The following is a 115,343-nucleotide window of genomic DNA, read 5'->3' as shown; positions in this document are numbered from 1 at the left end:
TCGTTACCGCGCAGAAGCGCGAGCAAAACTTGCAGAATACGCCGATTGCTATTTCCGCGTTTGATGCGGCCGCACTGGAACAACAGGGGATTTCTGATATTGAGGACGTCAGTCAATACGTTCCCAACGTGCAGATCGTGGAGTCCCCGGCCGGCAGCACCGGCGCCACCATTGCTATTCGTGGTTCGGTCACCATCAACCCCGCCGTTACCTGGGAACCCACCGTCGGAATCTATATGGACGGCGTCTTTATTGCCAAGAACGCCGGCGGTATTTTCGATGTGGCGGAGCTGGATAGGGTCGAAGTATTGCGCGGTCCACAGGGCTCGCTGTACGGTAAAAACACGGTCGGCGGTGCCATCAACCTCATTACGCGCAAGCCCAGTGGTGAGTTTGGAGGCCGTGTGCAAGCGGGATTTGGCAGCTACGGCGAGAGAAAAGCCGCGTTCAGTATCGATTCACCAGTGATCGCCGACATCGCCAGTTTCAATTTGGCGTTCAGCAAGAAAACCCGCGATGGCCTCGATGACAACACGGCCACCGGGGAAAAATTCAAAGAGCTCGATAATGAGGCCGGTCGCCTGTCAGCACTGGTCAAGCTCCGTGAAAATGTTGAATTACAGTACAGCTATGACTGGAGCGATGTGGATAATACGCCCTCAATGGGTGTGATGACAGCTGCGCCAGATTATCGTCGTCCCAAGTCGGCGCACATGGATGGTGCCATCTACGATCGTTCCAGTACCGATGGTCACAGCGTGCATTTGAACTGGGAACTGCCGGAGTTGACCATAAAGTCTATCACCGCCTATCGGGAAATGTCCTTTGATGACACCGTGGACCTGGACGGCGGCAGTCCGTTTTATCAATTTCATACCGAGCGACACATCGAACAGGATCAGCTCTCCCAGGAGTTCCAGTTTATTGGCTCGGCGGGCAAGCTGGATTACGTCGCCGGTATTTTCTACTTTGACGAGAGTGCCGCGGCCGTCAACCCCTATGATCTTGGGTTCGCGACGGTGCGCAATTTCTACTCGGTCGACGCTCGCTCCTACGCCTTGTATGGCCATCTCGACTGGCATGTCACCGAGCGGCTGACCCTGAGCGGCGGATTGCGCTGGACCGAGGAAGAGAAAGACTTCCAGATGAATCACCCGGACGATTTTGTGCAGCCATTCGCGGTTGAGTCCAGCGATAAATGGAGCAATTTCTCACCCTCGCTGGTCGCCAGCTACGCTTTCAGCGAACAGACCAGCGGCTATGCCAAGCTGGCACTTGGCTGGAAATCCGGCGGCTTTAATGGCGAGTCCGAAAACCTGGTGGTTGCACAAACTCCTTACGATGAGGAGGAGGTGACCTCGTTCGAATTGGGGGTGAAATCCCGCTTGCTGGATGAAAGGTTGCAGATTAATGCTGCGGTCTTCCAGAACGAAATCGAGGGTCTGCAATTGTCTGAGTTTCTTGGCGCCAGCGGCTACTCGCAGATCACCAACGCCGGTGAGGCTACGGTTACGGGCCTGGAGTTGGAAGTTCTGGCCGCCATCAGCGAGACTCTGCGGTTAAATATCAATTACGGTTACCTCGATCCGGAATACGACATGTTTGTCAGTTACGGTACTGATATCAAGGACGTGGCAAAATTCCCCTATGCCCCGGAAAACACTTATAGCATCGGCCTCGAGTACAACGGCGAGCGTGTTAGCGCACGGCTGGATTACAGCTACACTGACGACCATGATCTCTATCATGAGCCGGCCTCGGCGGCACTGACGGCTGTGGAGGGCTATGCACTGGTAAACGCCCGCGTCAGTTGGAACAATATCGACGTGTCGGAGCTGGGCCAGCTGAAGGTAGCTCTGTGGGCGAAGAACCTCACCGACGAGGAGTATTACATTAACGGTATTCCGTTTGGCACGGTGGGCTTTAATTACTTTGGCAACCCGCGCATGCTGGGGTTGGATGTGAGCCTGGAGTTTTAAAGACTTACGATTCTATCTGGAAAGCCGGGTGGTAAAATCCGGTGTCTTTAAATCCGGTCTGGCTGCGGGGGCTTGCTTTCAAGACTCGCCGTAGACCCGTCCATGGGGGCTCCACGACAGCATCCATGCTGTCGAGGGTCTTGAAAGCAAGCCCCCACAGCCAGACCTGCTTCATTGCCAGCTTCCAGTTTTGAGGGGCTTTTTTTAGCCCATGTATGCCTGGCCGCCGTCTACGGCGATGCTCTGGCCGCTGACGTAGGAGGATTCGGGCAAACACAGCAGGGCGACAAATTCACCGATATCGGCCTGGCAGTCGCCCACGCGCTTGAGCGGGATGCCCTTGACAAACGCGGCCGCTTCCTCGGGATTCTTGTTCATCCAGCCCTGCAGTGCCGGTGAACTGGCGTGGGGCAGGATGCAGTTGGCGCGGATGTTATCTGCTCCCCACTCGCTGGCGGCGGCCCGGGTCAAGGCGCGAATGGCTTCCTTCTCCGCGGCGTAGACACCGTAATTGCTCATGTCCCAGCGCTTGGCGGCGGTACTTGCCATGTTGATGATGGAGCCGCCGCCGGCCTTGACCAGGTGCGGATAGCAGAGCTGCATCAGCTTCAGGGTAGCGATGGGGCCGACTTTGAAGGCATGCAGTACCTTGTCGTCCTGTTGTGCCAGCAGCGGGCCGGGAGAGGTGCTGACGGCGTTATTTACCAGGATATCAATTCCCCCCAGCTGTTCAGCGGTGTTGGCGACCGCTCGCTCCAGGTCACTGGGGTTGGATACTTCACACTGCAAGGGTAGGGCTTTGACGCCGTATTCTTTCTCGATGAAGGCGCAGGTGGCTTCGCATTTTGCCAGGGTTCTGCCGGCGGCAGCGATACTGGCGCCGCGTTTGGCCAGGGCAAAGGCAATGCCCTGGCCGATGCCCTGGCCAGCGCCGGTGATCAGGGCGACTTTGTTCGACAATGTTTTATTCAATTTTTCTTCGCTCATTATAGGGTCTCTCTGGTATCAGGATTTGATAATGTATTCGCTCATGTGCACTACGTTGATGGAGTCCGGATCAATAAAGCGGCCGCAACTGACGCCCATCTGCTGGCGGTGGCGCTGCAGTTTTTCCGCATCGCCCTCGGCATTGAAAAATACCTCAATGGAATCCATGGCGGCCTGGGGGAAGTGTTCCTCGACGATGGCGGCGTGATTTTTAGCGGCGCCGGTCAAGGGTGCTACTATCAGGTTCTGGCGATAGCCAAAGGTGCTCTGGGTGCGCAGCGCAACTTCCGTATGCTGGTTGCGCCACAGCTCCAGAAATTGGGCCTGGCTCAACTGTGGCTGCGCGCCAAAGCTGCAGATCTGGGTCATGCCGTCGGTGCGGCGGGCGAGACCCGTCGGCGGGCGCAAAACCTCTGACTCACTCACCAGGTACCCCTCGATGGCGCTGAGCTGTTGCTGCAGAATCTGCACTAGTTCGGCCTGGTGGTTGGCGCTATCCACCCACACCGAGACCATGACCTGGGGCAGGGGGGCAACAGTCTCCCGTCGCCACCGGCTGGCCGGGGCCACGTCGCTGTCGTCAAAGTGCAGGGTCAGTCGCGCCACATGCTGGTTTTGCAGGAGTTGGTCGGCCATTTCACCGAGGGCGATCTGGCGGAAGCTGTCGCAGTGCACGCCCGCTGGCAATTGCGCCAGATACATGATTTTTTCCAAGGAGGATCTCCGCAAGCAGGTTGAAGGGCAGGCACTGCTACATGCACAGTTGATCAGTAGCCGAGCAGGCTGGCGTAACGATCGCGGTGGTACAAGCTATCTCCCATGATCTGTACGCTGACTCGCGCACGCTTGAGGTAGAGGCCAATATCCAGTTCATCGGTGATGCCCATGCCGCCGTGCATCTGCACCGCTTCATTGCTCACCAGGATGTAGCAATCGTTAACCAGGGCTTTAGCCTGGCTCGCCTTTAGTGATACGTCGGTACTGTGGTTGTCCAGCGCGGCGAGGGCGTCAAGCACCGCCGAGCGGCACTGCTCGATTTTGCAGTACATGATGGCAGCTCGGTGTTGCAAGGCCTGAAAGCTGCCGATCTTGACGTCGAACTGCTCCCGCTCCTTCAGGTACTCAATGGTACGATCAAATACTTCCTGAATACCGCCGAGCATTTCTGCAGCCATGCAAATAGCGCCGCGGTCGAGTACTGGCTGCAGGATATCCATGCCCTGGTTAATAGGGCCGACCAGTTGTTCCGGCGTGATCTCGACATCGTTAAAGGTGATTTTCGCGGCATTGCGACCGTCCATCATGTGGGTGCGGGTCACTTCAATACCGGCTGTTTCGCGATCCACCAATACCAGGCTGATGCCCTGGCGATCACCGGGTTTGCCACTGCTGCGAGTAACCACCAGTAGTTTGTCGGCGCTATGGCCGTCCTGGACAAACACCTTGCTGCCGGTGATGCGCAGCGCGTCGCCTTCGATTTGCAGCTTGACGGCGGTTGCCAGTGGCTGGTGATGCTGCTGTTCATCAATGGCCAGTGCCAGGCTCAATTTACCCTCGACAAGTTGTGGAAATATTTCTTGCCGCTGCTGCTCACTGCCGCCGAGTTCCAGTGCCGATGCACCCAGTACTACGCTGCTGAACAGGGGCGATGCCGTCAGGTTGCGACCCATCTCCTCCAGCACGGCGCCGAGACCAAGGAAACCAAAATCCAGGCCGCCGTATTCTTCCGGCAGTACTATGGACGCTATACCCAGTTCCACCAGTTGGCGCCACAGTTCGGCGGAGTAACCCAGAGTGTCCCTGTCGTCACGTAGCTTTCTCATCGCTGCGACCGGCGCATGACTCTGCAAAAAACCGTGGGCGGTCTCTTTAAGCAAGCGCTGTTCTTCGTTCAGTATCATATTCATAGTCTGTCTCTCTTCTCAAGCTCGTCACACAGGGCTGTGCTTCAACGCCAATTGGGGAAGCAATCTCAACCCGGGAGCTGAAGTACCCGTTTGGCAATAATGTTGAGCTGAATTTCCGACGTGCCGCCGGCGATGGTGTGGGCTTTGTTATAGGCCCAGTTCTGCACCGTGCGTTTTTCCCCATCGCTGAATTCATCGTCATGCCAGCTCAAGCCGCGGTTGCCGAGAATAGCCAGCAGCAATTCGTCTTTGCGCTGTACCTCGGTGGTACTGACGTATTTCATGATAAGCGGTAGATTGGGTTCCGCCTGGCCCTGCTCCAGAAGTTGATACAGGCGCTTGTTGGTGAGGGCGTCGGCGCCGGATTGCATTAAGTGCCGGGTGACGCGGTCGCGCAGTATGGGGTCGCGGATTTTGCCCTGCTCATCTACACCGATGTAGCGCTTGGCGAGGTGCCTCAGGTCTTCTTCCTCACGCTCGGCCATGGCACCCATGATGCTCATTAATTTGCGCTCGTGTTTCAACAGCTCCTTGGCGACAGTCCAACCCTGGTTGAATTCACCCACCAGGTTTTCTTTTGGAACCACCACATCGTCGAAGAATGTCTGGCAGAACTCCGACTCACCGCTGATCAATTGAATGGGCGATGTGGACACGCCCCTGGTTTCCATGTCGATCAGTAAAAAGCTGATGCCTTCCTGTTTGGGTGCATTCGGGTCCGTGCGCACCAGGCAGAATATCCAGTCGGCCTTGTCGGCCTGGGTAGTCCAGATCTTGGTACCATTTACCAGAAAATGATCCCCTTTGTCCTCGGCCCGGGTTTTCAAACCCGCCAAGTCGGATCCCGCGGCGGGCTCAGAGTATCCCTGCGACCAGCGAATTTCTCCGCGTACGATTTTGGGAATGTGTTCGGCTTTTTGTGCTTCAGTGCCGAACTTCAGCAGTGCCGGACCAAACATCCACAGGCCAATTTCGTAGAGGGGAGGGCGGCAGCCCAGCGCCTGCATCTCTTCCTGCAGTATCTGGGCCTGCTCCGGGTTGAGGCCGCCGCCGCCATATTCACTGGGCCATTCGGGCGCGGTCCAGCCGCGGTCGCGCATACGTTCAAACCATAATTTGGCATCTGCGCTGGGAAAAGTACGTCGGCGACCGCCCCAAATTTGTTCCTCCTTGACTATAGGCTGGCGCTGGGAGTCTGGGCAGTTGGCCTCGAGCCACGCGCGCGTTTGTTGCCGGAACTGTTCGAGTGTCGACATGGATATATCCTGCTTTTAAGGGTTAGCTGTTTTTTGGTACGGCAGTTTTCTGACAATTTCAACTGCCGGGGAAAAAGGCCTCCCGCACTTGCTTTTTCAATACTTTATTAGTGGCATTGACCGGAAATGGCTCGTTGGTGAATTTGACGAAGCTGGGTACCTTGAAACCCGCCAGGCGCGCCGCGCAAAAGTCTTTTACGGCCTGCGGGTTGCAATTGTCCAGATCGCTCGGGCCGTTGGGGCGCACCACCACCGCCAGTTCCTCGCCCATTGCTTCGCTGGGCACGGCAAAGGCGGTAACCGCCTGCACGCCGGGCATGGAGAGAATGCAGTTTTCAATCTCGATTGGGTAGATGTTTTCACCGCCGCGGATGACCATATCCTTGACCCGGTCACAAATGTGCAAGCAGTCGTCTTCATCGAGGTAGCCAATGTCACCGGTCTTGAACCAGCCGTTATTAAATTCTGTGCTGGTGGTTTCGGGAAGATTCCAGTAGCCCTGGGCGTTAGTGGGGCTTTTCAACCATATTTCCCCGCGGCTGCCAGCTGCGACGTCGACACCATCTTCATCGCAAAAGCGCAGTTCGGCAACCGGGTGGACAAAGCCACAGGCGGTGGGCTTGGCCCGCGCCACTGCGCCGGCGAAGGCGCAGCCGATACCCCCGGATTCGGTCATGCCATAGCCCGCACCGGCGATAGCATCGGGTAGCAGCTCGTTGCGCAACTCTGACAATCGCTCTGGTGAGGCGGCACCACCACCGGTGACATTGATGATGCTGGATTTATCGATGCGCTTGAATTCATCGCGCTGCATCATGTCCAGCAGCATCGTCGGAGCGGCCAGCACGTTGGTGATTCTTTCCTGTTCGATAAGCTTACAGGCTTGCTGCGGATCCCATTTGTACATCAACACCAGCCCGCGCCCGCCGCGCAGGTTGAATAGAAACTGGGAGTAGAGGCCGCTGATATGAAACAGGGGCACGGCGAGCAAGTTTTTGGCGCTCCAACCGCCCTGCATATGCTTGGTGATGGCTTCCTGGTTGGTCATGTAGGTAACCGCCCCGGTCAACTCCAGATTGACGATGGCCTGTGAACAAGCGCGGTGGGTAATTACTGCACCCTTGGGTTTGCCGGAGGTGCCAGACGTATACATAATTATGGCTGTGTCTTCAGGCGCGATGATGACTTCGGGTAGCGCCTGGCGCTGCTGCAAAGGTGGCACCTCGGCCAGCAGCTTTGTCAGGCTGATGCAGCCCTGTGCCAACGGCTTGTCCTCGCCTCGCACCACGATGGCCTTGACGGGGCTGACACTAAAGTCGATCAGTTCGTAGCGCTGCTGGTCGCAAATGACCAATTCCGTCTCGGTATCCTGCAAGCTGTATTGCAACTCCGCGGCTCGGCCCCAACTGTTGAATGGCACGACTATCGCGCCAACTGAAATAATGGCCACAAACGCCGTCATCCACTCGGGATAGTTGCGCATGGCGATGGCGACCCGCGCGCCTTTCTCAATCTTGTACTGGTGCACCAACTGGTAGGCCAGCTGGTCAGCCTGCTGAAAAAAATCATCGAACGTCCAGCGCTCGTCCTGATAAACCAGGAACTCCCGCTCGCCAAATTCTCGTGCCGGGGCAAACAGGTCAACTATATTCGCGGGTGCGTTAACCAGTGTTTTGTAGTCCACACCATCGATGGATTGGGTTGCAATTTCGAACGCTGAGCCAGGCTCGCTGGTAAGAGTGGAAACGGCTTTTTCGTACGCTGTTTTAAATGAGCTCATAAGCTGCCAATGTACCCTTTGCAATTATATTTAAGACGCGATTTCAGTCGCTGATGCTGCTACCAGTATCTTGGAAAAGAAAAATCAAGTAAATAAAGGGCGGGCGTGAATGGGGCTTGGGGCATAGGCCGAATGCATTATAGATGCGTACGGAGCCAGCCAGTTCGCGCAGTTTGAGTGGCTGCCAGTGCGGCGTTGCGGGCAGCGCTGTGCATAGTCCTGGCGGACGATGAGGGCCGCAAGGATAAGTGGCATATTAAGGCAATTAGCCGCTTGCGGGCTGAAACTTCGCGGTGCATGCAAGACATGCAGGCCGCAATACGGATATCGCGGGACAGATTCAGTGCCCGCAGCTGCCACAGGAGCAAAATATGCAAACTTCACTGACTGAGTTGCTTGGATGTCGCTACCCGATTATCCAGACTGCGATGGGCTGGGTGGCCGATCCGGCATTGGTCAGCGCTACCTGCGAGGCGGGTGGTTTTGGCTTTCTGGCGGGCGCAGTCATGACCCCGGCGGAAGTCGAGGCGGGAATAGAGCAGATCAAGGCCAAAACGGATCAACCTTTTGGTGTCAATTTTCATATGTATACCCCGGGCGCCAGCGAGATTGTCGATATTTGCATTCGCCACGGGGTCAGGGCCGTCAGCTACAGCCGCTCGCCAGCACCGGACATGATTGCGCGCCTGAAGGCGGCCGGAGTAGTGTGTATTCCCACCGTCGGTGCGTTGCAACACGCGGTCAAGGCGGTGGCTATGGGGGCGGACGCCGTAGTGGTACAGGGTTGTGAAGGGGGCGGACACACCGGCAAGGTGGCGAGCAGTATCTTGCTGCCACAAGTGATCAGTGCACTGGACGTGCCGGTGGTGGCAGCCGGTGGTTACAAGGATGGTCGCGGCCTGGTGGCTGCACTGGCCTGTGGCGCCGCTGGCATCGCCATGGGTACGCGCTTCCTGATGACGCGGGAATCGCCGGTACCGCAGCTCACCAAAGCCCGCTATGTGGGTGCCAGGGCGGAAGAGATCATTGTCAGCACCAAGCTGGATGGGCTGCCCCAGCGCATGATCAACAATGAATGCCTGCAAACGCTGGAGCACAAGTCCAAAGTGGGCATGTTGCTGCTGGCGATTCGCAACGGCTTGGCGTTCACCAAACTAACCGGCGCCTCGCTGTTTTCCATGTTGACCTCGGCCTGGCGCATGAAGCAAAGCAACCGGCTGGGCTTCGGCCAGACCCTGATGGCCGCCAATGCCCCGATGCTGATCCAGGAGGCGATGGTCAAGGGGCACCCGCAGAATGGCATCCTGCCCAGCGGCCAAGTGGCCGGGGTCATCGATGACCTGCCGGCGGTGGCCGATCTGATTAACGATATTATGTGCGAGGCCGAGGATACCATCGAGCGCCTGGCGGCACTGCAAAAAAACTAAAACTATCCGTTCTGAATATGAGCGCTAGAGAGGAGTAGATATTGTGGCTTTTGATTCAAGTATCGACCAGGGCATTGCGGAAGTCGTGTTCAACAAACCACCGGTGAATGCTTTCAGCAGCACTGAATGGGCGGCGATTGCCCAGCATCTCACCGACCTGGGGCGCAATGACAGTGTCCGGGTTATTGTTATTCGCGCTGAAGGCAAGGGTTTTTGCGCCGGTGTCGATATCAAGGAGCTGGCGGCGGACAGTGGCAAGATTGTGGCCGTCAACAAGGGGAATTACGATACCTTTGCCGCTATACACCGCAATCCCAAACCCGTAATCGTGGCCTTGCACGGTTTCGTACTCGGCGGCGGCATTGGTATTTCAGGGGCCGCCGATATTATTGTCGCCTCCCACTGTGCCCGTTTTGGGGTGCCGGAAGTTGACCGCGGTGCAATGGGCGGAGGTGCGCACTTGCAGCGTATGTTCCCGGTGCAGAAGGTGCGCTATATGTATTTTACCGGTGAGTTTATTGATGCCGCCGAAGCCTATCGGCTTGGCGCAGTAGAGCAGGTGGTAGAGCTGGACCAGTTGCGCGCTTGCGCCATGGACATTGCTGCTAAAATCGCTGCCAAGAGTTCACCGATGATTCAACTGGCAAAGGAAGCGCTCACCGGTATAGAAGATGGCAACCTGGAGGACAAGTACCGCTGGGAGCAGGGATTCACCCTGCAGGCTTATACTGAAGAAGATTCCCAGGAGGCGCGCAATGCCTTTGTGGAAAAGCGTGATTCCAGTTTTTCCGGTTCCTGATTCGGTGGCCGGTTAAACGGGCTGGTTCGCGCCCATAAGTTTACCCACCAGCGGCAGCGCCATCGACGGGTAATCGGTGATAATGCCGTCGACCTTGAGGCGGTACAAGGTGTTGATGGCCAGCGGGTCGTTGACCGTCCAGGCCACGACTTCAATGCCCTGTGCATGGGCATGGCGGACGGTCATTATATTCAGGGTGCGCCAAGTCGCGGAGAGTACACTGCACTCATGTTTGAGCAGCATTGGAAATGGATTGGGGCGAATGGAAATGTAGCCGCGGCGGATATGGGGCGCCTGCTGGCGCAGGGCTTGGTGCAATACCTCGCTGGAAGAGGTGACCACAATGGACTCGGCCAGTGCCGCAGTAGGGAAGCGGGTCGCCAGCAGTTCAGCGATGCGCAGCATGTGTTGCTTCTGGCCCGATTTCACGTCGAGATTGTATTGCATAATTTCGGGAGTGGCTTCGATAAGCAAATCCAGGCTGTGAATGACAGCCGTCGATGACGGCGGCCAGGGCGGGGCAGAGCGTCTCGCATCCATGTTCGCCAATTCCTCGACACTGAACTGGTGGACCTTGCCTTTGTTGAAGGTGGTGCGATTTACTTTGTCGTCGTGGATCACAACCAGTTGTTCATCCCGCGACAGCCGCAGGTCCAGTTCCACATGGCGCACTCCCCTGGCAATTGCCTGCTGACAGGCTGCGAGTGTGTTTTCGGGGGCTTCGCCAGCACCACCGCGATGCGCATATACCAACATAAATTTCTGTCTTGCAGCCGCTATGAGCCGTCAATGGTAGGCTTTACATTCACCGTTAGCATCCCTCAGATGCATTATTTTGGGAATCAATACCACGCTTATGGAATCGACATTCAGATCCGGTCTTGGCAATCATTACTGCGCGCTGCGCCATGGGCAGAGCGAGGCCAATACCGCCGGCGTTATCGTCAGCAAGCCCGCTCGTGGCGTTGCGGCCTTCGGTTTGAGCGAGGAGGGGCGCCGGCAGGTGCAAGCCAGTGCGGCAGCTGCGCGGCTGCCGCGACAGCAGGTGCAGGTCCACAGTTCCGATTTTCTGCGCGCCCGGCAGACCGCAGAATTACTGGCAGAATACTGGCAGCTGCAGCGACCGGTGCAGTATACGGAGTTGTTGCGCGAGCGTGATTTTGGCGAGCTGGACGGGGCTGCGGACAGCAACTATGCCCGGGTATGGGCACTGGATGCAGATAATGCTGACCACAAGACCTTTGGCGTGGAAAGTGTCAACCAGGTGCGTCAGCGGGCGTTGCAGTTGCTGGCGCAAATCGAACAGCAGTGCAGCGGCCAAACCATTATCCTGGTTGCCCATGGCGATCTGCTGCAGATCCTGCAGACCTGGTTTGCCGGCCAGCCGGCGGCGCGGCACCGCAGCTTGCCGCACCTCGGTACGGCGGAATTACGGCCTTTAAATCCCCGCTGATCAATCCAGCATTATCGGTTGCACCTGGGATGCCAGTGTCTCCCTGGCGGAAATGCAATCTCCCGTCAGGGCAAAGCCCAGCAGCTCACCCGCCGGGTTGCGGAACAGCGCCTTGACGCCACTGCTGCTGTTGGCTTCAATCTCCCAGTTGCCTGGTGCCTGTTTCGGCGGTGGCGACACGACCACTGGAAACAGCGTGGTTTTTACCGCCACCGGCATGACCTTGTAGTGTACCGCTGCCGGAGTCCCGCTCAAGGTGCGCGCCAATTTGCGTGCGCATTCCATTAACGGCGCTACGTACAGCAAGACATGGCCGTCCACCTCGGCGGCATCACCCAGGGCGAACACATTCTCAGCGCTGGTCTGCAGATAGCGGTCGGTGACAATGCCACGATTGGTGACCAGGCCGGCACTCTCTGCCAGCGCCAGGTTGGGCCGCACGCCAATGGCGGACAGGGCGATATCGGCATCGATGACCTCCCCATTGCCCAGTTGGGCCCGCAGGCCATTGCCGTGCCGATCGAGCCGTTTTACCACTGTGCCCATATGAAACCTGGCACCGCGAGCCTGGAGGGCATTTTTTACCGACTCCGAGGCGCTGGTGGGCAGCAGGGTGCCGAGCACGGAGTCCAGCGGGTCTACCGCATCCACCTCGAAGCCGGACTGGATCAGGTCGTTGGTGTACTCGGCGCCGATCAGGCCAGCACCGATAATCAGGACTTTTTTCTTGCCCACCATGGCAGTACGAAATTTGGCGTAATCGAGCAAATCGTTGATGGAGTGGACGCAATTGCGGGCGTTGCCCTCCAGCGGTGCTTCGATGCAGCGGCCGCCACTGGCCAGCACCAGTTTGCCGTATTCCAGGGTCTGGTCACCCAGCTGCAGGCGGCGCTGCTCGGTATCGATGGCGGTCACAGTGCTGAATATGCGGATCTCGGCCTGCAGTTGTGCCGCCATTTCTTCGGCACTGGCGTTGGCCAGTTGGTCAGCGCGTTTGGCCTTGTGATAACCGGTGGAGACCAGTGGTTTTGAATAGTAGCTGCCATCGTCACTGGTGATCAGCAGCAGTGGGGTGGTCTGGTCCAGGCGACGGAACTCCCGGGCCAGGTTGTAACCGGCCAGGCCGGTGCCGATAATGACCAGCGGCGGCTTGCTGTAATCCACAGCGGTGGCTGCGATAGTGGTGCTCGCTGCCGGGGTGACAGTTGCTTCCGGGGTAACAGCGGCTTCTGCGGCGCTTGCTGTTTGCGCGGTTGCGTCCGCCACAGAGCTGCGGCTGACGCTGACCATTTCAAAATCGCTTTTGCTGACACCGCACTCCGGGCACATCCAGTCGTCGGGAATATTCTCCCAGCGGGTACCGGGGGCGATACCGTCCTGCGGCCACCCCTTTGCCTCGTCGTAACTCCAGCCGCACACCAGGCACTCCCAGACCTGGTAATCCTGCTGCTGGCTGTCGCTGGCTATCGCTGGCTGCTCTTTGGGTACAGCCACTTCGATTTTTTCTGCGGCCACACCAACCTCGACCATCTCAAAGTCGGACTTGCTAACGCCGCACTCCGGGCACATCCAGTCCTCGGGAATATCCTCCCAGCGGGTGCCCGGCGCAATGTCGTCGTCGGGCCAGCCTTTGGACTCGTCGTAGGTCCAGCCACATACTGAACATTCCCAGATTCTGAAGGGTTGCATAACTATACCAGCCAATTTTTGATTAAAATTTAGTCCTGTCCTGATTCTAACCAGCTTCGCAGCCATTGGTAAACGGGCGATTTACGCTGAATAGGGGTTGACGCAGCAGGGTGAGCACATTACTAATCAGGGGTCGGAAACAGTCGCGACAGCGGCAACTGAGGAATGAGGCAGGCTATGGCCCAGGGTGATCACGTTTATGTAAATCGCTATGGCGGTATCTACAGCCACCACGGTATTGATTGTGGTGATGGACAGATAATTCACTTTGGTGCGCCAGACTGGCGTACGCGCCGCCATATCAGCCAGATCAGTCGTGACGAATTTGCCCGCGGCGATGAAATTATGGTGCGTGACTACAGTCGTTTCTTTGCAACCCTGGAAAGTGAGACCGGGCGCAAACGCGATCCGCTGCAGACGGCCAGCGTAGAACTGAATAAATTCTGGGATGGGGTTCGCGGTCTGGCGGTTGCGGATATTGATCACTCCAGTGCGGCGGTGATTACCAGGGCGAAAAGCCGTCTCGGCGAGAAAAATTTTAATTTGCTGTTCAACAATTGTGAGCATTTCGCCAGCTGGTGTGTCACCGGTATCAGCAACAGCGACCAGATCACCGGTATTTGGCGCGCGGCGCTGCCCGCCGCGCAATTTATGCAATTCAATGCGCGCAGCCGACTGACGGACTGGATGGACCACACGCCGTTTGGTCGTTAGTGCCTGAATATTGAGTCGAATTCAGTTCCTGGTTGCCGCAGCCGGTAGCTTGTTATTGCCCATAGCCGCGACGAGTGACGGTTTTTGCACATCAGGTTGGTCCGGTCCCGTCACATACGCAGCGAAAATGAATCCTTATACTGAAGGCCTAACTAGCAAACTCTAACTGCGAGGCTTCACTATGAGCTACTTTGTTACCGGCGCCACTGGATTTATCGGCGGTTTTTTCGTTGAGCAATTGGTGGCTCGTCCAGGCAAGATCCATCTGCTGGTACGCGAGGGCTCCGAGCACAAGCTGGAGGCCCTGAAGCAGCGTTTGCCCGCCTCAGCCTGGGAGAGAGTTGTTGCTGTCAAGGGCGACATTACCTTGCCAAACCTCGGTTTAAGTGCGGAGCAGTTGGAGCAGTTGAGCGCCCATGTCGAGCACTTTTATCACTTTGCCGCAGTCTACGATATGGCGGCCGATGAAGCCTCGCAAGTCATGGCGAACGTCAATGGTACCCTCAATGCCGTGCAGGCTGCCAAGGTACTTGATGTCAAATGTTTTCATCATATCAGTTCAGTGGCGGTCAGTGGTTTGTTCAAGGGCACCTTCCGCGAAGACATGTTTGAAGAAGCCGAAAATCTCTCGCACCCTTATTTCCGCACCAAGCACGACTCGGAAAAGATTGTCCGCGAGAAGTGCAGTGTTCCCTACCGCATATACCGCCCAGGGGCGGTAATTGGTCACTCCCGCACCGGTGAGATCGACAAGATCGATGGGCCCTACTACTCCTTCAAGGTCATTCAAAAGATTCGTGATGTGTTTCCCAAGTGGATACCCCTGGTGGGCATGGAAACTGGTCTCAACAACCTGGTGCCGGTGGATTTCGTGGTTAAGGCCATAGATCACCTCTCGCACCTGGACGGCCAGGACGGTGGTTGCTTCCATATCACCGACAACGACCATTATTCCGTCGGCCAAATGATGAATATCTTTGCCGAAGCCGCCCATGCGCCGAAGTTTACCCTGCGGTTCGACCCAAAAATCTTCAATTTCGTGCCGTCGATATTGAAAGACATACTGGCCAAGCTGCCGCCGGTGAAACGTTTGCGGGCGACACTGCTCGAGCGCTTCGGGATGCCGGAATCGGCCACCGTTTTCATGAAGTATGAAACCCGCTACGACAACAAGAAAACCCGTCAACTGCTGGAAGGCTCCGGCATCAGCGTACCCAAGCTGGCGAGCTACGCGCCCCAGGTGTGGGATTACTGGGAGCGCAACCTGGATCCGGACCTGTTTATTGACCGGACCCTGGAGGGCCAGGTGGCCGATCGATTGGTTCTGATTACCGGTGCTTCCGCAGGGATTGGCAAAGCGACGGCGATTCGCCTGGCCGCCGCGGGTGCCAGGGTGGTACTGACCGCACGCAGCGAGGACAAACTGCAAGTGGTGCGCGAGGAAATCGAGGCCGCTGGCGGTAAGGCTTACAGCTACTGTTGCGACGTGTCCGACCTGGAATCCTGTGATTCCCTGGTTGCGCAGGTGGAAAAAGACCTGGGCCACGTGGATATCCTGATCAATAATGCCGGTCGATCCATTCGCCGCTCGGTCGATCTTGCCTACGATCGTTTTCACGATTTCGAACGCACCATGCAATTGAATTATTTTGGTGCCCTGCGCCTTATACTGCGCGTCCTGCCCGGTATGACCGAGCAGCGCCGCGGCCATGTTATCAATATCTCCTCTCTGGGCGTGTTGTCTAACCCGCCTCGCTTTTCGGCCTACGTTGCCTCCAAGTCAGCGCTGGAGGGTTTCTCCCGCTGTGCGGCCTCGGAATTTTCCGATAAGAACATACATTTTACCAATATCAATATGCCGCTGGTGCGCACCGAGATGATCGCACCGACAAAAATTTACGAGTACGCTCCGGCATTGGAAGTGGATGAAGCTATTGACCTGGTGGTTGATGCCATCATCAATAAACGTCATCGGGTGGCGACCGGTATGGGTGTCTTTATGTCCTTTGCCGGCGCGGTATTCCCGAAATTTCTGGAAATCTTCAACAACGCCACTTATCGCATGTTCCCGGATTCAGTGCCCACTCAAGGCAAGCCTGGCGATACCAAGCCCGAGGCCCTGGAGACCACCAGTGAGCAGGTCGCTATGGCCACACTGATGAAAGGCATTCACTTCTAAATTGCCATGATCGATTCGCAATTGAGCCAGGAGCAGCGCCTGCAGCGCAATGTCGATGAATTGGCGGTGCGCAACCTGGTGGCGTTGTATGGCATGGCGGTGGACTGTGGTGATACCGCCGCCGCCGTTGCCCTGCATACGGCGGATGCGCGCTATATCGTCAGTTCGCCGCGCGCTGGCAGAGACGACACAGAGACGGCTCAAAGCGCAGTTGATGGCACTGACCTGGTGCTAAAGGGCAGGGATGCCATTGCCGCGATGCTGGATTCGGATCTGCACCAATCGTTACTTCCCAACTGTGCCCATACCGTCGGCCCGTTACACGTCGATATCAAGGGTGGTGACGCGGTGGTGACTGGTTATTCCCGGCTCTATCAACGCCAGGGCGATGATTTTAAATTGTTGCGAGTAGCCGTCAATCACTGGCAGCTGCATAAATTCGACAGCAACTGGCTGATAAGTTGTCGCGAGTCGCGACTGGTTGGCGAGGCAGCGGCGCAGCGGATTTTGCGAGCCGCTGTGAGCGGCATTATGCCTTAGGGAAGCTCTGGTTAATTCATTCCTGAATTAATCATCGTACGGAAACCAAAAATGTAATTTTCGATTCCCTCACATTTTCAACAACTTACAGTTGCCGAAAACGGCGGGATAGTCATGTAGCGCAAAAACTTCCGGATTAAGGGGAGGTTGCCTGGCATTAGCGCCGCCGTGGGGCTCCGTCCGGGGTCCAGGATGGCCAATATTTTTTTCAATCTCTGTTGATGGGAATTACCGAATGTCTAGCTTACAGAAAACCCTGGCCCTGTTGCTGATCTGTTGTCCTTGCTGGGGGCTGGCGGCCACGGACAGGCCCAACATTATCGTCATGGTCGCCGACGATCTGGGCTGGAATGATGTCGGCTTCCACGGTGGTGATATTGAGACCCCGTCGTTGGATCGGCTGGCAAGGGAAGGCATGCAGCTTAATCGCTTTTACACTACTCCTATCTGTTCGCCGACGCGGGCGGCACTGATGACCGGACGCGACCCCATGCGCCTGGGGGTCGCCTACGGCGTGATCCTGCCGTGGGACAACAACGGTGTGCACCCGGATGAGCATTTTATGCCGGAATCGTTTCGCGCTGCAGGTTACCAGACCGCCATGGTGGGCAAGTGGCACCTGGGACACGCGCAGATGACTTATCACCCCAATCAGCGTGGTTTCGAACATTTTTACGGTCACTTGCACACCGAGGTGGGGTTTTACCCACCTTTCTCTCTGGCCGGAGGCAAAGACTTTCAGCAGAACGGGGTTTCTATAGCGGCAACGGCCGAGGGCTACGAAACGTTTTTATTGGCCGATGAGGTGACGCGCTATATACGCCAGCGCGACAAGCAGAAACCGTTTTTTGTCTACCTGCCTTTTATCGCCCCGCACACCCCGCTGGATGCGCCGCAAGAATTGCAGGACAAGTACAAGGACATCAATACCGATTTGGCACCGGCCCGTTCACCACAGACGGACCGCAGTCGTCGCCTGGCCAAAGAGATGGGGCGGGGCAGCAGTCGGCCGATGTACGCCGCGGTGGTGGATGGTATGGACCAGGCCATTGGCCGGGTACTGGACACGCTGGACCGGGAAGGCATAGCGGACAATACCATAGTGCTCTTTTTCAGCGATAACGGCGGTGCGGCTTACGCCTACGGCGGCGCGGATAATGCGCCCCTCAGGGGCGGTAAAGGTGAAACGTTTGAGGGTGGTATCCGCGTGGTATCGCTGCTGCGTTGGCCGGCCAGGCTGGCCCCAGGCGGCAACTTGCAGCAGCTCATGACGGTAATGGATGTGTTTCCGACGCTGGCGCAAGCGGCGGGTATCGACACCGATAATCGCCGTCCGCTGGATGGCAGGAGTCTCTGGCCGGCCATTGCCGCCGGCCAAAAAATGCCGCGCACGGACTATGTGTTTTTTGCCTCCGAAATACCGATCTATGGGCATTTCAATCTGACAGCGTTTAACGACGAGTGGAAGCTGGTGCAGGAGGTCGAACAAAATCAATTGAGCACCAGGGTAACCAACCACCTGTTCCGCATCCAGGATGACCCCAACGAAGAACACAACCTCGCGGCAGAATACCCGCAGCTGGTAGCGCAATTGTCCGATCGCATTCAGCGCTGGCGAGCTCTGCACCCCATTAACGGTACTCGCGCCCGGCTCGCACCGCCGCCCGGCTGGCGGGCGCCCCTGGACTGGGCCGACTACCCCATGGCGCTGGAGAAACTGCAAGCACAACCCGCCCGAAGCATGGCCCCCTCGAATTCTATTGAGCGCATGGTTGATGCTCATCACGGTGAGCGCGGCCGCATTATTTACGATTGCCACCGCCAGTGGACAGCGGAAACTGTTTGTGCGGACAAGCGCAAAAATGAGGAGAGCCAACCGTGAGTCAAGCTGGAGCCGGTGTTACCCCGGAAATCGCCATTGTTACCGGCGCCAGTCGCGGCGCCGGAAGAGGTATTGCCCTGGGATTGGCCGCCAGGGGCATGACGGTGTATATCACCGGGCGCAGCACGCGCGAGGGTGAAGCCCGGGGCTGGGACGGGACACCATTGCCGGGTACAGTACATGGGGCTGCAGCCGAAATCGATTGCGCTGGCGGCAAGGGTATCGCGGTGGTGTGTGACCATAGCGACGACGCCCAGACCGCCGCGCTGTTTCAGCAGGTGCAAGAGGAGCAGGGCAGGCTGGGTATTCTGGTCAATAATGCCGCGTTTATTCACAGCCAGTTAATTGAGCAGAAACCCTTGGCCTGGTAGAGGGATTGCAGGGAAATGATTTCCAGCTCCGCCTGGTTGGACTTATTGTGATTGAAACCGATGTAAGGTATGTCCATGAGTACCTTATCTAACCCTGAGTCGATACGCCAGGCATCCAGCGATAAACAACGGCACCGCAAAAACCACGAAGTTTATTTCCATGGAGACATCGGAGGCAATCATGATGCCACCTATGTAAGGCCCTACGACGGCACCGAAACGACCCAGGCCGATGGCCCAGCCAACGCCGGTGCTGCGCAGTTCCGTGGGGTATATTTTCGCGGCCACCGCGTAGAGGCCAGTAAAACCGCCCTGGAGCAGGAAACCGATCACCAGCAGGTAGAGGATCAGGTTGTCAACGCCATCGGCAAAGGCGAAAATAATCATGCCCAGCGCAGAGGTTGAAAGAAAAGTACCGATCAGCGCAGACAGGCCGATGCGAGTTGCCATATAGCCAAGGCAGACAATACCAACCACGGCCCCCCCATTAAAGGCAACCGCAGCGTAGACGCCCTGGGTTTCGGATAGGCCCGCATTCACCACCAGCTTGGGAATCCAGCTCATCAGGAAGTAGAGGCAGATAAAACAAAAGAAAAAGGTCAGCCAGAGGTTAATGGTTTTCCCGCGCCGGGCTTCGGTTAGCAGGCTCAATACATTGGCTTTGTCCCCATGTTTGCGGGGATCAATAGCTGGCAGGGCTGCTATGGGTGTGCGGCCAAGCCGCTTTAATACCGCGTTGAAATTGTGCAGCGCATTGGCAGGCTGCTTGGTCGCTAAATACTGCAATGATTCCGGCATTAAAAAGTACACCGCAATCACCATGGCCAGCGTGGCTGCGCCACCGGCAAAAAAAACGCTTTCCCAGCCAAATGCAGGAATGAGTGGTGCGGCGATAAATCCACCCAGCATCGCGCCCAATGGATAGCCCGCGGTGACCGAGACCACGGCCAGGCTGCGATACTTTTCGGGTGTATACTCCGCGGTAATGGCGGCCAGGCTGGCCAGCATTCCCCCGACCCCGAGCCCGGTTATCAAGCGCAGGACCACCAGTTGCCAGAGGGATACCGCGTAGCCAGTGACATACATGCTGGTGCCGATCGCCGTGACACAGATCAGTATCATATTGCGGCGCCCAATGACGTCGGAGATGGGCGCGATAAACATAGCGCCGATCATCATACCCGCCAGCGCCACACTGAAGACGATACCCAACTGGTCAGGGCTGATACCAAGTTGCTCGCCGATACTGTGTGCCGTAAACGCCATAGCGGTCACGTCAAAGCCATCCAGCATATTCAGTAGCAGAGCGATAACGACAACCAGGATCTGCGTGGGAACTACCGGCCCGTGATCGATCACCTCGCGGATGATATTGATATCTTCTGTCTCTGTAGTCGCGCCTGCCATTTCTGATTCTCTTATTATAGTTGTTGTGATAACGACCCGACACAAGCGCAAGCAATTACTGGAATCGAAATCGGGCAGCAGTCCACGCTATTTGAATCGATGCAATGTCGGTACTTTTTTGAATGGTTATTTGAATTGTTGTTTGAATGATTGCTGAGCAATTTTGCGTGCTCGTAGCAAGGTAACCCAGTCTTTATATTTTTGTCAATTCAGAGGCAGGCGGCTAACCTATTTGTTGAAGAATCAAGTGAACTGCTGCTAAGGGCATCGCAAGGGAGCGAAGTGCATTAAGCTAAAGATTACAACGACAAGTAGTTAGGTATTCGAATAACCACCCTGAGCCACTGGCGTATCAAGTGCATTTATCTATCGAGGAAAAGCCCGTCCTGATCGGCTACCATCAGGACGAGCTTTTGACGTTCGATAAACTGATTGGTTAATTTGATTTTGCCAATTTAAATAATGCAATCGTTGCGACGGAAAGCGGTGCCGTGATGAAGCTCGTGTTACCACACCAGGAATCTGCCCGCTCCCGTCCCATTGATACCGGTTTTATTTGTATCTCCGATGTTATTTGCCACAGTGCCGAGTGCAGACTACGGTGGCACCGTGAACATCACTTCGCTCCGCACCGCTGTATGCATGGCCACCAGGCGCATTGACAGTGCTGGTATCGACGCTGTTGCTCGTGCGCAAAACGCCAACCAGGTGACCGGAGGCGCCGTCGCTGGTTAACTCAACAATCCCCACCCCTGGGCAGGACCCCTGCGCTGCGTGGGTGACCGACACCGGCGCCGGGCCGCGCAATGCGATCATCAGGTACTTGCCGTCCGGCGTTCTCTCCAGCAGGTCAGGCGCAGGATCGTTGCCCGGCAAACCGGCATCATCGGCAACTGATTTAGCGGCACAGCCGCCTACGCCGTTGCCCAGCCCGTCGGCGGACGTCAGGTCGTAACTGCTGCGGGCCAAATGGCCGCTGTGGAACACTTCCACCACATTCTGGATACGGTCGACTGTGTGGATATACTCGCCATCCAGGGTTGATGCCATCCCGTGGGCATCACGGCGCGTAGTAGTTCCAGGTAATTGACCGCTGTTATCGGCATCGATAATGCCCTCCACATTGCCGATGGTGGCGGTGTTGCCGGCGTCCTTGAAAATCAGTGTCGGCGCGGGTGTGTCGGGCAGGTTGGCGACTGTTGAAAACTCCATGTCATCCAGCCTGTACAGGGTAAAGGTGGATTGATTGGCACCCGCACCCGACGCCGAAACACCGGCATTGAGCCACATTTGACCGTCCACCTCGACACCACCGCAGCCGGCGCCATTGACTACCTGGTTGCCGTATTCACCGACAATGGTCATGGGTGTGGCTTGGGTATCAGCCACCAGCAGCCCGCCGCCGCCCATGGTGATGTAGGCCTTGTCGCTACTGGAGATAATGGGGCAAATAATCACATTGTTGGGCCTGCCCCCGAGATCCGCATTGGGGCCAGTCAGACAGCCGTTTTCCTTGCAGAGGCCGTTGGGGGTGAGGTCATCTAAGGCGGTGTCCTGGTAACTACCTACAACTTCACCGAGCATTTTGCGGCCGTGGGCATTTTTGCCGTGAAATACGGTGGCCGCAGCGGTAACCGCCATACCTTTGCCAACACCCAGTGATGCGCTCTGGTTGAAATACAGCTGCTTTATCTTGCCACTGCCATTGCGTTTGACATCTATACGTTCCAGCAGCTTGCCATTGAGGTTGGCGACCAGAATTGCCGAGCCATCGCTGTTCCAGAACGACATATGCACAGAGCGCACGTCACTGCCACCGCCGACATTGGTGCCGGTTACCCGAAACAAGGCGATGGCCTCTTTTTTGCGCGTGTCGATGACGCCGATATAGCCACCGCCCGGGGCAAAGATATTGACGTTGACGTAGCGATTTTGAGGGTCGGGTAACATACCGTGCAAGCGCCCAAAGCCGGGCAAATCGGCGAGCCGGTTGCCGGTAGGCTCTGCATCGGCGTCCACTTCATAGAGTGTTTGTGGAAACACATCCAGCAGGTCACAGGGGCCAGCGCTGGCCGCGCTTTTTTTGCCGCGGTTACGGTCGCAGCCGATAGGTCGGGCGTCATCGCCACCGGCCAACTGCCGCTCGATGTCCCCGGATCTCCAGATCCACAGATAGCTGCCTTTGGTACCAGCAGCAGCGATATCGCCAACGGAGTTGGATTGATCGGAGGCCCAGACCTCGTACTCAGGAAGAGGTTGCTGCCATGGGAAAGGCTTGTCGGCCATTGCTGCAATTGGCCACACCAGGGAGAGAGCGAGTAAGAATACGAATAGTGCAGGATTTCGGGCGTTGTCCATGGGAAACTCCTTGTCCGGTTTTTATGGGTGCAGGTTTTATTGTTCAGGGTTTTCTGCGCAAGTTATACGGTGCCAGCGAGCCCGATGCCGGGAAATACCGGCTGTTGCAGCCGTACCGGATCAGAAAAAACGTAAATAAAGCTTTAGCTGGATTACAAAAATGATTACGGCAGATATGAGTCCAGGCCTGATCCCTGGCAATTTTTATCGCGCTGACCGCATTCAATCTCAGAAACTACGTTGATTCGCGCAGCGAGTCCAATAAGTATTGGAAATCAGCCTGCAACCCCTGCTGCACCAATAGTTTTATCAAACCCCATCGGTGTTAGCCTGTTAGCGGTTGTTCGAAGGCAGGCGCGCGGCGAGCCACCAACCGGCGACCATGCTGGCGACCAGTACCAGCAGTGATGTGGCTCCGCCACTGAGTGACGCCAGCGCCGGGCCCGGACAATAACCGGCAATGCCCCAGCCGATACCGAACAGGGCGGCACCAGCGATCAGGCGAATATCAAAATGGCGAGCTTTAGGCAGCTGGAAGCTGTCCTCCAGCAGCGGCCGGGGGCGCCGCAGCACCAGCCGGTAACCGACGGCCGTGGTCAGCACGGCGCCGAGCATGACAAACGCCAGGCGCGGGTCCCATGCACCGAAGAGGTCGAGGAAGGCCAGTACCACCGCCGGGTCGGTCATGCCGCCGAGACTGAGCCCCAGGCCGAACAACAGGCCGGACAGTAACGCCACCAGAATTTTCATGCCAGGCCTCCGAGCAAATGACGTACCACGTAGACCGTGGCGATTCCGCTGGCCATAAATACCGCGGTGGCCAGCAGCGAACGCGGCGACAGCCGGGCGATACCGCAGACACCATGGCCGCTGGTGCAACCGCTGCCGACGCCAGTGCCGATACCGACCAGCAGGCCGGCCAGCGCCATCCACGGTAGCGCCACCTGCACCGCGCCGATGCCGGTGTCGCCGCGCAGCAGTCCGAGCAGTAGTGGCGCCAATACAAGGCCCAGTACAAAGGCCAGGCGCCAGATGCGATCGGTTACGCCGGGCCGGATCAGGCCACCGGCAATACCGCTGATGCCGGCGATGCGGCCCAAGCCCGCCATCAGCAGTACTGCCGCCGCGCCGATAAGAATTCCGCCGAACAGGCTACCGAGCCAGGGGTGCATGATGGTCTCCATTGTATATTCGAAAATACGAATATACGTGGCAATGAGGAGCTGTGCAAGTGGGATAAATGCACGGGTTTATACAGGTTTCCGGATTTTGGGGGGGTGATGGATAGTTGCAGGTGATTTGTAGTCAATGTAGGAGCGATTAGCCTTTTTACGGTAACTGGTGGTGTAACCTAACCGCGAGCAGTTATAGTCTGGGTCCGCTTGCCGATCATAGATTTTGCCAAGAAGGGGCGTTAATGCTGGCTGTACTCAATTATTGCAAAGTCGCGCTAGCCTCGACGCTAACAGTCCTTGTGGCCGCCTTGCCGGCCCAGTCCGCGCCTGTTGGTGAGAGTTTGGTTGGCTTTGAAACACAAGCCAATGCTGATTTCGATTACGCTAAGCCGACGTTTTCCGGCTCCTGGCAAAAAGACTTTCAGCGCAGCGATAACTGGGAGCAAAACCTGAACCTGCAGATATCCAAAATGCGCGCTGAGGCGGAGCGTCGCAGTCGTTCCAGTAGTGATCAACGGCTGGGACCGGGGGTGATTAGCCTCAACCAGGGCGGCAGCGGTACCAATATCATCGACCTGGCGCGATTTGCCGAGTCGATTAGTCGCAGCAGTGAGCTGGTCATTACCCAAAACGACAAGCAGGTTCGCATCAAACGTGAAGGCAAGCCCGACCTTGTTTGCGAAAGCGGCGATGCCCCCCATAGAACCTCCTATAACGAATTCGGCTCCGAGGTCTGCAGCTTGAATGAGCACCAGCTGCTGTTCATCATTAGCCTGCCGGGCCGGATAGATATCTATCACCGCTTTGAGATTTCACCGGATGGCCAGTCGATCCATCAGCTGACCAATGTGTCCTACAGCAAGAGCCTGTCGTTTGAGCTTGTGCAGTATTTTAATTATTTTGAAGCCCCCGACGATAGCCGCTTTAGCTGTACCCAGACCCTGAGTCGGGGCAAGGTCTGCAGGCAACGCCGACAGGCACCAGACAGTTGATGATCACTTTGAAAAGCAGCGCCCCTTGTAAATCTGTACGCCGCTGGACTGTTAATGCCGCAGTCGCGAGCGTGGTGTTGCTGCTGCTATCGTGCACCCAAACTCAGACTAAAAGTGCCGGGCCGTTGCTCGATCCGTTGGGGGTGGTCGAGCTTATAAAAGCAGAGCAGGCAGTCGACCCTGATTTGCTGCTGGACGTTGGCGTACAGGTCTTTACTGTCTCCGCCGATAAGACCAAAGCGACCGGTATCGGCGAATGGATCTTTGCTGAAATCCTGGAAATTGAAAGCCAGTATCTACCCACGGTATTGCGCAACAGCCTGGTGCAGTCGAATCAATGGGGTGCCGTCAGGGTATTGCCGCGGCAAGATCCATCCATAGACTTGCAAGTTACAGGCACCATTGTGCAATCCGATGGCCTTTCCTTGCAGCTCAATATCCGGGCCCACGACAGTACCGGCAAGGAGTGGCTGAATAAAGACTACACCGATGTCAATGCCGACGAGGCAGAGGCACCGACATCGCTGCAGTTGGACCATAACCCGGAGCAAGAGGATCCCTTTCAAAATCTGTACAACCAAATAGCCAACGACTTGCTGGCGGTCAAAAATGCAATGGCCGCTTCGCAGTTGCGCAATATCAAGCGTGTATCCGAACTTCTCTATGCGATTGATCTGTCACCGGAAACGTTTGCGCCGCTTGTCGCCAGTAATCCGGACGGTACCACCCGCGTCGTGCGGCTGTTGGCCGCGGACGATCCCATGCTCGATCGGGTTGCCCGCATGCGCCACCGGCATCATTTATTTATCGACACGGTAGACGAATACTACGCCGCCATGCACCTGGAAACACGGCCGGTCTACGATCTTTGGCGGTTATATTCACGGGAGCAAATGTTAGTGACTCTGGCCGAAGAGCGGCTCGGAAAAAGTGTGTCTAACAGGGCGGGAGGATTTGCCTTAATCAGCAACCGCTACGATCGCTATAACGCCAGCAAGATTTTCGAACAGGAGTGGACCGAGCTGGCATCCGGCTTTACCGGCGAGATCGCACCGGCAATCCTGGCGTTAAATAGCCGTGTCTACGGCCTGACCGGATCTGTTGAGCAACAGTACTTGCAGTGGCGCGACATCCTGCGACAGATTTACATCGAAGAGCGTGGTCCTTGAAACGTTGAGCCTTGCGCTCTAACCGTCGTCGAGCTCTGTGGCGGGCTATATCGGTCGGGTAAAGTGGGCAAGAACCACACAGTAAAATTACAGCTCCGGGTTTGACTGGGTGATGGGGCTTTAATACTCTGGACGGTACCGCAGCCGCAAATGTCCGGAGCGTAACCCGCGCAGCGACCGCCCCCGGGCATGCAGGAGAATTGACCGATGTCATTCGAGTTCAGGAGCAACCCTGCAGGAGCACTCGAGGACTTTCGCCGCGCCCGCCGGCGCGCGGCGCTGCAGGAAGTGGTTTCCCAGCTTAAAGGCGAGTCCGCCGACCTGTTGTCCTATGAGGACGTGCATCGCAAGCTCCGAGGGCAGGAAGACTCACTGCGGGAACTCAAGGATATCCCGATCAATTCCATTGTCGGCAGCGTCGGCCGCTATAAAGATTTTAACCGCAGTTTTCTGCCCCGCGGCGGTATCCGCTCGGAGCGCTGGGCGCGGGTGAAAATGGCGATGACCGGTCTCACGGGGGTGCCGCCCATCGAGGTCTATCAAATTGGCGAGGTCTATTTCGTCAAGGACGGTAATCACCGCGTGTCGGTAGCCCGGGAAATGAACTTCAGTTATATCCAGGCCTATGTCACCAGCGTGCGCACCAAGGTACCCCTGAGCCCGGATGTCTCCCTCGATCAGTTGATCCTCAAGGCTGAATACGTCGAATTCCTCGAGCAGACGCGAATCGACGAACTGCGTCCCGGCGCCGACCTGTCAGTGACCGCCCCGGGCGCCTGCCCGGTATTGCTCGAGCATATCGAGGTGCACCGCTACTTTATGGGCATTGATGAGAACCGGGAGATAGCCTATGAAGAGGCGGTGACGCACTGGTACGACTGCGTTTATTGGCCGGTGATCGATATCATCCGCAGGCGCGCGCTGCTGCAGGATTTTACCAAGCGTACGGAAACCGATCTCTATCTCTATATCTCCCAGCACCAGGCGGAACTCGAGCATACCCTCGGCTGGGAGATCAGTACCGACACCGCTGCCGGTGATATCCGGCCGCGCTCGGACAGCTATCGGCCGACCAGCGAACGGGCCCGAGCGCTCTTCGCGCCCCGTGCAACAAGTGAGCAGCAAGCGGTGGACACCCCGGACCGTCTGTTCGGCGATATCCTGGTGGCGATCAACGGTCGCGACAATGGCTGGAACAGTTTCGACCAGGCTTCGCTCATCGCCCGGCGGGAAGGCGGAGCCAGACTGCACGGTCTGCATGTGGTCAGCAAAGAGAGCGAACGGCGGGAGCCGCGGATTGCCGAGCTGCAAAGTGTATTCAGCGAGCGCTGTCGAGCGTTGGACTTGTCCGGCCGCCTGGCGATCGATTCCGGTGAGCGCATTAACCGGATTTGCCGGCGTGCCCGCTATACCGACCTGACCGTTGTCTGTCTCAAGTGTTCACTGGAGGAAAAGAAATTCGGCGAGGGCGTTCGCAACCTGTTGCGCAACTGCCCGCGACCTGTGCTGGTGGTGCCACCGGTTGGCTCACCTCTCGATCGGGTGCTGCTGGCATACGACGGTAGCGACTTGGCCAAGGAAGCGCTGTATATTGGCGCTTATATGGCCAATCGCTGGGGTGTCGAGCTGACGGTGTTGACGGTCAACGACGACCATGTGTCAGCTGCCAAAACCCAGCAACGGGCGCGAAATTATCTCGAGTCTCACCGCATCGAGGCCGACTATATCAAAAGCAAACGGAAACTTGTCAAAGCCATTCTCGGTACAGCCAAGGAGCGACGCAGCAACCTGATCCTGATGGGGGCTTATGGCCTCAATGCCCCCATTTATATCACCGTGGGCAGCGCAGTGGAGCCGATACTGCAAGCAAGCAATCAACCTGTGTTGATCTGCCGGTAGTCATCATGCTGCATATCGCCAGCGATACCCAACCCGGCTACGGTGAAAACCAGGACGCTATGGTGGTGCTGCGCCATCCCAGGGATCCGCGCCTGCTACTGGCGGCGGTGGCCGACGGGCAGGGGGGGCAACCCGGCGGTAAAGCCGCGGCCCACCAGGCTTGCCAGGCAATCGTGCAAGCGGCGAGTAAATGCTGGCCCGGGACCCTGTTGTGGGCCCGCAGCTGGAAACGTTTACTGGCGCAAACCGATCGGGCACTGCGCGCCGACGCCGATGCGGGATTTACCACCCTGGTGGCGTTTGCGATTATGCGGGGCCGGTTGTGCGGGGTAGCCTGCGGCGACAGCGCACTGCTGGCCGTCACCCGCCGCGATGTCCGCGTGTTGACCGAGGGGCAGATGAAAAACCCTCCGCTCGGCTCCGGCCAGGCCCAGGCTTTCACTTTCAAATTTGCCTTGCCGCCGCCCTGGACGATACTGACCATGACCGACGGAGCCTGGAAGTTCGCCGGCTGGAACCAGGTTTGGGAATACGCCCTCGAAACGAGCGATCCCGAGGCGATGATCGAGGGCATACGCTGCGCGGCGCTTCAACCTGGAGGAAGTCTGCAGGACGATTTCACCCTGCTGGTGGTGCAGGAAGACGGCAAGCCGCAACCCTGAACGCCGGCCTATCTATGATTCGCATCCAGTCAGTGTTTTGCCAACCGTGAGTAATTTGCATGCCGCCAGTCATGCGCGAACTGGCACCAATGACTAAACCGTCGTGATGGCCAGCGCGTAAAGCGTAGTGCGAGCGGTTGAAGTTCGTGAAAAAGGCTTCTATTCTGCGCTGCGGGATTGTTTGTACGGGTCCCCGGAATCGGTTAGAAAACCTTTACGCCAGCGCTTATCCGATCCTGCTGGCAACGACATGCAGAGACAACAATGCGAATTTCCCTGATTGTACTGGGTTTGCTGGCGGCGCTGGGCGCGGTCCAGGCCCTGGGCCAGACTTCGCCACGGGACAAGCTGGACAATCGGCCCCTGGACAATCCGCCCCTGGAAAAGGTCCGCTTCGGCACCAACTGGGTGGCGCAGGCTGAGCACGGCGGCTTCTACCAGGCCCTGGCCGATGGCACCTACCGCAAGTTCGGGCTCGATGTCACCATCGTCCCGGGCGGTCCGCTGGTCAACAATCGTATCCTGCTGCCGGTGGGCAAGCTCGACTTCTTTATGAGCGCCAATAGCCTGCAATCCTTCGATGCGGTGGCCCAGGGTATTCCCACTGTGGCGGTGGCGGCGAGCTTCCAGAAAGATCCGCAGGTGCTGATTGCCCACCCGGATGTGCACACCTTTGACCAGCTAAAGCGGCGCACCCTGTTTATCTCCAAGGAGGGCATGGCCAGTCATTTTCTGTGGCTGAAGGCCGAGTTCGGCTTTAACGAGTCCAGGGTGAAGCCCTACACCTTTAACCCGCAGCCGTTCCTGGCGGATAAGAATTCGGCGATGCAGGGTTACGCTACCTCCGAGCCCTTTGCCATCGAACAGTTCGCCGGCTTCAAACCCCGGGTGTTCCTGCTGGCAGACCACGGCTTCAACGCCTATTCCACCCTGATCGAAACCCGCCGTGAGCTGGTGGAGCGGCGACCGGACCTGGTGCAGCGGTTCGTCGATGCCTCGGCCATCGGCTGGTATCACTACCTGTACGGCGACAGCCGGCCGGGCAACGAGCTGATCAAACAGCAAAACCCGGAGATGACCGACCAGCTGCTCAACTATTCCATCGCCCGCATGAAACACTATGGCATTGTCGATTCCGGCGATGCGGTGACTCTCGGAATCGGTGCCATGACCGATGCCAATATGCAGAGCTTTTTTGACAAGATGGTGCGCGCGGGGGTGGTCAAGGCAGATCTCGATTACCGCCGCGCCTACACCCTGCAATTCGTGAACAAGGGTGTCGGCGTCGAATTGCGGCCGCAGCAGGAAATGCCGCCAACACTCGATGCGCCGTTAACACCCGTTGCGCCGTTAACAAAAGTTCCGTCGCTTACGTCAGAGATACCGCTAACCACAGACACGCCCGCAAAATGAGTGGGCAAGGCCAGGGCAGGGCAGTGGTATCCCTGCGCAGTGTTAACAAGACCTTCGACAGCGGCACGGTGGCACTGGACGGGTTTGACTTTGACGTTAACCCCGGTGAGTTTGTCTCCCTGCTGGGCCCGTCCGGCTGCGGCAAATCTACCGCGTTGCGCATTATCGCCGGCTTGAGCAGCGCTTCCAGTGGCACTGTCGAGTGGTGCGCCGATGCCGCGCCAGCAGGCGGCATCCACTCAATTGCAGACTCAAATTCAAGCTCAAACTCTAACCCGAGCCCAAACAAAATCAGCTTTGTCTTCCAGGAGCCTACCCTGATGCCCTGGGCCAATGTAGCGGCCAATGTACGGTTGCCGTTGAAGTTGGCCCATATTGACCAGGCCCACATAACTGGCGCTGTGAACCGGGCATTGGAGCGGGTAGGGTTGGCGGAATTTGCCGACAGCTACCCGCGGGAGTTGTCCGGGGGTATGCGCATGCGTGCCTCCATCGCCCGGGCGCTGGTGACCGAGCCGCAATTGTTACTGATGGATGAGCCGTTTGCGGCGCTGGACGAAATCACCCGGTTCAAGCTCAATAACGATATGTTGAGCCTCTGGCAGGAGCTGCGCCGCACGGTGATCTTTGTCACTCACTCCGTATTTGAATCGGTGTTTCTGTCCCAGCGTATCGTGGTCATGACACCGCGACCGGGGCGGGTATTTGCCGATATTGCCATTCCGGCACCCTATCCCCGCGACGAGCACTTTCGCACCTCGGCAGAATACGCCGGCTACTGTCGCACCGTCAGCGCGGCGCTTACCCAGGCGACGGCGGGGGGCGAATTGTGAAGGCTCGGGTTCTGCGCATCGGATTGCCGCTGCTGGTGCTGGCCCTGGTGCTGGTGGCCTGGGATTTGGCGGTGCGCGGCTTTGCGATTCCCGCGTATGTGTTGCCCGGACCGGGCCTGGTGCTGGCCACCCTGGTCGCCGACGCCGAGTTGCTGTGGCAGTCGCTGCTGGTGACCCTGGCCATCACGGTGCAGGGGTTCTTGCTGGCCGCTGTCGGCGGTATCGCGCTGGCCATTGCCTTTAATCAATGGCGTCTGATTGAATACTCCTTCTATCCCTACGCGGTTATCTTGCAGGTGACGCCGATCGTGGCGGTGGCGCCGCTGCTGTTGATCTATCTGCCGCAGCCCATGGCGGTATTGGCCTGCGCCTGGATCGTAGCGTTCTTCCCGGTGCTGGCCAATACCACCCTCGGTTTGAATTCAGTGGACCACAACCTTATCGCCCTGTTCGATCTCTACAAGGCCTCGCGCTGGCAGGTGCTGTGGAACCTGAAGCTGCCGGCGGCGCTGCCGCAGATACTGGCCGGCCTGCGCATCGCCGGCGGCCTGTCGCTGATCGGTGCGGTGGTGGCGGAGATCGCCGCCGGTTCCGCCGGGGCCGGTTCGGGGTTGGCCTATCGCATTGCTGAATCCGGCTACCGGCTTAATATACCGCGCATGTTTGCCGCGCTGCTGTTGTTATCCGCCGCCGGGGTGGTGATTTTCTTCCTGCTCTCGGGGCTGTCCCACCTGGCCTTGCGCCGCTGGCACGAAAGTGCCATCCGGCAGGAGCGTTAGCCGACCGGCGCTTGAGGTTTATCTGCCAGGCGCCAGCCAGCAATCGCTGGCGCGCCCCGTATATTCAAGCTAAACGCTGCTGCAACCAGGCTGAGATGTCGGCAATTTCCTGGGGGTGAACCTCATGGGCCATGGGGTAGGTTTTATACAGCGGCTCGTGTCCCAGTTTTTGCAGCGCTTGCAAGGCCTGCTGTGCCATGCTCTCCGGCACCATCGGGTCATAGCTGCCGTGAAAAATGTGGATGGGTATCTGTGCATTTGCGGTCGCCGGCACCAGGGTTTCATGGGTGGCGAAATAGCTGGACATGGCCATCAATCCTGCCAATGGTCGCGCATAGCTGAGAGCGGCCTGGTATACCACGGCGCCGCCCTGGGAGAACCCGGCCAGCAAGATGCGCTCGCTGGGGATACCCTTGGCGATCTCTCGCTCCACCAGGTCGATCACCGCTTGTGCTGACGCCATAATTTGTGCGGTGTCAATTTTACGGCCCATCTCCATCGACAGGATGTCGTACCAGGCCGGCATCACCATGCCGCCGTTGATGGTGACCGGTAGCGAAGGTGCGTGAGGAAATACAAAGCGGATTGCCATGTCGTCGGGCAGTTGCAGCTCGGGGACAATGGGCACGAAATCATGGCCGCTGGCGCCCAGGCCGTGCAGCCAAATGATCGCGGCATCGGGGTTGGGTTTGGTCTCAGTGATTTCACAGGGTAGGTAATTCATAGTAGCTCGCAGTAGGGTGCTTAATAAAAATAAAAGGCCGGCTGTCATGCCGGCGGGGGATGGGGTTAGTTACCCGATTGTTACTTGATGGCTCGCCTGCAATACTGGTGCGGTTAACACCAGCGCTGGCATCTCGATGGTATAGGGTGACCTGCAATGGTGTAGAGCCACCGGTCATTAGTGGCAGCATTCCGGGTGGTGATCGAGGGCGTTTTCGTCCTTCAGCAGAAAAACATCCCCGAATTCAGGGGGGCTTTTGGGCTGGATGCTTAGCAGCCGGGCAGAAACTCAGACGTTAAATTTCCTGACCGCGCTCAACAACTGCCGGCAGGTTATCTGGCCGATTAACTTGCCATTCTCAACTACCGGGCGGCGCCGATGGGCGGTGCGCAGCATATCCTGGGCAATATCCACGATATCTTCATCGGGGCGGGCGACGGCGATATTGTCACGGGTCATACAGTCCTTGACCTTGCCGATGCCGCTTTCATTGTAGGTGGCGCTCAACACGGCCCGAAGACAATCCATCTCGGATATGATGCCGACCAGTTTGTGGTCATCATCGACCACACAGACGCCGGACAGTTTGTTGTCAATAATCACAGCAATGGCGTCCAGCACGTTGTCATCTTCCTTCAAGGTGACGGCGTCGGCGAGCATGTAATCCCGTAAGTCGACAGATTTAAGCATAATATTCTCCTCTAAAAGCCAGCAAGCCTGACGCTATGGCAGGACTAGGTGATTAGTCGCAAGTACGCCATAAGTGGCTGTGGCACTGTTCCCAACAACACAATAATAGCAAGGAGAACACAGGCCAGTATATGCACCGGCCAGCCTCCAGCCGCCTTCATTTGGGTTTGGCTTATATCGTCTCGTCGACTCATATAGAAGACGACCCGCAGGTAATAGTAGATACCTATTCCGCTGCCAATTACCAGGGCTCCCAACAGGCCCCAATGATAACCGCTGACGGCCGCTGTGACGATATAGAATTTGGCGATAAAGCCCGCGGTCAGGGGAATACCAGCCAGAGAGAGCAGGGCCACCAACATCAGGCAGGCCAGCAGTGGCTGGCGCCAGAACAGACCGCTGACGTCCTGCAACTCGACCATTTCCCGCTCACCCTGTTGGCCACCCATGATTGTGAGAGTACCGAAGGCTGCCAGAGTGGTGACGATATAGGCAATGAGGTAATAGAGTGCGGCCTCTGTCGCCAGCGCGCGGTGGTCGATATTGGCTGAGGCAACCAGGATAATGAGCAGGTAGCCCATGTGGGCAATGGACGAATAGGCCAGCATACGCTTGATATTGCTCTGGCGCAGGGCCAGCAAGTTACCGCCCAACATACTGAGTATGGCAATGATGGCCGCACACTGGAGCAAACCTTGATAGAGGAACAGGTCCGCCTGCAGGAGCCAGCGCAATACGGCCAGGAAAATTGCCGCTTTTGAGACCGAGGCCAGGAAACCGGTGACCGGCGACGGCGCGCCCTGGTAGACATCGGGTGTCCACATATGAAAGGGCGCCAGTGACAGTTTGAAACCCATCCCGGCCAGCACCAGCAGGGCGGCCACCGGCAACAGCTGATTGCCGTAAGGCACGTCTGCCGGCAGTTGCGCCAACTGCGGCCCCATCGCGGCGAATTCCAGCGTGCCGGTCAGGGTGTAGAGAAGGGCGAAGCCGAACAGGGTGGTGGCGGTCGCCGCCGCCGACAGCACCAGGTATTTACTGGCGGCCTCCAGCGGCAGCACGGATTTGTCCGGGTAAGCGATCAGCGCGTAGAGCGCAACGGTTAACAGTTCCATGCCCAGTAACAGCGAGGCCAGGTGGGCTGAGTAAGCCAGTACACAGGCCCCCAGCGTACTGAGCAGCAGCAGTAAAAAATACTCTTCCGGCTGTTCGTCGCGGCGGGTCATATAGCCAACCGACAGCACTGTGGTTGCCGCGCCGGCCAGGCAAAATACGGCGCTGAATAACAGCGCCATCGGGTCCGCTTGCAGCAGCGGTGTGACCGGGAGCGGGCTCACCTCCAGCGCCGGAATCACCACCACTGCCGCGGCAATAAAAATGCCCAGGGCCAGCAGGCTGGCTACCCGCACATTGCGGTGAAATGCAATTTGCAGCATCAATACAATGGCGCCGGCGCCGAGAACCAGCAGGGGCGCCAGGGCCAGCAAGCCGGTGCCAGTCATGGGATTACCCCGACGATCGATGGGTTGGCCGCGACCAGTGCCTGCAGGCTTTCCACCACCGGCAGGGCGAGATCCAGCAGTGGCTGTGGGTAGAGGCCGAGCCAGAGCAGGGCGATCATCATGGCGGCCATCGTAGTCATTTCCCGACCGCCGAAGTCTTGCAGCAGGCGCGGATGCTCGCCCGAGCCGCTGGCTGCATCCGCGCTGGAGCCCTGCAGGGCACCTTGAAAGGTTTGCTGGATCATCCACAGGGAATAGATAGCCGCGCTGATAAGACCCAGGGCGGCCACTGCGGTCAACCACGGGTTGACGGCAAACAGTCCCAGCAGCACCAAAAATTCGGCCACAAAATTACCCAGCCCGGGCAGGCCGAGGGAGGCGACGGCGAAAAACAGGGCACAGGCGCCCATGCGCGGCATCGATTGCCAGAGCCCACCCATCTGTCGCATATCACGGCTGTGCAGCCGTTGCTGCAGCGCACCGGCGAGCATAAACAGGGCGGCGGTGCTGAGGCCGTGGGCTAACATCTGCACGATCGCCCCCTGCAGGGCGAGGGTGTTCCAGGCGTAGAGACCCAGCAGCACGAAACCCATGTGGCTGACACTGCTGTAGGCCACCAGGCGCTTGAAGTCCGTTTGCGCAAAGGCCAGTACTGCGCCGTAGATAACCCCCGCAGCACCGAGGCCCAGGGCCACTGGCGCAAACTGCTGCGAGGCCTCCGGGAACAGGGGAATGCAGAAGCGCAGCAGGCCATAGGCGCCGGTTTTGAGCAGAATGCCGGCCAGCAGCACACTGCCAGCGGTGGGTGCCTGGGTGTGGGCGTCGGGCAGCCAGCTGTGAAAGGGAAAGGCCGGCAGCTTGACGGTAAAGGCCAGGAAAAATCCCAGCATGACCCAAAACCCCAGTGACCCCTCGAACGACAGGCCCAGCAAGGCGAAGTAACTGAAACTGAAGTTGCCGCTGGCCACATACCCCTGCCACGCCAGCGCGATAATCGACAGCAGCATCAGCAGGCCCGATACCTGGGTGAAGATAAAGAACTTCATCGCCGCGTAGGCCTTGTTTTCATGGCCCCAAATGGCAATCAGCAGGTACATGGGGATCAGCATGACTTCCCAAAAGAGGAAGAACAGCAGCAGGTCCAGTGCCAGGAAGACGCCGCTCACGCCGGCCAGGGTCCAGAGTATATTGGCGTGGAATAAACCGGGCTTGAACTCGATTTCGACCCAGGAGGACGCCACGGCGATCAACCCCAGCACCAGCGTCAGCACAATCAGCAGCAGGCTCAATCCATCCAGCGCCAGTTCGAAGCCAATGCCAAAGCGCGGCATCCAGTCGCGCTGCAAATGGATCAGCCAGCTACTGCCGCTGGTGGGGTCCGGCAGGGCCTGCAGGCTGCCGGCCGGCAAACCGCTGACGCTGTAGAGCAACACCAACAAGGCCGTGACGATGCTTGCCAGTGCTACCCAGCGCGGCAGTTCAGTGCTGACCCGCTCTGCTAGCCAGGCGAGCAGACCACCGAGGAGAAGTATGAGCAGCAGAAAGACCAGACTCATGACCCCGTCCTCAGGATAACGATCAGCAAGATGGCCAGGCCGAATACCATGCTGCTCGCATACCAGCGCAACTCACCGGTTTGCAGGCTGGAGAGACCGCGATGCAACCACTGGCTGAGGCGGACAATGGCGTTGTACAACAGGTCGGTGGGCTCGTTGCGCCACCAGTGGGCGAGACCGGTAAAAGGCCGCACCAGGCACTGGTGGTAGAGCCCATCAATGCGCCAGCCGCTGTAGAAAAAGGCCTGCAGGGCCCTGCCCGGGGCGGACTCTGCCAGCGCGGCGATGGACAACTGCTGGCCCAGGAACAGCAAGTAGGCGATCAGCAACCCCAGCAGCGGCGTGGCGACAGTGACGATTTCGACCGCGTGATTGACGCTATCGTGACGCCCGGCGCCAGCCGGAAATACCTCGGCCAAGGGCAGTGCAATCCAGCCGCCGAGCAGGGATAGCAGGCCCAGCAGCAGCAAAGGTAGCGCCATCTGCCAGCCGGGCTGTTTATCCGGTTCGGTGTTGGCGGGGCCAAAAAACACGATAAACACCAGCCGGAAACTGTAAATTGCCGTTAGCAAGGCACCCAGCAGGGCGCCGCACCACAACCAGGGCCCGCTACCGGGCATGGACCAGGCCGAGAGCAGGATGGCGTCCTTGCTGTAGAACCCCGAGGTAAACGGCAGTGCCGCGAGGGCGGCCGAGCCAATCACAAAACTCCAAAAGACCAGTGGCAGGCGGGTGCGCAAGCCGCCCATGCGGAAAATATTGTGCTCGTGGTGCAGGCAGTGAATCACCGCGCCGGCGGCGAGGAACAACAAGGCTTTGAAAAAGGCGTGGGTCATGAGGTGGAAGATACCGGCGCTAAAGGCACTGGCACCCAACGCCAGGAACATATAGCCGATCTGGCTGATGGTGGAGTAGGCCAGGATGCGTTTGATGTCCGCCTGCACCAGGGCGGTGAAGGCGGCCAGTAACAGGGTCAACAGGCCGAGCCAGGCGACCGCTTGCAGGGTGGCCGGGGCCAGCAAAAACAGGTCGTGGGTGCGGGCGATCAAATACACGCCAGCGGTGACCATGGTGGCGGCGTGAATCAGTGCACTCACCGGGGTGGGGCCGGCCATGGCATCGGGCAGCCAGGTGTGCAGGGGCAATTGGGCCGATTTGCCCACTGCGCCACCCAGCAACAGCAGTGTCGCCAGCAGGGGCAGGTTGTCGCCCACTTGCCACTGGCTATTGGCGGCGGCCAGCAGTGGCTGGATATCGAGGGTTCCCAGTTCGGTAAACAGCAGCAGCAGTCCCAGCGCCATGGCGGTGTCGCCAACCCGGGTGACGACAAATGCCTTGCGCGCCGCGCGACCATTGTTCGGGTCTTGATACCAGAAACCCACCAGCAGGTAGGAGCAGAGCCCGACGCCTTCCCAGCCGAGGTAGAGCAGGAGCAGGTTGTCCGCCATCACCAGCAGTAACATGGCGGCGACAAACAGGTTCATATAGGCGAAATAGCGACAGTAGGACGGGTCATCCTGCATAAATTCCAGCGAGTAGAGGTGAATCAGGAAGCCGACACCGGTGATTACCGACATCATCACTAGGCTGAGCCCGTCGACGTAAAAGGCGATGCCGGGGCTGAAATTGCCCACCGTCATCCAGGTCCACAGGGTCAGCTGCAGAACCTGGCCGTCGCCGGCAAACCCGAGCGCCAGCAGCGCCACGGCGCCGGCGGCCAGCCCCACTGAACCCGCCCCGAGCCACTTGACCAATGGCCTGGGCATGCGCCCGCCACTGATCAACAGCAGCGTGGCACTGAGCAAGGGCAGCAGCGGGATAAGCCAGAGCAAGGTCATTCGGGTCGCCTCATCTCAGTCTCGCAATCGTTGGGCAGTGTCCATATCCAGCGTCTTGAAACGCCGCTGGATTTGTAACACCAGACTCAGGCCAATCGCGACTTCGGCGGCGGCGACGCTGAGAATAAGCAGGAACATGACCTGGCCATCGGCCTGGCCCCAGTGCGCGCCCCCGGCCACAAACACCAGCGCGGCGGCATTGAGCATGACCTCCAGCGACATCAGCATAAACACGATATTGCGCCGCAACATCAAGCCCATCAGCCCCAGGCAAAATAGCATTGCCGCCAGTACCAGCACGTGGTGCAGGGGAATGAGCAGGCCGTCCATCAGGCTTGCCCCACATCGTCAGTTTGTGGATGCGGGTCCACCGCGGTGGGGCGGGCGAGGAAACGCCGGCCCAGGTGGTAGGCGCCAACCAGCCCTGCCAGCAACAACAGCGAGGCGATTTCCACCGCCAGCACATAGGGCCCGTACAGGGCCAGGCCCACGGCTTTGGGCGCCACGGCCACACTGGGGCTGGTCGCCGCCGGGGAGTGCTGGATGGCGAGCAGTAATTCCAGCAACAGGACCGCGGCCAAAATGCCCGGCAGCAGCCAAAAGCGAGGCTGCAGCCATTGCCGCTCCTGCGCCACTCCAGCTTCGCCCAGGTTCAGCATCATGATGACAAACACAAACAGCACCATAATGGCACCGGCATAGATCAGTACTTCCAGCGCTGCCGCAAAGGGGGCGCCGAGCAGGAAGAAAATGACTGCCACCGCCAACAGCGAGACGATCAGGTAGATCAGCGCGTGGGTGGCATTGGCGCGGCTCAGGGCCAGCGCGGTGGTCGAGAGGGCAATCACGGCCGCGATATAGAACAGGCTTTCGATCATGGCAGCAGGCTCTTGACGTCAATGGGTTGGGCTTCGTGCTCGGCCTGGCCCTTGTCCTTGCCGCTGATGGCGAGACCGGCCACCCGGTAAAAATTGTACTGGTGGTATTTACCCGTGCCGTCGATCTGCAAGTGTTCCTTTTCGTACACCATGTTTTGGCGATCGTATTCGCACATCTCGAAATCCGGGGTCAACTGGATGGCATTGGTGGGGCAGGCTTCTTCGCACAGGCCGCACATGATGCAGCGGGAAAAATTGATGCGGAAAAACTGCGGGTACCAGCGGCCGTCCTCGCGCACCCCCTGCTGCAGGGCAATGCAGTCCACCGGGCAGGCCACTGCGCACAGGTTGCAGGCGACGCAGCGTTCGTCGCCGTCCGGGTCTTTGGTGAGCACAATGCGGCCGCGATAGCGCGGCGCCAGGTAGGGCTTTTGTTCCGGGTACTGCACCGTTTCCGCCCGGGTAAAGCTGTGCTGGAGGATAGTCCAGAGAGTGGTCAGTTGGCTGCGCAAGGATTTAAACACTGCGTCCCTCCAATACCAGTGCAATGGCGCCGGTCAGCAACAGATTCAACAGGGTCAAGGGCAGCATGTACTTCCAGCCCAGGGTCATCAGCTGGTCGTAACGGGGGCGGGGAATGGCGGCGCGCAACAGAATAAAAAAACAGATAAGGATAAACACCTTGAGCGAGAACCACACCACCGGTGGCAGCCAGGGGCCGAGCCAGCCACCGAAAAACAGGGTGGTGATCATGCAGCAGATCAGGATCAAGCCCAAATACTCGCCGAGCATAAACATGGCAAATTTCATCCCGCCGTACTCGGTGTGAAAGCCTGCGGTGAGCTCGTGTTCGGCCTCGGGTAAATCGAACGGCAGGCGATGGCTTTCGGCAATGCCGGCAATCAGGAACACAAACAGGCCGAGAAATTGCGGGATGCAGTACCACATATCCCGTTGCGCCTCGACGATATCGCGCAGGCTGAAACTGCCGCTGAGCATCACCACACCCATCAGCGACAGGCCCATAAACACTTCGTAGCTGACCATTTGCGCGGCGCTGCGCAGGCCGCCGAGCAGTGCGTATTTGTTGTTGGAAGCCAGCCCACCGAGCAAAACACTGTAGACCGCCAGCGAGGTCATGCCGAGAAAGAACAGCAGGCCAATATTGAGATCGAGAATATACAGCTCTGGGCCGAAGGGTATGACCGCGAAGCCCAGCATCATGGCCACCACAATGGCGGTGGGGGCGAACACGAACACCGCCCGGTCGGCGAAGGGCGGGATCCAGTCGTGCTTGGTGAGCAACTTGAGCATATCCGCCAATACCTGCAGCACGCCTAATGGCCCCAACCGATTGGGCCCGTAGCGATCCTGCCAGATGCCCAGCAGGCGGCGCTCAAACCAGGTCAGCACCGCGGCGCCGCCAATGGCGGCGAGGATGATCGCCAGGCCAAACCCGACTGTGCCCAGTTCAGACATGGTTTGGCCCCCCGGGTGCTGCGGTGTTGCTATTGGTCGGACTGTCGGTGGCGATTAAATCTGCACCCGGCGCGGACTGTGTACGCCGTTGCCAGGGGTCGGCTTTTTGCAGCGCCACCCCCGTGCCGGCGACCAGGTTAAAGATGCTGCCCTGGTGGGCGCTGTGGCCGACACTGTAGCCGGCACAACCGTCGGCCATGGTGTCATTGATGCGCACCTCCAGTGTGGCAAGAGTAGCGCCGGAAGCGCTGTCCATCACCTGCACGCCATCACCCTCGTCAACCTGCAGTCGCTCTGCGTCGGCAGCGGTTATTTCCAGGTACGCCGGCAACAGCAACTGCGCAATGGCCGGGCTGTGAGCACTGAGCTCCTCGCTGCCAAATATTTTATACCTGGGCACCAGCAGCCACTGTCCCGTTACCGGTTTAAAGGCCGATGGCGATAGCGGAGCGGCGTGGTCGTCTGCCGCGCCGGTCTGTTGCAGTAATTTCGCGCCGGCAGTGCCGCCTTTTAATGGGCCACCCACTTCGGTCTGGAATTTGTGCAGCGACTGGTTGGAGTTCCAGCCCGGGGCCCAGACAAACGGCAGCAGCGCCCCCGGCTGGAACTGGTTCACTCCCTCCATGCTGAAGGCGAGGGCGCTGTCCTCGTCAGCCGCTTGTTTCGGTTCGTGCACTGAGACATTCGCGCCCATTGCCGTGCGGCCGCTGTAACGATGGGGTTGGCGCGGAACCTTGGCCAGCCCGGCATTGCGAAAGAGGTGGTCGGGCGCGGCTTTGGTAATGTTCGCCAGCGCCGCGATGTCGCTGGCACAGGCGTTGGTAACGTCATCGAAGTGCTGCAGGTCCGTCGTCCGCGGGTGGCTGATGGCCTGCAGGCAAGCCAGCAACCACTGCCAGCTGGCACGGCGTTCTTTGGCCGGCAGAAATACCGGGAAGTGGCGTTGGGCACGCCCCTCCATGCTCACCAGGGTGCCCTCGCTCTCGGCAAAACTGGCCGCCGGCAGGGCCAGGGTACTGGCGGACAGCGTGGGGTTATCCAGGCTGTCGATGACGATGATCTCCGCCACGTGCTGCAACAGGCGCTCGATATCCGCTGCCGGGCCGCGCCGGTAGAGGTCGTTTTCCAGTACCAGCAGGGTTTGAATCTCACCGCCCACGGCGCGCACGGTGAGTGCCTCGAGGGTGGGCGCAGACGGGCCCGTCAGCAGCGCTTGGCCGAGGCTGTTGGCTTCCGGGACGGCTAGGCACAGCATCACTGCTGGCCCCGCTGCGTCGCTGTCGACTTTGCTCGCCGTGGTGCTGCTATTCTCGGCGTCACTGTCGCTATCACTGTCACTGTTATTAACGTTGCCCTTAGTAACCGTCGCTGCGGCTGGCGAGCCCAGCGCCGCGGCAATGTCGGCCGCTGCCGCCATGACCGCGGCGCTGCCACAACCGGTACCGGAGAGCAGCAACGGGCGCTTGGCATCCAGCAGCGCACTGGCAATGGTGTCAGCTTGTTGCTGCAGTGCTTCATCCATCACTTCATTTGGCGGCACTTTATTCGGAGACACTTTATTCGGTGACAGGGTAGCGGGGGAGTGTGCCCTGGCGGTTCGGATGCGGGCCGCCACGGCATGGCCCAGGCGCGCAATGTCGGCGGGCGCAAGGTGCAGGGTCGCGGCCGCCACGTCGTCGAGGCGGGTGTCGGCTAGGGCGGCAATAAACAGCGGGTTGCGCTGCTCCTGGGCCAGGTTCCGCACGGCCGCATCCTGCCACGGCAGCAGGCGTAATTGCGCCGCCATGGTATAGGCGATATTGCGCACACTCTGGCGCAGCGCCAGCGCGATCCGCGGTGCGGTGTTGGTGACATCTTCACCCAGAATAAACACCGCGTCGGCCGACTCGATTTGCTTGATGCTCGGGATCAGCGCCCGGGTCTGCTGCTGCAGACTCAGTGCCAGCTCCACCAAAGGCTGTTCGGCGGCGCTGAAACCGGGGCTGTAATTGTCCGCCCCGACCAGGGTGCGCAGCAAGAAGTTGGCCTCCACCGATGCCCGCGGTGAGCCAATGCCCGCCAGTCCGCCGCGCTGGCAGGCGGCGGCAAGGTGTTGCAGTGCCTGGTCTGAATCGATGGCGTCAAAGCGGCCGTTGGCGCTGCGCCGGCCGGCCCAGTCCAGCCGTTGCTTGTGGTTGACGAAGCTGGCCCCAAAGCGGCCCCGGTCGCAGAGAAAGTAGCCGTTGACCTCGGAATTATAACGGTTGTGTATCCGTTTCAACTTGCCGTAGCGCTCTCCCGCCAGGGTATTGCAGCCCACGGCGCAGCCGGTACACAGGGACGGTGCGGATTGCAGATCCCATTTGCGGGTGTACTCCTGCTGCAGCGGCTTGTCGGTAAACACGCCAGTAGGGCAGACTTCCACCAGGTTGCCGGCGAATTCGCTCTCCAGCACACCGTCCTCGTGGCGGCCAAAGTAGACGTGATTGTGCGCCGCCATGGCGGCCAGGTCAGTGCCGCCGGCGTAGTCCCGGTAGTAGCGGGTGCAGCGGTAGCAGGCAATGCAGCGGTTCATCTCGTGCTGGATCAGCGGCCCCAGGTTCTGGTTGCGATGGGTGCGCTTGAGGCCGCGGTAGTGACGGTCGCGATGGCCGACCATCACGGTCATGTCCTGCAGGTGGCACTCGCCCCCCTCGGCACAGACCGGGCAGTCGTGGGGGTGGTTGGTCATCAGCGACTCGATGATCGCCTGGCGAAAGGTGGCGGCCTTGTCGCCGGCGAGGGAGAAAATGGCGCCGTCGCTGACCGGGGTCATGCAACTCATTACCAACCGGCCGCGCTGGTCCTCGGCATTCTGGTACTGCACCACCGCACACTGGCGGCAGGCGCCGATGGAACCCATGGCCGGGTGCCAGCAAAAGTAGGGCAGGTCCAACCCGAGGCCGAGGCAGGCTTGCAGCAGGTTGTCGCCCTCTTTGACCTCGTAGTCTTGACCATCGATGCGAATTACGGGCATGTCAGTTTACCCCTCCATCGCACCAGGGGCAGTGACCGCCACTGATATGGCGTTCAAAATCCTCGCGGAAATATTTCAGGCCGCTGGCCAGCGGTTCCATGGCGCCCGGTGCCAGCGCACAGTGGGTATTGCCAATAGCGCCGATAAAAGTCACCTGCCGGGCTAGGGTGTGCAGGTCCTCCGGCAGGCCGCGACCCTGTTCGATGTCGTTCAGCACCTGCGCCGACCAGGGCAGGCCATCTCGGCAGGGGGTGCAAAAGCCACAGGACTCGCGGGCAAAAAATTCCATCAGGTTGGTAACGAAACCCACCGGGCAGGTTTTGTCATCGAGAATGATCATGGTGCCGGTGCCCATGCGGCTGCCGGCCTTGCCGATGGTGTCGTAGTCCATGGCCAGGTCCAGGTGCTCTGGGGTAAGGAAATCGGTGGAGCCGCCGCCGGGCAGGAAGCCGCGCAATTGATAGCCGTCCTCCATGCCGCCGGCGTATTCCATGAGTATCTCCCGAATTGGTGTGCCCATGGGCAGCTCCCAGCAGCCCGGGTTTTTCACCCGGCCACTGACACCGTACATTTTGGTGCCGGCATCGGCGGTCAGGCCCAGCGCCTGGAACCAGTCCGCCCCCCGCTCGATGATGTGCGGGATATTGCACAGGGTTTCGACGTTGTTGACGATGGTCGGCCGGCCCCACAAGCCGCTGACCTGGGGAAACGGTGGCTTGGCTCGGGGCGTGGCCCGCTTGCCTTCAAGGGAGTTGATCAGGGCGGTCTCTTCGCCACAGATATAGCGACCGGCGCTGGTGTGCACGTGCATGGTCAGGCTGTAGTCGCTGCCGAGAATGTTCTCGCCCAGATAACCCTTGGCGTTGCAGGCGGCGATCGCTTCGCGCAACAATTGTGCGGCCAGGTGATACTCGGCGCGGATAAAAATATAGGCGATGTCGGCCTGGATGGTGTAGGCCGCAAGGATCATGCCCTCGATCAACTGGTGCGGGTCGCACTCCAGCAGCAGCCGATCCTTGAAGGTACCCGGCTCCATCTCATCGGCGTTGCAGACCAGGTATTTGTGCCCGGGGCTGGCGTTTTCCATCGGCACAAAGCTCCACTTCATGCCGGTGGGGAAGCCGGCACCACCGCGGCCGCGCAAGTTGGAATCCTTGATGATTTGCAGGCACTCCGCCGGCACCAGCTTGCCCAGCGCGCGCCGCAAGCCCTGGTAGCCGCCGTTGGCCTCGTAGGCGGCCAGGTCGGTGGGGGTGCGATCGGGGCGCACATTGCGGGTGAGCGGGCGGTCCAGGCTCATTCCTCGGCCTCCTCGCGGGAGCGGAAAATAAGCTCCAGTGCCGCGTCATCCAGGTGGGTGTGCAGTTGCTCCCCGACCAGCATTACCGGGGCGCGGTCACAGGCACCCAGGCAGGTGACCGGCAGCAGGGTGTATTGATTGTCGGCGCTGGTTTCCCCCAGGCCGATATGGAGGCGCGCGCTGATCTGCTGCTGTATTTGGCTGGCACCCTTGATCCAGCAGGTGATGCTGTTGCACAGCAGAATCACCTGTTCCCCCACCGGGCGGCGAAATATCAAATTGTAAAAGGTGGCGATGCCGTCCAGTTCCGCGGCGGACATGTGCAAGTGACGGGCGATGGCCTGCAGGCTGGCATCGGAGACCCAGCCGCGGTGGGACTGGACGATTTTCAGCGCATCGATCGCCACCGCGGCGCGACAGGGGGCGTGGGCGATCTCGTTATCGATCGCGCTGATTTCCTGGTCGCTCAAGTTCGGGATCAATGGGCTCTGCATGCTGTTCACCGGTCCACGTCGGCCATCACGAAATCGATACTGGCAATAATGGCAATCAGGTCGGGGATCATCAGGCCATTGCTGATCAGCGGGATTTGTTGCAGGGCGGGAAAGGACGGGGTGCGAATCCGGGTGCGGTAGGACATGGTGCCGCCATCGCTGATCAGGTGATAGTTGTTGATGCCCTTGGTGGCCTCTATGGGGAAGGAAGCCTCGCCCGGGGGAATGGCCGGGCCCCAACTGACGTTTACGAAGTGGTGAATGAGGGTTTCAATGTCTTGTAAGGTGCGCTCCTTGGGTGGCGGTGTGGCCAGCCTGTGGTCACTCTTGTAGGGGCCGGCGGGCATATTGTCGAGGCACTGGCGGATGATGCGCAGGCTCTGGCGAATTTCCTCGACCCGCACCGCGGCCCGATCGTAGGCATCGCCATTACTGGCCACCGGCACTTCAAATTCAAACTGGTCATAGCCGCCGTAGGGGCGGTCGCGGCGCAGGTCCCAGTCCATGCCGGTGGCGCGCAAGGCCGGGCCGGTGATACCCCAGTCCATGGCCTCCCGGGTGTTGTAGGCGCCGATACCCACCGTGCGCTGTTTGAGAATGCTGTTGTCCATGGCCATCTTCTGGTAGTGGTCCAGGCGGGCGGGCATGGAGTCGATAAAGTTGCGCACCATGGTGTCCCAGCCCTGCGGCAGGTCCTGGGCTACGCCGCCGATACGGAACCAGGCCGGGTGCATGCGGCCGCCGGTAACGGCTTCAATAATGCCCAGCAGGCGTTCGCGGTCGGCAAACATATAAAACACCGGCGACATCTGGCCGACGTCCTGGGCGAAGGTGCCGTAGAACACCAGGTGACTGGAGATGCGGAATAACTCGGCCAGCATGATGCGAATCACCTTGGCGCGATCGGGCACCTTGATGTCTGCCAGTTGCTCTACCGCCATGACGTAAGCCATGTTGTTCATCACCCCACCCAGGTAATCGATGCGATCGGTGTAGGGGATGTAGGTGTGCCAGCTCTGCCGTTCGCCCATCTTTTCGGCACCGCGATGGTGATAGCCGATATCGGGCACCGAATCGACTATTACCTCGCCATCCAGTTGCAGGGCGATGCGAAACACGCCGTGCACCGAGGGGTGATTGGGGCCGAGATTGAGGAACATATACTCGGTGTCTTCGGTGGCCCGCTGCATGCCCCAGTCTTCGGGCCGAAAGCGCAGGGCCTCCTGCTCTTGGTCCTGTTGTTCATCGTCGAGACTGAAGGGCTCCATTTCCGTGGCCCGGGCCGGATGATCCTTGCGCAGGGCATGGCCCTGCCAGGTGGGCGGCAGCAGGATACGGCGCAAATTGGGGTGGCCGCTGAACTGGATGCCGAACATGTCCCAGGCTTCGCGCTCATACCAGTTGGCGTTGGGCCAGACGTTCACGGCCGAGGGCACCGACAGGTCGGCCATACTGACCGCAACCTTGAGGCGTATTTCTTCACAGGGCCGGAAACTGAACAGGTGGTAGACCACGGTGAAATCGGCGGCGCCGAGGGGTTTGTGCTGGCGCAGGCGCTCATCCACCCCGAACAGGTCGAGCAGCATGGGAAAGCGTGCTTTGAGCTGGGCCAGTACCGGCAGTAATTTATCCCGCGCTACCCACAGGGTGGGGGTGTCGTCGGCGCTGGCCTGGGGGATAAACGAGTCGGCGCCAAAGCGGGCGCAGAGGTCGTCCACGGCACTGGTTTTATGGGCGTCAGCGTGACTGGTACCCGCGGCGGAAGCAGGTGCAGTGGCGTTTGCGGTCAGTGTAGCATTGGGCATTTGCATGGTCCCGGGCTGGTCAGGCTTCGTATTGTTTTTTGACCTTTACTGTGTAGACCTGTGTAACTCGTTAGCGTGTGCCTTTGCTTTAGGAGCACCCCGGGCTCCGGCAGCGGTTGGGTTAATCAATGGCTCCCTGTTGGTCGCTGCCCCCTATACCTCATCGGGGCTGCGCAATTCCGTTGCGCGATTTCTTTGCTGTTGTAACAAGTCCCGCTGCGCAGGCAATGCCGGCTTGACCACGCGCTGGTCACCGGCCACCCAACTGAGGGGGCGGCGCTCCTGTTCGATGGCGTCCTGCAACATCATCAGCCCCTGCATCAGCGCCTCCGGCCGCGGCGGGCAACCGGGCACGTAGACGTCCACGGGAATAAATTTGTCCACTCCCTGGACCACGCTGTAAATGTCGTACATGCCGCCGGAGTTGGCGCAGGAGCCCATGGAAATGATCCAGCGCGGTTCCAGCAACTGGTCGTAGAGGTGTTTTACCACCGGGGCCATTTTTCGAAACACGGTGCCTGAAATCACCATCAGGTCCGCCTGCCGCGGTGTGGCCCGAATCACTTCGGAACCGAAGCGGGCGATATCGTGACGGCTGGTAAAGGCGGTGGCCATTTCCACATAGCAGCAGGATAAACCAAAGTTAAACGGCCACAGTGAGTGCGCGCGTCCCCAGGCGATCAGGTCTTCCAGTTTGGCAAAAGCGACGTTGCGTTTTACCTGCTCCTCGATGCTGTTAGGCGCGCCGCTATTGCTCATCTCATTGTTAGACATCCCGCCGGGGGAGCTGGCGATAAGGTTGTCCGGGCGGCTCAGGTTCCACTCCATCAGTCCTGCTCTCCCATCAGTGCAGCTCCCTCTGTCTAAGCCCGGTTCGGGTTTTGATGCCCCAGTCCAGCGCGCCGGAACGCAGTTCGTAAACCAGCGCAACCACGAGGATGAATATAAACAGGCTGATGGCGATAAAGCCCGACCAGCCCAGCTCAAAAAAGGCGATGGCCCAGGCAAAAATAAATACGGTTTCCAGATCAAAGATAACGAAGAAAATGGCGATCAGGTAGAACTCGGCGGAGAGGTGAATCTGGGGCGAGCCGACGGATAAAATGCCGGATTCGAACGGCATGTTGGTGGCTTTGTTGCTGCGCCGCTGGCCCAGCAGGTAGGAGAGCACCAGCATGGTAGTGACCAGCAGTAACACCGCGAGGAAATAAATTACGAAGGGCCAGAGGGAGTCGGTGGCCTGGTTCAATGGTCAGCCCTCCGGCGCGCGGAATTGGCTGTTGTTGGTTCTGGGGCGGGTAGTGGGAACAGGTTTTTGAGCGAAAGGCTGTACAGTAAATCTCGGCACAGGCGGGGGCCGTGCAGGTCGCTGCGGGCGATCTGGAGCAGAAGGGGTGTTATGTTGATACGTTTTAGCATACGACTCCATCCATCCCGAGGGGCTATCATGGAGGTCAGTTACCTGAGTCACTATTTATTTAAGTAATCGACCGTGGTACAGCTACCGCAAACATTTCACTAGACTGTAACGAGGTTGAAATTCAAACGCAAGGGACGAACAAACAATTCATTCGTAGTGGATAAAAATGGTTGTATTGGTTGATGCAGGTTTGTGAATTTTGAATCCAGTGGCGGGGTGGTTTGGCTTTTATATGGCTTCCAACGTTAATAGTTTCTGATTTCTGGTTATTGGTATGTAGGTGTCTGGAGTTCGTTGCCATGTGGCGCTGGCCGAGGTCGCGCAGCTGACGCGCTCAAGCCCATCCCTGGGTCGCTCGACTGCCGACCTCCTGTCGGCAGACGGTCAGCTGCGCAACCTCGGCCATCACCACCCCGACCTGTGTAGCGTAATTCAGGTTTAAAACCTGGGGCCTCAATATCTGAAAGCTGGTATCCGTGGGGCGCTCGACTGGCGACGGCCCCCAGAGGCCCTTTTCTGAAGCTGTGCTTCGATTCACCTTGTCGCTGTCGGTAGGCGGTCAACTGCGCGACCTCGGCCATCGCCACTCCGACCTGTGTAGCGGAATTCAGGTTTAAAATCTGGGGCCTCAATATCTGAAAGCTGGCGTATTGGTGGGTAGTTCTCGCGGGATCGCGCAGCCGCTAGCCGGGCAGACAGATGCGTCAGCCTGCTTTACAATACGGCGGCTTTTCTGTGCTGGCCAATAAGTGGGATTGTTCGAATTTACGGCGGTTGTGGCGGGCGATAAACGGCTTATGGACCCTTGCGAGTATGACTAATCTTTTGTTTTCTGATGCGAGAGCCCATTTCTTTCGGCCCCTGAATGGTAAGTACCGGGCCCAGGTGGTGGATAGCCTCAGCGTTTTTTACCAGCGCCTGTACGGTGCCTTTGCGGATTACAGCCGCAGCTTTAGCCGCGAGCAGGTGGTGGAAATCTTCGAGGAGGCGATTGTCCGCAGCCCGATTCTGGACGAGGGTGAGGGGGAGGAGTACGCCGTTGCCAGGCGCAGCCAGCGGGAGCAGGCCGGCTGGATTCTCAATTTGCTGCTTGAGCACGGCTGGCTTGAGCGGCATATGGATGACGCGACGTTGCAGGCTACTTATGGTTTTTCCCGTCACGGGCGGGTCTTTACCCAGCCTATGGTGGATACCGCCGGCGGCCGCTTTCGCACCCGCCACCGCAATACGCGCAATACCCGCAATGCCTTGAAGTCTTTTCTCGACAAGGGCGAGGCTTACGATTTGCTCGACGCCTATGAGTACTCGGAGCGTATCGTGGCGGATTTTTCCGACGTCATTGCCGAGCTGGATGAGCGGCGCCGGCAGTTGGTGAAGGAGGTGGAGTCGCAGCAGGTGGTGCAGCGGGCTTCGGACGAGTTCTTTGATTTTATGGAGAAGCGTTTTATGCCGGATGTCGCCATTCGCCTGTCGGCGGATTCGGTGGAGAAGTACCGCGACGAGATCAGTGAGCTGATCGAGCGCATCAAGCGCAAGCGCAAGGAGTTCAAGGCCCAGGCGGAGCGTGATCTGCGCCGGGCCGCGCCGGAATTGGTGACCGACCCTAACCAGTCGGTGTTGTTCGCCATTCTCGACGGTATCGATACCCGCATGCACAATGCCTCGGCCATTATGTTGCCGGCCTTGCGCCAGGCGTTAAACGGCTTTACCCGGCGTGCCGATATCATTATGCGCCAGTTGAGTTACGCCGGCGGCGGGGTGCAAAACCAGTTGCAGTGGTTGCTGGAACGCTTTCGCAAGGCTTCGGAGGCGGAGCAGGAGAGTACCCTGGCGGCCACCGGTGAGGCGTTGGCGGTGCTGTCGGTGGAGTTGCCGGATACGGATTCCATGCGCCTGCTCGCCGGCCGAAAGCCGCGGCAGGTCAACAGTGCCATTGAGTATAATCAGGAGCACAGCCCCGAGGCGCGCCGGCAGCTCTTTATCCAGGCGGCGGTGGATTTGGCCTTTACCTTCAACAGCAAGGCGCAGCGCGATTACGTGATCCGCGCGCTGGGCGACGGCCACCGCATTCACAGCCAAAACCTGCCGGTGGCCGATGCCCGGGAGCTGTTGATGGGGGCACACATTATTGAAGTGGGGGCCATTGGCTCGAGCGAATACGCCATCCAGGTGACGCCCACGGGGCAGCGGGTCAAGACCGATTACTTTGACGCCGCCGATGAATTTACCATTGAACTGATAACAAGGTCTGGCCATGCTGACTGATTACATCGAAGAGCGGCTGGACAAGGCCGGCTTGAGCCTGCGCGACTACCAGGAGTTGTGCCTGCGGTTACTCAACTACGGCGTGCTGTGCCGCGACGAGAGTCGGGTGGAGCAGCAGTTGTACGATTTGTACGTGCGCATCTCCGAGCTGGTGGATGAGTACCTGGGCATGGTCGGAATCCGGGTCTTCCACGACCGGCGTTTTGCCTATGTGCGGCTCTATCCGCCGGGGGCGCGGGTGCCGGGCATGGAGGACGCGGAACAGGGGGCCTTCAGCAGCGGCCTGCGCAGCCGTCTGCGCCAGGACGAGGTGGCTCTGTTGCTGGTGTTGCGGCAGCTGTATGACAAGGCACTGCGGGAGGGGCAACTGGATGACAACGGCTACGTGACCGAATCCATCGAGTCGATCGGCATCGCCATCCGCAACCAGTTGGGGCGCTCGCTGCCGGAGAAGGTCACGGATCGCAAGCGGGTGTTCGAGCGATTGCGCAAGCTGCGCCTGATTCAGTATCGCCAGGAGCAGGACCTGGATGTGGGTGATGCTGGCCTGAAAATTCATCCCATGATTGTGGCCTTTGTGTCGGAGGAGGCGCTGGCTGCCCTGGAAGATGGGCTGCCGCTGCCGCCTGACCTTGAAGAAGAAGGGGAAGGCGATGTGGACGAGGATATAAAAGGCGACGGGGAGACCGGCGATGTTTCTTAAGCGTTTTATTTTCCTCAACTGGGGCAATGTGCCCAGCATTGAGTTCGAGTTCGGCCCCATCAACCTGTTTTCCGGCGGCAATGGATCGGGCAAGACCACCGCCGCCGATGCCATCCAGACCATTATGACCGCGGCCCATGAAAACCTGTTCCAGTACAACCCGGGCCAGGATGAAACCACCCAGCGCGGCCGCGGCGGCAAGCGGGTTCGAACCCTGGCCTCCTATGTGCTGGGCTGCGATGACGGCAGTTACGCGCGGCTGGACCCCACCGACGGTTACCTGGCTGCCATCTTTGAGCCCCATAAAGGCGAGGCGGCGGAGCCCTTTACCGCGGTGATTGCCGTGCGCGCCTGGCTGGACCGGGCCGGCAGCAACACGGTGGCGCGGGAGGACATGACCCAGTTTTTTATTCTGCCGGGCAAGCAGCTGGAGCAGCGCCATTTCGTGGCAGAGCTGGCGGGCAGCCAGCAGGTGGTGGCGCTGACCGAGTTCCAGACCCTGCTGGTAAAGGAGCTGGGCAAGCGCCACGTCGAGCGCTACGACGGTAAAAAAGCCTATCTGCGCCGCCTCTACGGTGCCTTGCGTGGTAAGAGCGAGTCGGTGTCCGACCTGGAAGCCATGGCCGCCGCCCGGGCGTTCTCGCGCTTTATGTCCTACAAGCCGGTAAAGAGCATCAACCGCTTCGTGGCCGATGAAATACTGGAGCAGAAAGACCTGGGCGAAGCCATTCGCTCGGTCTCGTCGCAGCTGAAAACCATCCACGGTATGGAGCGGGAAGCGGCGCAATTAAAGGCCTCCATTGCCACCCTGGAGCGCGGCGCAGTCCAGGCCCAAGTCTACATCGACCAGTGGATTGAATTGAATCTGCTCGACTATACCCTGGCCCAGGCGGAATACGAGCTGCGCCAGCAGGACTACCTGCGCGGCGTGACCCTGCAAAAAGACAAGCGCCAGGAGCTCGCGGCGCTGGAGGACGACATCGCCAGTGCCGACGAGGAGGCGAAAGCCGTGCGCCAGCAATTGATTGGCCTGGAAGCCCGGCGCCAGGGGATCGATGCCCTGAAACAGAAAGACGAACTTGAAGCCCAGGCGGCGGGTTTGAACCAGGCGCTGGTGGCCAAAGTGCGCGCGGTGCTGGAGCAAGACCAGCTGTTGACGGCCAATCTGCAGGCCAGCCAGGAGATCAGCCGTGCCCTGGGGCAGGCGGATATGGTGGAGGCCTTGCCGGCGCTGGCAGGGCTGAAAGGGCAGGCAGCCCTGCGCCCGGTGTTGGCCTCGGCGAAGGATATTCTGCCGGACATCCACCATCTGCTGCAGCGCGATGCGGTGGGCAGCAGCGCGGCCATTGCCGGCGACCTGGACAAGCTGCGTGGGGTACAGCTGGCCCACAATCACTGGTATGACTACTGGCAGGACGCCGGCACCGGTCGCCGCGAGCAGTTGGCTGAACTGGTGCATAACCGCAAGGCGCGCTACGCCAGCCTCGGCAACCAGCGTGAGGAAAAACAGCGCGAGATCGCCCGCCTGGGTGCCAACCAGGTGACCTATCCGCCCTATGTGGAGCGGGCCCTGAAGGCCATTCGCCAGCAACTGCCCGAGGCGGACCCGCGGGTGCTGTGTGACCACATCGAAGTGAAAGACTCACGCTGGCAGTCAGCCATCGAGGGTTACCTGGGTGGGGCGCGTTTCTCGATCCTGGTGAGCGAAGACTGTGAAGCGGAGGCGATCCGCATCGTGCGCAAGTTGCCCGGGCGGGACAATCGCGCCCGGGTGGTGCAGGGGCGCAAGGCGGCGGCCGACGCCGCCAATACCAGCCTCGCGGAAAATTCCATCATCCATGTGCTGGAGTTCACCCACGCGGTGGCCAAGGCCTATCTGGTGGCCAGTTACGGCAGTGTCTTGCGGGTGGCCTCGGCGGAGGAGCTGCGCACGACTCGCCGCGGCCTCACCGACGACGGCCTCGGTTCCGGCAACTACAGCATGTGGCGCTGCGACCTGCCCGACAGCGAACTGGTCTTTGGCGCGGCGGCCCGGGAGCGCGCCCTGGCCGCTAAAGCGGCAGAGCTGGAGGCCATCGAGCTGGACTGGCACCGGGCCAACGACCTGATGCAGCGCGACGCGGCCCTGCTGCGCAATGTCGATGGCTTGCGGCCTTCGTCCTACGGTGATGTGCTGCACGAGGTCCTGGCTCTGCAGCGGCGGCTGGAAGAAAACGCCGCCCTGCTGGCGCAACTGGACCTGTCCGAGCACCGGGACCTGGAGCAGCAACTGGCGCTGTTGCAGGACAAGAGCGATCAGCTGAAAGCCAGCGAAGCGGAGCTCAACGCTGGCAAAGGCCGGCTGCAGAATGAGCTGGAGGGCATTGGCAAACAGCTCAAGGCCCTGAGTGACTTGCAGGAGCAGAATCGCTACAAGGTGGAGGAGCACGAAGCCGTGCTGCAGGCTATCACCGGCATCTGGCCAGATTTCGATGTGGAGGCCCGGCTCGACCTGGCCGACCGGGAAGCCAGGGAGTTGAACCTGGCGGTGGCGAAGAATTACCGGGCCGAAGTGGAGAAAGCGCTGCACCTGGCGCAGAAACGCCTGGGCGATGAAATCATGGCCCACAACCAGCACTGTCGGCCGGCCGACGCGGTGGTGTTTGACGCCTTCAACGGTGAATACGACGCCGAACTGTTCAAGGCGGTGTGCGCGGTGCGGCGCGAGCTGGATCGACTGCATAATGTTCTCAAGAACAATATCCTGGCGGAAAAACACGCCAGGCTGGTGGAGCTCAAGGATGCGTTTAACAACGCTTTTGTCTCGCACCTGTGTCATGCCATCTACCAGGCGCTGGGCGAGGGCAAACGCCAGATCGAACTGCTGAACAAGGAGTTGCAACATCACCGCTTTGGCGCCGACCGGGAGACCTTTCGCTTCGCCAGCGAGTGGGTGCCAGAGTATCGCGACTATGCGCGTTTTTTCGAGGAGGTGATCAAAACCCCGGGGCTGGGTGACGAGGTGACCCTGTTCGACGCCTCGCTCAACCCCCGCTCCAGCAAAGTGCGCGACGAGTTGATGGCGATGCTGCTCGATGACGACGAGATCCGGGCATTGCGCGACCTCGAGCGCATTGCCGATTACCGCAACTACCGCCGCTATGAGATCTACAAGGAGGTGGAGGGCAAGGAGCCGATTCCCCTGAGCGAATACGGCACCGGCTCCGGCGGCCAGCTGGAAACACCGGCCTATATCATTCGCTCGGCGGCCATCACCTCGGCCCTGCGCTTTGCCGAAGGCAAGGCCCATTTGCGCATGGTGCTGGTGGACGAGGCGTTTTCAAAAATGGATGAAACCCGTTCCCGGGAAGTGATCAATTACCTGACCGAATCGCTGGGCTTGCAGCTGGTGTTTATTATGCCCACCAGCAAGTGCGGCCCCTATATGGACCTGATCAGCAACGAGTTTGTCTTTGCCAAGGTACCCAGCGACGCGCCCCGGGGGCAGCTGACCACCCGGGTGCTGGTGGATCGCAAGCAGTGCAACCAGCAGCGCATCCGCGAGCTGTGGGACAGTCACCGGCGCTCGGTCTACCAGCAGGCGGAACTCGACTTTATGGAAGAGTTTGCGGCGGGATGAGCGGGCGCGATTCGTGCAATAGCAATAACCCCGCTGCGGCGCTGCCGCCGCGTCCGCAGTGGCTGGCGGACGAACCCGAAGTGTTGGCTGTGCTCCACGTTTTGCTCGACATGCTGGATAAAAAGTCACTCAGCGAGCGAGCGCGGCCACCCGGCATTCGGCTCGAGCCCAAGCTGGTGCCGAAGTTGTTTCGTCACGACGAAGCCGCCGACCGCAGCTGGAAGTTGTTGCAGGACCTTGAGGGACAGGTGCTCGAGATTCGTTCGGATCGCAAACGGGCGCCGTTTGACCCGCCCTATGTGAATGCCATGTTGCGTCTACTGGAGGCCGGGGAAGGGATTTGCCGGGCCTGGCTGGACCGTCCCCGGCAGCAGCCCTACCGGGATGAGTGGGCGTCGGCCGTAGCAGCCCGGGCGGAACATTTTGCCGACCGCGGCCAGTGCCTGCGGCAGCGGCCGCTGCGGGTGGCGCAAAGATCGGCGGCGGAAGTGGTGGCGGCGTTTGCCGGCCTCAGCCGCTATAAAGACAGTAACCTGACCTTGCGGCAACTCAGTGCCCGCTGTTTTTGGGGCCTGTCCAAATTGCTGGATGCACGCGCCGATGTGGTCGCCCGGTCCTTCCCCGAGCTGCAGATTGCACCGCGTCCGGTACTGGTGCATGCGCACCTGCCGCCAAAATTTAGCGGCGTGCTGTTTATCGAAAACCAGGACAGCTACGTGCAGGCTCTGGGCGGCCAGCCCGCAGCTGTGCAGGGGCTGGCGCTGGTCTATGGCGCCGGTTTTCGCGGCAGTGCCGAGCGGGTGCGGGCCGCGGCTGGCGTCAGCCTGCACTACCACGGGCCGGCCAGCACAACAGTGCAAGCACGCTTTGAGGGCTGGTGGTTGGGTGAGCAAGCCGCGCCCTGGCCGGTCTGGTTCTGGGGGGATCTCGACTATTCCGGTATGGCCATCCTCAAAGTATTGCGGCAACGGTTTGGCCACGTGCAGGCCTGGCAGCCGGGTTACGCGCCGCTGCTGCAACTGCTGCGGGACGGTGAGGGTCACAGCCCGGACGCGGCGGATAAGACGGAACAAATTGATCCGGGCAGTACCGGCTGCAGGTTTGCGGATGAAGAGTTGTTGCCGGCCATTCGACGGTTGGGGTGTTTTGTGGATCAGGAGATCGTGTGAGCAAGATGGCCTTGTCGCTAAAGAAGTCGATTGGCCCCATAATCTGTGCTTATACTTTTGTGTCCTGAAGCCGTATTCTTAAGTCATACCCTATCACCAACGACCTGGAACCAGAGCCAGAACAGCAATGATTTCCTTTTGCACAAACTGAAGGTTGGTGCAGTGATGGCCGGTAAATTTTTCAGGTTACCCAGGTGAACTGCGCAGGCAACCGGAGGGCATTATGAAAGTCTGTACTATCCTGCTCGCAGCCTTGCTGCTGGCCGCTTGTGAACCGTCAAACACCGACTGCGGTGCCTGTGCAGAAGCGGAGCGCGACCAGCATTACCCACCGCCCGGCTCGAACCAGATGCTGCGCGCACCCATTACCATGGGGGAGGGACTTGAAGTCATTATCTCCGACGTGGTGATCCCGGCCAATGCCACCGTCCCACCACACTATCACCCCGGTGAAGAGTTTGTTTACGTGATCGAAGGCTCCGCTGTACATGTGGAAGCGGGCAAACCGGACCGGATCCTCAAGGCGGGTGATGTTTATGTTATTCCCCCGCGAGCGGTGCACGCTCCCCGGGGTGGTGTGGACGGCGCGCGGGCGGTAGTGTTCCGGGTACATGTTGCCGGCGAGGAGGAGCGTGTGCTGGTTGAAACTGAGTGACGGAGGCCGTGGCCAAGCGATCGCAGAGATGGTTAAATTGCGCCTGGCTTCAGCTTGTAGCGGCGACAGGATGGGCTCAAACCACCCTGTCGCCGGTCGATCCGGTTGATAGTGGCCCTAGAAGTCGAAGCGGATATCGAACACAAAGACGTCCACATCGTCGGCGGACTCGTAGCCGAGGCCCAGTGATGCAGGGGGTAACACAAAGTAGCGTGCACCCAGGGCGTAACCGGTCTCACTTTCATTCTCGATATCGCTGTAGTTGATAAAGGCCGCAAACTCCAGCTTGTCGGTCGGTTTGCTCCTGACGCCGGCGCTCACCAGGTAGCCATTGCCGTCTTCCTTCAAACCCCGGGTTTTCACCTCCGCTTCCGCATAGGCAAGAATGGCAACGAAATCTACGATGTTGCTGACCGGCGTGTGGAAGCCAACACCTAAAACGAGTTGTTCGGCGTCGATGTCGTCGGAGCCAAAGCCGATATCGAATTCATCGTCAGATCCCAGGCTGGTGTAGTCACCCAGCAGAAAGAAACTGTCGTTGAGTGCGACACTGCCCTGAATGCCAAAGCCATCGAAATCCAGGTCAGCCACTTCGCCGGTCTCGTAGGACACGCCAATATAGGTGTATGACAGGTCGGATGCGATTGCGGGCAGGGCAAGGGATGTACAAATGCTGGCGAGCAGCAGTGATTTCTTGAACATACTTAAGTCCTTTGTAAAGTACTGTAGCAGTAGAGGTGTTAGTTTTATCCAGCGTTCCTGCGCTGGCGGCGGCAATTGTAAGGCCAATCCGGAAGCGGCACCAATAGACTTTTGATTGGTTGTGCAGCCGCGCTTATAGCCGGCAGGCGTGAGCAAAGTTCGGGGTCAGAATCGACGCTCTGGCCCCACTTGGCCTGGACGCTTCCGCTTTAGCCCGATCGAAAAACAGGGAGTCTTGCTATACTCGCCAATGCTTCCTGTATTGATCGTGAGAGTCGCCCTGAGATGAAGAAAATAGCCTACTACATTACCGCCCACGGCTACGGTCACGGCACCCGCTCGTGCGATATTCTTAATGCGCTGCGCGACCTCGCGCCCTACCTGCCCATCATTGTTAAAACCGACCTGCCACGGGCATTTTTTAGTGGCCGCATTGATGACAGCATTGACCTTCGCAGCGGCGCATACGACGTTGGCCTTGTGCAAAAAGATTCCATCCAGGTCGACCTCGACGCTTCAATTGAGTCGATACACTCTCTCGCCAGGCGTGAAAGCGAACTCGTTGCCCAGGAAGTGGCGTTCATCAAACAGGAGAATGTGGGGGTGGTGGTGGCCGATATACCGGCGATTCCCTTGCAAGCCGCGCAACAGGTGGGTATTGCGAATATTGCCACGGGTAACTTTGGCTGGGACTGGATCTACGCTGAATTCAGCGATCATGACCCGCGCTGGCAAATCCATGCGGACAAGCTTCGCCGCGTGTATGAACGCACCAACCTGTTGCTGCGCATGCCCTTCGCCGAACCCATGCAGGCGTTTCCACGCCGGATCGATCTGCCATTATTGGCCCGGCCCGGCAGCAACCGTCGCGCTGAGTTGGCGCGGTTGACCGGTGCCGATGTGAGCAAGCAGTGGGTGTTACTGTCCTTTACCACCCTCAACCTGAATGGCCAGGCGCTGGAAAACCTGGCGCAGCTTGCGGACTATGAATTTTTTGCGGTTGAACCCCTGCAGTGGCCGGGTTCCAGTGTTCACACCATCACCCGCGCCCACGTCAGCTTTTCCGACACGCTGGCCAGCATGGATTTGGTGGTAACCAAGCCGGGTTTCGGTATTGTTTCCGAGTGCATAGCCAACAACAAGCCGATCATCTACGCCGACCGTGAGAATTTTCGCGAGTATCCGGTTTTGGTGGAGAACATCGAGCGCTATTGTCGCAATGCGTTTATTGCCAGTGCCGACCTTTATGCCGGCAGATTGAAACGCGCTTTGCAGCATGCTGCAGTCGTCGCCGTTCCGCCTGCAGAGATGCCGCGGGGAGGGGCGGAAATTGCGGCACAGGTCATATTAGATCAGCTTGGCCGGGATGGCTGATTGACCTCATTGGCCGGCCCCCTGAGCTTCAGGCAGCGCCAGGCGCACTTTGGAACGGCTGTCATCGAAGCTCCAGTCGCCAGCTTCAATGATGACATCGGCACCGCGCCAGAGTCTTTCCCGCGAGTTGTGTCGCAAGCCCAGGTCGAGCATTTTAATTGATGCTGATGCCAGGCCGCGAGGCAGGCGGAGGCCAGTTCAATGTCCACCCGACAGCGTTTGCACTCGTCGGAGCCGTCATCTTGTTGCGGGAATTTTTCGAGTACATCGAGACAGGAGCGCTCGAATAATTGGCCGGCAACGTAGTTCTGGATGGTTAAATTAGTCACGGGATTGCTTGCCTTTAACTCTTCGCATAGTTGCAACAGGCACTCGTCAGTGACATGCAGTTGCTTGACTTCTGCAAGGTCGCAAGCACTATCGATTCGCGAGCGAATGGGGCGCGCGCTTCGGTAGTAGTATTCCTTCCAGAGTCTGTTGTAAATGCTCCGAATTCGTTGCGGGTCACTGTCGTTGCGGACGTGCTGGTGTGCAGAATTCCTGCGCGCTGCTGGCTGTGGTGTATTTGCGGTCGTGTTGGTCATGGTGGCTTTTCCTTTGTCGTTTGTTGGGTCCATTGGCGGGGCTGCAAAAAGTTTGTTGGCATTTTATAAGGTGTGCTTGTGTCTTTACCGGTTGATGTGATTCTCGTGGTGCTGGGGTATGACGCCAAAGGAATGTTTGCGCTTGCGTTGCCCGCTGCTTCTATGCCGTGGCTAGACGTGATATCTAGCTCAAGTATCGATCCGGGTACATGTCGATTTAGTAAAATATTGTCTGACTGTTGCCGCAGCGCGCCACTAAATAGCGGGAGAGCGTGAAGTTAATTCGGAGGAAGGGGCAAGAAACTCTGCTAGCCTGATCGACTTCCCGGCTGACTGCAGGATACGTAGGATGAGACTAACAAGAGCAGGTGGTGGAGAATCGCCACGGTGACGTAGCAGTGATCAGCGATAATGATTGCACTGTCAGGATTACCGCGGTCGTTACTGAATTTTTGGAGTGTTAAAATGGGGATAGTGACAGCGTCGTCGAATATCCGCTGGAACAGGACAGGCCGATTTGACCTGTTATGTTCCAGCGCATGAATTCGATCCTCATCGTCAAGAGAGCGAAAAAGTGGTGACCTCGCGGCAAAATATGATTTTCCAGCGTTTAGGTAAGCTCTTTGGCCGCGGGAGTATGGAATGCATCCTGATAATCCGAGTCTGTCTCACCCATACCCTTTGACGCGACAGTCTGTCGATCACAGGTTAATATGAAGTGGCAAACAATAACGAAGCTGGCGACGATTGTGCCCAGTATTATGTAGGAGTCTGCAAATCCCAAGCGGTCGTACATCCCCCCTGCAATGATTGAAAACACGCTGGCACTGATCTGGGTGACAAATTGAAAGCCTATGAGATACAAAGTGGCAGAAAGCCTTGCGTCAAAAGTGACGGAAATGTACTTGAACACAGATACCAGCATGATGGGTAGTTCCGCTGCGTGTAATAGTTTCACGCAAGATATGCCGATAGGGCCTTCCGCAAACCCGGAGCCAATCATTCGTGTTGCCATTATTACGCCGGCAAGTACCAGGCCATTCTTGGCGCCAATTCGATTGACAATAAAAGGTGCCAAAAACATTCCACCGGCTTCCAAAAATACCTGGAATGAATTTAGGTAGCCATACATGGCGTTGCCTTCGGCTTTGCTGGGAAACAACGATGAAAAGTACACGGGGAATTGCTGGTCGTACGTTGTATAAATAGAAGATACGCCCATCACAAAAATGGCGAACGCCCAAAATTGCCTATTGGTAAAGAGGCTCAGGGCATCACTGATGTTGAGTGTGCTGGCTTTTTGATCAATCTGTTGCTCCTGTTCCGGCGTGTTTGCCGGGTGCACCAAAAGAAGTAAGATCAGGAAGGCCATTGCGCTGAGTGATGCCATCCAAAAGTTGATGTTCGGGTTTTTATTGAATAAATAGCCAGCACAAAATGTGGCCGCGGCCCAACCAAGCGATCCCCAGAGCCGAGCTTTTCCAAACTCGAAACCAACCACGCGGCTCACTCGCTCAGTGTAGCTTTCTAAAGTGCCAACACCAGCAGAGAACGCCAGGCCAAAATAGACCCCGCCTACCGCTGCCCCCAGAGTTAGGTTAAATGCTAGCAAGGGGCCGTATATAAAAACAAAAAATGGGCCGCTCAGGATCAAAAATGCTGCGGTAATGTAGAGAAGGTGCTTTTTTAGTCCAAGTTTATCCTGAATAAACCCATAGGAGGGTTGGATAAGCAAGGCAGCTAACGCATTGATGCTGAAAACGATACCTGTGGATTCTCCCGTGAGTCCGATGGCTTGATTTAGCCATATGGGAAACAATGAAAATGCAAATGACCAGGTGAGAAAAAAGGTAAAGAGAGCACCGCTGAGTAGCCAGTAGTCCCTTTGAGTTTGGGTGCCCATATGAGGCTCCTGTTAATTATTGTCTGGCTTTAGTTTTAAATAGTTAACGGGGTTACAAGTTAGGCTATGCTTAGCCAGTGCGCACCTGAAATTTCTCTAAGAAGCACATTACTGCTCATGCCAATTGACGCATTGAAAGAGTCGCTTGCATAGACAGAGGGTAAAAGTCGTCGGGAAGACAGTTACTTTTTGTCTTTGTCACTACCAAAGAATAAACTACCTCAATCTTTTTGTATCAGTGCCATATGCTGTTGAGTTGCCATATATCAAGTGACACAATATCAACGGCTCCCCCCTCCGCGTATACCGAAACCTTGTCGCTCTGCAACGAGGGAAATATTAGATTTGTCATGGTTTTAATTCCATCGTTGGCAAATACTTCAACAGATGTCCTGTCGACAAATATTCTCAACTTCAGTTTTCCATCTTCAAGTTTTAGCAATGTGCTCTGATAACCATCGAAACGCTCGGATATTTTCAGGCCAGATCGTGAACGATCAAAATAGAGGCTTTCTTTCTCTAGGTCGTACCCTATTAGTGTTTCTTCACTCTCTCCTATTCGAACCTTTATGCCAAATTTCCTCGCGCTCACAGGTTCAAGAATGGCATGAATTTCCAAAGTGTCCCCATATATTTCGGATTCATCGATTTCTAACTCAGTATTGTTAACCGACGTATTGGCGGGGAGGCTCCAATGATTATTTCGAAGTTTGGTAATTGAGCTGACCGGGTGTTGACGCAAGAAGAAGTTGCCGATTTGGTCTGTCTCAAGACTGAGTTCCCTCGGTATTCCATGGAACCCCTTCCATGGAAAGGTGGGGACATCGTTGGCATATTTCCAGTTTCCAATCCAGGCTGTGGCCAGGCGTTTACCCTTGTCGGCGACAGGATCATTCATAAAGGAATTGAAAGCGTAGTAATCATCGCCGTAATCAACCCAAAGTGCATTTCCTCGTTCTGACGTGACATTCCGGATGCTATTGAGTTGGGCCTCGAAAGTTGGATCCAGTGTGTATTCGTTGCCATCAAAATGGCCAACAAAATATTGTCCGCTGGCTTCGCCAACCGAAACTACCAAAACCCATTTAGTGTTGTTGGCTTCGCCGTTGACACGCATAGGAAAGAGATCCGAGACCTCCCAGACTTGAGTGGTTGATCCGGCTGGTCCAAAGGTGCTGGCCAGTGTCCAATTAATGAGGTTGTCTGATTGATAAAATTGTATTTTTCTCTCCAGCGGCAGGGCAATACTCATAATCCACTGTTGGCTCTCATGATGCCAGAAAATTTGGGGGTCTCGAAAATCGGTCGAGTTAATGTCCAAAACGGGATTATTTTTGTATTTGTTCCAACTTACGCCATTGTCATTACTGTATGCGAGCAGCTGGGTTTGCTTGTCTCCATGCCCGGTATATATCGCTATCCAGGGCGATTCGCCGTTCTTTGAAAAGCCGCTGGTGTTGTCGTGGTCAATAATAACTGACCCGGTATATGTACGGTTCTCACTGTCATCGTACAGCGCACGGGGAAGCTGTTCCCAGTGTATAAGGTCGTCTGATTGGGCGTGCCCCCAATAAAAGATATGGTATTTACCGTCGTGATAGAGAGGTCCATCCGGATCGCCAACCCACTCTGCAGGTGCCGAATAGTGAAACTGGGGCCTGAACGGCTCGCTATAGATTTTTTGAATTACAGGCTTAATCCTGTTCGGAGAGTCGATAGGGAAGGTTGCCGGGGTGTTAGAGGCGAGGAAATTGTCCGCGGCAATATATGCTAGAGAGTGAATAGCATCTCGCTCGTCATGCTCGTCAATAAACTCAATGACTGCCTGTTTACCTTTATACAGCTTGACATCCCACGTCTCCCAATCCAATTTAAAATGTTTGTTGCGACCGGTGGCTTCGGCTACAGCTTCGCCCTCTACTAGCAAGCGAATTGCTGTGGTCTTTGGCTCTTGAGAACCGTGATAACCACCTCCAATCTGAAAGTTTATGTAATCGCTGTCAATAGTGAACATTGGGCTTAAAATCCGCCCCGTGGCACGATAACCAATTTGTTCGAAAACAGAAGCGCCTTCCTCTATCGGGCCTGGACCATAGCTGGCAAAAACTCTGTTGGCAGTTTGATCGGGGTTCACTGCGTCAGTCAGTAATGCGCCACCCCCCATGCGAATGAAGTCACCGCTCGCCTTGGAGAAACCATATTTTTCATAGGCATTGAAGATCCGGGGGTTAAACTCGAAGTCGGCGCTGGGAAACAAAGGTTGGCCGCTACGCTCGAGATTGGTTGTGTTTGTAGTAATAGGGCTGCAAGCTGAGCAACTGGCAACAAATATCAGGGTAGCCAACAAAAGCCGAATATTTTTAGTCATTGTTGGAAAATTCATCACTACCGCTCTTTATCAGATTCCCTGGGAATTATCTCGCACCTACAGCGCTCGGATTTTGGGTCCTTGATGCTTTTATCCGCTAGCCCAATCGCCATTTTGGCTGCCCGCTGACCCATTTCATAATAAGGAAGGCTTACAGTCGTAATGGGTGGTACGCAGTTTTCAGCTATAACCTTGTAGTTGTCAAAACCAACTACGGAAATATCCTGGGGTACTCTAATTCCCAACTCCTTAAGATGCATAATAATGTTGCTAGCGGAGGTATCCTTGCCGCACATGATTGCGGTTGGTGGTTCGTTTAGCGAAACCAGCGTTTTCAGAATGCTCAGGTGCCATTCGGAAAGCTCGCGCCTGCCAAGCGATTCCGGAGTGAAAATTAAACTTTGGTCAAGCTTCAGGTTGTTACTCTGTAGTGCCCTTTTATAGCCCTTCAGGCGCAATTTGGTTGCAATCAGATCTTCGGGAAGTGTAATGAAGGCAATTTTTTCATGGCCCAGTGACACTAGCCTATTGGTTAGGTCATAGGCCCCTTGTTCATCATCTGGAAGAATGCAAGGGTATTTCGAGTTAGTATCAAAGCAATTAACAAGTACAAGTGGGCAGAATTCAAATTGCTGTGTGACTTGAACAGGGCGATGAAAATAGGCTGCTTTGATAATCGCCTCTGTCTTGTACTGCCGAAACTGGGTGACTAGCTTGTCAAACATGTGTGGGTTGTTTCTTGTTTCGCCAATCAGCAACAGCTTTCCATGTTGATCACAAGCTTCCTGTACGCCTTTAATAATATCGAATGACCATGGGGTGGTCGTCAGATTGTCAGTAATCAGGCTGATGATGCCCGGACTTTGGCCTTTCAATGTCCTGGCTGCGGCGGAGGGGTAAAACTCCAATTGCTTTGCCGCTTCATCTATACGACGTGCCGTTTCAGCACGAACGCTAACCCCGGAAATGTAACGTGAGACAGACCTGGTGGATACTTCTGCCAGTTTGGCGACATCTTCAATGGTGGCCAATTACGACTCCTTGATTATAAATGCTTGCAAGCCTTGATGGAGATGGTAGCATACCATACTGGCTAACGAAAGACAGTTTGTGCTGAAATTGACTTGGCCAAATAATATTTACTGGTTTTCGGAGGAATAATAATGGCTAGTGATCCGAATTTGGCGGCTCAAGTTCCGTCAGTTGACAAGACTTGCCCGGAGTTTTCCAGTGCTTTAGTGCCGTTGTGCAAATTGTATCAAGAGCCACACCGCCCGCAGCTTCACTATAGCGCATCGCGTAACTGGATAAATGACCCGAATGGGCTGGTGTATTTTTCCGGTAAGTACCATCTATTTTACCAGCTAAACCCACACGACAAGGTCTGGTCAAATATGAGTTGGGGGCATGCGGTAAGTGATGACCTGGTGCATTGGGAGCAAAAGCCGGTTGCGCTGGCGTCAGAACCTGACGGTCTTGGTTTTATCTATTCAGGTAGCGTTGTTGTAGATTGGAGTAACAGATCCGGCTTTAAGGAAAAGGGCTCAAGTATTCCCCCTTTGGTCGCGATGTTTACCCATCACTCTTTGTATAATGTCGAGGTCCAGAGCCTGGCGTATAGCACTGATGGTGGTGATAGCTGGGCTATGTACAAACACAATCCGGTGATAGCCAACAATGGTATAAAAGACTTTCGCGACCCCAAGGTGATCTGGATTGATGAGTGGCAACAGTGGGTCATGGTTTTGGCCTCTGGCACTGTCATTAAATTTCATCGCTCGGGCAACATGGTTGATTGGGAGTATCTTTTTGATTTTGGTGAGGCTATTGGGGCGCATGGTGGCGTTTGGGAGTGTCCTGATCTCTTTCCTATGCAGGTTGGTGATACCGATGAAGTCAAGTGGGTGCTTTTGGTAAGTCTCAACCCTGGCGGCCCGGCTGGTGGTTCTGGAACCCAGTATTTTGTCGGTGAATTTTCCGAGAAGGGCTTTTTTCCTGTGCATAACGATATTCTGTGGCTGGATTATGGCCCGGATTGCTATGCAGGGGTAACCTGGAGCGACATTCCTGTAGCGGATGGCCGACGTATCCTGACTGCGTGGATGAGTAATTGGAAGTATGCGGCGCATACGCCGACGCTGCCTTGGCGTGGGGCCATGACGTTTCCTCGAGTACTGAATTTGTCTATGGGAGCGGCAGGGTATCGATTGCTTTCGCGGCCTGCGGAGGAAATACGCTCTTTGCAGTTGGGGCAGGTTGTGGAGCTGAAAGATGTCCCCATCGGTGAACGTTTGATGGTTGGCCCTGAAGATGGTTTGGGGGAGTTGCTGGAAATAGAAATTAAAATAGGTTTCGAGCAGGGTGTTACTGATTTTTATCTCGAGTTTTGCAACGAGTCTGGGGAAACCCTCGGCATGCAATATGACGCGCGCGCTCAACAATTGCTCCTGAACCGGAATAGTGCTGTCAAGGATGTAGGTGATAGCCATGCTGTGCTGCTGTGCGACATAGTTGCTATGCCAGTTGCGGTCGCTGATGACAATTCGATAAGAATATTAATACTAAAGGACAGGTCTTCCGTCGAGGTGTTTGCCGGCGAGGGCGAGACAGTCTGTACGATGTGCTATTTCACTTCTCGTGAGCTAACGCATTTTTCCCTTAAGCCGGGCGAGTCCGCAAGGGGGCTGACTGTACGTAGTGTTGCTGTACGAAACCTTGCAAGTATATGGGCTGGCTATCGTTAGACTATAATAGGCTAACGATAGCCAATTATTTCTTGATATGACGCTCATTTAAGTGTTAAATACTGCTAAAGTTCACGATTTCTGTAGTACTTGTCGCTTAATTAATTGAATTGACTGATCTTTTTAGTATTTACTGGCTATCGAAAGCCAGTATCACTGAGCAGATAACAATAGATAAAGGTAATAGAAATGAGAAAAACTATAGCTTTCGTCAGTATCGTGGCAACTTCGATGTCTCCGGCTATTGCTCAGGTTGGCACTGCTAGCCGGGGGGAGGAGATGGCTTCCGAAGTTGATTGTGCGTTAAATCCAGGTAGCCAGGGTTGCGCTCCGCATATGGGAGCCACGTCCAAGGCGGCGAGTGCAGCAGGATCGCTGGAGGAGGTGGTAGTGATGGGCTATAGCACCTCAAACGTCCAGGACATTAGCGGCGCCGTTACATCTGTGGATATGGCATCAATCGCAGATGCGCCAGCAGCAAACCCCATGAAAAGTCTTCAGGGTAAGGTGCCGGGTGTATTTATTACAACCTCTGGGAACCCTGAGTCGCAAGCAACCGTCAGAATCCGAGGTCAGGGCCTGGGGCCCTTGGGTAACAATGACCCACTCTACGTTATTGACGGCGTGCCCACTACTTCAGGCATGCATGAAATTAATAGCAACGATATCGAATCTATACAGGTTTTAAAAGATGCTTCAACGGCTAGCATTTTTGGAGCCAGATCAGGGAATGGCGTCATTGTTGTGACAACCAAAAAAGGGTCTCAGGCTGATGGACTGAAATTTGACTTCAGGCTAAATCAGTCCCTGGATACTTTCAAATATGATATCCGGCCGCTATCTACGACACAGCGACCACAGGCCTTGTACCAGGCAGCTATAAACGACCGTGTGAATCCGAATTCCGTTAGCCCTTTGTATTCGTATAACTGGAACGGAGATTTTAATAACCCCATATTATACGACATTCAGATCGGAGATGATAACGGGTTCATAAGTACCGATCCGGCCATGCGAGTGGCAAATACCAACTGGTTTGATGCGGTAGTTCGTGATGGTGAAGCAACGGATTTTAATCTTGCCGTATCTAATGGCACAGAGAATAGCAATGCTTATGCCTCGTTTGGTTACTACAAGCAGGACGGACTGGTTGATGCATCCCAGTTTGAACGCATGTCTTTCAGGGTTAATTCTGATTATACGCTTATGGACGGCGAACTGAAATTCGGCGAGAACGCCATGGTCACGAATCAGGTGGCCAATGTAGTAAATGCGAGAGCTGAGGAGATCTTGTTTCTGTCGCTCGAGCAGCAGTCAATTATTCCCATTTACACCGAGGACGGTGGTTGGGGTGGCCCGACCGCTGGCGTGACTGATCGAGACAATCCGGTTCGGTTGATATTTGAAAATAAAAACAACGAATATCGATTTAATAGAATTATGGCTAATGCTTTTATCGAGTGGTCTCCTGCAGGGGTTCTTGATGGTTTAACCTTGAAATCAGTTTACGGGATCAATTATGGTCAATTTGATCTCAGAAATTTCATACGATCTTCTCAAGCCGGTAGCATCAATATAGAAGACAGGGTTATCAATAACTACAACTGGAACAAAAGCCTCGTTTGGACTAACACGGCTCAATACGACTTTACAATTAATGACTCCCATCACATAAACTTATTGGTGGGTACTGAAAACGTAGATTTTACAACGGAAGCTGTCCAGGCTTCTGGTGAAGATCTTGCAGTGCAAGATCGAAATTTTGCGTTTTTGAATAATATTACCAGTAGCGCCCTGGTTTCTGGCAGTGGTGATCAATGGTCACTGGTTTCCTATTTTGGAAAGGTCGATTACAACTATAGTGACAAGTACCTGGCTTCCGCGACCATTCGGCGTGATGGGTCATCCCGATTTGGCGAAAACAATAAATGGGGAGACTTTCCAGCAGCATCCCTGGGATGGAGAATCAGTAGTGAGCCTTTCTTCAATGTCGATTTTATCGAAGAGCTGAAGTTCAGGGTCAGTTGGGGTGAAACCGGTAATCAGGAAATCAGTACTATTGCGTCGAAAGGTCTGTTTGTACCTCGTCCGTTTACACAATCGCTTTTTACCTCACAGCAAGATGAAGGTACGGCCTACGATTTGGCGGGGGCGAATGCCGGTAATTTGCCTTCGGGGTTTGCCCGAGTGCAGGCAGCTAACCCGGATCTCAGGTGGGAAACGTCGACAATGACCAATATTGGCTTTGACATATTCCTATTGGATGACCGTTTCTCAGCTAGCCTGGATTGGTATGAAAAGCGCACTGAAGACATTCTTACAGTCACTAATCCGCTGGCTACCCTCGGCGAAGGTGCACAGCGGGTCGTTAATGGCGGGTCGATCGATAACTCCGGTTTCGAGATGGTGTTGAACTACACCGACGATTTTGAAATAGCTGATTGGGGTGTGTTTAATGTCGAGGCTAATTTCAATATATCAACTTCGAAAAATGAGGTGGTTGACCTTCCCAGTGAAGTATTGAATTCCTTTGGCGGTGATGGGCAGAGTAATACTATCCTCGGACGTTCAATTAACTCCATTTTTGGGTATGTTGCTGATGGTTTGTTTCAAAGCCAGGAGGAGGTCGATGCTCATGCAACACAAGCCGGAGCAGCTCCTGGTAGAATCAGGTACGTTGACCTAGATGGCAACGGCGTAATCAATGAGCAGGACCAAAAATTCTTTACCAGCACAGACCCCGATTATATCTACGGATTCAATGTGGATGTTCGGTGGCGCCAGTGGGATTTCAATATGTTCTGGCAGGGCGTTGAAGGTGGTGAAGTAAAAAATGATTGGTTGAGATTTACTCACTTCACTTCATTGAATGCCGGATCAAATTACGGGAATGATACATTAAATGCTTGGTCGCCCGATAATAGCGGATCTGATATTCCAGCTCTTTCGCTGTCCGACAACAATGCGGAAGCGCGAGAGTCCAGTTTTTTCTGGGAGGATAAATCATACCTGAAGTTAAGAAATCTCTCACTGAGTTACAACTTCAAGGACTCTGTGTTATCAAACCTTAATATTGTTGGAGCACGAGTTTATATACGCGGGGAGAACCTGATCACCATCACCCCAAGCGGTGGTCGACTGCAGGACCCTGAAACTCCGAGTTCGGTATTTCCGATTCCAAAGCGAATCACTGTTGGGTTTAACGCCTCCTTCTTCTAGGTTAAAAAGATATAGCGATTATTACGGTACAAAATAATAGGGTGAAAAAAATGAAAGCATTGAAAATATTGGCGTTCTCAGTTGCCTCTATCGCGGTGTTGTCTGGCTGCGGGGGGGATAGCGGAAGTGACAGGCTGGAAGTTGACACTTTGGGATTTATTGATGAGCAGGTTATTACATCTGGTGAGAATGTAGAAGGCCTGGTAACCGCTACCTATGCGTGGTTAGGCAATGATCACTATACGGCACCCAACCTGCTCTGGCCGAGTGGCAACCTTAGGGCGGGTGATGCATTAAAGGGAGGAAATGGGCCTGCGGATATCTTTGGCTATGAGGCAATGTCATTGTACGCGCCGATTACGGCAGATATGGCAAGTATCAATTCACCAGATTTTGTTGACTTTCAGAATAAAAAGTGGTCTCGAAATTATACGGGAATATCTCGCGCCAATCTTGCACTGAAAAATCTTGGCAATGCCAATGAATTTGATCTGAGAACTACGCGCATTGCGGAAACACGATTTTTACGAGCATTTTGGTATTTCGATCTTAAGATTCATCATAAAAGAGTGCCCTGGATTGATGAGTCAATGACAGACGAAGACATACTGGCCGCTTCGAACGTTGACCTGACGGACCAGGAATTGTGGCAGAAAATTGTAGATGATCTTCGGTTTTCCGCTGAAAATTTGCCTGCGACACAGCCTCAAGTAGGACGTGTAAATAAGTACGCTGCCAAGGCGTTTTTGGCCAAAGTGCTACTTTACAAAGCGTATGAACAAAATGATATGCATGAAGTTGTGGCAGTTAACCCTTTGCATCTTCAGGAAGTGGTAGATTTAGTTGACGAGATTGAATCGTCGGGTGTTTATGATCTTAGCTCAGACTACGGCGATAATTTTTTGGCCGCTGGCGATAATAGCGTTGAATCAGTCTTTGAGATTCAGCGTTCCAGAGATGATGGTTCGCCTGATGGAAAAGGTTCTTATCCAACTGCCCTCAACGGCCCGCAAGCTAACCTGGCTGGGTTTTATGGATGCTGTGGTTTCCATGTTCCTACTGATAATTTTGTCAATGCGTTTAAAACAGATGCTGATGGGCTACCGTTATTTGATACATACAATAACGCTTTGATTCAGTCCGCCGACGTTGTAGATCCCAGATTGGACCATACTGTTGGAATGCAGGGGAAACCATTCAAGTACAGTGCAGATATTCATGGTGGAAACGCCTGGGCACGTAACCCTGCATTGTACGGAAATTACACATCCATGAAAGAGTTGGAGCATCCAGGTTCTGGTAGCTTGATGTTAAATGGACCTTTCACGATTTCTTCTATGAATACAAAGATTATTCGTTATGCCGATGTACTGTTGTGGAAAGCAGAAGCCCTCATAGAGCTAGGTACTTCACAGGGATTGGAAGAAGCAAGAGCCATTATTAACAGGATTCGGGACCGCGCGGCTTTTAGCATAAGTAAAGTGGCCGGCACCAGTATCTACAATGTGGGTAATTATGATGATTCTTTTGCCGATCAGGATGAGGCTCGGAGAGCATTGCGTTGGGAGCGTCGATTAGAGCTTGGTCTGGAGGGGTGGAGATTCTTTGACCTGGTTCGCTGGGGTGTTGCGAAAGAAACAATTGATGCGTATCTAGCTGTTGCAAAGACCAGAAAGACGTGGCTATCAGATGCCGAATTCATCGCAGGAAAACACGAGTATTTGCCAATTCCCCTTACTCAATTAAATTTGAGTGGCGGCCTGTATGTACAGAACCCGGGTTATTAACTGGTTCTCAAAATAATATGACCCATGTCATCGATTCTGGCTGACACTAACTAACCATTATAAATATTGAACAGCGGGCTTTACTTCTGCTTGCCATCTCAAGTAGAGCCTCGCTATGACCGAAATTTCCGATAATCGTAGTTAATACGGGGTGGAAAATGAAAAAAATACTTTCAGAAATAATTTCCAAAACCAGTTTAGTCGTTGCCTGTAGCTCGACCGTTTTGCTTACAGCTTGCGGGGGTGATGGTGCGAAAAATGGTTCCAATACTTTGCTGGACTCTAACGAAGATGGCCGAGTAGTTGTAGTTCTGCAGGATGATCCAAATGACGTAGAATTGGGTCCGGTTATCATTTCAAATGATCCAGCCACAGAAGGAGCTGGCCTCTTTGTTCGTCAGTCTGACCCGGACCAGCATATAGCCGGTTTCGAATTTTGTTGTGGTAAGTTCGATACATATCAAAACCATGAGTTTACTAATGCGACTGGAGATTTTGCTAAGTTAGACGGTGGCTGGTGGGGCGGCGACGTTGCCGGTAACTTGGGTGATCGAGTATTTTCCAGCTTTGGCGATGGCTTTCTCGAAGATGGTACTTCGTTGGGTTGGATTGGTTTTAGTGCAACCGGGACGATCGAGAGTCCGGAGTTTGAAATTACAGACAGCTATATCAATTTTCTAATCGGAGGAGGGGAAAATGGCATCGATCGACCAAATACTACAGCAGTAGCTTTGGTCGTGGACGGGGAGATTGTCCGCCAGTCAAGTGGAAAGAACCTGGAGTTTGAAGTGGCGTGGGATGCATGGGATGTACGAACTCTAAAAGGACGAACGGCGAAGATATTGTTTATCGACAACCATCCAGACGATAACTCAGATACGGCGGTGCCGTATCTATTAGCTGACGAATTTCGTATAGCCAATTCTGCTGCTGTTCAGCCTGCACCGGAAAGCGTTGTGAAGTTTGGCGCTAAGGAGTTCACTAACATGCCGGAGCTGGAAGGTACTCCGGCGTTCATTCGCAAACAAGACCCAAATCAAAATATCGCCGGCTTTGAGTTTTGCTGTGGCGGCTTTGGTACATATGGAATACATAACTTTAATGTTACGGGCGACATGCAGTTTCTGGATGGAGGCTGGTGGGCGGCTGATGTGGTTAATAGTATCGGAGAGCGGGCTTTTTCCAGCCGTGCTGACGGTAAAACCCCTACAGGTGTGAGTCTGGGGTGGATCGGAGATGATAAGACCGGTACTCTCGCCACCCCATCATTTGAGATCAATGCAAACTATATAAATTTTCTGATCGGCGGTGGTACCAACCCCTATATGGCAGGCAGCAACAGGGAAAACCGCACTACGGCAATGGTTTTACGAGTTAACGGAAAGGTAGTACGTCAAGCTACAGGCAATGGTTTGGAGTCTCAGGTTGACTGGAAAACCTGGGATGTATCGAGTTTGATTGGTGAAACAGCAGTTATTGAAATAATCGATTTCCATGATGCCTCCATAGACGACGGTTCACTACCCTTTTTGTTGGTCGATGAGATTCGATCGGCGGACAAAGCCGCAGCGATTCCTGAATCCGATAGCCTCGTTATAGCGGCCGAAGGCCATGCGGTTGGTTTTAATCTTAATATGATTGATCCAAACCCTATCTATATAGATGGAACTTATTATCTGTATCATCTACAGAACTTTTCCTTCCATTCATGGGGCCTTACCAAAACAAAGGATCTGCTATCAGCATCATTTCCTATAGAAGTTCTGTCTGCATCCGGTGACGGAGAAGCGCAAGACCAGTTTCTTGGGTCAGGGAGCGTTGTTAGGGATCATGCGGGAAAATATCACCTGTTCTCCACGGGCCACAATCAAAATCTATCGCCCAAAGAAGTGGTTCTGCATGCCATTGCGGCTGATAGCACACTGACTCGCTGGATCGATCAGCCAGATGACACTTTTTCAGCTGATGGAGGCTATAGTAGCGATGATTTCAGGGATCCCAAGGTGTTTTGGAATGAAGAGGCGGATCAATACTGGATGCTGTTGACCAGTCGATACGCGGGTGAGGCGGCAATCGCCTTGTATACCTCGACCGATCTTTCAACCTGGGTGGCTGCGGATCCACTTTACACTGAGAATTCAAATCTGAATCTTGAAGTACCTGATTATTTCAATCTGGGGGAGGAAGGTGATTTGACGCCGTTTCTTGTTTACTCAGACCAGCGTGACGGTTCTCGTCAAGTTAAGTATCTGTCAGAAAACTTCGGCGTTTGGTCAATCCCGGAAAACGATGCTTTGGATGGGAAGTATTTTTACGCAGGTCGAACTGCGGGAGATGATTCAGAGCGCCTTATGTTTGGCTGGGTTGCTGATAGGAATACGAGAGACGATTCGGGGACTCTGGGCTTCGGAGGGGATTTGATAGCCCATCAGCTAACTAAGTCGGCGACCGGTGAGTTGAAGGTATCTCTACCCGAAAAGATTCGCGCAGGTTTGCAGACCGTGGCAGATACAGCGATGGTTTCCAAGTCAGGTGATGTAACTGGTGACGCCCCGGTGATTGATTTGGGAGCGAACTCAAGTTTCGCGCTGGCAGCGGCAAACGAGGTCAATCGTCTGGAGCTGGAAGTATCGAGTAGTACTGCCGAAGCGGTGTTTGGGATTCAATTCACCCGAATAGTTGAAAAAGAAGGAGAAATGGTTGAAGAGCGTGTAGCTATCCAAATCGATGCTCAAGATGATGAAGCCGAATTCTTCTTTGATGCCGGAGAGCCATCTTTGATACTGGAAGAGCCTGAGCTCCAGGCCGGAAATCTCTGGGCGACTAATTGGGGCGATTTTTCAGCCTCATCTTTCCAGCAGTGCTGCTATGGTGGAGATAACGCAATGGGGGCTTGGGGAGATTGGGGCTATCAGGAAGCTACAGGGGATATGATCCTGATTGACGGTGGCCAGTGGGCCGGCGGCGGTGGTGCTGATGTTATCGGGGCTCATGATGACAGGATCTTCCGCAGCTTTGGTGACCAAATTGGCGGTGGGTTTCTCGGCTGGGAAATTACTGGTTCCGTAACAACGCCGAAGTTCACCATCACTAAAGATTTTATCAACTTTCTGATTGGTGGTGGTAGTAACCCCTGGGGTACCGATAAAGCTACCGCTATAGGCTTGTTTATTGTCGGAGGAGATGGGAACCCTGTACGTACTTCCGCTGGTGATGATACGTTCCACAACGGTAGCTTCCCGGAGCTCGAGGTGAAATGGAGCGCCTGGGATGTCAGCGAATTTAAGGGTCAGGAGGCCTATGTGGTGCTGGTGGATAATCATGATGGTGACGGATCTCCCGGATTACCCTTTCTTTTGGCGGATCACTTCTTCGAGCATGACCTGCCTGCTATTGATTTACCGTTACCAGGACCACCTCCCACTTCCGCAGGGCTTGGTCTCGAGGATAATCCGGTGGTGAAAGTTGATCTGGATACCGAGGCTGGGGTTGGTCTGGATCTTTTCCTCAATCCAGAAGTTGGAATAGGAACGCTTTATCTGGATGGCAAGCGGGCGTTGAGTTTCCGTCTATATGATATGAAAGACTATGATATTGGTCTCTATACCAATGACGACGGGATATCTATCGATAATTTGGTTCGCTTCACCAAATAGCCATAGTGCCGACTACGTATCTTTGATGCGTGGTCGGCAATTATTGTCAAAGCTAAATACGAACAAATGCTGAGATGTTCAGGCAAAGCCAAAGAGAACATAAATATGATAAATAAACTCAACACCAGCAGTTTAACAAGGGTGGGCCTATTTACATTGGCAATCACAGGATTACAACCTGTATTTGCCAGTGTTCAGCTTACAACACAGCCAGAAACAGAAGGTTACTCACTGTTTACGCGAGCTGCTTATCCGGAGCAAAACATCGCTGGTTTCGAATTTTGTTGTGGTGGATTTGATACTTACCAAGAACACGGATTTTCTCAGGCCACTGGCGACTTTATCAAGTTGGACGGCGGCCAATGGGCTGCAGATATAAATGGTGCTATTGGGCAACGTGCGTTTGCCAGTTATGGTGACGGTTTTGATGGTGATTGGGATACCAGTGCGCAACACATCGGCTGGCAAGCCACTGGTAGTATTCGCACGCCTGAATTTACCATAGATAAAACCTATATTAATTTTAAAATTGGTGGTGGTAGTAACCGCTTTGATCAAGTTAATGCAACTTCAGCTGTACTGGTCGTGGATGGTGAATGGGTACGACATGCCAGCGGTGATGATCAGCCATATCAGCTCAATTGGCAAAGCTGGGATGTGGCGGAGTATCAAGGACAAAACGCCTATATTCTGCTAATCGATATGCACCCTGCAGACGATTCAGATACCCAATTACCCTATTTATTGGCCGATGAATTTCGCGCTGCCGAACTCGCAGCAGTAGAACCTTCAGTCGCGAGTTATGTCAATCCGGAAAACGCAGGAATTCCATTGTTCGGCTCTGGCTATGCATTGGATTTATCCGGGTTTGAATTTTGCTGCGGAGGTTTTGATACCTACCAGGAGCATGGGTTCGGCAATGCTACAGGAGATTTTGATCAACTCGATGGTGGTTTTTGGGCCACGAGTATCAATGGTGCGATCGATGAACGTATTTTCTCAAGTTATGGTGACGGTTACTCTGACGACCAGGATACCAGTGCGGAGCAACTCGGTGGTAAAGCTACCGGCACACTGGACAGCCCGGAATTTACCATTAACCACAATTTTATTAATTTTCTGATTGGCGGCGGAAAAAACAGGTTTGATGCAGCCAATGCAACTGCAGTCGTACTGCTGGTAAATAACCAGGTTGTACGCCACGCCAGTGGCAGCAATCAGCAAAATCAGCTTTACTGGACCAGTTGGGATGTCAGTGAAATTGTCGGCCAGACGGCCAGATTACGCTTTATTGATCTGCACCCGGATGACAATTCGGATAACAGTCTACCGTACCTGCTGGCAGATCAGTTTCGCGCCGCAGATTCAGCGCTGGTAACACCAGATGTCAATAGTAAAGTTGATCTACAAGCTGCTAATGTCGCCAGCAATCCGGAGTCCGAGGGTATTGCAGCATTTAAGCGTCTGGATTTCCCACTGCAGAATATTGCTGGTTTCGAATTTTGTTGTGGCCGCTTTGATGGATTTCACGAACATGGTTTTCAGGCTTATGGTGACTTTGTCCGTTTTGATGGCGGGTTGTGGGCTAGCGACATAGGCAAGCATGTTGGCGATCGTGTATTTGCCAGTTTCGGCCAAGGTTTTGCCAATGAGGCCGACAGTATTGGAAGCTGGTATGGTGAAGAGACGACTGGCCGATTGATTACACCTGAATTTGCTATCACGCTGCCGTACATAAATTTTCTCACAGGTGGTGGTACTAATGTTTTTGGTCATTCACACGCGACAGCGGTAGTGCTAAGAGTCAATGGCAAAGTGGTTCGTCAGGCAACCGGCAATGGTTCGGTTGCTGAGCTGGACTGGCAGAGCTGGGATGTATCCGGCCTGATCAATCAGCAAGCCACTATCGAAATTATTGATTTGCATGATAATTCAGTCAACGACGGCAGTTTACCTTTTATTCTGGTAGACGAAATTCGTCAGGCAGAGCAGGCAGCTGTGACCCCGGTCGCAAGTGCGATTGTGAGCCAGGTTGAAGGTCATACCGTACCATTGCAGCTCAATATGGGTGATGCCAATCCATATTATGAGGATGGTGAGTTCTATCTGTATTATCTGCAAAACTCAGGTTATCACTCCTGGTATTTAAGCAAAACCACAGATTTGTTAACTTCAACGTTCCCGGAACAGGTTTTAGGCGCTTCGGCTGACAGCAGTAAACAAGATCAATGGACTGGTTCTGGCAGTGTCATCAAAGACCAGAACGGCCAGTACCACCTGTTCTATACAGGCCATAACGTAAACCATTCTCCGGTTGAAGCTGTGATGCACGCAGTAGCAAGCGACAATACCTTGAAAAGTTGGCAAACCATTGAGACTGATACTTTTACCGGTACCTATGGATATAGCGATTATGATTTCCGCGACCCGTTTGTTTTTTGGAATCAGGATGAACAGCGTTACTGGATGCTCATCACTTCTCGCTATTACGGGCAAGCCGTAATTGGTTTGTATACGTCAAACGATTTATCCAGCTGGACAGCGCAGCCGCCCTTATACCGTGAAAACTCTCCACTGAATCTGGAAGTACCTGAGTATTTTGAATTGTCTAGTACACCCTATATCGTTTATTCCGACCAACGCAATGAATCGCCCGTAGTCAAATATCTGGTTAACGACAATGGTGACTGGGTTAAGGCAAACGATGACCAGCTTGATGGCCGTTATTTCTATGCTGCGCGTTCGGCAGGTAATGAAATTGAACGCTTGTTATTTGGCTGGGTACCTCATACAGACGGCCGCAACGATGGTGCGGATCCCAGGTGGGGCGGAGATTTGATGGTGCATCAGCTGCATGCAACGGAAAATGGCAATCTTGCGGTAAAATTGCCGGACAAGTTGCGTCAGCAGCTCAATCGTCCTCTATCTGTTGAAGACATGGAAACCAGTTCCGGCGTTGTTCAGCATGACTCGGTGCAGAGTGAATCAAAGAATGATAAAGCCAAACTACAGATGAACAATGGCAATATATTTCAGACGCCAGGCGCACAAATATTGCTACCTGCCTTTGACAGTATGAACTTGCTGCAAGTAGACCTGACCAGTAATAAAGAAAATGCCAAGCTTGCGGTTGTGTTTGCGCAGGCTGACAGTCAGGTTCATTATTTGATTGAACTGGACAGCGAGAAGCAGCTGGCACGTTTGCTTTCTAAAAACGCAGAGCAGGTAACAGAGTTGGCACGTGTCCCGATTGAGTTAAATGCTCAACAAGGCATCCAGCTTGAATTGTTCCTACATCCTGAAAATGGTGTTGGTAGCTTGTATATTAATCAGGATAAAGCGCTCAGCTTCAGGCTCTATCAGCTGGCAGAATACAAAGTTGGTGTGCAGGCAATCAGTGGCATAATTGAAATAAAAGAATTAAACCGCTTTGCTAAATAGTCATACACATTGCGGCATAGATCGCCAACGAACTAACAGGCTAAGGCGTTTGCCTCCTGGTATCCGTCCGGAAACGCCAGTTTCTGGTGGGCGCGGGGAATGGCATTTTTTCCAACCAATTAAATTTATTAAAAATTTATCCGGACACTAATGGGTGTACCTATGAATAAAATCGTCTACTGGTCTCTCACGGTTTCCGTGGCGGGCTTTCTCTTTGGTTTTGATACTGCGGTTATCTCCGGGGCTGACAAGCCAATCCAGGAACTATGGCAAACCAGCCCGCTGTTTCACGGTGCTTTCATTATGTCATCGGCGCTTTGGGGTACGGTAATTGGGGCCCTCGCCGGCAGTATTCCCTGTGATGCACTGGGCAGGAAGATAACCCTGATCGGTGTCGGAGTGTTGTACTTGGTGTCTGCGCTGGGTTCCGCGATTGCGCCAGATCCGTACACGTTTTCCTTTTTTCGCTTTATCGGCGGGTTGGGTGTGGGCGCATCGTCGATTGCGGTGCCAGCATATATCTCTGAGATTGCCCCGGCCAAAATTCGCGGCCGACTGGTGGCCACCTACCAGTTCCAGATTGTGTTCGGCATTCTAATTGCATTCCTCTCCAATTATCTGGTGGCCGAGTGGGTCGGATTAAACTGGCGCGTTATGCTGGGTATCGAGGTCGTTCCGGCGGCGATTTTCCTGCTGATGGTGACGGGCGTGCCGGAAAGCCCGCGCTGGTTGATACGTCGCAAAAATGACGTTGAGGGGGGCAGGGCTGTATTGCAGCAGATTGGCGAGGCTGTGGGTGAGAGTGAGAATGTTGATAAATTGGTTGCACGGATCGAGGCTGACGCCCAGCAGCACCAGAAGGACCACCTGTACAATAAGGTTTATGCCTTCCCTATTCTACTGGCCTTTCTGATTGCCGCCTTCAACCAGTTGTCGGGCATAAACTTCATTATCTATTTCGCGCCGCGGGTGTTCGAGTTGGCCGGTCTGGACGCCAGTTCGGCACTACTCTCCAGCGCCGGTATCGGGTTGACTAACCTGGCGTTTACCATGCTGGGGCTTTACCTGATCGACAACGTGGGTCGCAAGACCCTGATGCTGATTGGATCGATCGGTTACATCGTGTCGCTGTCGGTGGTTGCCTGGGCGTTTTACAGTGGCGCCGGTGGCATGCTGGTGGTGTTATTTGTGTTCGTGTTTATTGCCTCCCATGCCGTCGGCCAGGGGGCAGTGATCTGGGTGTTTATTGCCGAAATCTTTCCCAACAGCGTGCGTGCCACCGGTCAGTCTTTGGGGGCCGGAACACACTGGGTATTTGCCGCGGTCATTACCCTGGTAATGCCGTTCTTCCTGAGCCGTTTCGAGCCCACCGCAATATTCATCTTCTTTGCCGCCATGATGGTACTACAGTTGCTGTATGTGTTGTTCATGATGCCGGAAACCAAGGGACGTTCACTGGAAGACCTGGGTAAGGATGTTTACGAACATCATTTGGTGTAACAAGACAAACAAAGAGAATCGAGAGTTACTTATGAAGATATTGCTTACCTTGCTAACCGCGCTACTGCTCGCTGGTGTTGCGCAGGCCGAATCACCTCTGCCAGAGGACCTCTACCAGGAGCTCTACCGGCCGCAGTTTCATTTTACCCCGCCGCAAAAGTGGATGAATGACCCCAACGGTATGGTTTACTACCAGGGTGAATACCATCTGTTTTACCAGTATCACCCCTACGGCAATGTCTGGGGGCCGATGCATTGGGGGCATGCGGTCAGCAAAGATCTGGTGTACTGGGAACACCTGCCCATCGCGCTCTACCCGGATCGATTCGGCACCATCTTTTCCGGCAGCGCGGTTGTTGACTGGCACAATACTTCCGGTTTCGGGAGTGAGGATAACCCCCCGCTGGTGGCAATTTATACTTACCACGACCATCTGGCGCACGACTTTGGTGGCAGCGATTTCCAGACCCAGGGTATCGCTTATAGCCTGGACAACGGGCGCTCCTGGACCAAGTATGGCGGCAACCCTGTGTTAGACAATATGGGAGATCGGGATTTTCGAGATCCCAAGGTGTTCTGGTATGCCCCCGGGAAAAAATGGATTATGACGCTGGCGGTCAAGAACCGGGTAAGTTTTTATTCCTCCAAAGACCTCAAGAGCTGGGATTTTGAAAGTGATTTTGGACGTGATTGGGGTGTGCACGGGGGGGTGTGGGAGTGCCCTGAGCTGGTTGAAATACCGGTGGCCGGATCAGATGAAAGCAAATACGTACTGCTGGTGAGTATAATTGCCGGTTCTCCCAACGGTGGCACCGCAACCCAGTACTTCGTTGGTGATTTCGACGGTACCCACTTTAAGGTAGATCCCAGCCTGCAGAATCTCAAAGTCGTGCCGGCTATTTTCCCGAAGGGAAAAATGTTCGAGGACTTCGAGGAGTCCCTGTCACGCTGGACTGTTAGCGGCGATACAGTGAAAAGCCAGCCGGTAGAGTTCTCCCTCGTCGACAAGGCCATTCATGGCAAAATGTTTGTCTCCACTGAGGGCCGGGGAACAGCGGGTACTGGCTCGCTCCGCTCGAAGAGTTTTACCATTGCGCAGCCCTTTATCAATTTTTATATTGGCGGCGGTGCTGATAAGGACTTACAGGGGATGCGACTGTTGGTTGACGGCAAGGTGGTACGCCGTGCCGCTGGCAATAATTCCCAGGTGATGCAGGCGGCGAGCTGGGATGTCAGTGAGTTTAAGGGTCAGCAAGCGCAACTGGAGATCGTTGACCAGGCCGATGGCCGCTGGGGCTACACCTACATAGACAACATTGTGTTTACCGAGAAGGCCGCGCAGCCGCAGCAGGAATCCGCGCTGTGGCTCGATTACGGCACCGATAACTACGCGGGCGTTACCTGGTCTGACGTCCCTGCCGAAGATGGTCGGCGATTGTTTATCGGCTGGATGAGCAACTGGGACTATGCCACCAGTACGCCAACGGAGCGCTGGCGCAGCGCCATGACCTTGCCGCGCACGTTGCTGCTGAATCAAGCTGACCAGGGGTTCAGGCTGCACTCCCAGCCTGTGCGGGAGCTGGAAAAATTGCGCCATAGAAAGGCGAGTGTCGAAAGCACCACGTTCGACGGAACACTGGATTTGGGGCAAATGTTGCAGGGTAACACTGGCACCCTTGAGATCGAACTCAAACTGGATACCCTGCAAGCATCGACGGTGGCGCTGACACTGGCCAATGAGCAAAACCAACAGACTCTGTTCACTATTGATCGGCAGGAGGGCGTATACATTCTGGATCGCACCCAATCGGGCAAGGTGGATTTCGCCCGGTCGTTTGCCAGCGTACAGAAGGCCCCTATTGTGGGGGAAACAAGCGAGGTGTCGCTGCGAGTTTTCGTTGATCACTCCTCGATTGAGGTTTTTATCAATGACGGGGAGACGGTACTGACTGCACAGGTTTTTCCCGCCCAGCCCTACACCAGTGTGGCGCTCAATAGTGACGGCCCGGTTGAGGTGGACGCTGACCTGTACACGTTGAAATCGATTTGGCGCCAGAAAAAGTAAGTAAGATACAATTGAGGTAAGGGTCGATTGATTGCGTATATAACTCAATCGACCCTGGCTTTAATGAATTCTGTCCTCCATTGACCTGCCCCTCATTGAATTAAATCCCTTGATTACCAGTGCCGGCTTTTATGGGACATTGATGCAGCATAGGGGCAAGACGAAAATCGTAGATAGGCAATCTTTATGTCGGTATCTATTGTTCCAGTTTGACGGTGTTGTATCCTTGTCTGCAGTTATTGTGGCATTGCCCATGATGTGGTCTTCTCGATTGTTGACGATACTTCATTGACAACTCCCAGGTTGGTTGTAAATGTTTAATTTTTAGGGTGTGCTTGTGTCTTTACCGGTTGATGTGGTTCTCGTGGTGCTGGGGTATGACGCCAAAGGATTGTTTGCGCTTGCGTTGCCCGCTGCTTCTGCGCCGTGGTTGGTGCTGCCACATGCCGCGCTGAACGACGGTGTCCACCCGGATGAGGTCGCGCGAACATTGTTACAGCAGGTCACGGATACTGAAGCGGTACCGGAAAGAGTTTGCTTCGACTGCGATGGCGAGCGCCTGCAACTCATTTATCGGGTGCTGCTGCCCAGCCCCGATGACCCGGCCCTGCTCTCCGACCAGTTACAGGAAAAACAGAAGGAGTCTTATAAGAAGGGGGGCCGGAAGGCCGTCAAGCTGTACCGGAAACGCACGCGCTGAAGCGCGGTTCTTCAGATTAGGTGGTATTTACCCGAAAAGATCAATGGGGTGATGAGATTGAAGGTGCCAGAGTCATTGATTTTCTGTTTTAAGAAATCAATGACTCTGGCACCTTTGATTGCGTTGATTTTGACTTGGGCAAACCATTAATTCAGGCGGCAGCTACCGGCAAAGAAAAAACCCGGTAGCTGCCGCACTGGATTTTACTGCCACTGGCTGAAGCGTTTCAGCAGATCACAGACGCGACTGGAATAGCCCCATTCGTTGTCGTACCAGTTGAGTACGCGCAGGTAGTCGCCGTGAATCACCGAGGTGAAACTGGCATCGTAGATCGAGGAATGGGAGTTGCCGATAATATCGGACGACACCATTGGCCGGTCGCTGTATTCCAGAATACCGCTCAGTTCCGGTGTGGCTGCGGCAGCTTTCACCGCGGCATTGATATCGTCGACCGTGATCGACTTCTTCAGTTTCACAAACAGGTCTACCACCGATCCATCCGGCACCGGTACCCTGGCTGCTATGCCGTGCAAGCGGCCTTTCAGGTCGGGCAGCACTTCGCCCACGGCCTTCGCTGCGCCGGTGGAGGTGGGAATAACGTTTTCAGCCGCGGCGCGACTGCGGCGCCAATCGGAGTGCGGTACGTCGGCCAGGCGCTGGTCATTGGTGTAGGCGTGCACGGTATTGATGACACCTTCGACGATACCGAAATTGTCGTTCAGGACTTTCGCCATCGGCGCCAGGCAATTGGTGGTGCAACTGGCATTGGAGACAATGCGATGCTCCGGCTTCAAGCCGTTATCGTTGACCCCGAGGACCACCGTGTAATCGATGGGTTCTCCGGCGGGCACTGTCAGCACTACGCGTTTGGCGCCGGCGGTCAGGTGCATTTCGAGTTGCGAGCGCTTGCGAAACACGCCGGTGGATTCGACCACGACATCGATGCCCAATTCAGCCCAGGGCAGGGCGGCGGGGTCCCGCTCACAGAGCAACTTGGTGCGCCCCTTGGGGGTGACAAAGTGTCCGTCTTCCAGTTTCAGCGCCTTGCCAAAAGGCCCCATAATGGTGTCGTAGTTCAACAGGTAACGCAGCGCGTCAGGGTCGAACAAATCATTGACGGCAACGATGTCTATGCCTTCGACATTTTCCAGGATCCTGAAGACCGAACGACCGATCCGTCCAAAACCGTTGATTGCAACTTTCATTACGCAGCCTCCTCCGCAGCATCCAGTTTGGCGTACAGCCTGACTACATCGAGTAGCCGCGCCGCGTGCCCCAGGTTTTCATACCAGCTCAGCGTCTTGATGGTATTGGAGCCCGCCTTGATGGTGCCCGGTATATCGAACAGCAGCGAACTTGAATTGCCGATAACATCCGAGGAAACAATCGGGTCTTCGGCAACGGCGACTACCCCCGGGAAGCGAGCAACACTGTCGCGCATAGCTTTGTTGATATCATCGACGCTAACCGCGGTATCGGTGAGCACCAGGTTGACGTCCAACAGGCAGCCATCCTGGATGGGTACATTCAACGCCGAGGTGATGACCTTGCCCTCGAACTTGGGCAGGATTTGACCGATCCAGAGGCTGGCTTCGTGGGTGTTGGGGATAATATTTTCTGCCGCCGAACGGCTGCGACGGAAATCGCTGCCGGCGTAGTCTTGCAGCGACTGGTCACTGGTGTAGGAATGTATGGTGGTCATGCTGGCGCATTCAATGGCGAAGCGATCGGACAGGATGTCCAGTAGCAGGGCCAGCGCGGTGGTTGTTGCCGAGCCGGCGGAGACCATACGGTCAGCGGCGGAGATGCTGTCGCAGTTAATGCCGGGAATAACAATGCGGTCGATCCCGTCCCGCGGCAGGCTGCGATTCAGTACCCTGGGGGCGCCGCTGCGCAGGTGATCTTCCATAAAATGCTTTTCGCGGAAATTACCGGTCGCATCGATAACCATGTCTACCCCGAACACATCCCATGGCATTTCTGCCGGGCGATCGATGGGCATCATGCGCGATCGAAAGCGGGGGTTGCAAAGGAAGTTTCCCTCGAGGGTATGTTGATCGGGATTTTTTACTTCGGAACAAAGTAGATAGTGCAGGATTTCCGGGGCGCCGATGTCGGCAATGGCGACAACTTCGATATCGTCGCTCTGGGATGCGAGCTCGTAGATCTTGCGGCCGGTTTGGCCAAAGCCCATTATACCTAGTCTTATTGGCTTGGGTTTACTCATCGTCAGACTCCTTCGGGTTGCTCTGTGATGGTAGTCGCCTAGCATCCCACAAAAAAACTCGCAGGAGAAGAAAGGATCGCGAAAACTGCAAAAACTCCGCCGCGTTTTTATTGGGTGGTAAAAATCAGGCGCATTTTTGCATCGCAGTGGTGCGACTGCTGCGAGAATTAGTGTCGCTAGTTCAGGGCGATGGGGCGGGCTCCTGTACGGCCGGATGGCGGCGGCGGGTGTATTGCAGCACCGTAGTGGTCAGTGCCGGCAGCAGCGTCAGGGTTACCAGGGCCGCGCCGATAATGCCAAACATGACGATGGCGCCGACGCCGCGGTAGAGTTCGGTGCCAGCACCGGGAATCAGCACCAGCGGTGCCAGGCCGAACAGCGTGGTGATGGTGGACATGGCGATGGGGCGCAGGCGTGCTTCCACCGCCTCCTGCACTGCCGCTTGCACCTCCATACCCTGTTTGTCGATATTGTCCACGGCCCGGTGCACGATCAGGATCGGGTTGTTCACCACCGTGCCCATCAATATCAGGAAGCCGAGCATGGAGATCATGTCAAACGGCTGCACTATGGCGTTGAGCCCCAGCCAGGGCAGCAAACCGCCGGCGAAGTTCAGCAGCCACAGGCCGACAATGCCGCCGGCAATACCCAGCGGAATGGAGGTCATGATCAGCAGCGGGTAGCCCCAGTGATTGAAGATGGCGACCAGCAGCAGGTAGATGATCAGCAGTGCCACCAGGTAATTGCTGGTGAGGGCGGCGCGGGTGGCATCCAGTTGGTCGGCAGCGCCGGAAATGTTCAGGTTGACACCGGCCGGTATGGCGCCTTGCGCGCGCAGGTGGCCGACCAAATCGTTGCGCACAATTTCGACCCCGGTTTCCAGCGCCACGCTGCGCGGGGGAATGATATTGAGAGTGACGGTGCGGCTGCCGTTGACCCGGCGCATGCTGCTGGTATCAACCTTCTCTTCAATGCGGGCGAGGGAGGCCAGTGGCAAAACCGCGCCGCTGGGCGTGTAAATGGGCAGCTGGGCGAGGGTGTCGAGTTCGGCGTTTTGCCCGATATTGCTGTACAGGTAGATATCGATCTTGTCGTCGGCGAGAAAAAACTCGTCCACATAGCTGCCATCGGTGAGGGCTGCCACGGTAAAGCCCAACTCCTCCGAGTTCAGGCCCAGTTCGGCGGCGCGCTGCCAATCCGGATGTATTTCCACCATCGGCTGGGCCAGGGTCAGGGAAGAGGGGTTGGTCTGGATGCGCGGATTATCAAACACTTCACCGGCACGGAGGTAGGCTGCCTGGGCCACCTGGTAAATGGCGGCCAGGTCCGGGCCGGATATATCGAGGTTGATGCTGCGAGTGCCGCCGTCGTTGCTGGTAATGATAGAGCCCCGTGCGGCGAAGGCGCGCATGCCCGGGTATTCCTGATACTTGGCCGTCAGTGCGTCCATCAATTCATCGATGTCGGCGGCCTCGACCGGTTCGGCGATGATGCGCAAGCTCTGTGACGAAACGCGCATATTGAAGTACCTTATCGCTGGCACCGGTGCGTCACCGCGATGAAAGACCGCCGGGTCGGCGCTGACAAATGGCAGCAAGTAGGCCTGGATATCCGCGCCAATCTCTTGCATGGCCGCCAGGTTGTATCCCGGCGGCGCGTTCATGGTGGCAAACACCTTGGGCTCTTCGCCTTCCGGCAGGTATTCCGCCGGAGGCGTCAGGCCGATAATGATGGCGGCGCTGAGCAGAATCGTAATGGCGATACAGCCGAGGCGCCGGCGCCGGGTGCTGAGCAGCCAGTTCACTCCGTTGAGGGTAAAATGACGGGCGCGCAGCCCCCAGTGGTGAGCGCTGAGGTAGTCGCCGAGCTTGCCGCCGGCGTGAGGGTCGGCCTCCAGGCGCAAGCGTGCCGCCGCAGTCGGCAGTACCGTTATGGCCACCAGCATCGACGCGAGGATCGCCGCGGAGATGGCGATGGCGACATCCGAGTAGAGCTGGCCCGCCTCCTGTTCGACGAAAGCCACCGGCAGGAACACCAGCACCGTGGTCATGGTGGAGGCGAAGACTGCCGGCCACACTTTTTTAACGCCGCTGATGGCCGCCTGCATGCGGTCCAGGCCGCGGCGCCGTTCCAGTTCGATGCTTTCCAGTACCACGATGCTGTTGTCGAGGGTCATGCCGATGGCAAAGGCAATGCCCGCCAGGGAGATGACGTTGACGGTGCGGCCGAACAGCAGCAGGCCGAGAAAGGCGACGATGATGCAGATGGGCACACCCATGACACCCACCGCCGTGGCGCGCAGCGAACGCAAAAACAGGAACATGACCGCCACCGCCAGCAGTGAGCCGATGGCCAGGTTTTGCCAGACGTTGCGCACCGAGTCTTCCACGTAGCGCACGTCATCGGCCATTAATTGAATCGACATGCCGGCGGGTTCCAGCACGTCGCGATTGATACCCGCCAGTTCCACCAGCATGTCGCGCTTGATGTCGATAACGTTGGAGCCGGCCTCGCGGCGGATGGAGACGAAGATATTACGCTCACCGTTGAAGCTGGTGTTGTCGCGTTTTTCAAAATGATCCAGCTGCACCGTCGCCACGTCCTGCAGCCGGATAATGGCATCGCCCCGTCGCGCCAGTACCAGCTGCTGCAATTCTTCGAGATCCTGAAAGCGGCCGATGGTGCGCAGCAGGTATTGGCGTTTACCGGAGTCTATCTCGCCACCGGAGCGGTCGCGATTGCGAGTGCGGATGGCGTTGCGGACATCGGCCAGGGATAACTGGCGCTGGGCCAGCCGGGCCGGGTCGATAAGAATCTGCAGCTGGCGCTCGGCACCGCCGCTGATATTGACTTCCGACACACCGGTGACTCGCGCCATACGGGGTTTGACGTTGTCCTCGACAAAATCCTGCATCAGGTCCATGTCCAGCTGCCGGGGGTTGCCCGGCAGCGGGGTGATGCTGAAAAACATAAATGAATTGCCGGAAAAGGAGTTGGCGTAGATGCGCGGTTCATCCACGCTTTCCGGGTAGGAGGGCACCTGGCTGAGGGCGTTGTTGACCCGAATCAGCATCTCGGTGATGTCGGTGCCGAACGGGAACTCCAGTTCAATTTCCGCCTGGCCGCTGTTGGCGGTGGCGATGATGCGCGCCAGGTTGGGCAGGTTGCGCAGGTATTCCTCCTGCTCGATAAGGATTTCTTTTTCCACATCCTGGGGCGTGGCGCCGGGCCAGTTGGTGCGGATGCTGATCGTGCGCACGTCGAGGTCGGGAATCATTTGCACCGGTATACGCGCCGCCGCCAGTATCCCGAGGACACTGACAATCAGGGTAATAACGGTCATTAAAATCCCGCGTTTGACGATGTGTTCGAACATGCTGAATGCGACCCTGTCCCTGAACTGAGATGAAAATTGTAAGCGCTCAATGCCCGTCGATTGCGACCCGCAACGCGCCGGGCGCCTTCTTGCCGAAGCTGTGGCTAACCGTCGATAATGCGCAGGCGCTGGCCGTTCTGCAGAGCTTCGTTGCCCTTGACCACCACCCGGTCGTCAGCCTTGAGGCCCTGGCGGATTTCCACCATACCATCGAAGGATTGGCCGATTTGCACCAGTTTTTCGCTGGCCACTGGCCCGTCCTTGCCGCTGCTAACGGTCCATACCACCACTCTGCCGTCCGGGTAACGCAAGGTGGCATCGCGCGGTACCGCTAATCCGGTTCTGCTGGTGGGGATTTGCAGGGTGGCGCGGGCAGACATACCCGGAATCAGGCGCTCATTCTGTGACTCTGGCTGCACCCGCAACAGGAAGGTGCGTGCTCCCGGTTCGGTTACCGGCACTATGGTTTGCACCCGGCCCTGAAAACGCTGGCCGGGCAGGGCGTTGAGGCTGTACTGGACTTCGGTGTCGGAATCCAGCGCCGCCAGGTAATCCTCGCCGACGGCAAAATCGAGCCGCAAATGCTGGTCGGCTACCAGCTCAAACACGCCCTGGCCGGGCACCACCCACTCACCCAGCTCCGCCAGTTTTTTGCTCACCACTCCGTGAAACGGTGCCTTTAACTGGTGCCTGGCGACCAGCTGCTGTTGATGACTGGCCTCGGCCCGGGCCTGTTCGAAGCTGGCCCTGTCCTCGGCTACCTCGGCCTCCAGGTCGCGCACTGTGCTTTCCGCGATGCTGCGCTGGGGCAACAATACTCGCGCTTCACGCAGCCGCCGCTCGGCATCCTGCAGCGCCAGTTGGGTTTGTTGGCGGCGGGCCTGGGTCGCCTGCAAGGTCAGCTGCGCCAGTTCGGGGTCCAGTTCCAGCAACAGGCTGCCCTGTTCAACCTGATCGCCCTCCTCGGCGTGGATGGCCACCACCAGGCCGCTGGCGGCGGTGGAGAGTTGGGCGACACGGGGGGAGGTCACTGTGCCGGTGATTTCCACCTGTCGATAGATCGATTGTTGCTTGATGGTGGCAACGGCCACCGGTACGCCTTCCGCGGCGGCGCTGGCGCCCGCTGACCACAATTGCAGACAGGCAAGGCACAGCAGGGCTGGAAGCCCGGCCGCGCGGGCAGCGCTGAATGACGATAGAGGGGATAAAACGGCAAAGGTGGGCAGTCGCAATCGGCGGTGGACAAACATCCTGTTGTAGTCTCTCTTTTGGGGGCTGTGTTGCAGAGTTCGATAGTAAGAGGTTAGCGTCAAGAGTGCCAGAGCTCTTAGATAACCAGTACGGCGGCGCCGGTAAAACGGCCCATACGCAGGTCATCCAGCGCCTGGTTGGCTTGTTCGAGGGGGTAGTGCACGGTGCTGGTTTCTATCGGGATGCTGGCGGCCAGGGGCAGAAACTCTTCGCCGTCGCGGCGGGTGAGATTGGCGACCGAACAGATTTCCCGCTCGCCCCAGAGAATCTCGTAGGGAAAGCCGGGAATATCGGACATGTGAATCCCGGCGCAGACCACTCGCCCGCCCTTGCGCACGGCGCGCAGGGCTTCTGGCACCAGTTCGCCGGCGGGCGCAAAGATAATGGCGCCGTCCAGCTCGGCAGGGGCGCGCTGGTTGGAGTCGCCGGCCCATATGGCACCCAGCGAGCGGGCAAAATCCTGCGCCTCCCGGTCACCGCTGCGGGTAAAGGCGTAGACCAGTTGGTTGTGGTGGCGCGCAACCTGGATGAGCAGGTGGGCGGCGGCGCCGAAACCGTAGAGGCCGATGCGTTGGCAATTGGCCACCAGCTTGTAGGCGCGATAGCCAATCAGGCCGGCGCAGAGCAGGGGGGCGGCTTGCAGGTCGTCGTAGTCGTCGGGGATGGCAAAGCAGTAGTTGGCATCGGCGACAGTGAACTCGGCAAAGCCGCCGTTGATCTGGTAACCGGTGTAGCGGGCGGCATCGCACAGGTTTTCCCGTTGCTGCTGGCAGTACCAGCAGTGACCGCAACTGCCGCCCAGCCAGGGCACGCCAACTCGCTCGCCGAGTTCAAAGCCGCTGACTTCGGCGCCGAGCCGGGTGATGTGACCAATAATCTGGTGGCCGGGAATCAGTGGCAATTTGGGTTCGGTAAGATCGCCGTCGACTACATGTAAATCGGTGCGACAAATACCGCAAGCAGTTACCCGGATCTGGATTTCGTGGGCCGCGGGTTCGGGCAGCGGTACATCCGCCAGTTGCAGTGGTTGCCGCTGCTGTTGCAGGATCATGGCACGCATTTGGTGTAGTGCCTCGTCTAATGTGTTTATACAGCAAGTCGCTGAAGGGTCAGTGTAAACCGCTTTGTCGCTAAATACAGCGGGCGAGAGTGGCAGCTGGTGCTGGCCGTATGATCCAGATCAAGCAAGGTTGCGAAAGTTGTCTGATTGCCGACTCTGTGCCGTAGACGCCGTGCCGGTTTGTCATGGATGACGCCGATGCAGTCGAAAAAGTTGAGGGAGTGGGGAGCTGGGTCATGGTGAGTCGTTCACCGAGGGGTTGGACAGTGCCTTCGGAAGTCAGCCGTCGCCGGCGGGAGGATAGTGAGCGCCGCCTGTTTGCAGGCGGCGCTCAGTGCTTGAGTACGGGCTGGTCGGGGTTTCGGCGCCTGGCTCAGTGCACCGCATCCAGGTCGGCGCAGAGGGAGTCCCGGATGGCTTTTGCCACGGTCACCGACCTGGCTTCAAGATGCGGATTGTCGATTCCAATAGTCAGGTCGGCACCGTTGTGCAGCGCCTGGATGGTGTCCGCCGGCAGCTCGAAACGGAGAAAGTGCACGCTGGAGGTTTTTTCCTCGTTGTCCCGTTCCATGTCTTCGTCGGCAATGGCGAACACCGGTTCACAGCCGCTCGCCTTGACCCACACCTGGTCTTCGACGCCGCGCAGCTTGGCCAGCATCGTCTTGCGCTCAACCGGGTCATCGTACTCCAGCATAAAAGTGGCCTTGAAGTTGCTGCCATCCGGAATCAGCGGGTTGTAGGCGTCCAGCTCCTCCTGGATGCCGTTGGCCTCAAAGATCCGTTCGATGCGCAGCATTTCCTGGACCTGGTAGCGAATGGTGGTTTGATCCTCAAAGTGCAGTCTGGCGTTGGGCCCCAGTGCAACCTGGCGTATGCGCTTGTGTTGCATCACTTGCTGGCGAAACTCGTTGCGCTTCTCGGCGTATTGCTCCAGCGACCAGAGGTCGTTGCGGTTCAGCTTGTTGGGGCTGGATTTGCTAGAACTCATGCTTTTACACTCCATAGGCTTTGCGTAACAGTGTTATTGGGTGGAGAGGGGTGTCGGTGGTGGTGGACAGGTTGGCGATGTGATTGGCTGCCATGGGGCAGTCGCTGGCAAAATGGGTCGCCGCTTGTTGATCGACCTTTTTCACCACCGGGCGGGCAATCTTCACCGCTTTGGCGTGAGTCTCGACCTTGACCGCGTAGGTGCCGTCGTGGCCGGAGCAGCGCTCGATGGGCAGCACCTGGGTATCCGGGATCAGGTTGAGTATATCGCGGGCTTTGAGGCCGATATTCTGCACTCGCAGGTGGCAGGCTACGTGGTAGCTGATATCCCCCAGCGGCTGCTTGAAATCGGTGTTCAGGGCGCCGCCCTTGTGGCGCAGAAACAGGTATTCAAACGGGTCGTAGAAGGCCTGCTGCACTTTTTTAACCTGCGGGTCATCCGGAAACAGCAGCGGCAACTCCTGCTTGTACATCAGTACGCAGGAGGGGATGGGGGCGGTCAGGTCATAACCCTGGTCCACCAGCGCCGCCAGCACCGGGATGTTGGCGTTTTTCAATTGTTCCACCGTGTCCAGGTCGCCCAGCTCCAGCTTGGGCATACCACAGCACTGTTCTTTCGGCACAATATCGATATAAATGCCGTTGTGCTGGAACACGTGGTAGAAGTCTTCCCCCAGGGTCGGAGTGTTGTAGTTGCCGTAGCAAGTGGCGTAGAGCGCCAGCTTGCCCGTGGTCTCACCCACGGCTGCCGGTTGCAGCTGTTTGGCCAGCGGCTTTACCCGTTTCCTCAGGGTGTTGCTGTAGTACTTGGGTACCGGTGCGTCGCGATGCACGCCCATGGTCTTCTCAAATACCTTGCGAAAGCCGGCATTGGCGTTGAGGGCATTGACGGTGACATCCACCAGCGGAATGCTGGCCATGGCGGCGACCTTGTCGGTGCTGGTCAGGGTGCGGTCGCGAAACGACGCGCCCTGCTGTTTGAATTTCAGTGCTTTGGCCCGCAGCATCAGGTGTGGAAAATCAACATTCCACTGGTGCGGTGGCACATAGGGGCACTTGGACATGTAACACATGTCACACAGGTAACACTGCTCTACGACCTTGCCGTAGTCGGACTTGGCAACGCCATCCACTTCCATGGTGTCGGATTCATCCACCAGGTCAAACAAGGTGGGGAATGCGTCGCAGAGGCTGACGCAGCGGCGGCAGCCGTGGCAGATGTCAAACACCCGCTCGAGTTCAGTGTTGAGAGATTCCTGGTTATAAAAGTCGTTACTTTTCCAGTCTATTGCGTGTCGTGTGGGGGCCTCAAGACTTCCTTCCCGATTACTCATAAAGCGAGTTCCGTATTCTTATTAGAGTCTTTTGGTTGGCCGGGGGGCTGCTGCTCCCTCCGGCCGTTCCTGAACGTCGCTCAGGCGTCGAGCTGGTCCAGTGCTTTTTGAAAGCGGTTGGCGTGACTGCGCTCGGCTTTGGCGAGGGTTTCAAACCAGTCGGCGATTTCGTCGTGGCCTTCGCCGCGAGCGGTTTTGGCCATGCCGGGGTACATATCAGTGTACTCGTGGGTTTCTCCGGCGATGGCCGCTTTCAGGTTGTCGGAGGTGCCGCCGATGGGCAGGCCGGTAGCTGGGTCGCCCACTTCCTCCAGGTATTCCAGGTGACCGTGGGCGTGACCAGTTTCACCTTCGGCGGTGGAGCGGAATACGGCGGCAACATCGTTGTAGCCTTCGACATCGGCTTTGGCGGCAAAGTACAAATAGCGGCGGTTGGCCTGGGACTCACCGGCAAACGCGGCTTTCAGGTTCTCTTCGGTTTGTGAGCCTTTGAGGGACATAATCGAACTCCTTGCATTTAAATTAATAGTTATTGGCTAACAAGTTCAAGCGCTGATCAATATACGCCAATAATTACCCTAATCAAGTAGCGGGCACAGTTAAAATGAAGCTTATCTATCAAGGCGATAATTGGAAGCTATCGTTGCGGTATGGGTCGCCGGATGCAGGCGTCGCTAAAAATTGCCCGCATTGGCGGTTGCAAAAGGGCAGCAAAACCTGAATAATCTGCGCCTCTTCGCAATGGTGGCTCATGCTGGTCCCCTCGCAATGACGAACTGTGAACCCCGCCAGGCCCGGAAGGGAGCAACGGTAACAGTGAGTTCATGTGCCGGGGTGTGGCTGGTGTGAGCCGCCTCCAGTTTTTATCTTCAGGCGCACGCGCTGCCCAGGGCAGAGCATACGGCTGCGCTTTTCCAGCAAGGCGCGCACTGCTGCAGCAATTGCTGCCTATTATCGATCCTGTTTCTGCCTATAATGAAAAATTGACGATAGAATTATCAGTTTGCCGCTACCTTTCAGGATGTGTTTGTATGGAAGCCCGGATTAAGGACTCCAAGGTTCTTATAGTTGATGATATCAAGACCAATCGCGAGATTATCAAGGCGATTATTGGCACCCGCTATCGCACCTATACCGCCAGCTCCGGCGAGGAAGCGCTAGCGACCTGCAATTCACTGCAGCCGGATCTTATTCTGCTGGATGTGGTGATGGGCGATATGAGTGGCCTGGAAGTGTGCCGCTACCTGAAGAGTGACGAAATTTTGCGCCACATCCCGGTGATATTTATCACCAGCCTGGAAAGTATGGCCAGCGAGGACGACTGCTGGAGTGTCGGCGCGGTGGATTTCTTGCTCAAGCCGGTCAATGCAACCACGCTGCTGAACCGGGTCAAGGCCCATATCACGCTCAAGTTGCAAACCGACTTTCTCCGCCAAATAGCCTATCGGGACGGCCTTACCGGCCTCTTTAACCGCCGTTACTTTGATGAGCAGTATGATATGCACCTGCGCCAGGCGCAGAGAAGCGGCGTCAACCTGAGCTTGTTGATCGTCGATATCGACTATTTCAAGCAATATAACGACAGCCTTGGCCACCTGGCCGGGGACGATTGCCTGCGGCTGGTGGCCGGGCTGATTAAATCTACCATGCACCGGCCGCTGGATCTGGTCGCCCGCTACGGGGGAGAGGAGTTTGTCGCCCTGCTGCCGGAAACCGACGCCGTCGGGGCTGCGCACATGGCAGAGCAATTGAGGCAGTGCGTTGCGGAACGGCAAATTGACCATCCTGCAGCACCGGGCGGTGTATTGACGGTCAGCATCGGGGTCGCCACCACCCGGATGGATCGCCCCAGTACCGGCCAGGATATGTTGGCCCAGGCTGACGCCGCCCTTTATGCCGCCAAGCAGGCGGGGCGGGGCCGGTATGTGATCGCGTCGCAGTGATTCCACGTCTGAGCTGGTGCTCATAAAGGGCATTGCGCCACAGTCAACTCGCCAGCGCCCCTGTGTGTGGCTATAATCCCCGATTCCGTTTCACGGTACTGGCCCTGTTTGGCAACGGCGCGATTGACGCGCGACTCCAGCCCGGCCAGACCACTAGAAGGACACCCATGAGCTATCAGGTTCTCGCTCGTAAATGGCGCCCACGCAGTTTTCGCGAGCTGGTGGGGCAACAGCATGTGCTCAAGGCGCTGGTCAACGCGCTCGATCACGATCGCCTCCACCACGCCTATTTATTTACCGGTACTCGCGGTGTGGGCAAGACCACTATCGCCCGCATTTTGGCCAAGTGTCTCAATTGTGAAACCGGGGTCAGCTCGGAACCCTGCGGCCAGTGCAGCGCCTGTAGCGAAATCAACGATGGTCGCTTTATCGATCTGATCGAAGTGGATGCGGCCTCTCGCACCAAGGTGGAAGACACCCGCGAACTGCTGGAAAACGTGCAATACGCGCCGACCCGGGGCCGCTACAAGGTGTACCTGATTGACGAAGTGCACATGCTTTCGTCGCACAGCTTTAACGCGTTGCTGAAAACGCTGGAAGAGCCGCCGCCGCATGTCAAATTCCTGCTGGCGACCACCGATCCGCAAAAGCTGCCGGTAACCATATTGTCGCGCTGCCTGCAGTTTCACCTCAAGAACATGGATCCGGAGCGTATTGTCGGTCACCTGAAGTACGTGCTGGAGCAGGAAATGGTCCCCTTTGAGGAGGCGGCCCTGTGGCAGCTCGGCCGGGCGGCCGACGGCAGTATGCGCGATGCCATGAGCCTGGCCGACCAGGCCATTGCCTTTGGCGGCGGCAAAGTGGCGGATACCGATGTGCGGGCAATGCTCGGCACCATCGACCAGAACCTGGTTTACCAGGTGCTGGAGGCGCTGGTCAGCGCCGACGGCCAGCAGATCCTACACGCGGTGGAGCAGTTGTCGCAACACTCGCCCGACTACAGCGCGGCGCTGGCCGAGCTGCTGTCCTGCTTGCACCGCATCGCCATCGCCCAGGCGCTGCCCGAGGCGGTGGATAATAGCCGCGGTGATCGGCAGCAAGTGCTGCAACTGGCCCAGCAGTTGCCGGCCGAGGATGTGCAGCTGTTTTACCAGACCGCGCTACTCGGTCGTCGCGACCTGCCCATGTCGCCGGATCCCCGTTCGGGGTTTGAAATGGTGCTGCTGCGAATGCTGGCTTTTCGGCCCCAGGGGGTGCACAGCGTGCCGACCAAAGCGCTGGCGGCAGCCAGTTCCGGGCCCGCTGTTGAGCAGTCGGGTGCAGCCGGACAGCCGACCGCCACGGCTGCCGCAGCGACTGTGACTGCCCCGGCAGGTGCCCCCAGCAGTGCTGGCCCGGCAGCTGAAGGTGGGGCTCAGGCAGCGCCGCCGGCGGCCTCTGCGGAGGTGCCCCCGGCAAAAAAGTCTGAACCGGTTGCAGCCGCGCTGCAGGCTCCCGCAGTGCCGGCTCCCGCAGTGCCGAAAATGGCGCCAATTGACAGCGAAACGGGGGCGGCCCAGCCCCGGTTGGAAGCTGAAGCCCGGCCAGAAGCTGAAGCCCGGCCAGAAGTAGAAACACAACAAGAGGTTGAAACCCCGCGAGAAGTGGACCAAGCGCGGCAACATGAGCAGCGCAGCGGTCGGCAGGAACATGTGCCGGCAGAGACGGGTGCAGAACAGCGCACCGAAATACGGCCAGACCTGGGCCCGCTAGCGGCGGACCCGGTGGATCCGAGTCTGCAAAATGGAGGGCGCGGTAGCGGTCTCGACCCCCAGCAGATGGCCGCTTTGGGCCTGCGCTCCGGACGGGACGTGCGCCCACCGAGCGCAAAGCCCGCGTCAGAAACAAAACCGGTGCCAGAAGCGGAGCCCGCGCCAGCTGCGGAGCCTGCTCCGGCCTCTGGCCAGGAGTCCGTTACAGAGGGGCAAACTGGCAGTGCCAGCGGGCAGCCAGAACCGTCGGCGGATACCAGCGCCCGGCTCAGTATCGAAGCCATGGAGCCGTCCCGCTGGACTGAGTTGTATCAGCAATTGGGAGTTGGTGGTGTTCTGCAAAGCACCGTCTCCAACTGCCAGTTAACCGCGGTGGCAGGGACGAGCTTTCATTTTGTGCTGGATGAAAACAACAGCACCCTGTTTGACCAGAGCCACCAGCAGCGTCTGGCGGATCTGTTGAGCCAGTATTTTGCTGTCGCCGTAGAAGCGGTGATAGAGATTGGGGTAGTTACCACTGAAACCCCGGCGGCGTGTTTTGTGCGCCAAAAGCAGGAGCGTCACGAGGCCGCTGTAGAGGCCCTGACCGGCGACCCCATAGTGCAAGAACTGCTGCAGCAATTTGATGCGACTCTACTGGAAGAGTCGGTAAAGGCCCGCTAAACACACGAGAGGTAAGTATGAAAGGTTTGGAAGATTTGATGAAGCAGGCCCAGGAAATGCAGGCCAATATGCAAAAGGTGCAGGAAGAGCTGGCCAATGCCGAGGTGCAGGGGCAGGCGGGTGCCGGCCTGGTAAAAGTTACCATGACCGGCCGTCACGATGTGCGTAAGGTGGATATCGACCCGAGCCTGTTGCAGGAAGACAAGGAGGTGCTGGAGGATTTGCTGGCCGCCGCGGTCAACGATGCGGTGCGCAAGGTGGAAGCCAATACCCGCGATAAAATGGGCAACCTCACCGCCGGCATGCAGATGCCGCCCGGTTTCAAAATGCCCTTCTAATGATTTAGCCCGGAAATAATAATCCCCTATGTTCAGCCCCCTGATCGATGAATTGATGAGCGCTCTGCGCTGCCTGCCCGGAGTGGGCCCCAAGTCGGCCCAGAGAATGGCGCTGCACCTGCTGGAGCGGGACCGCGAGGGGGCCGCCCGGCTTGCTGCGAGCCTGGCCAAGGCGGTGGAAGGTGTAGGTCACTGCCAGCGCTGTCGCACCCTCACCGAGCAGGAGGTATGCGGTACCTGCAGCAATCCCCGCCGCGATGATGCGCTTCTGTGTGTGGTGGAGACACCGGCGGACGTACTGGCAATCGAGTCCTCCGGTACCTTTCAGGGTAAATATTTTGTGCTGATGGGACACCTGTCGCCGATCGACGGCATAGGGCCGGCGGATATCGGCCTGGATGTGCTGTTGAGCCGTCTCCAGACCGGCGCGGTGGAGGAGTTGATCCTGGCTACCAACCCCACGGTGGAGGGGGAAGCCACGGCCCACTATATCGCCGACCAGGCCAAGGCCCAGGGGGTAAAAGTGAGCCGCATTGCCCACGGGGTGCCCCTCGGTGGGGAGTTGGAATATATCGACAGCGGCACCCTGGCGCACGCATTGTCTCTGCGGCAGGTGCTGTAATGGCTGCGATTCCGGTGGAGCCTATTTGGGTCGAAGAGACCGCCGAGCTCAATCGCTTGTGCGAGCGCTGGCAGCAACAGGCGGCGATTGCCATCGATACCGAATTTATGCGCAGCACCACCTTTTACCCGGAAGCGGCCCTGTTCCAGGTGGGGGATGGCCAGGGCTGTTACCTGCTGGACCCGTTGGCCATCGATGATTTCAGCGCCTTCCGGGCACTGATGCTCAACCCTCGGGTCACCAAGGTGATGCACTCCTGCTCGGAAGACCTGGAGGTTTTCCAGACCTTTCTGCAGGTGGTGCCAAAGCCGCTATTTGATACCCAGCTCGCCGCGGCAATGGTGGGGCAGGGGTTTTCACTGGGCTACGCGCCGCTGGTGGAGCGGTTGTTGGGGGTAGCTATACCCAAGAGCGAAACCCGCTCGGACTGGCTGCAGCGGCCCCTGAGCCAGCCGCAATTGCACTACGCCGCCCTCGATGTAGCCTATTTGCTGGTGGTGTACGCACTGATTTTAAAGCAGCTCAAGGCGGCGCAGCGGCTGCACTGGGTGCAGGAAGATTGTGCCGCTGTTGTGGAGCAGGCGGAACAGGGCACCGATCCCGAGCAGCTGTATTTGAAGGTGAAGCTGGCCTGGAAATTAAACCGCCAACAGCTGGCGGTACTGAAAACCCTGGTGGCCTGGCGGGAGCTGCAGGCGCGGGCGCGGAATGTGCCGAGAAATCGACTGGTCAAGGAGCGTGCGCTCTGGGATATGGCCGCCAGGCTGCCCACGCGGGAGTCGCAGTTAAAAGCCATCGAGGGCATTCCGCCGCGGGTGATTCGGGCCCAGGTCGAGGAGTTGCTGGAGATGATCTCGCAGGCATCAGAGCTTCCCGAGGAGCAGTGCCCAGCGTTATTGCCGCCACCGTTAACGCCGGCCGAAGGCCAGGTGTTTAAACAGTTGCGGGGGCGTGTGCGCGAAATAGCGGAGAGCTTGCAGGTGGCGCCAGAGATACTGGTGCGCAAGAAAGACCTCGAAGAGCTGGTTCGCTCCGCGACCAATGGTGCCAATTACCAGTTCAATGGCAGCCTCACTGGTTGGCGCCAACAGGTTGTGGGTGATGAGTTGCTGGCCATGTTAAATGCTTAGTTAATAATATGAACGGTTAAACTATGAAAATAATTTGTGATATTTACTGCAGTACCCGTGACAGCGACATGTATCTGTATGTGAAGAAGGAAGAGGGGTTGTCGCGCGTGCCGGAGCAGCTGCAGGAAAAATTTGGCAAGCCCCGCCATGTGATGACGATGCTGCTGCAGCCGGGGAAAAAGCTGGCCCGCGTGGAGGCCGCCAAGGTCATCGACCAGCTGCAGGAAAAGGGTTTCTACCTGCAGTTGCCGCCACCGAAAGATACGGCCATGCTGGACATTCATTTGCGCAATTCGAAATTTAATATATGACGCCCGGTTGCGATCTTGCCGTGTGTGACCTTTGCGGTTGCGACCTTTCCCGTTGTGACCTTCCCTTTGTGAGCATTCCAATTGTGACCTTTCCCATTGTTACATAGGCAGCAGCGATTATGAGCTCGTCCCCCCGTTTCTGGGAGCAGAAAAGTCTTACCGCAATGACCGACGCGGAGTGGGAGTCCCTCTGTGACGGTTGCGGCAAGTGTTGCCTGCACAAACTGGAGGACGAGGACAGCGGCGAAGTGTTTTATACCTGTGTCGCCTGTGCCCAGCTGGATACCGAACGGGGTGGCTGCCGCAATTACTCCCGGCGCCTGCAATTGGTGCCCGATTGTATTGACCTGCGGCCGCTGGACCTGGCGGCGCTGCACTGGCTGCCGAGCACCTGTGCCTATCGCCTGGTTTACGAACAAAAGCCGCTGCCCCCATGGCACCCGCTGATTTCGGGCAGCCGCCAGTCGGTGCACGAGGCTGGTATCTCGGTGATGGGCAGGGTTTATGCTGAAAGCGAGGTGGCGGTGGACGACCTGGAAGAGTATATCGTCCACTGGGTGGAATAGCGGCTGGCGCCGATAAATGAACGTTCTGGAAGGTACTATGATCGAAGACAACCTGACTCTCGCCTGGATCTACTATTTGCTCGGTGCCGCGGGGCTAATGCTGGTAGGGTGGCGCATCACCCGCTGGATTTCACGGCCGTTCCTGCGCCACCAGTGCCTGGTCATGATGCTGGTCCTGCTGGTATGCCCGTTTAGCATTGGTGAGGGTTACCCGCAGCTGGCGCCCGCCTTGTTGATGCTGGCGATGGAGACCGTTTTTGAAGGCGGAGAGGCTTTTTTTCGGGTTGGGCCGACCCTTATCGGCACCACCCTGACGGTGATGCTGGTGTTCGGGTTGGCGGAGTGGAGCGTGTGGCGGGGGCGTAAAAAACAGGCCGGGCAAGAGCAAATGCGCGAGGATCACGATGAACTGGTGACCGCCTCTCGAGCACGGAATAATTGATAACCTGCAGACAGCTGCTATAACTAGTGTAGTGCCTCGTATATCGTGTACATTCAGCAAGTCGCTAAAGGGCCAGATACGAGGCACTACACTAGTGCTTATAACATCCGCTTTGGCTCATCTATGAAGTTTAGCAAGTATTTCCTCAGCCTGTGCCTGGGGCTGGCCTGGGCATGCACTGGCAGCGCCCAACAATCCACCGATCCGCTGCCTGCCGATGTACGCATGATCATCGATGTCTCGGGCAGCATGAAGCTCAACGATCCCGGCAACCTGCGCCGGCCCGCGGTTGAACTGCTGGTGCAACTATTGCCCGACGGCAGCAAGGCCGGGGTTTGGACCTTTGGCCAGTACGTCAACATGCTGGTGCCCCATCGCGACGTCGATGGGCAGTGGCGCCAGGATGCCAGCGCCAGGGCTGCCCAGATCAACTCCCTGGGGTTGTACACCAATATTGGCACGGCCCTGGAAAAGGCGGCCTACGATGCCGAGCGACTCAAACCGGATTATAAAACCAGTATTATCCTGCTTACCGACGGCATGGTGGATATTGCCAAGGACGCCGGCAAAAACCAGGCCGAGTGGCGACGCATTGCGGATGAGGTGTTGCCGAAGTTGAAGCGGGCGGGCTATACCATTCACACCATCGCGTTGTCCGACAATGCCGATACCGCGCTGCTGGAAAAGCTGGCCCTTAGCACCGGTGGCAGCGCCGAAGTAGCCGCCAGCGCCGACCACTTGATGAAATTGTTTTTGCGGGTGTTTGACCAGGCCGCACCGGCGGAGCAGGTACCGCTGGCGGGCAACAGATTCCCGGTGGACGACAGCATCGAAGAATTTACCGCCCTGATTTTTCGCGCCAGCAATGACGAGCCGACCCGCCTGATCAGTCCGGATGGGGTTGAGTACAGCCAGGCTACAATCGATCCCGACCTCAACTGGTACCGCACCGACGCCTACGATCTCGTCACCTTACAGCGGCCACAGACCGGTGAGTGGCGGGTGGTGGCGGATGTGGCGCCGGACAGCCGGGTCACTATCGTCAGTAATCTCAGTATGCGGGTAAAGCCGTTGCCCAGTAACCTGTTTTTAGGGGAGACACGGGAGCTGTCGCTGCTGTTGCGAGACGAAAACGGCACCATTACCGACCCGCAGTTCCTGTCATTGCTGGATGTGGACAGCTTTATTGAGCACCCCGACTCCAGCAATAACTGGACCCAGTCGCTGAGCAAGGGCAAGCCCCCCGCTGATGGTGTTTACACAGCGGATTTGGAAATGTTCGGCAGCGAAGGTCGCTATCAAGTGTCCGTGCAAGTGGATGGCAAAAGCTTTCAGCGGCAATTTGAGCACCACCTGGTGGTGCGCAAGGCGTTTGCGGTAGAGCTGCAGGCCCAGGGCGAAGGAGAGAGCGCCCAATACCTGCTCAACGTGCGCGCGCACAGCGACCGCATCGATCCCGGCAAGTTACAACTGGTGGCGCGAATCAAGGCGCCGAATGGTCGCACCAGCCTCAAGCCCCTGCTGCTGACCCCCACGGATGAGTGGCAATTGCTTATAGAGCCCGAGGAAGAGGGCGTATACAGTGTCAAAGTCCGTATCAGTGGCCAGGATAAAGAGGGTAATGATATCCAGTTTGACCCGGAGGTGCAGGCGTTTCGCTACCCGGCAGTCGGCGATCCCTTTGCAGATTTGCTGGCCGCCGAGCCGCCGGCGCCTGAACCTGAACCGGTAGCCGAGGTTGAGCCGGTTACTGCCGCAGCACCTGAAGCCGTCGCTGAACCGGCAGCTGAACCAGTCGCCGAGCCGGCGAGCGATGATTCGTCGCTGCTGTTGTATCTGGGGCTCGGTGTTGGCAATGTAGTGCTGGTTATATTGGCATTTGTCGCTTATCGAATGGTGGCAGGCTCGGGTAAGGGCGACAGTATCGACGAGCTGGAACAGGCGATGGCGGCGGACATTGAAGAGGAGGAAGATCCTCCGGTCGCGGCTGCAGCTGAAGAGCCTGAACCAGAGCCGGAACCCGAGCCGGAACCGCAAATGGCGACCGTGGCTGCAGAGGAACTGGTCGCTCCGGTAGAACCTGTTGATGAGCCTGTTGAGCCGATCGAACCGATCGAACCGATTGAACCCATTGAGCCCATTGAGCCCATTGAGCCCTCTGAAACCAAAGAGCCAGAAAAGAAGGCTGCGGCGCCCGCTATGACAGAAGGGTTGGATTTATCCTCGGCGGATATCGAAAACCTGGAGATTCCCATCTCTCTTGATGAGAGTATGGATGAGACACAAGAAGACAGTCAGCAAGCGGGTAAGGATGACGATGAGTTTGACCAGCTGTTGGCCGGCCTCGAAGAGCCACCGGAAGATGAAGCCCTGCTGGATGAGCTGGCGCCGGAGCAGGGACTGGAAGAGTTCTCCCTGGATGATTTCGGTCCGGAATCCCTGGATGACCCGGATGATCTTGATGAGCCGGGTGAGTCGAAAGAGAAGGTTGCTGCCGGCAAACCCTGAGGCGTTACAGCCGATCCCGCTTGCCGCCGGGTTCAGTCACCTTGTAACGGTACCAGGGCTACCAGCCGGCGGCTAAAGCCATGTCGCAATCCTGGCTAAAGCTCGCCAACCCAAATGGCAAGCGCAGCAATCAATGATGTTCCTAATTACCACCTAAGCTAAGCTTTCGTGCAGCCGGCACTATGTTAGGTCTGGCTCCAGGGGCTTGCTTTCAAGACCCTCGACAGCAGGGATGCTGTCGTGGAGCCTCCATGGATGGAAACTCGGCGAGTCTTGAAAGCAAGTCCCTGGAGCCAGGCCGGGAGCAAAGCTGATGTCCCAAGAGCTACAGGGTATATGTTTACTATCGCCGATAGCTGGCTTATTCATAGGCGTAATTAGGATGATTTCGGCCCGTCGCGTTCGTGGCGGCTTTTGGCTCTGGGCTGGCAGAGTGTTACGGCACTAGCGTTCAAGGATGGCTGTCACGCCCTGCCCACCGGCGGCACAAATGGATATCAGGCCGCGACCACTGCCTTTTTCCGCCAGCATTTTCGCCAGGGTGGCAACGATGCGACCGCCGGTGGCGGCGAAGGGGTGTCCGGCGGCCAGCGAGCTGCCGTTGACGTTGAGCTTGCTGCGCTCAATCGCCCCCAGCGGTCCGTCCAGGCCGAGCTTGTCCCTGCAGAAGGATTCATCCTGCCAGGCTTTCAGGGTTGCCAATACCTGGGCGGCGAAGGCCTCGTGAATTTCGTAATAATCGAAGTCCTGCAGCTTCAAGCCCGCCTTCTGCAACATCCTCGGTACCGCGTAGGCCGGCGCCAGCAGCAACCCCTCTTTGTCCTGGGCGCCATCTTTACCGAAAAAGTCAATCGCGGCCGTTTCCACAATGGTCAGGTAGGCCAGCACCGGCAGACCCTGTTGCTCGGCCCATTCTTCACTGGCGAGCAACACCGCCGAGGCGCCGTCGGTGAGGGTTGACGAATTGCCAGCGGTCAAGGTGCCCTGGCCGCTGTGCCGGTCAAAGACCGCTGGCAGTTGCGCCAGCTTTTCGAGGCTGGTTTCAGGGCGCAGAATATTGTCCTTGCTAACCCCCTTGAACGGCGTTACCAAATCATCGAAGAAACCTCGGTCGTAGGCGGCAGCGAGATTCCGGTGGCTGTTGTAGGCCAGCTCATCCTGCTCGCCCCGCGGAATCTGCCAGGCCTTGGCGGTGATTTCCGTGTGCTCGCCCATGGACAGGCCGGTGCGGGGCTCGGCATTGGCTGGTATCTGTACGCTAATATGGCGCGGTCGCAATTGCAGCAGCGGCTTTAGCCGCGCGCCCAGGGAGCGAGCCTTGTTCATTTGCAGGAGGATGTGGCGCAAGCCTTCGCTGACCCCGATGGGAGCGTCGGAAGTGGTGTCCACGCCGCCGCCAATACCCACATCGATCTGCCCGAGGGCGATCTTGTTGGCCACCAGGTTGATCGCCTGCAGCCCGGTGCCGCAGGCTTGCTGGATGTCATAGCAGGGGGTATTGGCACTCAGTTCCGTGCCCAGCACTGCTTCGCGAGTGAGATTGAAGTCGCGGCTGTGTTTCATCACTGCGCCAGCGGCCACCTCGCCCAGTTGCTGGCCCTGCAGTTGATAACGCTGCACCAGGCCGGCGATGGCGGCGGTGAGCATCTGCTGGTTACTGACCCCAAAATAGGCGGTGTTGGAGCGGGTAAAGGGAATTCGATTGCCGCCAATAATGGCAACGCGTCTGCTCGCTGGTAACATTTTCTGACCTCAGGTAGTGGGTAAAAGCCCGACAAGGCGCGCAGTGTAACAAGCTTGAGCTGCCGGACATTGGCTCAATCGACAGTGCGGATGGGGCGGCATTGTCAATCCAGTTTAGCGCCGAAGCTATTACAATAAAGCTGTTACAGTGAAGTTATTACAGTGAAGCTATTACAGTGAAGCTATTACAACAGGTACAACAGGGTTACTCGATAGCACAGTTTGCCAGCTGACCAGCCGCTCCGCCAGACTGCATTTGTCGGACTTCTAAACAACTACTCTATTCACAGCGCATGAATATAGCGCGCGAAATCAGTGTTAGTGTGAAATCATGCTAGCGTGAAAAGAATGCTGGTGTGAAATCATCGCTAGTGGGAAGTCATGGTCAGTGAGAAAAATAGCGCAGCGCGGTATGGTTTGGCAAAGAGTATTCCCGCAGTTTTTTGACACAGCGGTAAACGACAGATCGGCCAGGTGGTCAGTGGAGAAGACAGTATGAGCGACAGAGTGGAAAAAATGATTAATTCCCGGCTGGGCAAACGACTGCAGCGCAGCCTCGGGGTGACGGTGCCCGCTGAGCTGCAACGCTACACTGCTGATCAGCCCGGTGTGCCCAGCGCACCGGTTTTGTTTGGTGCGGGCGACAATGGACAATGCCTGGCGGCCACTATCCGGGTAATCGGTGACATGGGGGCGGTGCTGGTATTGGCCCCAGAGTGTGCGGCACAGGTGGGCGGCGAGTCATCGGCGGGTGCCGCAGACGAGCGCTATAGTGCACTGGTCTTCGACGGCAGCGGCTTCAGCGATGGGCTCGAACTGGTGCAGGCCTACCGCTTTTTTCACAGCAATATTCGCAAGTTACAAGCGAGTGGTCGCATCGTCATACTGGCGCGCCCCCATCAAGACTGTGCCACCCCGGAGGCGGCTGCGGCGCAGCGTGCCCTGGAGGGCTTGAGCCGCTCGCTGGCCAAAGAGGTGGGTGGCAGAGGTTCTACCGCGCAATTGCTGAGTGTGGCGGAGGGGGCGGAAGCCAACCTGGACAGCAGTTTGCGCTTTCTCCTGTCGCCGAAATCTGCCTACATCAGCGGCCAGGTGATTCGGGTGCAAGCGGCGGCGGTAGAGGATAATCCGCAGTGGGATAAACCGCTGGCTGGCAAAACGGCGCTGGTGACCGGTGCCTCGCGCGGAATCGGTGCCGCCATTGCCGCAACCCTGACCCGGGACGGGGCGACTGTAATCGGCGTGGACCTGGAGCCCATGGCCGCCGAACTGCAACAGCTTATGCAGAGTTTGCAGGGCAAGCCGCTGCTGGCCGATATCACCAGCCCGGAGGCACCGGAAACTATTTTGCACGCAGTACGTGAACTCGGTGGGGTCGATCTGGTGGTCCACAATGCCGGCGTCACCCGGGATAAAACCATTGCCAATATGCCCGAGCAGCACTGGCAGATGACCCTCGATATCAACCTGGCTGCGGCCCAGCGAATTAACGCGCAGTTACTGCAGGGCGACGCTATAAACGCGGGCGGCAGCATTGTCGGGGTGTCTTCAATGAACGGTATCGCCGGCCAGCGCGGCCAGACCAATTACGCCGCTTCCAAAGCCGGTGTGATTGGTTATGTCGAGCAGATGGCGAGATCTGGCGAGTTGGCCGCCAGGGGCATCACCGTCAACGCGGTGGCGCCGGGCTTTATCGAAACCGCAATGACGGCATCGATTCCGCTGCTGCCGCGGCTGTTAGGCCGGCGCTTGAACTCGCTGGCCCAGGCTGGCCAGCCGGTGGATGTCGCAGAAGCCATTGCGTTTTTGGGCAGCCCCAACTCCAGAGGTGTCAATGGCAACATCTTGCGGGTCTGCGGGCAGGCCTGGTTTGGTGCCTGAGCACTGTGATCAGTTGCTGTCTTTGGCTCGCTTCGCCTGGCGGTATTCGATGGGGGTGAGGCCGGTCCAGCGTTTGAAGGCCCGATAAAACGTACTCGGCTCGGAAAAACCGGTCAGGTAAACCACATCGGAGATCCTCTCATCGGTTGCCGCCAACAGGCGCTTGGCCAGGTTGCAGCGATAGTCCGCCAATACCCGATTAAAATTGGTGCCGGCGTTTGCCAGCCTGGAGCGCAACACCCGCTCGTGCATGCCCAGCTGGGCGGCGACAGCCTCCAGGTTTGGTTGGCCCAGTTCCAGGGATTGGGCAATGACTTTCTCTACTTCGCCAATCAGGTCCTGGCGGGTGAGGCGATCCAGTTGCTTGCGGGCCAGGCTCTCGTGCAGTCTTAGCAGGTTGGGTTCGGCGTGGCTGGACGGGGTCGCCAGCAGGGCAGTGTCGAACAGCAGTGCGGCGACCGGCTGCTCAAATCGTACCCGGCAACCGAAGGCCCGCTGGAATTCCCCTTCGTCTCCGGCCAGGGAGTGGCTGAAGTCAACTTGCCCGGCGACAAAGGCACCGTTGGTCACCGCCTGGAAATAGCGCAGCAGAAAGCGGGCATAACACTCGTTGCGATGGCGAAACCCGGGCTCACCGTCGTCGGCAAAGCGCAACACAAGTCGCGAGGTTGACTCGCTCTCCTGCAGCTCAAATTGGGTTGCGTCGCTGATCAGGCGCTGGTAGTTTTGCGCGCGCCTGAGGCCTTCGCCAAAATTGGCGCTGCTCAGGAACAGGTACTCCAGTACCTGGCCACGATAGACCTGCAGGTTTTCGGCAAGGTGCAAACCGATCTGCGGGTCGCCACTGAGATCTTCCAGTAGCCGCCAGAATTGCAGCTGGGCACTGTGGGGAAAGCGGGCGGTGCGATCTTTAAGCAAGCGGGGCGATATACGGCATTCCCGGACCACCCGCTCAACGTCCAGGCCCATCTTCTGCATGGCCGGGTACACCATTTGTACCAGGAAGCCGGAGTCACTGAGGCTGGAGGATCGTTTGGGAGATGGTTTGGGCATGTTTCGAACAGTCTGCGAGGTTATAAGGGATCGCCGGTGTTGACCGAACTGACAGGCACTACACTAGTGTCCTTATACTCTTGTTTGTCCTTATACTCCTGTTTCATTTACCGTGGGAGTTCAGGCTTGAATTGCAGGCCCAGTATGGAGATAGAGTCTTATGACCGCAAGTGAGTTGACCCTGAAACAGCTGCCCGGGGCGCTGCCGATGTTAATGCAGGCCGCGCTGACCCGCAAAAAGCCGGGGCCAGACCCCGAATTTCCGCAAGCGACCCTGCTGCTGGAGGACCTGCTCTGCTCGCAACAGCAGTTGCAGCGCTATCGCGAGGTTTGTCGCTTTAGTGGTGCCAGCCAGCGATTGCCGCTGACATTTTTGCATATTCTGGCCTTTCGCCTGCAGCTGAAATTGATGTTGGCCAGGGAGTTTCCAGTTGCCCCAATGGGCTGCGTGCACCTCGGCAATAGCATCACCCAGTATCGAGCCATAGGCTGCGACGAGCACCTGCGGCTGAGTTGCCGGGTGGCGGACCATCAGAGGACCGAAAAGGGCATTGAATTCAGCTTTGTCTGTGATGCTTTCGCCGGCGGCGATCTGCTGTGGCGGGATTCCAGCCGCTATCTGTCGCGGCAGAAAAAGCCAGCCAATGGTGCCGGCCAGAAAGCCAAAGCCAGGTCGGCGTCACCAGACAGCGAGCCGGTTGCCTATGACCTGCAGCAGCCGCTGGCCATAAGCCGTCGCGATGCCCGGCAATACGCCCGGGTGTCAGGGGATTTCAATCCCATCCACCTGGCGGATACAAGTGCCAAACTGCTGGGTTTCAAGGGTATGATTATTCACGGAATGTGGAGCAAGGCCGCCTGTCTGGCCGCACTGGAAACCCATATCGAGGGCGCCAGTTACTGCTGCGAGGTGGAATTCAAGACCCCCGTTTTTCTGCCCGCGGTGCCGCAATTACACTACAGCCGCGTCGATCAGGGGTTGGATTTTGAGCTGCGCAGCGCGGAGGATAACAGGCCGCATCTTGTCGGCCGGGTCCGATACCTCGAGACAAACAGCGACTAACACCCGTTGTTGACCAGAGCGCCATGGCTTTTATTCGCCTCAGCCAATTTAACCCATTGCTCATTTCGCTATGCTTTTGTTCCTGAGCATTTTTTGAATTGGTACTAGACGAGGTATTCCATGACCACTTACCAGGCGCCAGTGCGCGACATCGATTTTGTTACTAACGAAGTACTGGACTACAGCGGTCACTACCGTTCGATTCCCGCCGGGGCCGAAGCGACCCCGGATATGGTGCAAGCCATTACCGCGGAAGCGGCAAAGTTCGCCGAGCAGGTGTTGGCACCGCTGAACCGGGTGGGCGACGAGATGGGCTGCCAGTGGCACGACGGCGAAGTGACCACCCCGGAGGGATTTAAGGAAGCCTATCAAATGTGGGTCGAAGGTGGCTGGCAGGGGCTCTCGCACCCGACCGAGTATGGTGGCCAGGGCTTGCCCATGTCACTGGGCCTGATTAAATCGGAAATGGTTGGCACCGCCAACTGGGCCTGGGGCATGTACCCCGGCCTCAGCCTCGGCGCCATGAACACCCTGGTGGCCCACGGCAGCGAGGAGCAAAAACAGCTGTACCTGACCAAACTGTGCGAGGGTAGCTGGACCGGCACCATGTGTCTCACTGAGGCTCATTGCGGCTCCGATCTCGGGCAAATGAAAAGCCGGGCGGAACCGCAGCCCGATGGCAGCTACAAGCTCAGCGGCAGCAAGATTTTTATCTCCGCCGGTGAACACGACTTGACGGAAAATATTGTCCATATCGTGCTAGCGCGTATTCCCGGTGCCCCGGACGGCACTAAAGGCATCTCGCTGTTTATCGTTCCCAAATTCAACGTCAACCCGGACGGTACCCTGGCCGAGCGCAACGGCGTGCGCTGTGGCAGCATCGAACACAAGATGGGTATCCACGGCAATGCCACCTGCGTCATCAATTTTGACGGCGCCAACGCCTGGCTGCTGGGGCGGGAAAATGAAGGCCTGGCCGCCATGTTCACCTTTATGAATACCGCCCGTATCGGCACGGCTATCCAGGGTTTGGGGGCCTCGGAGTTGGCCTATCAAAATGCCTTGCCCTACGCCCTGGAGCGCCATTCCATGCGCTCACTGTCCGGGGTCAAGGATGCGGACAAGGTGGCTGACGCGATTATTCATCACGCCGATGTGCGCCGTATGCTGCTGACCGCCAGGGCGTTTGCCGAAGGTGGCCGCGCCATGGTTTACGACGCCGCCAAGTACTCCGATTGTATGTTACAGGCGCGAACGCCGGAGGAGCGCGCCCGGGCCGAGGATGAGTTGGGCTTTTTGACCCCGATCCTGAAAGCGTTCCTGACCGAGACCGGACTGGAGTCGGCCAGCAATGCCATGCAGGTGTTTGGTGGTCACGGTTACATCAAAGAGCACGGCATGGAGCAAATCTACCGTGATGCGCGCATTGCCACCATGTACGAGGGCACCACCGGGATTCAATCCATGGACCTGGTTGGCCGCAAGATGGTGCTGGATGGCTTTAAGTTATACGCCGGCTTTTGTAAAAAGCTGTACAGCTTTGGCTTCAGGAAACTGGTCTCTGGCAAGTGCCGCGGTTATGCCGTCAAATTGATCGGCGCCACTCTGGGCTGGAATTGGCAGACCCTGAAGATGGCGGTGCGGGCCTCCAGAAATCGCGACTCGCTGGGGGCGGCCTCTTTTGACTTCCTGATGTACAGCGGCTACCTATCCATGGCCTACTACTGGGCCATGATGGCTGAAGTGGCGGCGGAAAAACTGGCTGCGGGCACCGAGGAGAAAGCGTTCTACGAGGCCAAGCTGGAAACCGCTGAATTTTATTTTGCGCGCCTGTTGCCGCGGGTCAAGGGCCATGCCGGCTGCATGAGCAGCAGTGCCGACAGTGTCATGGGCATGCCGCTGGAGCGCTTCGCCATCCGCTAAACACCACTCCGTACACCTGTGGCCCGGCTCTGCCGGGCCTTTTTCGTGGGGCATTTATCTCGTCCCGGTCTCCGCCGTAACCGCCAGCAGCAAACGCTTTAACAGCTGGTCGCGCCAATTCAGTGGGCCATCCAGCCCCAGCACCTCAATAACACTTTGCCCGCTCGGTGACGGCGGCGGCGATGTCGCGACAGCGCGCAGGCGCTGCCAGCGGTTCAACCCTGCGACCTGTTTTAACGCCGCAGCGGCACGCAGTTCCGGTGCGGTGAAATCACAGCCAAACGGGTAGGCGGGCATCATGCCCTGGCTTTTGGCCCACTCCACAGCGGCTTCAATGCGCGCCGGAACATTGTTGCTGAACGCTTCGGGCAGTCGATAATCCTGCGGCAGTTTGGCGGCAGCTTGTGCCTGGCGAATCAAATCTGGCTGGAAACGCGAGTCCGCTATCTGTATCAGGGCCTCCGCCACCTCCCGGTCCGATTTGCTGCGCAAGTCGGCGATGCCGTACTCAGTAATGACAATGTCGCGCAAGTGGCGCGGAATTGTGCAACTGCCGTAGTTCGGCACAATATTCGATACTGTGCGCTCGCCATCGGTGCGGGTCGCCCGGATCATCAATACCGAGCGGCCATCGACCAGGTGGTGGGCCATGGAGACGAAGTTGTACTGGCCGCCGACCCCGGAGACCACCTGGCCGTTGGCCAGGGTATCCGAGGCCACCGCACCCTGCAGGCTGACATTGAGGCCGGTATTGATAAAGCGCGCCTTGCGTCGCTGCAGCTGGTAAAGGCGTGGATTGAAGTCCAGCTGGTTGATTTTCTCGACCCCGCACATGGCCAGTTTGCCGCGGGTCGCGGCCGGCATCTGGCGCAAGCTGCGGTAGAAGTCGCTGCTGCCCAAAAAGAAGCCCCCGTGCAGGACCTTGCCGTTGCGGAGGCTGGCGCCGTGGCATTTGTCCGCGATGGCGCGCTGGCTGTCCGGGTTGGCCACGTTGGCGGCAATGCGCTGTCCGTCCGGGGCGATAATGTGACCTTCGTGATAACGACTGGCATCGTTAAAGTAGCCGTGATACTGCAGCACGGCAAAATCCTTGCCGCGTAACTCCCGCACTCCCAGCTCAGCCATGGCCGCGACCGTGTCAGCAGTCAATGCCTGCGGTTGGCACAGGCCCTCATTAATCAGCGCCTGCAGGGCCCAGAAGTCGTAGACTTCGCGCTTCAGTATGCCGCTGTCCAGCAGCTGCCAGAAGCCCTCGACAAACATTTCCGTGGCGCCGTACAAGCCCTCCTGAAATTCCGCGCGACCACCACAGCTGTCGATTAACGCACCCCAGTGGAGGTCGGTGTGAAAGCGCTGGAGCAGGGCGCGATAATCCGCATTGCGCGTATGGCGCAGTTGGATGGCGTGGACGATGGCATCGCCCATGGCGCCAATGCCCAGCTGCAGGGTGCCGCCGTCGGCCACCAGGCTGCTGGCGTGCAAACCGATGGCGTAGTCCGCCGCGGCCACCGGTGCCAGTTTCGGCAGGGTAAATAAACCGTGGCGCTGGTGGTCGGTGTGCAGCAGGATATCGTAGTCGGCGGCGCTGACTTCAGCGTCACCCACCATATAGGGCAGGTCCTCGTGCACCACACCCACGTTCACACAGGGGCGCCCGGCGGCGCGCAAGCGCTCCAACACTTGGGCCGACGTATCCGGGTTGCAGCTCATGCTCAGGCGTCGGTGATCGGCCGGGTCACGGGCCAGCAGTTGGATAACCACATTGCAGCCCTGGGCGACCACGTCCCGGGCGGCGTGGGTGTAGTTGGAGCTGACGTAATCCTGCTGGGCCCGGGCGTTACCCAGGCGACTGCCCGGCTTGAAATAGAACTCGTGTACGCTGATATTGTCGGGCAGGTTGCCGGCCCGCACCGCCGTGGCGTAAGTGGGCTCGGTGTAATGAGCGTAGAGGCGGTCGAAGACCGGGTTGAGCAAGCGGCCGCGCACCGGATCGGCTTCGACGGGTCGCTCCAGGCTCAGTGCGGTCAGAATTTTTAACGACAGTGACGGGTTATCAGCAGCGCGTTGGTAGAGTGCGTTGATTAATGCCACCGGTTTGCCCAACCCCAGCGGCAGGGCAACCGCCAGACGGTTACCGAGCCTGGCAATGAGGTAATCCACACATTGCTCGACGGTGTCTATCGGTGCCTGTGTGGGTTGAGTTTCCCGCGTCATAAGCTTCCATTTTAGCTGACAGTCAGGTTGCCAATTTATACTTGTTGGCGGTCAACTGTATACGCCTTGCGGAATTTCCGCGTCAATCGCCCCTAAAACCGGCTGGAAATGGACATTTACAAAACGGTTGCTTTATTGTGAATTTGGAGTAACGTTTTGTTATGGCGTATAGAGCGCCGCTGGCAGCTAATAATAAGACCTGATGATGAGCGAAGATATTCGCGCAGCGGGGACATAAAATGCTCACCAAACTGTTCAGTAAACCACTCACAGTAGCGATCGTTGCTGCGCTTCCACTTAGTGCCCTCGGACAACCCGCCTTTACCGAATTGAATGTATTCGGCGACAGCCTGCTGGATTCCGGTAATTTCGGGATTCGCTTTACCAATCGGCTCACCGACGGCAGCGGTGAATACGCCCGCATTTCGCCCCAGTACCTGGCGGAGTACCTGGGAGTGCCGCTGGAGCCTGCGGTTTTTGGTGGCAGTAATTACGCCGTCGGCGGCTATCGCAGCAACCAAATACTGAATTCCATCTCCGGCACCGGTATCGCCACCGGGGTCGGCACTGCCCGGCCGGCATACCTGACTGAAAACACGGGCGATATCCAGCCCGGCAGCCTGTTCCTGATCGATGGCGGCGGCAATGACTTGCGCGATATCCTTACTATGAACCCACCCGCGGCAGTGCCCGGCCTGATTCAACAGGCGGCGCAGGCTTTGGTCGGCGCTGTGGGCGCCTTGCATAGCGCGGGGGCCGATTATCTTATGGTCGCCAACGTGCCCGACCTCGGCGTCACACCGGGTGTGCAGCTGGCGGAAATCTTTAGCCCCGGCGCTGCGGCTGGCTTTAGCTCCGCCTCTGCCGGTTTTAACTCAGCGGTATCGATATTCGTCACCCGAGACTTGGGCGACGCTAATATCATTCCGGTGGACATCAATGGTTTCGTCACTTACGTGCTCGATAACGCCGCCAGGTATGGCCTGGCCAACGGAGACCTGGACGTCAGTAGTGGTTTTGGCTTGCCGGCTGGATCCGCGGTAGTGGACCAGCGCTCCATGTGTTACCAGGCAACCTTTAGCGCCGGGGTGCCCGATTGCATTGAGCACCCGCTGTTCGGTATCAATGGCCCCGCCGCCGATCCACGACAATTGTTTTTCAACGATTCCCTGCACCCCACTGAAATTGCCAGTGAAATATTTGGTGACTACCTGATCGATATTCTGGCCGCGCCAACCAAAGTCGGCATGTTGCCACAGCTCGGTTTCCACGCGGCACGCAGCCAAATCCTGGCCAGTGGCGATGAGTTGCGGCGCTCGCGCTGGACCCAATTGCAAGGCCGGCTGTTTGTGGCTGGCGCGGTTGCCATGGATGAATATGAGCAGGCGCCGGGGCTGGAAGTGGAGAGCAAAAGCCTGACGCTCGGCAAAACCTTCAAGGTTTCCGAGCACCTTCTCTACGGCATCGCCCTGACTCGCGGCCAGGAGGAGCTGGAAGTTACCGGCGTCGAGTTTGAAAGCGATTCCTGGGGGCTGCTGGGCCTGTTGGGGTATCGCCGGGACCAGCTTTTTATCGACGCCATGGCCGCGCTGTCGGCCTTGAATTACGACGACATCAAACGCGATGTGCGCCTCGGTAGCGAGACCCTGGTCGCCCGTGGTGATACCGAGGGTCATGTCTGGAGTCTTGATCTGTTGGTGGGCTATGATCTGTTGTCCAGCGAGGCCTGGCACCTGGCGCCGGCGCTGGGGCTGCAATACATGAAGTCGGTGGTGGACAGTTACTCGGAATCCGGCGGTGCGATCTCCAATTACAACTGGGGCGAGCAGAACCGCAAGAGCGTGCAGTGGCGTTACGGGTTGGTGGCCAGCGGAGAGGTGAGTTCAAGTTTGCGGCTGTTTGCGGAAGTGTTTGGCGCCAGTGAGCAGGAAGACGACATTCACCAGCTGGATATCAGCAACAGCAACTTCAGCACGCGCACTTATCGCTTGCCGGGTTTTGGCGTCGACGACGATAATTTCGTCAGTGCCGCCGCGGGTGGTTCGTTGAGCGTCGGCAACGATGCCAGTATCAACCTGACTTACAATTACAGCGACCGCGGCGACGGTTTCCAGCACCTTGTGCTGAGCTTTTCCATGCCGCTATAAGGCGGCTACAGCGCTGTACATTCTT

Annotated in this window: 85 protein-coding genes and 1 other RNA gene (1 of these 86 running past the window's edge); 44 read left to right on the top strand and 42 right to left on the bottom strand. The window is 56.9% G+C overall.

Going from position 1 to position 115,343, the window contains the following annotated elements:
- A protein-coding gene (locus G8764_RS03735) for a TonB-dependent receptor (RefSeq protein ID WP_166161976.1) crosses the window boundary here: on the top strand, positions 1–1,979 show its 3' portion. The gene continues 97 nt to the left of window position 1, outside the view; only the last 1,979 of its 2,076 coding nucleotides appear in the window; the start codon falls outside the window, past its left edge; its stop codon occupies positions 1,977–1,979.
- A 204-nt stretch (positions 1,980–2,183) separates the two neighbouring features.
- Here G8764_RS03735 and G8764_RS03730 read toward each other — a convergent pair whose 3' ends face one another.
- The 5 genes from G8764_RS03730 to G8764_RS03710 form a co-directional block, all read right to left on the bottom strand.
- On the bottom strand, positions 2,184–2,966 hold the full coding sequence (locus tag G8764_RS03730; RefSeq protein WP_166161974.1) for an SDR family NAD(P)-dependent oxidoreductase: 783 nt from the start codon (positions 2,964–2,966) through the stop codon (positions 2,184–2,186).
- An 18-nt stretch (positions 2,967–2,984) separates the two neighbouring features.
- Positions 2,985–3,680, bottom strand: coding sequence for an EthD domain-containing protein (locus G8764_RS03725; protein ID WP_166161972.1), 696 nt, complete (start codon positions 3,678–3,680; stop codon positions 2,985–2,987).
- 53 nt (positions 3,681–3,733) lie between these two features.
- On the bottom strand, positions 3,734–4,873 hold the full coding sequence (locus tag G8764_RS03720; protein ID WP_166161970.1) for an acyl-CoA dehydrogenase family protein: 1,140 nt from the start codon (positions 4,871–4,873) through the stop codon (positions 3,734–3,736).
- 65 nt (positions 4,874–4,938) lie between these two features.
- Positions 4,939–6,129, bottom strand: a complete 1,191-nt coding sequence (locus tag G8764_RS03715) for an acyl-CoA dehydrogenase family protein (protein WP_166161968.1) — start codon at positions 6,127–6,129, stop codon at positions 4,939–4,941.
- A gap of 58 nt (positions 6,130–6,187) precedes the next feature.
- Positions 6,188–7,909, bottom strand: a complete 1,722-nt coding sequence (locus G8764_RS03710; RefSeq protein ID WP_166161966.1) for a class I adenylate-forming enzyme family protein — start codon at positions 7,907–7,909, stop codon at positions 6,188–6,190.
- Between the two features lie 371 nt (positions 7,910–8,280).
- Between G8764_RS03710 and G8764_RS03705 the strand changes: the two genes are divergently transcribed.
- Together G8764_RS03705 and G8764_RS03700 are read left to right on the top strand one after the other, a co-directional pair.
- Positions 8,281–9,336 (top strand): NAD(P)H-dependent flavin oxidoreductase, encoded by a 1,056-nt coding sequence (locus tag G8764_RS03705; RefSeq protein ID WP_166161964.1) that lies wholly within the window; start codon positions 8,281–8,283, stop codon positions 9,334–9,336.
- 43 nt (positions 9,337–9,379) lie between these two features.
- Positions 9,380–10,135 carry an enoyl-CoA hydratase family protein gene (locus G8764_RS03700; protein ID WP_166161962.1) on the top strand — a complete coding sequence of 252 codons (756 nt, stop codon included), beginning with the start codon at positions 9,380–9,382 and terminating at the stop codon, positions 10,133–10,135.
- Between the two features lie 12 nt (positions 10,136–10,147).
- Here the strand turns inward: G8764_RS03700 and G8764_RS03695 are convergent, their stop codons facing one another.
- Entirely contained in the window at positions 10,148–10,891 is a 744-nt protein-coding gene (locus G8764_RS03695) for a glycerophosphodiester phosphodiesterase (RefSeq protein WP_166161960.1), read from the bottom strand.
- 100 nt (positions 10,892–10,991) lie between these two features.
- Between G8764_RS03695 and G8764_RS03690 the strand changes: the two genes are divergently transcribed.
- A complete protein-coding gene (locus tag G8764_RS03690) occupies positions 10,992–11,588 on the top strand; it encodes a histidine phosphatase family protein (protein ID WP_166161958.1) in 597 nt (198 codons plus the stop codon).
- Here G8764_RS03690 and G8764_RS03685 read toward each other — a convergent pair whose 3' ends face one another.
- The gene (locus G8764_RS03685; protein WP_166161956.1) at positions 11,589–13,277 is read right to left on the bottom strand and encodes an FAD-dependent oxidoreductase; all 1,689 of its coding nucleotides are present in this window, start codon (positions 13,275–13,277) and stop codon (positions 11,589–11,591) included.
- A gap of 177 nt (positions 13,278–13,454) precedes the next feature.
- Between G8764_RS03685 and G8764_RS03680 the strand changes: the two genes are divergently transcribed.
- The 5 genes from G8764_RS03680 (at position 13,455) to G8764_RS03660 (ending at position 18,963) form a co-directional block, all read left to right on the top strand.
- A complete protein-coding gene (locus tag G8764_RS03680) occupies positions 13,455–13,991 on the top strand; it encodes a lecithin retinol acyltransferase family protein (protein ID WP_166161954.1) in 537 nt (178 codons plus the stop codon).
- 181 nt (positions 13,992–14,172) lie between these two features.
- Positions 14,173–16,170: an SDR family oxidoreductase gene (locus G8764_RS03675; protein WP_166161952.1), complete on the top strand. Its 1,998-nt coding sequence runs from the start codon at positions 14,173–14,175 to the stop codon at positions 16,168–16,170.
- A gap of 6 nt (positions 16,171–16,176) precedes the next feature.
- Positions 16,177–16,710, top strand: a complete 534-nt coding sequence (locus G8764_RS03670) for a nuclear transport factor 2 family protein (RefSeq protein ID WP_166161950.1) — start codon at positions 16,177–16,179, stop codon at positions 16,708–16,710.
- Between the two features lie 235 nt (positions 16,711–16,945).
- Complete coding sequence (locus G8764_RS03665) at positions 16,946–18,592, top strand: sulfatase-like hydrolase/transferase (RefSeq protein ID WP_166161948.1); 1,647 nt, start codon at positions 16,946–16,948, stop codon at positions 18,590–18,592.
- Complete coding sequence (locus tag G8764_RS03660; RefSeq protein WP_166161946.1) at positions 18,589–18,963, top strand: SDR family NAD(P)-dependent oxidoreductase; 375 nt, start codon at positions 18,589–18,591, stop codon at positions 18,961–18,963. The genes G8764_RS03665 and G8764_RS03660 overlap by 4 nt, the downstream gene beginning before the upstream one ends.
- A gap of 84 nt (positions 18,964–19,047) precedes the next feature.
- Here G8764_RS03660 and G8764_RS03650 read toward each other — a convergent pair whose 3' ends face one another.
- The 4 genes from G8764_RS03650 to G8764_RS03635 all read right to left on the bottom strand — a co-directional run bounded on the left by G8764_RS03650 (position 19,048) and on the right by G8764_RS03635 (position 23,900).
- A complete protein-coding gene (locus tag G8764_RS03650) occupies positions 19,048–20,370 on the bottom strand; it encodes an MFS transporter (protein ID WP_166161944.1) in 1,323 nt (440 codons plus the stop codon).
- A 570-nt stretch (positions 20,371–20,940) separates the two neighbouring features.
- On the bottom strand, positions 20,941–22,728 hold the full coding sequence (locus tag G8764_RS03645; protein ID WP_166161942.1) for a hypothetical protein: 1,788 nt from the start codon (positions 22,726–22,728) through the stop codon (positions 20,941–20,943).
- 333 nt (positions 22,729–23,061) lie between these two features.
- The gene (locus G8764_RS03640) at positions 23,062–23,478 is read right to left on the bottom strand and encodes a DUF6691 family protein (protein WP_166161940.1); all 417 of its coding nucleotides are present in this window, start codon (positions 23,476–23,478) and stop codon (positions 23,062–23,064) included.
- Positions 23,475–23,900, bottom strand: coding sequence for a YeeE/YedE family protein (locus tag G8764_RS03635; protein WP_243748539.1), 426 nt, complete (start codon positions 23,898–23,900; stop codon positions 23,475–23,477). The genes G8764_RS03640 and G8764_RS03635 overlap by 4 nt, the downstream gene beginning before the upstream one ends.
- Before the next feature lie 344 nt (positions 23,901–24,244).
- Between G8764_RS03635 and G8764_RS03630 the strand changes: the two genes are divergently transcribed.
- The 7 genes from G8764_RS03630 to G8764_RS03600 all read left to right on the top strand — a co-directional run bounded on the left by G8764_RS03630 (position 24,245) and on the right by G8764_RS03600 (position 31,650).
- The gene (locus G8764_RS03630; RefSeq protein WP_166161936.1) at positions 24,245–24,895 is read left to right on the top strand and encodes a hypothetical protein; all 651 of its coding nucleotides are present in this window, start codon (positions 24,245–24,247) and stop codon (positions 24,893–24,895) included.
- Positions 24,895–26,064, top strand: coding sequence for a hypothetical protein (locus tag G8764_RS03625; RefSeq protein ID WP_166161934.1), 1,170 nt, complete (start codon positions 24,895–24,897; stop codon positions 26,062–26,064). The genes G8764_RS03630 and G8764_RS03625 overlap by 1 nt, the downstream gene beginning before the upstream one ends.
- Positions 26,065–26,271: 207 nt before the next feature.
- On the top strand, positions 26,272–27,963 hold the full coding sequence (locus tag G8764_RS03620) for a universal stress protein (RefSeq protein WP_166161932.1): 1,692 nt from the start codon (positions 26,272–26,274) through the stop codon (positions 27,961–27,963).
- 5 nt (positions 27,964–27,968) lie between these two features.
- Entirely contained in the window at positions 27,969–28,625 is a 657-nt protein-coding gene (locus tag G8764_RS03615) for a PP2C family protein-serine/threonine phosphatase (RefSeq protein ID WP_166161930.1), read from the top strand.
- Between the two features lie 264 nt (positions 28,626–28,889).
- Positions 28,890–30,038 carry an ABC transporter substrate-binding protein gene (locus G8764_RS03610; protein WP_166161927.1) on the top strand — a complete coding sequence of 383 codons (1,149 nt, stop codon included), beginning with the start codon at positions 28,890–28,892 and terminating at the stop codon, positions 30,036–30,038.
- Entirely contained in the window at positions 30,035–30,871 is an 837-nt protein-coding gene (locus G8764_RS03605) for an ABC transporter ATP-binding protein (protein WP_166161925.1), read from the top strand. The genes G8764_RS03610 and G8764_RS03605 overlap by 4 nt, the downstream gene beginning before the upstream one ends.
- Positions 30,868–31,650, top strand: coding sequence for an ABC transporter permease subunit (locus tag G8764_RS03600; RefSeq protein ID WP_207951647.1), 783 nt, complete (start codon positions 30,868–30,870; stop codon positions 31,648–31,650). Before G8764_RS03605 ends, G8764_RS03600 begins: the two co-directional genes overlap by 4 nt.
- A gap of 64 nt (positions 31,651–31,714) precedes the next feature.
- On the opposite strand, the gene G8764_RS03595 is transcribed toward G8764_RS03600, so the two are convergent.
- From G8764_RS03595 to G8764_RS03525, 15 genes are all read right to left on the bottom strand, one after another.
- Positions 31,715–32,374, bottom strand: a complete 660-nt coding sequence (locus G8764_RS03595) for an alpha/beta hydrolase (protein WP_166161923.1) — start codon at positions 32,372–32,374, stop codon at positions 31,715–31,717.
- Between the two features lie 288 nt (positions 32,375–32,662).
- Positions 32,663–33,064 (bottom strand): CBS domain-containing protein, encoded by a 402-nt coding sequence (locus G8764_RS03590; protein WP_166161921.1) that lies wholly within the window; start codon positions 33,062–33,064, stop codon positions 32,663–32,665.
- Between the two features lie 44 nt (positions 33,065–33,108).
- Positions 33,109–34,566, bottom strand: coding sequence for an NADH-quinone oxidoreductase subunit N (locus G8764_RS03585; protein ID WP_166161919.1), 1,458 nt, complete (start codon positions 34,564–34,566; stop codon positions 33,109–33,111).
- On the bottom strand, positions 34,563–36,122 hold the full coding sequence (locus tag G8764_RS03580; RefSeq protein ID WP_166161917.1) for a complex I subunit 4 family protein: 1,560 nt from the start codon (positions 36,120–36,122) through the stop codon (positions 34,563–34,565). Before G8764_RS03580 ends, G8764_RS03585 begins: the two co-directional genes overlap by 4 nt.
- Complete coding sequence (nuoL, locus tag G8764_RS03575) at positions 36,119–37,960, bottom strand: NADH-quinone oxidoreductase subunit L (protein ID WP_166161915.1); 1,842 nt, start codon at positions 37,958–37,960, stop codon at positions 36,119–36,121. Before nuoL ends, G8764_RS03580 begins: the two co-directional genes overlap by 4 nt.
- A gap of 15 nt (positions 37,961–37,975) precedes the next feature.
- Positions 37,976–38,290, bottom strand: coding sequence for an NADH-quinone oxidoreductase subunit NuoK (gene nuoK / locus G8764_RS03570; RefSeq protein ID WP_166161913.1), 315 nt, complete (start codon positions 38,288–38,290; stop codon positions 37,976–37,978).
- Entirely contained in the window at positions 38,290–38,838 is a 549-nt protein-coding gene (gene nuoJ, locus G8764_RS03565; RefSeq protein ID WP_207951646.1) for an NADH-quinone oxidoreductase subunit J, read from the bottom strand. The genes nuoK and nuoJ overlap by 1 nt, the downstream gene beginning before the upstream one ends.
- The gene (gene nuoI, locus G8764_RS03560) at positions 38,835–39,362 is read right to left on the bottom strand and encodes an NADH-quinone oxidoreductase subunit NuoI (protein ID WP_341806285.1); all 528 of its coding nucleotides are present in this window, start codon (positions 39,360–39,362) and stop codon (positions 38,835–38,837) included. The genes nuoJ and nuoI overlap by 4 nt, the downstream gene beginning before the upstream one ends.
- Positions 39,355–40,317, bottom strand: coding sequence for an NADH-quinone oxidoreductase subunit NuoH (gene nuoH / locus G8764_RS03555; protein ID WP_166161911.1), 963 nt, complete (start codon positions 40,315–40,317; stop codon positions 39,355–39,357). Before nuoH ends, nuoI begins: the two co-directional genes overlap by 8 nt.
- The gene (gene nuoG / locus G8764_RS03550; protein WP_166161909.1) at positions 40,310–43,312 is read right to left on the bottom strand and encodes an NADH-quinone oxidoreductase subunit NuoG; all 3,003 of its coding nucleotides are present in this window, start codon (positions 43,310–43,312) and stop codon (positions 40,310–40,312) included. Before nuoG ends, nuoH begins: the two co-directional genes overlap by 8 nt.
- A gap of 1 nt (position 43,313) precedes the next feature.
- Entirely contained in the window at positions 43,314–44,612 is a 1,299-nt protein-coding gene (nuoF, locus tag G8764_RS03545) for an NADH-quinone oxidoreductase subunit NuoF (protein ID WP_166161907.1), read from the bottom strand.
- The gene (gene nuoE, locus G8764_RS03540; RefSeq protein WP_166161905.1) at positions 44,609–45,106 is read right to left on the bottom strand and encodes an NADH-quinone oxidoreductase subunit NuoE; all 498 of its coding nucleotides are present in this window, start codon (positions 45,104–45,106) and stop codon (positions 44,609–44,611) included. The genes nuoF and nuoE overlap by 4 nt, the downstream gene beginning before the upstream one ends.
- Positions 45,107–45,111: 5 nt before the next feature.
- Positions 45,112–46,911 carry an NADH-quinone oxidoreductase subunit C/D gene (gene nuoC, locus G8764_RS03535; RefSeq protein ID WP_166161903.1) on the bottom strand — a complete coding sequence of 600 codons (1,800 nt, stop codon included), beginning with the start codon at positions 46,909–46,911 and terminating at the stop codon, positions 45,112–45,114.
- A 153-nt stretch (positions 46,912–47,064) separates the two neighbouring features.
- The gene (locus tag G8764_RS03530; protein WP_166161901.1) at positions 47,065–47,739 is read right to left on the bottom strand and encodes a NuoB/complex I 20 kDa subunit family protein; all 675 of its coding nucleotides are present in this window, start codon (positions 47,737–47,739) and stop codon (positions 47,065–47,067) included.
- 16 nt (positions 47,740–47,755) lie between these two features.
- Entirely contained in the window at positions 47,756–48,160 is a 405-nt protein-coding gene (locus G8764_RS03525) for an NADH-quinone oxidoreductase subunit A (protein WP_243748538.1), read from the bottom strand.
- Between the two features lie 984 nt (positions 48,161–49,144).
- On the opposite strand from G8764_RS03525, the gene G8764_RS03520 reads away from it, so the two are divergent.
- The 5 genes from G8764_RS03520 to G8764_RS03500 all read left to right on the top strand — a co-directional run bounded on the left by G8764_RS03520 (position 49,145) and on the right by G8764_RS03500 (position 56,742).
- Positions 49,145–50,596, top strand: coding sequence for a Wadjet anti-phage system protein JetA family protein (locus G8764_RS03520; protein ID WP_166161887.1), 1,452 nt, complete (start codon positions 49,145–49,147; stop codon positions 50,594–50,596).
- Complete coding sequence (locus tag G8764_RS03515; RefSeq protein WP_166161885.1) at positions 50,586–51,299, top strand: DUF4194 domain-containing protein; 714 nt, start codon at positions 50,586–50,588, stop codon at positions 51,297–51,299. The genes G8764_RS03520 and G8764_RS03515 overlap by 11 nt, the downstream gene beginning before the upstream one ends.
- Entirely contained in the window at positions 51,289–54,918 is a 3,630-nt protein-coding gene (locus G8764_RS03510; protein ID WP_166161883.1) for an ATP-binding protein, read from the top strand. Before G8764_RS03515 ends, G8764_RS03510 begins: the two co-directional genes overlap by 11 nt.
- On the top strand, positions 54,915–56,087 hold the full coding sequence (locus tag G8764_RS03505; RefSeq protein ID WP_166161881.1) for a Wadjet anti-phage system protein JetD domain-containing protein: 1,173 nt from the start codon (positions 54,915–54,917) through the stop codon (positions 56,085–56,087). Before G8764_RS03510 ends, G8764_RS03505 begins: the two co-directional genes overlap by 4 nt.
- 223 nt (positions 56,088–56,310) lie before the next feature.
- Positions 56,311–56,742, top strand: coding sequence for a cupin domain-containing protein (locus G8764_RS03500; RefSeq protein ID WP_166161879.1), 432 nt, complete (start codon positions 56,311–56,313; stop codon positions 56,740–56,742).
- Between the two features lie 117 nt (positions 56,743–56,859).
- Here G8764_RS03500 and G8764_RS03495 read toward each other — a convergent pair whose 3' ends face one another.
- Positions 56,860–57,444, bottom strand: coding sequence for an outer membrane beta-barrel protein (locus tag G8764_RS03495; protein WP_166161877.1), 585 nt, complete (start codon positions 57,442–57,444; stop codon positions 56,860–56,862).
- Between the two features lie 285 nt (positions 57,445–57,729).
- Between G8764_RS03495 and G8764_RS03490 the strand changes: the two genes are divergently transcribed.
- Complete coding sequence (locus G8764_RS03490) at positions 57,730–58,818, top strand: hypothetical protein (protein WP_166161875.1); 1,089 nt, start codon at positions 57,730–57,732, stop codon at positions 58,816–58,818.
- Here the strand turns inward: G8764_RS03490 and G8764_RS03485 are convergent.
- The 4 genes from G8764_RS03485 to G8764_RS03470 all read right to left on the bottom strand — a co-directional run bounded on the left by G8764_RS03485 (position 58,797) and on the right by G8764_RS03470 (position 64,704).
- Entirely contained in the window at positions 58,797–59,402 is a 606-nt protein-coding gene (locus tag G8764_RS03485) for a hypothetical protein (RefSeq protein WP_166161873.1), read from the bottom strand. The genes G8764_RS03490 and G8764_RS03485 overlap by 22 nt on opposite strands.
- Positions 59,403–60,012: 610 nt before the next feature.
- Positions 60,013–61,305: an MFS transporter gene (locus tag G8764_RS03480; protein WP_166161871.1), complete on the bottom strand. Its 1,293-nt coding sequence runs from the start codon at positions 61,303–61,305 to the stop codon at positions 60,013–60,015.
- A gap of 235 nt (positions 61,306–61,540) precedes the next feature.
- The gene (locus G8764_RS03475; protein ID WP_166161869.1) at positions 61,541–63,688 is read right to left on the bottom strand and encodes a glycoside hydrolase family 32 protein; all 2,148 of its coding nucleotides are present in this window, start codon (positions 63,686–63,688) and stop codon (positions 61,541–61,543) included.
- 2 nt (positions 63,689–63,690) lie between these two features.
- Complete coding sequence (locus G8764_RS03470; RefSeq protein ID WP_166161867.1) at positions 63,691–64,704, bottom strand: LacI family DNA-binding transcriptional regulator; 1,014 nt, start codon at positions 64,702–64,704, stop codon at positions 63,691–63,693.
- 132 nt (positions 64,705–64,836) lie between these two features.
- On the opposite strand from G8764_RS03470, the gene G8764_RS03465 reads away from it, so the two are divergent.
- The 8 genes from G8764_RS03465 (at position 64,837) to G8764_RS03430 (ending at position 82,785) form a co-directional block, all read left to right on the top strand.
- Positions 64,837–66,417 carry a glycoside hydrolase family 32 protein gene (locus G8764_RS03465; RefSeq protein WP_166161865.1) on the top strand — a complete coding sequence of 527 codons (1,581 nt, stop codon included), beginning with the start codon at positions 64,837–64,839 and terminating at the stop codon, positions 66,415–66,417.
- Between the two features lie 189 nt (positions 66,418–66,606).
- The gene (locus G8764_RS03460) at positions 66,607–69,636 is read left to right on the top strand and encodes a SusC/RagA family TonB-linked outer membrane protein (protein WP_166161863.1); all 3,030 of its coding nucleotides are present in this window, start codon (positions 66,607–66,609) and stop codon (positions 69,634–69,636) included.
- Between the two features lie 50 nt (positions 69,637–69,686).
- Positions 69,687–71,423, top strand: a complete 1,737-nt coding sequence (locus G8764_RS03455) for a RagB/SusD family nutrient uptake outer membrane protein (RefSeq protein WP_166161861.1) — start codon at positions 69,687–69,689, stop codon at positions 71,421–71,423.
- 158 nt (positions 71,424–71,581) lie between these two features.
- Positions 71,582–75,079 (top strand): glycoside hydrolase family protein, encoded by a 3,498-nt coding sequence (locus G8764_RS03450; RefSeq protein WP_166161859.1) that lies wholly within the window; start codon positions 71,582–71,584, stop codon positions 75,077–75,079.
- 105 nt (positions 75,080–75,184) lie between these two features.
- A complete protein-coding gene (locus G8764_RS03445; RefSeq protein ID WP_166161857.1) occupies positions 75,185–78,520 on the top strand; it encodes a glycoside hydrolase family protein in 3,336 nt (1,111 codons plus the stop codon).
- A 162-nt stretch (positions 78,521–78,682) separates the two neighbouring features.
- Positions 78,683–80,020: a sugar porter family MFS transporter gene (locus G8764_RS03440; protein WP_166161855.1), complete on the top strand. Its 1,338-nt coding sequence runs from the start codon at positions 78,683–78,685 to the stop codon at positions 80,018–80,020.
- Positions 80,021–80,051: 31 nt separating this feature from the next.
- Positions 80,052–82,085: a glycoside hydrolase family 32 protein gene (locus G8764_RS22695; protein ID WP_166161853.1), complete on the top strand. Its 2,034-nt coding sequence runs from the start codon at positions 80,052–80,054 to the stop codon at positions 82,083–82,085.
- A gap of 337 nt (positions 82,086–82,422) precedes the next feature.
- Positions 82,423–82,785, top strand: a complete 363-nt coding sequence (locus G8764_RS03430) for a hypothetical protein (protein ID WP_166161851.1) — start codon at positions 82,423–82,425, stop codon at positions 82,783–82,785.
- Positions 82,786–82,988: 203 nt separating this feature from the next.
- Here G8764_RS03430 and gap read toward each other — a convergent pair whose 3' ends face one another.
- From gap to G8764_RS03390, 8 genes are all read right to left on the bottom strand, one after another.
- Positions 82,989–83,990 carry a type I glyceraldehyde-3-phosphate dehydrogenase gene (gene gap / locus G8764_RS03425; protein ID WP_166161849.1) on the bottom strand — a complete coding sequence of 334 codons (1,002 nt, stop codon included), beginning with the start codon at positions 83,988–83,990 and terminating at the stop codon, positions 82,989–82,991.
- On the bottom strand, positions 83,990–85,012 hold the full coding sequence (locus tag G8764_RS03420; RefSeq protein ID WP_166161848.1) for a glyceraldehyde 3-phosphate dehydrogenase NAD-binding domain-containing protein: 1,023 nt from the start codon (positions 85,010–85,012) through the stop codon (positions 83,990–83,992). Before G8764_RS03420 ends, gap begins: the two co-directional genes overlap by 1 nt.
- Positions 85,013–85,193: 181 nt before the next feature.
- Positions 85,194–88,388, bottom strand: coding sequence for an efflux RND transporter permease subunit (locus G8764_RS03415; protein ID WP_166161846.1), 3,195 nt, complete (start codon positions 88,386–88,388; stop codon positions 85,194–85,196).
- A gap of 104 nt (positions 88,389–88,492) precedes the next feature.
- Complete coding sequence (locus G8764_RS03410) at positions 88,493–89,638, bottom strand: efflux RND transporter periplasmic adaptor subunit (protein WP_166161844.1); 1,146 nt, start codon at positions 89,636–89,638, stop codon at positions 88,493–88,495.
- A gap of 77 nt (positions 89,639–89,715) precedes the next feature.
- Entirely contained in the window at positions 89,716–90,699 is a 984-nt protein-coding gene (locus G8764_RS03405) for a zinc-dependent alcohol dehydrogenase family protein (RefSeq protein WP_166161842.1), read from the bottom strand.
- A 373-nt stretch (positions 90,700–91,072) separates the two neighbouring features.
- Positions 91,073–91,687 (bottom strand): DUF3501 family protein, encoded by a 615-nt coding sequence (locus G8764_RS03400; RefSeq protein ID WP_166161840.1) that lies wholly within the window; start codon positions 91,685–91,687, stop codon positions 91,073–91,075.
- Positions 91,688–91,691: 4 nt separating this feature from the next.
- Complete coding sequence (locus G8764_RS03395; protein WP_166161838.1) at positions 91,692–93,020, bottom strand: heterodisulfide reductase-related iron-sulfur binding cluster; 1,329 nt, start codon at positions 93,018–93,020, stop codon at positions 91,692–91,694.
- 80 nt (positions 93,021–93,100) lie between these two features.
- On the bottom strand, positions 93,101–93,520 hold the full coding sequence (locus tag G8764_RS03390) for a rubrerythrin family protein (protein ID WP_166161836.1): 420 nt from the start codon (positions 93,518–93,520) through the stop codon (positions 93,101–93,103).
- A 252-nt stretch (positions 93,521–93,772) separates the two neighbouring features.
- Between G8764_RS03390 and ffs the strand changes: the two genes are divergently transcribed.
- From ffs to G8764_RS03340, 10 genes are all read left to right on the top strand, one after another.
- An RNA gene (ffs, locus tag G8764_RS03385) (signal recognition particle sRNA small type) lies at positions 93,773–93,869 on the top strand.
- Positions 93,870–94,051: 182 nt separating this feature from the next.
- On the top strand, positions 94,052–94,963 hold the full coding sequence (locus tag G8764_RS03380; protein ID WP_166161834.1) for a diguanylate cyclase: 912 nt from the start codon (positions 94,052–94,054) through the stop codon (positions 94,961–94,963).
- A gap of 167 nt (positions 94,964–95,130) precedes the next feature.
- A complete protein-coding gene (gene dnaX, locus G8764_RS03375; protein ID WP_166161832.1) occupies positions 95,131–97,377 on the top strand; it encodes a DNA polymerase III subunit gamma/tau in 2,247 nt (748 codons plus the stop codon).
- A 17-nt stretch (positions 97,378–97,394) separates the two neighbouring features.
- Positions 97,395–97,715, top strand: coding sequence for a YbaB/EbfC family nucleoid-associated protein (locus G8764_RS03370; protein ID WP_166161830.1), 321 nt, complete (start codon positions 97,395–97,397; stop codon positions 97,713–97,715).
- 28 nt (positions 97,716–97,743) lie between these two features.
- Positions 97,744–98,337: a recombination mediator RecR gene (gene recR / locus G8764_RS03365; RefSeq protein ID WP_166161828.1), complete on the top strand. Its 594-nt coding sequence runs from the start codon at positions 97,744–97,746 to the stop codon at positions 98,335–98,337.
- Positions 98,337–99,467, top strand: a complete 1,131-nt coding sequence (gene rnd, locus G8764_RS03360; RefSeq protein WP_166161826.1) for a ribonuclease D — start codon at positions 98,337–98,339, stop codon at positions 99,465–99,467. Before recR ends, rnd begins: the two co-directional genes overlap by 1 nt.
- A gap of 23 nt (positions 99,468–99,490) precedes the next feature.
- Positions 99,491–99,778, top strand: a complete 288-nt coding sequence (locus G8764_RS03355; protein ID WP_166161824.1) for a YcgL domain-containing protein — start codon at positions 99,491–99,493, stop codon at positions 99,776–99,778.
- A 119-nt stretch (positions 99,779–99,897) separates the two neighbouring features.
- Positions 99,898–100,344 carry a YcgN family cysteine cluster protein gene (locus G8764_RS03350; RefSeq protein WP_166161822.1) on the top strand — a complete coding sequence of 149 codons (447 nt, stop codon included), beginning with the start codon at positions 99,898–99,900 and terminating at the stop codon, positions 100,342–100,344.
- Between the two features lie 16 nt (positions 100,345–100,360).
- Positions 100,361–100,786, top strand: coding sequence for a hypothetical protein (locus G8764_RS03345; RefSeq protein ID WP_166161820.1), 426 nt, complete (start codon positions 100,361–100,363; stop codon positions 100,784–100,786).
- 123 nt (positions 100,787–100,909) lie between these two features.
- The gene (locus G8764_RS03340) at positions 100,910–103,294 is read left to right on the top strand and encodes a VWA domain-containing protein (protein WP_166161818.1); all 2,385 of its coding nucleotides are present in this window, start codon (positions 100,910–100,912) and stop codon (positions 103,292–103,294) included.
- A 444-nt stretch (positions 103,295–103,738) separates the two neighbouring features.
- Here G8764_RS03340 and G8764_RS03335 read toward each other — a convergent pair whose 3' ends face one another.
- A complete protein-coding gene (locus tag G8764_RS03335; protein WP_166161816.1) occupies positions 103,739–105,037 on the bottom strand; it encodes an acetyl-CoA C-acetyltransferase in 1,299 nt (432 codons plus the stop codon).
- Positions 105,038–105,532: 495 nt separating this feature from the next.
- Here G8764_RS03335 and G8764_RS03330 point away from each other — a divergent pair, with 495 nt between their 5' ends.
- On the top strand, positions 105,533–106,918 hold the full coding sequence (locus G8764_RS03330) for a 3-oxoacyl-ACP reductase (protein WP_166161814.1): 1,386 nt from the start codon (positions 105,533–105,535) through the stop codon (positions 106,916–106,918).
- A gap of 9 nt (positions 106,919–106,927) precedes the next feature.
- On the opposite strand, the gene G8764_RS03325 is transcribed toward G8764_RS03330, so the two are convergent.
- The gene (locus tag G8764_RS03325; protein ID WP_166161812.1) at positions 106,928–107,971 is read right to left on the bottom strand and encodes an AraC family transcriptional regulator; all 1,044 of its coding nucleotides are present in this window, start codon (positions 107,969–107,971) and stop codon (positions 106,928–106,930) included.
- Positions 107,972–108,131: 160 nt separating this feature from the next.
- On the opposite strand from G8764_RS03325, the gene G8764_RS03320 reads away from it, so the two are divergent.
- Both G8764_RS03320 and G8764_RS03315 read left to right on the top strand, forming a co-directional pair.
- Entirely contained in the window at positions 108,132–109,034 is a 903-nt protein-coding gene (locus tag G8764_RS03320) for a MaoC family dehydratase (RefSeq protein ID WP_166161810.1), read from the top strand.
- Between the two features lie 120 nt (positions 109,035–109,154).
- Complete coding sequence (locus G8764_RS03315) at positions 109,155–110,957, top strand: acyl-CoA dehydrogenase C-terminal domain-containing protein (protein ID WP_166161808.1); 1,803 nt, start codon at positions 109,155–109,157, stop codon at positions 110,955–110,957.
- A gap of 54 nt (positions 110,958–111,011) precedes the next feature.
- On the opposite strand, the gene G8764_RS03310 is transcribed toward G8764_RS03315, so the two are convergent.
- Positions 111,012–113,171, bottom strand: coding sequence for an acetyl-CoA hydrolase/transferase C-terminal domain-containing protein (locus G8764_RS03310; RefSeq protein ID WP_166161806.1), 2,160 nt, complete (start codon positions 113,169–113,171; stop codon positions 111,012–111,014).
- A 239-nt stretch (positions 113,172–113,410) separates the two neighbouring features.
- On the opposite strand from G8764_RS03310, the gene G8764_RS03305 reads away from it, so the two are divergent.
- Positions 113,411–115,318 carry an autotransporter domain-containing protein gene (locus G8764_RS03305; protein ID WP_166161804.1) on the top strand — a complete coding sequence of 636 codons (1,908 nt, stop codon included), beginning with the start codon at positions 113,411–113,413 and terminating at the stop codon, positions 115,316–115,318.
- Positions 115,319–115,343 lie beyond the last annotated feature (25 nt).

Source organism: Pseudomaricurvus alcaniphilus (assembly GCF_011440395.1).
Classification (GTDB): Bacteria; Pseudomonadota; Gammaproteobacteria; order Pseudomonadales; family Cellvibrionaceae; genus Pseudomaricurvus; species Pseudomaricurvus alcaniphilus.
Note: the sequence above shows the minus strand (reverse complement) of the source record. Positions and strands in the feature narration are given on the sequence as shown.

Bases quoted from the DNA above. Each gene is read 5' to 3' on its own strand.
- G8764_RS03730 (WP_166161974.1), bottom strand. From the start codon at position 2,966: ATGAGCGAAGAAAAATTGAATAAAACATTGTCGAACAAAGTCGCCCTG.
- G8764_RS03720 (WP_166161970.1), bottom strand. From the start codon at position 4,873: ATGAATATGATACTGAACGAAGAACAGCGCTTGCTTAAAGAGACCGCC.
- G8764_RS03715 (WP_166161968.1), bottom strand. From the start codon at position 6,129: ATGTCGACACTCGAACAGTTCCGGCAACAAACGCGCGCGTGGCTCGAG.
- G8764_RS03710 (WP_166161966.1), bottom strand. From the start codon at position 7,909: ATGAGCTCATTTAAAACAGCGTACGAAAAAGCCGTTTCCACTCTTACC.
- G8764_RS03705 (WP_166161964.1), top strand. From the start codon at position 8,281: ATGCAAACTTCACTGACTGAGTTGCTTGGATGTCGCTACCCGATTATC.
- G8764_RS03695 (WP_166161960.1), bottom strand. From the start codon at position 10,891: ATGTTGGTATATGCGCATCGCGGTGGTGCTGGCGAAGCCCCCGAAAAC.
- G8764_RS03690 (WP_166161958.1), top strand. From the start codon at position 10,992: ATGGAATCGACATTCAGATCCGGTCTTGGCAATCATTACTGCGCGCTG.
- G8764_RS03685 (WP_166161956.1), bottom strand. From the start codon at position 13,277: ATGCAACCCTTCAGAATCTGGGAATGTTCAGTATGTGGCTGGACCTAC.
- G8764_RS03680 (WP_166161954.1), top strand. From the start codon at position 13,455: ATGGCCCAGGGTGATCACGTTTATGTAAATCGCTATGGCGGTATCTAC.
- G8764_RS03675 (WP_166161952.1), top strand. From the start codon at position 14,173: ATGAGCTACTTTGTTACCGGCGCCACTGGATTTATCGGCGGTTTTTTC.
- G8764_RS03670 (WP_166161950.1), top strand. From the start codon at position 16,177: ATGATCGATTCGCAATTGAGCCAGGAGCAGCGCCTGCAGCGCAATGTC.
- G8764_RS03665 (WP_166161948.1), top strand. From the start codon at position 16,946: ATGTCTAGCTTACAGAAAACCCTGGCCCTGTTGCTGATCTGTTGTCCT.
- G8764_RS03650 (WP_166161944.1), bottom strand. From the start codon at position 20,370: ATGGCAGGCGCGACTACAGAGACAGAAGATATCAATATCATCCGCGAG.
- G8764_RS03645 (WP_166161942.1), bottom strand. From the start codon at position 22,728: ATGGACAACGCCCGAAATCCTGCACTATTCGTATTCTTACTCGCTCTC.
- G8764_RS03640 (WP_166161940.1), bottom strand. From the start codon at position 23,478: ATGAAAATTCTGGTGGCGTTACTGTCCGGCCTGTTGTTCGGCCTGGGG.
- G8764_RS03635 (WP_243748539.1), bottom strand. From the start codon at position 23,900: ATGCACCCCTGGCTCGGTAGCCTGTTCGGCGGAATTCTTATCGGCGCG.
- G8764_RS03625 (WP_166161934.1), top strand. From the start codon at position 24,895: ATGATCACTTTGAAAAGCAGCGCCCCTTGTAAATCTGTACGCCGCTGG.
- G8764_RS03620 (WP_166161932.1), top strand. From the start codon at position 26,272: ATGTCATTCGAGTTCAGGAGCAACCCTGCAGGAGCACTCGAGGACTTT.
- G8764_RS03615 (WP_166161930.1), top strand. From the start codon at position 27,969: ATGCTGCATATCGCCAGCGATACCCAACCCGGCTACGGTGAAAACCAG.
- G8764_RS03610 (WP_166161927.1), top strand. From the start codon at position 28,890: ATGCGAATTTCCCTGATTGTACTGGGTTTGCTGGCGGCGCTGGGCGCG.
- G8764_RS03605 (WP_166161925.1), top strand. From the start codon at position 30,035: ATGAGTGGGCAAGGCCAGGGCAGGGCAGTGGTATCCCTGCGCAGTGTT.
- G8764_RS03595 (WP_166161923.1), bottom strand. From the start codon at position 32,374: ATGAATTACCTACCCTGTGAAATCACTGAGACCAAACCCAACCCCGAT.
- G8764_RS03590 (WP_166161921.1), bottom strand. From the start codon at position 33,064: ATGCTTAAATCTGTCGACTTACGGGATTACATGCTCGCCGACGCCGTC.
- G8764_RS03585 (WP_166161919.1), bottom strand. From the start codon at position 34,566: ATGACTGGCACCGGCTTGCTGGCCCTGGCGCCCCTGCTGGTTCTCGGC.
- G8764_RS03580 (WP_166161917.1), bottom strand. From the start codon at position 36,122: ATGAGTCTGGTCTTTCTGCTGCTCATACTTCTCCTCGGTGGTCTGCTC.
- nuoL (WP_166161915.1), bottom strand. From the start codon at position 37,960: ATGACCTTGCTCTGGCTTATCCCGCTGCTGCCCTTGCTCAGTGCCACG.
- nuoK (WP_166161913.1), bottom strand. From the start codon at position 38,290: ATGGACGGCCTGCTCATTCCCCTGCACCACGTGCTGGTACTGGCGGCA.
- nuoJ (WP_207951646.1), bottom strand. From the start codon at position 38,838: ATGATCGAAAGCCTGTTCTATATCGCGGCCGTGATTGCCCTCTCGACC.
- nuoH (WP_166161911.1), bottom strand. From the start codon at position 40,317: ATGTCTGAACTGGGCACAGTCGGGTTTGGCCTGGCGATCATCCTCGCC.
- nuoG (WP_166161909.1), bottom strand. From the start codon at position 43,312: ATGCCCGTAATTCGCATCGATGGTCAAGACTACGAGGTCAAAGAGGGC.
- nuoF (WP_166161907.1), bottom strand. From the start codon at position 44,612: ATGAGCCTGGACCGCCCGCTCACCCGCAATGTGCGCCCCGATCGCACC.
- nuoE (WP_166161905.1), bottom strand. From the start codon at position 45,106: ATGCAGAGCCCATTGATCCCGAACTTGAGCGACCAGGAAATCAGCGCG.
- nuoC (WP_166161903.1), bottom strand. From the start codon at position 46,911: ATGCCCAATGCTACACTGACCGCAAACGCCACTGCACCTGCTTCCGCC.
- G8764_RS03530 (WP_166161901.1), bottom strand. From the start codon at position 47,739: ATGGAGTGGAACCTGAGCCGCCCGGACAACCTTATCGCCAGCTCCCCC.
- G8764_RS03520 (WP_166161887.1), top strand. From the start codon at position 49,145: ATGACTAATCTTTTGTTTTCTGATGCGAGAGCCCATTTCTTTCGGCCC.
- G8764_RS03515 (WP_166161885.1), top strand. From the start codon at position 50,586: ATGCTGACTGATTACATCGAAGAGCGGCTGGACAAGGCCGGCTTGAGC.
- G8764_RS03510 (WP_166161883.1), top strand. From the start codon at position 51,289: ATGTTTCTTAAGCGTTTTATTTTCCTCAACTGGGGCAATGTGCCCAGC.
- G8764_RS03505 (WP_166161881.1), top strand. From the start codon at position 54,915: ATGAGCGGGCGCGATTCGTGCAATAGCAATAACCCCGCTGCGGCGCTG.
- G8764_RS03500 (WP_166161879.1), top strand. From the start codon at position 56,311: ATGAAAGTCTGTACTATCCTGCTCGCAGCCTTGCTGCTGGCCGCTTGT.
- G8764_RS03495 (WP_166161877.1), bottom strand. From the start codon at position 57,444: ATGTTCAAGAAATCACTGCTGCTCGCCAGCATTTGTACATCCCTTGCC.
- G8764_RS03490 (WP_166161875.1), top strand. From the start codon at position 57,730: ATGAAGAAAATAGCCTACTACATTACCGCCCACGGCTACGGTCACGGC.
- G8764_RS03485 (WP_166161873.1), bottom strand. From the start codon at position 59,402: ATGACCAACACGACCGCAAATACACCACAGCCAGCAGCGCGCAGGAAT.
- G8764_RS03480 (WP_166161871.1), bottom strand. From the start codon at position 61,305: ATGGGCACCCAAACTCAAAGGGACTACTGGCTACTCAGCGGTGCTCTC.
- G8764_RS03475 (WP_166161869.1), bottom strand. From the start codon at position 63,688: ATGAATTTTCCAACAATGACTAAAAATATTCGGCTTTTGTTGGCTACC.
- G8764_RS03465 (WP_166161865.1), top strand. From the start codon at position 64,837: ATGGCTAGTGATCCGAATTTGGCGGCTCAAGTTCCGTCAGTTGACAAG.
- G8764_RS03460 (WP_166161863.1), top strand. From the start codon at position 66,607: ATGAGAAAAACTATAGCTTTCGTCAGTATCGTGGCAACTTCGATGTCT.
- G8764_RS03455 (WP_166161861.1), top strand. From the start codon at position 69,687: ATGAAAGCATTGAAAATATTGGCGTTCTCAGTTGCCTCTATCGCGGTG.
- G8764_RS03450 (WP_166161859.1), top strand. From the start codon at position 71,582: ATGAAAAAAATACTTTCAGAAATAATTTCCAAAACCAGTTTAGTCGTT.
- G8764_RS03445 (WP_166161857.1), top strand. From the start codon at position 75,185: ATGATAAATAAACTCAACACCAGCAGTTTAACAAGGGTGGGCCTATTT.
- G8764_RS03440 (WP_166161855.1), top strand. From the start codon at position 78,683: ATGAATAAAATCGTCTACTGGTCTCTCACGGTTTCCGTGGCGGGCTTT.
- G8764_RS22695 (WP_166161853.1), top strand. From the start codon at position 80,052: ATGAAGATATTGCTTACCTTGCTAACCGCGCTACTGCTCGCTGGTGTT.
- gap (WP_166161849.1), bottom strand. From the start codon at position 83,990: ATGAAAGTTGCAATCAACGGTTTTGGACGGATCGGTCGTTCGGTCTTC.
- G8764_RS03420 (WP_166161848.1), bottom strand. From the start codon at position 85,012: ATGAGTAAACCCAAGCCAATAAGACTAGGTATAATGGGCTTTGGCCAA.
- G8764_RS03415 (WP_166161846.1), bottom strand. From the start codon at position 88,388: ATGTTCGAACACATCGTCAAACGCGGGATTTTAATGACCGTTATTACC.
- G8764_RS03410 (WP_166161844.1), bottom strand. From the start codon at position 89,638: ATGTTTGTCCACCGCCGATTGCGACTGCCCACCTTTGCCGTTTTATCC.
- G8764_RS03405 (WP_166161842.1), bottom strand. From the start codon at position 90,699: ATGCGTGCCATGATCCTGCAACAGCAGCGGCAACCACTGCAACTGGCG.
- G8764_RS03400 (WP_166161840.1), bottom strand. From the start codon at position 91,687: ATGAGTTCTAGCAAATCCAGCCCCAACAAGCTGAACCGCAACGACCTC.
- G8764_RS03395 (WP_166161838.1), bottom strand. From the start codon at position 93,020: ATGAGTAATCGGGAAGGAAGTCTTGAGGCCCCCACACGACACGCAATA.
- G8764_RS03390 (WP_166161836.1), bottom strand. From the start codon at position 93,520: ATGTCCCTCAAAGGCTCACAAACCGAAGAGAACCTGAAAGCCGCGTTT.
- G8764_RS03380 (WP_166161834.1), top strand. From the start codon at position 94,052: ATGGAAGCCCGGATTAAGGACTCCAAGGTTCTTATAGTTGATGATATC.
- dnaX (WP_166161832.1), top strand. From the start codon at position 95,131: ATGAGCTATCAGGTTCTCGCTCGTAAATGGCGCCCACGCAGTTTTCGC.
- G8764_RS03370 (WP_166161830.1), top strand. From the start codon at position 97,395: ATGAAAGGTTTGGAAGATTTGATGAAGCAGGCCCAGGAAATGCAGGCC.
- recR (WP_166161828.1), top strand. From the start codon at position 97,744: ATGTTCAGCCCCCTGATCGATGAATTGATGAGCGCTCTGCGCTGCCTG.
- rnd (WP_166161826.1), top strand. From the start codon at position 98,337: ATGGCTGCGATTCCGGTGGAGCCTATTTGGGTCGAAGAGACCGCCGAG.
- G8764_RS03355 (WP_166161824.1), top strand. From the start codon at position 99,491: ATGAAAATAATTTGTGATATTTACTGCAGTACCCGTGACAGCGACATG.
- G8764_RS03350 (WP_166161822.1), top strand. From the start codon at position 99,898: ATGAGCTCGTCCCCCCGTTTCTGGGAGCAGAAAAGTCTTACCGCAATG.
- G8764_RS03345 (WP_166161820.1), top strand. From the start codon at position 100,361: ATGAACGTTCTGGAAGGTACTATGATCGAAGACAACCTGACTCTCGCC.
- G8764_RS03340 (WP_166161818.1), top strand. From the start codon at position 100,910: ATGAAGTTTAGCAAGTATTTCCTCAGCCTGTGCCTGGGGCTGGCCTGG.
- G8764_RS03335 (WP_166161816.1), bottom strand. From the start codon at position 105,037: ATGTTACCAGCGAGCAGACGCGTTGCCATTATTGGCGGCAATCGAATT.
- G8764_RS03330 (WP_166161814.1), top strand. From the start codon at position 105,533: ATGAGCGACAGAGTGGAAAAAATGATTAATTCCCGGCTGGGCAAACGA.
- G8764_RS03325 (WP_166161812.1), bottom strand. From the start codon at position 107,971: ATGCCCAAACCATCTCCCAAACGATCCTCCAGCCTCAGTGACTCCGGC.
- G8764_RS03320 (WP_166161810.1), top strand. From the start codon at position 108,132: ATGACCGCAAGTGAGTTGACCCTGAAACAGCTGCCCGGGGCGCTGCCG.
- G8764_RS03315 (WP_166161808.1), top strand. From the start codon at position 109,155: ATGACCACTTACCAGGCGCCAGTGCGCGACATCGATTTTGTTACTAAC.
- G8764_RS03310 (WP_166161806.1), bottom strand. From the start codon at position 113,171: ATGACGCGGGAAACTCAACCCACACAGGCACCGATAGACACCGTCGAG.
- G8764_RS03305 (WP_166161804.1), top strand. From the start codon at position 113,411: ATGCTCACCAAACTGTTCAGTAAACCACTCACAGTAGCGATCGTTGCT.